Here is a 109,182-nt window from a genome sequence, read left to right on the forward strand (position 1 = left end):
CGGCGACCAACACGCCCACCGCCGCCGGCGAGGAACCCACGGCGGCCGCCCGCCAGCGTTCGATACCGAAACCTACAAGCAACGCCACGCCGTCGGATGCGGCATCAACCAGCTCAAACAAAACCGCGCCGTGGCAACCCGATACGACAAACTCGCCGTCCGCTACCTGGCCACTGTCCACATCGCAGCCATCAACATCTGGCTTGGCACCGGCTACTTCTTAAACACGGCCTAGCTCGTTCCGGTGGTCCGTGACCGGGGCATCAGACGTGCCTGTCGTCGGTGGGTGTCCAGGGGGCACCGGGCCGTGCGAGGGGTTGGATCGCGCGGCCGTCGACCCATGCGGTCCAGCCGTTATTGCAGGCGATATGCGCCCAGTCCCCGGCGCGGCCGAGGATCTGTAGTTCGACGCCGGGATCGATGCTGGTGATGGGGCCGAGGCTCGGATCGGGCGCGGCCCATGCGTCCAATCCGCCCTCGGGTACCAGGTGGGTCGGGTACCACAGGGCGGCAAGGGGTTCGATGGCGCGGCCGTCGACCCATGCGGTCCAGCCGTTGTTGCAGGCGATATGCGCCCAGTCGCCGGAGCGATCGAGGATCTGGAGTTCGACGCGCGGTTCGATGCGGGCGACGGGCGGCCGGGTCGAGTCGGGAGTGGCCCATGCGGGCATGCCGTTGGCGGGCACCTGGTGGGTCGGATGAAATGCCGGAGTGCTGCCGCGCTCGACCGCCGGTACTTCTTCCGTGGGTACGGCAGACGTGTCGAATGCCGCTAAGCCACCGGCGAACGGCTTGACCACGGCGGGATCCAGCACATCGCGGACCAGCCTGAGCGCGACTTCGGTTGTGGTCTCCAACAATTCGGCACGCGGATTGCGCGCCGCAAGCTCGCGCCAGCATGCGAACCGGGTCGAGAACGTCGAACGGAACACCGTGAAATGGGCGAGCGCGTCCTGTTTCGTTGCCGCACCGTTCATTACGGCAATGCTCCCGGTCGTCAACAGTTGACCGAACGACCGTGCCACCGCGGTCCCGGCATCGGTGAATCGGTACCTGCCGAGCGCCTCCAGTCGAACAAGGCTCAGCGACGCCAGCCGCGCCAGTCCCTCCGTCATCCGGCCGGCCGCCGCCGCGAGTGATACCGGTATGGCGCCCTGGGCGGCGGACAAGGCCCAACGAGTGTCGCCGGCGGCCAGCCCCTTGGCGAGTTGCTCCTCCAGCTCGAGCGCTCGCAGCTCGAGCGGTCCGGCCGCGACGTTTCGACGCAGGACCCCGGCCAGGCGGGCCTCTTGTGCCGCATCGGCGGCGGCGAGCAGTGCGGCGAATGCGATGAGATCGAGGTCGATCGGGGGTGATGCGAATCCGGGGCCGTAGGAGGTGAGATCGAGCAGTTGGTCGACCAGCATGGTGGCCTGGGTGAGCGTTGGCACGACGGTGAAATCGAAGCCCTCGTCGCCGGTCCCGGCCTGCATGACGAAGGTGCCTTCTTCGTCTCCGCGCAGCAGCAGCGCCGCTGTCCGGTTGTCCTGCCCGACGCGGTTGGCGGTGACGGCGGTGACATGCGCGGGATCGGCGGCGATCCGCAGTGCTCCTGTCGCCGGTCCGGTGAGTCGGTCGTCCGCTTCGAGCAGTCCGGTGTCCCGCAGCGCCGCTGCCGGGTCGGACGGCGGGGCCGTCAGCGGCAGCGCGGACCGTGGTCCCGGCTTCAGCCCGGCGATGGACATGGCCGCGGCGAGTTGGTCCGGGTCCAGTCGGAAACGCATCAACATCGTCGACTCCTTCCCGCGTCCGGATCGCCGCGCGAAGGCGGCTCAGTGGGCGTCTCGGGTCGACCGAATCACTTTTATGGTTTCACATGCGGCGATTGCTCAGCAACAGGTCGAGCGGCGGCCTCGACCTGCGAAGTTCGGATCGCTCACGGCATTGATCCGGTCTGCCGGTTAACCCGATCCGACGGCGCGCACCAGGCATCCGCGCAGGGCCGCGATCTTCGACCGCGCAGGTTGCGGCCGAGCTACCGCGGGCCGAGGAACAGGGTTTGGGTGCTGCGGCCGAGCGGACCCTTCTCGTCGAATAGCGCGGACTCGGCCAAGCCGATGCCGTGCGGTTGCGGATAGGTGGCGGCGTCCAGGCAGACCCATTCACCGACCGGCTGCCGGTGCAGCGTGACCGTGAGATCGGTATTGATGAACAGGTATCGGTTCCAATCCAGCACCCGGCTGACACCGTTGCCCGAATCCGCCGCGGCGAGTGTGCGTTCCAGCGGACTCGGCGTGGTACCGGCCACGATCGGATATTTCAGCCGGATCCAGCAGATCGCCGGGCCGGGATCGGCGAACGACCCGGACGCGAAGCGATAGTCGATGCCGGTGTGGAAACCGACGGGCTGAGTCGACGGAAAGTGGGACGGCACCGCCTGATCCGGTCCGGGACGGGCACCGGTCGGCAGGAACTGTTCGGGCAGTTCGAGTTCCGGCTCGGCGAGTTTGAATCGCCAGGCATTCGCCCGCATGACCGGTCCGCGATCGGTGGACAGCGTCGCTTCGATCAGCTCCACACTGCGTCCGGGGCGGGCCACCCGCGTCTGCACCGTCAGTGGCTCCAAGGGAACCGGGCCGAGGATTTCCACCGCGACCCGCCCGACCTGGAATCCGGCCCGCGGCTCACAGCGTTCGATCGCATGCCCGAGCAGCGCGGATGGTGGTCCCGCGTGCTGGGCGTCGGGTGACCACGGACCGCGGGTCAGTTCGGTCGAGACGAACCGATTCGGGTTCGCCGGATCTGGGGTGTAGAAGGCGTCGGCCACGTCGTTGTCCCGTTCCGCTGGGTTGTTCGTACGGTTAACGATTCTGCTACGACGCTACCCCGCGGCAACGAGCCGCCACCGCTACGCCCGGCCGAAGGCCAAGGCGACATTGTGGCCGCCGAAGCCGAACGAGTTGTTGAGCGCGAAGTCGATGCGCTGCTCGCGGGGCGCGCCCGCCACGATATCGAGGTCGATCTTCAGGTCCCGATTATCGAGATTCAATGTGGGCGGGACGATCTGGTCGCGCAGCGTCAGCATGGTGAGGATGGATTCGAGCGCACCGACCGCGCCGATCGAATGGCCGAGTGCGGATTTGGGCGCGTATACCGATGCCTCCGGCGTCACCGCGGTGATGGCATTGGCTTCCGACGCGTCGCCGATCGATGTCGAGGTGGCGTGCGCATTGACGTGCTGAATATCCGAAACCTGCAGTCCGGCAGTGCATATCGCCTTGCGCATGGCGCGCGCGGCGCCGATGCCCTCCGGCTCCGACGCGACGATGTGATAGGCGTCCGAGGTGATCCCCGCGCCCAGCACCCGGCCGTGGATCTGCGCCCCGCGCGCCCGCGCATGCCGCTCGGACTCCAGCACCAGCAGTGCCCCCGCTTCGCCGAAGACGAACCCGTCGCGATCCCGGTCGAATGGCCGAGATGCCCGCTCCGGTTCGTCATTGCGCGTGCTCATCGCCCGCATCATGGCGAAACTCGCGATCGGCACCGCATCGATATGCCCCTCGACGCCACCGGCCACCACCACATCCGCCTCACCGGTGGTGATCAGCCGCCAGGCATGCGCGATCGCCTCCGAACCGGAGGAACAGGCCGATACCGGCGCGAAAACCCCTGCCTTGGCACCGATTTCGAGCCCGACCGTCGCGGCCGGACCATTCGGCATAACCATCGGTACCGACATCGGCGACACCTTCCGGTAGCCGCCGTCGCGCATCGAATCGACGGCATTGATCAGCGCATCGCCGCCGCCGAGCCCGGTGCCGATGACGACCGCGAGCCGCTCACCCTCGACCTCGGGTGCGCCCGCATTGCGCCAGACCTTGCGGCCCAGTACCAGTGCCATCTGCTCGACATACGAGTGGCGGCGCTGTTCGACGCGGGTGAGCTGATCGCCCGGCCGTGACTTCAACTTGCCGCCGATGCGGACCGGCAGATCGTATTCGGCCACGAAATCGTCGGCGAGGATGCCGATACCGCTGTGCCCGGCGAGCAGCCCGGACCAGGTCGCGTCGATGTCGTCGGCGATCGATGTGGTGGCGGCGACCGCGGTGACCACAACGGCCGGGCGAGTTTCTGAAGCGATTGTTACAGTCACGATGTCATGAATACCTGTACCAATCGCTACAGTCAACCCATGGCCCGTCCACTCGACCACGCGAAACGCGCCGACCTGCTGGCCGGTGTCGTCGAATACATCGCCGCCCACGGCCTCGGCGACCTGTCGCTGCGCCCGCTCGCCGCCGAACTCGGCACCAGCTCGCGCATGCTGATCCACTACTTCAGCACCAAGGAAGAACTGCTGGTGCAGGCGCTGACTACGCAGCGCCCGGATATCGCCGCGGTCTTCGCGGGGGTCTCCGATGCGGCGTCATTGCGCGAGCGGCTCGGCGAATTCTGTGCGGTGAATATCGCGGGTGAGGCCACGACGAGTGTCCGGGTGCTGCTGCAGGTGCTGGGGGCGGCCTGTGCGCCGGGTAGTCCCTATGGCGAATACGCGAATGCCGCGATCGCGACCTTCATCGGGACGCTCGCGAATGCGCTACGTCGAATCGAATCCGTCGACGATCCGGAAGCCGTTGCCACGCTGTTGGTTTCGGGGCTGCGCGGCATCATTCAGGATCGGTTGATAACCGGTGACGTGGAGCGCACCGACCGGGCGGCGCGCAGACTGATCGACCAAACCATCCGCTAGGCAACATATTTCGGAGAACGTGAAAACCCTGTGTCGGCCGCACCTTGCGTGTGCGGCCGACACAGGGTTGTCGATGAGGCGCGTCAGGCGAGGGCGATCGCGGCGCAGAGCGCGGCGATGGCGATGAACTGCAGGGCCACCCGGCCGTTGATCACGTTATTCCACTTGTCCTGCAGCGCACGGGCATTCGATGGAATGACGCCGGAGTGCGCCGCGGCGGTCTGCTGGGTGTTCACCGGCTTCGCCACCCGAACGTAGATGCCGAGCCAGGTCACCAGCGCCACGACGGCGATACCCGCCGCGATCGCCGCTGCCGCGTGGCCGACGATCGCCGCGAGAGCCGTTGCCGCAACGGCGGTTACCACACCGCTGATGCCGACGATCGGCATCCTGCGGTCGCCGTAGTAGTGACCCCAGCCCGCCGAGATGGTCACGGTCCGGTCGTCCAGCTTGTCGTACACCGACCGCGTGATCAGTGCGAAGCAGGCATCGGTGCCGTAGACGACGGCGTTCGCGAGGACCGAGACGATGGCGACGACCTGGATGAGTGTGGTGATCATGAGCTGTTCCCGTTCTGTGCTTGTAGCGTTGATAGAGAATCTAGCAACGCTAGAACTCTTCGTCAACCGATATCGGGATTCCGCATGCCGCCGCAACGAGCAGATCGGTAGCGTGTTGTTGTCTGAAGCGCTGGAAACGCTGACGGAATCCCGAATGGGCACGCGGGGGTGTGGTGTCCGAGGGGTTGCTGGAGTGAGCGAGGTTCCGGAGTGCGGCGGCCGCCAGACCCTCGGCGAGCATTCGATCGGATCGGTCGGCGGGATCATGCCTTCGGACTCGGTGACGGACTTGCGATCACTGCCGCCGCGGCGGTGCTGGTCCCGCCGGAACGCGCCGGATAGGCGGGCGCGGTTTCCGAGACCAACCGCGAACTCGGCACCGGCCCTCCGGAAGTTACCGACCCCAGCCGTTTTCGAGCAGGTCGAACAACTCGCGGAACGCGCTCGCCGGATCTTCCCTGGTACTCGCGACTTTGGCGGCTTCCAGTGCGAAGTGGGCGAGTCCCGCGGCCGCGAGATCGCCCGCCGGTGCGCCGGTCGCCTCGGCGATCGCGGCCGCCAATGCGGATTCGTGCCGCAGCAGCATCTGGTGCGCGTACTCGCGCAGCGCGGGCGTCGAGTCGACGAGTCGATGAAAGGCCACGATTCCGGGATCGTCGCTGCGTGCGGTGCGGGTGCGCATCAGATAGCCGCGCAGTGCGTGGATGACCGATTGCCCGGCGGTCCGGTCGCGGACGGCCGCGACCAGGTCGGCCTCGATATCCGCGTCCAGGTCGAAGACCAGTGACTCCTTATTGGGGAAATGCTTGAACAGCGTGCTCAGCGATACATCCGCCGCCTCGGCGACCTCTCGCACGCCGACATTGTCGTAGCCGCGTTCGGTGAACAGCTTTGTCGCGGCATCGGCCAGGGCCTGCCGCGTCTGTGCCTTCTTGCGCTCCCTGCGCCCGGTCGTCGCGGTCATGCGGCAACTCTACCCGATTAGGCTATCTGCACCAAAGTCGGAGCAGTTGTACTTTTGTAGCGACTGTGATTTTCTGAAGCGGGTCGGCAGTCCCCGAACTGCCGAGAAGGAGGTGAGCGGCCATGACCGCAGAAATGACCGAGACGAAGACCGCATCCACGCGACAGATCCGATTGGTACTGGCCGGGGTGCTGCTGGCGATGCTGCTGGCAATGTTGGACAACGCGATCGTCGGCACCGCGATGCCGACGATCGTGCGCGAATTGGGCGGACTGTCCCACGTCGCCTGGGTGGTGACCGCCTACACCCTGCTGTCGGCGATCTCGACGCCGGTATGGGCGAAACTCGGCGACCTGTACAGCCGAAAGACCGTATTCCTCAGTGCCATTGGCGTGTTCCTGATCGGCTCGGTGCTGGCGGGCGCGTCCTGGTCGATGCCCGCGCTGATCGGATTCCGCGCACTGCAGGGCCTCGGCGCGGGTGGTATCGCGGTAACCGCTTTCGCCGTCATCGGTGCGCTGGTCCCGCCGCGGGAACGCGGAAAGTATCAGGGCATGACCGCAACCACGATGGCCGTCGGCACCATCGGCGGACCGCTGCTCGGCGGTGTGATCACCGACGGACTCGACTGGCGCTGGGCCTTCTACATCAATATTCCGCTCGGGCTGCTGGCCTTCACCTGGTCGTGGTGGCGGCTCGACCTGCCCGTCGCGCGCAGGAAGGTGACCATCGACTACGCGGGCGTTCTCGCGCTGACGATCGCGATCGCCGCCCTGGTGCTGATCGCGACCTGGGGCGGTGTCGACTACGCGTGGCTCTCGGCGCAGATCATCGCGCTGGCGGTACTCGCGTTGGTCGCGTTGGCCGCCTTCCTGGTGATCGAACGCCGGGCCGTCGACCCGGTTATCCCGCTGGGGATCTTCCGCACCCGTAATCTCACCCTGGCCGCACTGACCGCTCTGGTCGGCGGCGTGATCATGTTCGGATCGGTGCTGTATCTGCCGCTGTTCCAACAGACGGTGCAGGGGGCCTCGGCCGCGAACTCCGGACTGCTCCTGCTGCCGATGATGTTGCCGCTGCTGGTGGTCTCCCAGATCGTCGGGAAGCGGATGACCGCGACCGGCAAGTACAAGATCTTCTTCATCCTTGGCGGGCTGTTCCTCACCGCGGGCGCAGTACTGCTGTCCACCCTCGACGCCGAAACAGATCGTCTGACAACGGGTTTCGCCATGGCGCTGATGGGCACCGGACTCGGCTTCTCCATGCAGCTTTCCACCGCCGTCGCACAGAACAGTGTCGAAATGGCGAATATCGGCGCGGCATCCGGTGCGGTCACGCTGTTCCGCACCCTGGGCGGATCAATCGGCGTCGCCGCCTTCGGATCCCTGTTCACCAGGTCGCTACAGGGCCATGTACCCACCGAGGGACACGGCTACCTCGCGGCCTTCGCCACCGGCACCGGACACGTCTTTCTGGCCGCCGCCGCGATCTGCGCACTCGGCTTCCTGATCGCCTGGTTTGTCGAAGAAGTTCCGTTGCGCGGCAAGGCTCCCGAGTCGGACTGACGATCTCCGGCGCGGGCCGACGAGGGGTCAGTCCGCGCCGGAGATCGAGTGCGTGTGCTCGAACAACCTGAGCAGCATGTCCGACAGCACAATTCGCTCTTCTCGGCCGAGTGGGGCGAGGATCTCGTCACGCACCTGCCGAGCCTCCTTCTCGAGGTCCCGCAACAAGGCCCGGCCGGTCCTGGTGATCCGCACCGATATTCGACGACGATCGGCGGGATCGCGAGTGCGTTCGACCTGACCGGCACTCGCCAATTCGTCGACGATCTTCGCCACATCGCTCGGATGGATATCGAGCCGCATGCCCAGATCGCGCTGCGCATGCGGCCCGAAATCGGCGAGTGCGGCAAGCACCGCCATATGCCACAGCCGAAGCCCGCGCGCCGCAAGCCGATCGGCGAATCGTCCCCGCGCGACCTTGCCCACCCGCGACAGCAGGTAGGTCTCGAGGCCGAGCAGGCTCGGCGGAAGTGCACGCGCGGAGTCCATGCGACAAATTATAGGGTGCGACCTACGATAGGTTCGCACCTACTAATAAGGAGACAGCATGGACGCCCTGTACTCGAGACTGCTCGTCACCCGTTTCGCCGAATGCTTCGACTTCTACAACGCCGTCCTCCCGGAGCTCATCGGCGCGAAGCTGATCAAAGGCACCGCGGCGGGCCCCTATGCGAACTGGGATGTCGACGACCAAGCGGTACTCGTGCTCTTCGATCGCGGCGCGATGTCCGAAGTCGTCGGCACCACCGATCTGCCCGTCACCGCCGCGCCCGCGCAGGATGCCGTGATGTTCGTCTGCCGAGTGCCCGACGTCGACGCGGGCCTCGACCTGTGCCTGCGCAATGGTGCGACCCTGGCCGCCGCCGCGAACGATCGCCCGAACTGGGGCCCGAACCTGCGCACAGCACACCTGCGCGACCCAGCGGGTACCCTGATCGAGCTCCAGTCCTACTGACGGGCGATGAATTCCGTCCGCCAGCACCGTCGGCACTAATACAGGCACACCGATCGGGAGGACCGCCATGCAGAAAATCGTCACGAACCTCTGGTACGACACCCAGGCCGAGGAGGCCGCCGAGTTCTACTGTTCGCTGTTCGAGGATTCGAAGATCACCAATGTCGTGCCCTACTCCGAGGTGGGTCCGCGCGAAGCCGGGCTGACGATGCTCGTCGATTTCGAACTCAACGGACAGAAGTTCACCGCCATCAACGGCGGCGGCGATTACCACTACACCCACGCCATGTCGCTGCTGGTGAATTGCGACAGCCAGGACGAGGTCGACCGGCTCTGGACGACACTGCTCGCCGACGGCGGCCAGCCGATCGAATGTGGTTGGCTCAACGATAAATACGGTATTCCCTGGCAGATCTGGCCCGTCGAAGCCGACACCCTGTTGACGAGTACCGACCGCGCGGCCGCGAACCGCGCCATGCAGGCGATGCTCGGTATGCAGAAGATCGACCTGCAAGGCATGCGGGACGCCTACGAGGGCAAGATCAGCTGATCTGCCAGGAGCCGACCTCGCGGTATCCGGAGTTGTAGATCGCTGAGCTGTCACCCTCGGTGATCTGGTAGTGCTTCATATTGCCTCCCCAATAGCGCAGGATCCGGCCGAGCTCATCGGCGAGATCGGCCGGCGCGGCCACGCCGTCGGGCAGGGCATCCAGATCTACCTCCAGGATGAATTTCACCCTGAGGAATGTACCGGCGCCCGGTCGGGCCTCGGGCGCTTCGCTGTATGTTCCTCCGATCGCCCGGCGGGGCGCGGACGTGGAAAGGTATCGTCGGGCGGGAAAATTTCACACACCAACGGGGGCTCGCACCAGCGGGCTGAGAGGACGGCTAGCCCATTCGGGCGTTCAGGGCCGTCGACCGTATGAACCTGACCGGGTAATGCCGGCGTAGGGAGGATATTCATGGGCACACCTGTAGATTCCGTGACCACCGGTCCGATCGAAGGCAGCGTCAAGCACTACCAACAGGTCGATGACCTGCGCATTCCGGTGCGCCGGATCAATCTGACCAATGGCGAGCACTTCGACGTCTACGACACCTCGGGCCCGTACACCGATGACACGGCGTCCATCGATCTGGAGGCCGGGCTACCGAAGCTGCGCGACAGCTGGACCAAGCCCGGAGTCGACGGTCCGCCGACCCAGCTGGCCTGGGCGCGGCAGGGCATCATCACCCCCGAGATGCGCTTCATCGCCGCGCGCGAGGGCGTCACGCCGGAGCTGGTGCGCGACGAGGTCGCCGCCGGTCGCGCGGTCATCCCGGCCAATCACAAGCATCCGGAGCTGGAGCCGACCATCATCGGCAAGAAGTTCCTGGTGAAGATCAATGCCAATATCGGCAATTCGGCCGTGTCCTCCTCGATCGCGGAGGAGGTGGAGAAGATGGTGTGGGCCACCCGCTGGGGCGCGGACACCATCATGGATCTGTCCACCGGCAAGAACATTCACGAGACGCGCGAATGGATCCTGCGCAACTCGCCCGTCCCGGTCGGCACCGTGCCGATCTATCAGGCGCTGGAGAAGGTGAACGGCGATCCCACCGCGCTCACCTGGGAGATCTACCGCGACACCGTGATCGAGCAGTGCGAGCAGGGCGTCGACTATATGACCGTGCACGCCGGTGTGCTGCTGCGCTATGTGCCGCTGACCGCCAAGCGGGTCACCGGCATCGTCTCGCGCGGCGGATCCATCATGGCCGCATGGTGTCTGGCGCATCATCAGGAGTCGTTCCTGTACACCAACTTCGCCGAACTCTGCGAGATCCTGGCGCGCTACGACGTGACCTTCTCCCTCGGTGACGGCCTGCGTCCCGGCTCCATCGCCGATGCCAATGACGAGGCCCAGTTCGCCGAGCTGCGCACCCTCGGTGAGCTGACCAAGATCGCGAAATCGCATGGCGTGCAGGTCATGATCGAGGGTCCGGGTCACGTGCCGATGCACAAGATCGTGGAGAACGTGCGGCTGGAGGAGGAACTGTGCGAGGAGGCGCCGTTCTACACCCTCGGCCCGCTCGCCACCGATATCGCACCCGCCTACGACCACATCACCTCGGCCATCGGCGCGGCCATCATCGCCCAGGCGGGCACCGCGATGCTCTGCTATGTCACTCCCAAGGAGCACCTCGGCCTGCCCAACCGCGACGACGTCAAGGTCGGCGTGATCACCTACAAGATCGCCGCGCACGCCGCTGACCTCGCCAAAGGCCATCCGCACGCCCAGGACCGGGATAACGAGCTGTCCAAGGCACGGTTCGAATTCCGCTGGCGCGACCAGTTCGCCCTCTCCCTCGATCCGGATACCGCCCGGGAGTACCACGACGAAACCCTCCCCGCCGAACCCGCCAAGACCGCTCACTTCTGCTCCATGTGCGGACCGAAGTTCTGCTCCATGCGTATCTCCGCCGACGTGCGTGAATATGCCGCGCGCCAGGGGCTTTCGGATACCGAGGCGATCGAAGCCGGGATGGCGGAGAAGTCCGCCGAATTCGCCGACCACGGCGCACAGGTGTATTTGCCGGTCGTGTCGTAAAAATGGCGATAGCCCCGGACCAACGAGTGGTCCGGGGCTTCTACCTGGAAGGTACACGAAGAATCCGCCGCTCAGGAGTGGATTCGCACAAATCGATGCCGAGGGAGTTGCGTGATCAGCGTTCCCGTGGGCCGATCGGGAAACCGAGGGCGCCGAAGGTGGCGTTCAGATTGATCTCGATCTGGGTGAGCAATGCATTGAAGTCGGCGAGCATGGAAACCACGTTCTCAGTGCGACAGCCGACCTGATCCGGTGCGTCGGGAGCCAGGCGGGACTTCAGCCAGTTGAAGGTGTCGGCCATGCCGAGCGACGGAAGGCTCAGGTGTTCGCTGAGGTGGTCGCGTTTGTAGACGATCGACGCACCGTCCGCGCACCACTGCTGGTTCAGGCGATCGGTGGTCCAGATCGGCACGGCCTCGTCCAGGACACCCTGATAGATGAACAGCGGCGCGGTCGGGGTGTGTTTGCCCAGGACGGTCGCGTCGAAGATCTCGCGGATTTCCGGTAGCGCGAGGTACTGCGCGATCGGAATCGTCAGAATCCGTTGGTAATCGGTGAACATCTGGGTCAGTGCGTTGCGTGGCAGGCACTGCGAGTTGGTCCGGTTCATCAGCGCCTTGCCCTCGGGCGTCAGGTACTGATCGGTCACCTCGCGAAACTTGGGGTAGGCGTTGTAGAGCGAGGAGACGCCGATGCCGATGAGGCTGGAGAACATGGATCCGTTGACGTGCAGCAGAGATTCGACATCCGAGACCGGCGCACCGAGCGCGGCCCCTTTCACGTTCAGCTCCGGTGCATAGCTGGGTTGCATCTCTGCGGCCCAGCCGCTGCCCATGCCGCCGCCGGAATAACCCCACAGCGCCACCGGGGTATTCGCGCCGTCGAGGCCGAGCGGTTCGAATCGCTCCGCGGCCCGAATGCCGTCGAGGGTCATGTATCCCGGCTCCTCGGCCACCGCGAGATGTCCGTTGAGGCCCTCGTAGTCCGGCACCGAAATGGCCCAGCCCTGGCTGATCAGCGCGGCGATCGCGATCAGCTCGCTCTGTGAGTGGATGCCTTCGACGCCCGGCAGCCCGGCGCCCTGCTGCAGTACGAACGACGGTGCGCAGGCGATGCTGGCGCTGTCGTAGTAGAACTGCAGCGAGACCAGCGGACGCGACCGGTTCGGATCCGCGCCCGTGGGCAGGATCACGGTGCTGACGGCGGCCGTCGGCTGTCCGAACAGATCGGTGCTGCGGTAGAGCAGCTGCCATGAGCGCACGCTCAGCGGCAGTACGGTCAGCACCGCCAGCTGCACCTCGCGCGAGCGCAGAATCGTGCCGACTTCCTGCGCCTCGAAGCCATCCGGCGGTTGATAGAACGAATCCTGTTGCGGCACAGGCACAGCGGTGGCGGGCGTGGTCGTGACACCCCCGACCAGCAATGCCATCGCTATTGATACCAGCGCGGCTGCCGCGCGCAATCCGCGCATGTGGGTCGGATCTCCATTGATCACTACCACGTCTGCCCCTTCCTCATCGACGTGACAGTGATTACAACACGACTTCCTGTTACCAACAAGAACGCTTTCTGAAACTGCCCCGGCTATGGTCGAGGTATGACCCGCAGCAAATCCGCCGCGCGGCCCGATCCGACTCCGGCGCGGCGCCGCATCCGTGGTCTCGATGCCGAGCAGCGCAGCGCGCAACGGCGCAGCCAATTGCTCGACGCGGCCACCGAACTATTTGCCGAGCAAAGCTTTTCGGGTACGTCGATCGAACAGATCTGTCAGCGCGCGTTCGTCGGGACCAAGGGTTTCTACGATCATTTCGACAGCAAGGAAGCGTGCTACGTCGCGCTGCTCACCCACATCACCGAGCAGATTCAGCAGCGAGCCATCGAGGCGGCCACCGCCTCCGCCGAACTGCCATGGCCGGAGCGCGCGCAGGCCATTGTCGCGGCCTTCGTGCATGCCATTGCCGATGATCCGCGGCTGGCCAAGGTGACATTCGGCGAGGCGGGCGGCATCTCACCTGCGGTGGAGAAGCAGCGGCGCAGTAATCGGCGCTGGTCGGCGGCCTTTCTCGATCAGCAGTGGTCGGGTGCGGCGGCATCGGATCCGGAGGAGCAGCGCAGGCGAATCGCCTTGGCGCTGGCGACCATTGGCGGCATGTTCGAACTCGTCGCGGACTGGCTGCACCATCATGACGACGGTGGCGCGCCCGATATGGTCGATACGCTGATCGAGGATCTGCAGCGGTTCATCGCCGTCGTCGATGCGGGTGTTCGAACTGCCGCGCGTTGAACCTCATTCGCGCGCATGCCAGATGCGCCCGCGGACCTCGCCGAGGCCGATGCGCCGCGCATTCGCACCCGGGGCCGATGCCGTGATGACTACCTCGTCGCCGTCCTCCAGGAAGGTCCGGTGCAGTCCGTTCACCGTGACGGGTTCGGCTCCGCCCCAGGACAATTCGATGAACGAACCACGCTCGTCCGGCTCCGGTCCGGAGATGGTGCCGGACGCGTAGAGGTCGCCGGTGCGCGTGGCGGCACCGTTCGCGGTGAGATGCGCCAGCATCTGCGCGGGTGACCAGTACATCCGGGAATACGGTGGATGCGAGACGGTTTGGCCGTTCCAGTGCACGGCCAGGTCGATATCGAGGCCCCACCGCTCGCTGCCCCGCAGATAGGGCAGTGGTTCGGGTTCTTGCTTCGGTAGTCGAATGCGGGCGCTTTCCAAGGCGGCCAGCGGCGTTATCCACGCCGAGAACGAGGTCGCGAAGGACTTGCCGAGGAACGGTCCGAGCGGCTGATACTCCCAGGCCTGGATATCGCGCGCGGACCAATCGTTCACCAGCGCGACGCCGAAGACGTGCTCGGCGAACTGGTCGATATCGATCGGTGTGCCTAGTTCGGATCCGACGCCGACCACGAATCCGAGCTCGGCTTCTATATCGAGACGTTGCGACGGTCCGAAATTCGGTGTGCCGGAGGTGGTTCGGAGTTGGCCGTGCGGCCGCACGACCTCGGTCCCCGAGACTACGACGGTGCCCGCGCGGCCGTGATATCCGACCGGCAGATGCCGCCAATTGGGCAGCAGCGGTTCGGCATCGGGGCGAAACAGCCTGCCGAGGTTCGTCGCGTGGTCGATGCTGGCGTAGAAATCGACATAGTCACCGATCTCTACTGGCAGCTTGGTACGCACATCGTGCAGTAGATGTACTGCTTCCCCAGGGATTTCGTGAGCGATCAGCTCGTGGATCCGCTCGCGCGCCTCGCGCCACCGACGTGGCCCCGCCGCCATGAAGGCATTGAGACTCGGCTCGGCAAATACCGGATCCTCCAGTGCCGCAGCCAGATCGATGACTTGCTCGCCGAGTCGCACACCGACCCGGAAGTCCTGGCCCTCCGGCGCGAAGACGCCATAGGGGAGATTGTTCGGACCGAAGAGGGTGTTGTCGGGAACCTCGATGCGGGTCTTCATGCCGGCCCACGGCGCTGATTCGCGTGCGGGCGCTGATTCGGTTGCCGGTATCCGTCGGACTGCGGTCCGCGACCGGACCAGGTCCACGCATATCCGGGATCCTCGCAGGCCAGCGCGCCTTCGCCGAGTTCGAGCGGTCGGAAGGTGTCGACCATGACCGCGAGTTCATCGAAGAAATCGATGCCGATACTGCGCTCATACGCGCCCGGCTGCGGACCGTGCGCATAACCGCCGGGATGTACCGACACCGAACCCTGCCCGATGCCGGAACCCCTGCGCGCCTCGTAGTTTCCGCCGCAGTAGAACATGATCTCGTCGCTGTCGACATTGGAGTGGTAGTACGGCACCGGAATCGATAGCGGGTGGTAGTCGACCTTGCGCGGTACGAAATTGCACACCACGAAATTGGTTCCCTCGAATGCCTGATGGGCGGGCGGCGGCTGGTGCACCCGGCCGGTGAGCGGTTCGAAATCGGCGATATTGAAGGTGAGCGGATACAGGTAGCCGTCCCAGCCGACCACATCGAACGGGTGCGTCGCGTAGATCATCCGCGTGCCGACCACCCGACCGCCGGGTCGATGCTTCACCAGCACCTCGATATCGGTTCCGGTGGCGACCAGCGGTTCCCCCGGCCCGTGCAGATCCCGCTCGCAGTACGGCGAATGTTCCAGCAGCTGACCGAATTTCGAGAGATAGCGTTTCGGCGGCGTGATGTGGCTGGATGCCTCGATCACATACGCGCGCAGCGGTTCCGGGCCGCTCGGTAGCCAGCGGTGCGTGGTCGCGCGCGGAATCAGTACCTGGTCGCCCTGCCGCGCGGGGACGGTGCCGAAGACCGTTTCGACAACGGCCGCACCGGATTCCACGTACACCAGTTCGTCGCCGATCGCATTGCGGTACAGCGGTGACGCACCCTTGGCTACCACATACGAGATCCGCACATCCGCATTGCCCAGCAGCAGTCGACGGCCGGTAACCGGATCGGTTCCGGCCGGGGTATCGCCGGGGAAGAGGTTGTGCAGGCGCAGATGTCGATGGCGCAGTGGATGATTCGGGGTGAGGGTCTGGTCCGGCAGCTCCCATACCGTCGAATCCACAATGGCGGGCGGCAGGCCGCGGTGATATAGCAGCGAGGAATCGCCGGAGAAGCCCTCCTCGCCCATCAGCTCTTCGTAGTAGAGCCGTCCCCGGTCGTCTCGATGCTGGGTGTGCCGCTTCGGCGGCACCGCTCCCACCTGCCGATAGAACGCCATGACCGCACCTCCGGCTGGACCGCTGGATTTGCTTCCATCGTAGTGCCGGAAGGGCCGGTACGGTGGACATTTTGTCGGTCCTCTGCCGTCTTCTGCGGCATTTCGCCTAGCGATGGGGTGAAGTGCTGAACAATTGTCAGGCGTGACGCAATGCGCGGTACACGGCCGCCCCGACAAAGGCTCCGAGGCTCTGCGGATCCCAACCGCCCTCGCCCGCCAGCAGCGTGCGCACCGCGCCCTCACCGGCGGACACCCACAGCTCGACCAGCACCGGCAACTTGCGCTCGGCGTCCTCGGTGCCCCACGCGCGCAACGTCGGTCGCAGCAGCGTGGTGCAGCGCTCGATGGCGAGCTTGCGACCGCGCCCGAACGAATCCGCTACGGCCGGATCGGGATTGCCGTACAGCAGCCGCCACGCATCCGGTCGCTCGGCCGCCTTCTCCAGCAGTGCGCGGAAACCATCGACGAAAACGGTCTCGTCCGCGTCGACATCGCGGGGCGGGAGCACCTCGAGTACTCCGCCGACCAGAAAACTCTCTTCGCGCTGGATAAGCGCTTCGATCAACTCGACGCGATCCGGGAAGCAGGCGTAGACCACCGGTCGGGTCACATTCATCCGATCGGCGATCGCGGCCATGGTGACCGCCGCGACGCCGTGCTCGACGGCAATCGCCAGTGCGGTGTCGAGCACTTGGGGGCGGCGCCGCTCCGGGCCCAAATGCTGTGCCCGCTGCCGTGGCTGCACCGCCGTCTCGCTACCCATGGGCACCAAGATATCAGCGTTGTTCGCCGGTTTTGCGCTGGTACCGGGCCTGAAGATCGAATTCCTACATTCGTGAATGGTAGTTCTGCAGTCGCGAGTGAAGTCGCCGTAGCATGCCGGGACGATCTAGCTCCCCGGCCGAGGTAGCAATGCACTCGGCGTTGTAGCGCGACTCGACGAGGGGCAGGGAGGCAGGTCGGTTCGAAATCTCGTTCAACCCGGAACCTGCGAATTCGCCGAGTTTGATCGTGGTCGAGGATCATAATCGGTTGGCGTGGTTCAGCCTTGGATACACCGCCGCCGGGTTGCTGGTGCACGGTCGTAGTGTGCGGGTGGTGGACGATCGTGAGGTCACCCTTGGCCTGGTAGGCGATATAACCGACCTACTGACCTTGTGCTGTGACTGCCTCTATGGTCGGCGCGCGCAGCTGGGCGTGTAAGGAATCGGCGATGGGCGGGGAGGCCGTGTGAGTCATAAGCAGGGGTACCGGGTCGAGCTTGCGCCTGATGCGGAGCAGGTGGTGGCGATGGGGCGTCATTGCGGGCTGTCGCGAGTGGTGGAGAACTTCTGTCTCGAGGTTGTGCAGAAGATGTGGGCGCAGCGTAAGGCGGAGGAATCGTACGGCCTCACCGGCGATGAGTTGACTGAAGTGCCATGGACGGCACCAGCGTTGGAACGGGAATGGCGGGCCGCCCATCAACAGCGGTACCCGTGGTTCAGCGAGAACAGGATGTCCTCGCGGGTGCCGAAGGAGGCGTGCCGGGTCCGTGCTGCCGGATTCGCCAACGATCCGGGAGCAGGGCGGGCGTTGGTGGATCGCCTTCCAACTCGAGGTGGATCGCGACGAGATCAACACGCGGCGCCGCGTGCCCGAGTATGCGCCGAAATGCGGTATCGACCTCGGGCTCAGGACCTTTGCCGTCATCATCAACGACGACGGCACAAGTGAGGAAATCCACGCACCGGAGCCGTTGAAGGCCGCGCAGCGTGGGCTGGCGCGTGCCAACCGGAAGCTGGCTCGCTCCGAACCGGATTCGAAGAACCGGGCAAGGCGCGTGCGCGGGTGGCACGGTTGCATCTGCGTGTCGCGCACCGGCGCCGGGATTTTCTGCACAAGACCACCACGAGGTTGGCGAGAACCAAGTCGGCCATCGCGGTGGAGACGTTGAATGTCAAAGGAATGACCGGTAATCGGCGACTCGCGCGCGCCGTGAATGACGCCGGGTTCGGTGAGTTCGTTCGTCAGCTCGGGTACAAGGCCGACTGGTATGGGGCGAGGTTGTGGAAGGCTGATCGCTGGTTCCCGTCGTCGAAGACCTGCCGATCGTGCGGTCGAGTCCATCACGGTCTGCTCCTGGCCGACCGGACCTGGATCTGTGCCGGTTGCGACGTCGTGCACGATCGGGACCGCAACGCAGCCTCGAACCTGCTGACCGCAATGCTCGCTGCCCTCAGTGCTGAGATCGAAAGACCTCGCCGGGAAGTTCCCCGGAGAGGTGAAACGCCTCGTGGAGACTGTGTAAGACCTGATCTCCCTTGTGGAGTGGGCCGTGGTTGATGAAGCAGGAAGAATCTCGGTGAGACAATCGCCGAGACTCACGCAACGGTATCTGTTCTTCGTCGCCGAAAATCGATGGCGCCATTGCAGATGTGCCCGACCAGCTCTTCGTCGTCTTCGTTCGCGAATTTTCCATGAATGCACTCACCCTGCACACCATGCCTGCCGCGACCAAGTCCCAGCAGACCCGCGCGACGGATCTGGTGCGGTGTGCATGATCCCCTTTTGACGTCGAGTTGGACACCGAGCCACTGAAGACTTGGGTGCGGTGATTATGCGACGGAGTGAAAACGAATCGCACACGGACACGGAGTATCTGCTCGCATCGTCGGCCAATGCCGCTCATCTGCAGCGATCTATCGGACAGCTTCGGGCCGGAGATGTCGCGTTGCACGATCTCTTGGAAACCGACAACGGCGGCTCCTAGTCGGTGAATTCCGCGATCACCGGGGCGTGGTCGCTGGGGCTCTTGCCTTTTCGTTCCTCGCGGTCGACCATCGCGTCCTTGGTGCGGGCGGCGAGGGTGGGGGAGGCGAGGATGAAATCGATGCGCATGCCTTCTTTTCGGGGGAAGCGCAGTTGGGTGTAGTCCCAGTAGGTGTAGACGCCGGGGCCGGGGGCATAGGGGCGCATGACGTCGGCGAAGCCGGTTTCGACGATGGCGTCGAAGGCGTCGCGTTCGGGTTGGGAGGTGTGGGTTTTGTCGGCGAAGAATTCGACGGACCACACATCGTCGTCGGTCGGGGCGATATTCCAGTCGCCGACCAGGGCGATCTGTGCCTCCGGATTCTCGGCGAGCCACTGGGCACCGTTGGCGCGCAGGGCGGCGAGCCATTCCAGTTTGTAGGTGTAGTGCGGGTCGTGCAGGGTGCGGCCGTTGGGGACATACAGGCTCCACACCCGGACCCCGCCGCAGGTCGCACCGAGTGCGCGCGATTCCACGATCGGGGTGCTGATCAGCGATTCGGCCGCATCCTTGTCGAAGCCGGGCTGGTCCGGGAACGCGGCTTCCACATCGTCGAGGCCGATGCGCGAGGCGATGGCGACACCGTTCCACTGGTTCAACCCGATATGGGCGACCTCATAGCCGAGTTCGTCGAAGCGCTCGAACGGGAACTGGTCGTCGCGGCATTTGGTTTCCTGCATCGCGAGCACATCGATGTCCTGGCGGTCGAGGAAGTCCGCGACCCGGTCGAGGCGGGAGCGGATCGAATTGACGTTCCAGGTCGCGAGACGCACGGATGCCTTCCTTCGCAATGGGCTATAGGTCTGTTGTACCGCAGGAGGAGTTGGTTCAGCGAGAGCCGTCCGGCACGGCATAGCGGTAGGTGTGGTGGTCGAGGAAGCCCAACTCGTGATACATCGCGATGGCCCCGGTATTTTCGGCCTCGACCTGGAGATAGGCGTGGGTGGCGCCGCGGTCGGCGCCCCAGCGGATCAGCTCCGCGCAGATCAGCGAACCCAGTCCGTGCCTGCGGTGTTCGGCCGCGACCGCGACGCAGGTCAGCCCGATCCAGCGGCGGCCGTCCGGTGCGGTGGTGAGTGCGCCGCGGCCGATCGCGATGGGCTGCGGCAATCCGAGCGACGCGAAACCCACCTCGCCGTCATGTACGGCCGTCAGTACCTCTACTACCGGTGGTGTCGAAACAGGCTGTGTCGCAGGATCTTCGCCGCTGTAGCGGTGCATCGACAACCAGGCGTCATCGGGGGCGGGCACGATGCGCACCATCCGCGGCCCCTGTGGCAGTACGAAATTCTCGATATCGATCGCCAGCAGCCGGGTTTCCCGCCAACTGCGCCAGCCCGGCGGCAGCGACGCGAGCCGATCCGGCAGCGCGATCTGCACCGGCAGCCCGTGCGCGGTGTACCACTCGCCGATCCGCTGCAGCGTATCCGCGCCCCGCGCCGCCGGGCCGTCCGAGCTGCCAAGCGGCACAGCGGAATTGGCACGATTGGTATAGCCGTTTCCGGCCCGCAACAGCCAGCCGTCGAGCCAACCCTGTTCGACACCTGGCCAGCCGTAGGCCGCCGCGGCCTCCAGTGCCCGGATCTCCCTGGTTCGAATCGGCCTCGGCCCCAACGCTTTCATCGCGACCACCCGATCCACCGCGACCGCGACGACCTGCCCGTCCGCGGCACGCACGGTAGGCGGATCCAGCGAAACCAGTTCGCCGATCACATCTGTGAGTGGTTGTGGGTAACCCGCTGGCAACCGGTACCGCAGCACCACGCGCCTACCCAACTGGATATCGGGCAATAACGAATCGCCCGCAGGATCAGTCATCGTGTCCGAACGGGTCGGGCACGGTACCCGGAATCCAGCTGAGTCCCGGTGTGCCCCAACCGTTCCGCTTGATCGCCTTCTTGGCCGCGCGGGCATTGCGGCCGATCAGCACATCCACATAGAGGAATCCGTCGAGATGTCCGACCTCGTGCTGCAGCATGCGCGCGAAGAAGCCCTTGCCCTCGATCTCGACCGGTTCCCCGTGCTCATCGGTTCCGGTGACGCGGGCCCATTCGGCGCGACCGGTGGGGAACTGCTCACCGGGCACCGACAGGCAGCCCTCGTCATTGTCATCGGGATCCGGCATCGTCTCCGGAATCTCCGAGGTCTCCAGCACCGGATTGATCACCGCGCCCTTGCGTCGCACGGCCGAACCGTTGGCACCGACATCGGGGCAGTCGTAGACGAACAGCCGCAGCGGCACGCCGACCTGGTTCGCGGCCAGTCCGACGCCGTTGGCGGCATCGAGGGTCTCGTACATATCCGCGATCAGCTCGGCCAGTTCCTCCGGCGTCTGGCTGACCTGCTCGGTCGGATTGTGCAGAACCGGGTCACCGACGATCACGATGGGGAGGATTGCCATGGGGGCAATTATTGCCGATTGGCTCGTACGAGTCGCAGCCGCCGCGATCACGGGTGGTCGCGACTCGCTACCGATCGGTAGCGAACACGCCGCGACAGTGCTGGGGCAATCCAGCGGCCCGTGGTTGAATGTTCCGCGACGTACAAGCATCATTTTCGTCTGGTGGTCACTCGGCGAGGGAGCAAGATGGACGGCGCAGCGGCTCGGAATCTTTCCGGGATCCAGGACGGCCCTTCTGCGAGCGAAGATGTCACGGCAGCCCAGCAGGTCGATGGTGACGGTGACGGCCTCAGCCGTCGCGAACACGACATCCTGGCCTTCGAACGGCAATGGTGGAAATACGCCGGGGCTAAAGAAGAGGCCATTCGTGAACTGTTCGGCATGTCGCCGACCAGGTACTACCAGGTACTCAATGCCGTGGTGGATCGGCCGGAGGCACTTGCGGCCGATCCCATGCTGGTAAAGCGGTTGCGTCGACTGCGGGCGAGCAGGCAGAAGGCGCGAGCCGCTCGGAGGCTCGGCTTCCAGGTATGACGCGCCGCCGTAAAGGCGGACCCTGCGCAGAGACCACAGGGGCCGGTTTGCGGATAGGGTCATTGGCGTGAGCGAGCGTCAGCGAGTGAACCGTCAACACAGCGCGCCGTGGCGCACGGCGGAGCCGAGCGCCAGCGAGGCGCAGCCGTGAGCTACCCGAATCCCACCTCCGGCGGGCCGCCGTTGCGCGCGCTGGCGATGGTGTTGATCGCGCTGGCCATCGTTTTCGCGGGGCTCGGCGCGATGTCGTTATCGAGTTCGGATTCCGATACCTCGGGGGCGGGTGATCCCTCGAGCACAACGAGTCGGGCCGCCGCCACCACGGCGGTCGCGACGACCAACTCGCCGGTGCAGACCACGAGTGCGGCACTGACCAGTTCGGCGCCGGCCACCACGAAGCCGTCGACCACAACGGCGTCGCCGACGACAACCACGGCGAATCGCGCTGTCCCGGTACATGTTCTGAACAACAGCACCATTGTCGGACTGGCCTCGCGCACCGCGGGCGAGCTCACCGCCAACGGCTGGACGATCGCCGAGGTCGGCAACTATCCCGGCCCCAATCTCACGAATACGACTGTGTACTACGGCAATAACCCCGGCGAGAAAGAAGCCGCACTGGCCATAGCCGATGAACTGGGCGCGACCGCCGAGCTGCGCTCCGGTGGGTCGGGTTCGGGCGTGACGGTAGTTGTCACGGGCAACTGACCGGTCCGGGGGCTCGCGACACGGCCCGGTCACGGGTGCGACACGGCGGGCGTGGCATCATCTTGTCCGGTAACGAACGTGTCCACCCAGCTTTACTCGTAAACTCGGTACTCGTAAAGGAGTTCCCCGATGGCCCCGTCCACAACTCGTCGCCCGTCCTGGCGCACTGTGACCCCGGTGCTCGCTGTCGCGGTCTTCGGGCTCGCCGCCTGCTCGAACAGTCAGGAGTCGAGCGACGTCCAGGGAACTACGCCGCCCGTGTGGACCGGTGCGTCCGCCCCGCCGGCCGGTGAATCCGGCACCGAGACGGGCGCCCCGAATGCCAACACCGGGGTGAAGGTCGACCTCAAGGACCCTGCGGGTTCCTCGGTCGCCGTCGCGAACATCACCAAGGACGGCAATCACCTCCAGGTCAGTATCGAGGCGCACGGCTTGCGTCCCGGTTTCCACGGCCTGCACATCCACCAGGTCGGCAAGTGCGAGCCCAATTCGGTAGCGCCCACCGGCGGACCCGCGGGTGACTTCCTGTCGGCCGGCGGGCACCTGCAGGTCGGCAGCGCCAACGCGCATCCGGCCAGCGGCGACCTGACCTCGCTCGAGGTCCGTGCCGACGGTTCGGCCAAACTGGTCACCACCACCGATGCGGTGACGCTGGATGACATCAAGGGCAAGGCCCTGATGATCCACGCCGACGCCGATAACTTCGGCAATATCCCCAACCGTTATGTCCGCGCCGACGGCGTTGCCGGCCCGGACGACACCACACTGGCGACGGGCGACGCTGGCGGTCGCATCGCCTGCGGTGTAATCCAGTAGCAAGGTCACCGATATGGCCGGGACAGCAATCGCGCGGGTTCCCTTCCCCGGGTCGCCCCGGCCGACCATCGGTATCGAATGGGAGATCGCGCTCGTCGACAAGGTGACCCGCGATCTGTCGAATACCGCTGCGGCCGTATTCGATTCGCTCGGTGACCTACATGCCTACGACGGAACCCCGCAGGTCACCAAGGAATTACTGCGCAATACGGTCGAGCTCGTCACCGGTGTGCACAACACCGTGGGCGAGGCGGTCGACGATCTGCGCGGCACCATGGATACCGTGCGCCGTGCCGCCGATCTGCTCGGCGTCGATCTGTTCTGCGCGGGCACCCATCCGTTTGCCCAGTGGTCGGCCCAACAATTAACGCGCTCAGCGCATTACGACGAACTGATCGATCGCACCCAGTGGTGGGGCCGCCAGATGATGATCTGGGGCGTCCATGTGCATGTCGGAGTTTCGCACGGCGAGAAGGTTTTTCCGATCCTCAACTCGCTGCTGCTGTCGTATCCGCATCTGCTGTCGCTGTCCGCGTCCTCGCCGATGTGGGCGGGCGCCGATACCGGCTATGCCAGCAACCGAACGTTGATGTTCCAGCAGCTGCCCACCGCCGGTCTGCCGTTCCAATTCGAAAACTGGACCCAGTTCGAGCATTTCGTGCACGACGAGATGAAGACCGGGGTTTTCGAACAGCTCGGCGGCATGCACTGGGATATCCGGCCCGCACCGAAATGGGGCACCATCGAGGTGCGCGTCTGCGATGGGATCTCGACCCGCGCGGAGCTGGCGGCCATGGCCGCGCTCATCCACTGCCTGATCGTCGATCTCGATCAGCGCCTCGAAAACGGCGAGACGCTGCCGACCATCCCGCCGTGGCATGTCCAGGAGAACAAATGGCGCGCGGCCCGCTACGGCCTGGACGCGATCGTCATCGTGGACGACGACAGCAATGAGCGGTTGGTCACCGATGATCTGATGGATCTGCTGCAGCGGTTGGAGCCGACCGCCAAGCGGCTCGGTTGTGCGGACGAACTCGCACTGGTGGCGGAGATCCCACAGCGCGGCGCGTCGTATCAGCGGCAGCGCAAAGTGGCCGCGAGCACCCAGGGGGATCTGGTCGCGGTGGTCGATGCCCTGGTCAAGGAGTTGGACCAGTAGTTCCGCCTGGTCGAAAGGTCGGCTGACGTTCAGCTGGTCAGGGGGATGGCGTTCATCCGCCGTTTACTATGGTCGACGTGCTTGTCGAAGATCCGGGTCAAAAGGGTGGCAGCGTCTCCGCGGCGCGAGCGACGGGCCCGCAGGCGGTAGCGGAGCGTAACCACGGAGGGACCCGGGAGCGCCGCAAATCGAATACCGAGTGGGTGCGCGTGCCGCGCTCGCGGATCTGGACGGCGGCCGCGATCGCGGCGGTGCCGGTGCTGCTCATCGCCCTAGAGGTGGGTTCGATCGGGCACGATTTCGAGGGACCGCTCGGCAGTCTGTGGCACGACTATGTCGGCACACCCAAGTCCATGTCGGTGCCGTGGGCCGGACTCATTCTGGCCCTGGTCGGAATCTCCAAGCGCCGCAGGATGATCGCGGTCGGCATCGCGGCGGGTATCGACGTGGTGTGGGCGAGTATTCGACTGCTGAGCGGCGAGTCGTTCGCCATCGGCAATGGGCCGACGCTCGTGCTCACCGGTCTGGCGCTGGTCGCCGGATTCCGCTGGAGCGGGCGGGAGCGACGCAATGCGCTGCACGCCGCCGCGCTGGGCGCATTGCTGGTGCTGGCCACCAAGGTCGGTGATGTGTGGCTGCACATTACGGTCGTCAGCCGCCCACAGGTCTATGACGTCTATGTGGCGCTGGCCGACCATGCGCTCGGTGATCCATCCTGGGTGATGGGCCGCGTGGTGGATGCGCTCGGACCGGTGGTCTATGCGGTGCTGCACTGGGTCTATATCGAACTGCCGGTGGCGGCGATCGTCGTCGCGGTGTGGCAGCTGCGCCGGGTGGTATCGAGCGGGGTGTGGCCGACCCACTATCTGGTGCGCACCTTCCTGGTGCTCGGACTGCTCGGTCCGGTCATCTACGTGATCTTCCCGGTGGTCGGCCCGATGTTCGGTTACGGTGCGGATGGCCACGGCATGCAGGTGGGCAACTTCTGGCCCGATTTCGTCCCGCCGATCGATCGCAATCCGACGCCGCTGTCCTTCGACTCCTTCACGCCACGCAACTGCATGCCCTCCATGCACACGGCTTGGGCGCTGTCGGTCTTCGTGCACACCCGCCGGGACACGGACGGCTCGCAGGCTCCGCTGTGGCTGCGCTGCCTCGGCGCGTTCTGGTTGGCCGCCACGCTGACCGCGACGCTGGGCTTCGGCTACCACTACGGCGTCGATCTGGTCGCCGGTGCGGTGCTGTGCCTGACCGTCGAATCCGCGTTGCGCGATCCCGAGCGTGGCTGGGGTTGGTTCCGGGTGCGCCTGGTGCTGTTCGGTGTGGTGATCCTGGGCGCGCTGTTGCTCTCGTTCCGCTATCTGGCGGTTTCGATGGCCGAATATCCGGTGCTGGCCGGGACTGTCGTGCTCGCGCTGCTCGCCGCTATGGCAGCGGCATTCCATGCGACGTGGTTTGCCGGGGCTCCGGTGGTCGAGGCGGAAGAGGTTCCGGTCGGCGCTGCTCGATAGCTCTGAGCGCTATCCCGCTTACAACGTGTCGTCGCGCAGTTCATTCACCCGCAGCAGCCCGTCGCGGTAGCGCTGCTCCCGATACGCCGTGCGCCCGATCAGATGCGCGATGACCGGCGCGGTGAGCAGCGTGAACAGCCCGACCAGCGCCAGCAGCCAGATATTGCCGTGCCCGCGCAACTGGATCGCCACCCCTTCCAGAACCAGGATCAGGCCGACGACCTGGGGTTTGGTGGCGGCGTGCATGCGCGAGAGAGTGTCAGGAAAGCGCACGATCGCGATCGACGCGGTCAGCGCGAGTGTCGCGCCGCTCAGGATGAGGACGCCGGAGGCCAAGTGCCACAGATTCATACGTCATCCCGAACGCGGAATCGGGATACCGCTGCGGAGCCGAGGAAGCCGACCAGCGCCAGCGCGACGATCGCGGGAACGACCGTGGTGTCGTCGCTGTAGGCGGCCCAGACTGCCAGGCCGGAGGCGGCGATGGCCATCAGCGAATCGATGCCGACAACTCGGTCCAGGGTGTTCGGACCGGCCAGGATGCGGTAGCTGACGATCACCGCGGCGGCCATCAGCATGATGCCCGCCACAATCGCGACGACGTTCACGACTCCACCTCCGGAGTTGTTCGGGCCGAACGCCATTCGGTGGGGCGTTCGAACGACGAGATGAGCAGCCGCTCCAGGCGCCGGGTGATCCGGTAGAACGTATCGACCGCCTTTTCGCTGCTCATGTCCAGGACGTGCACATAGAAGACACAGCGCTGCCGGTCGATCTCCAGCACCATGGTGCCCGGAATCAGATTGAGCACATCGGCGCACAGCACCAGCACCAGATCGGATCGCACACTGAGATTCACCCGCAGCACACCGGAGACCGGCGGCGGCGCCGGACGGATCGCGAACCAGGCCACCTGCAGACTGGATTCCAGTGCGTAATACGAACTGACGACGATCAATGCGATCAGCGACAGCGGATGTAGGCGTCCTGATACCGGCACGCGCGGCAGCGGCAAGGTCAGCATGATCAATGCACCGACGAGGAGACCGGCCAGCAGATTGCCCACACTGAGATCACCCCAGAGCGTCAACCACACCGCCGTCAGCCACAACAGCACGCCTACGCGCACGACTGTCGATCGATTCGGGACAAGGCGACGGGCGGTGCTCATCGGATCGTTCCCTTCGCCTCGGCATGCGAATTGCCGAGCACCGCACCGACATACACCGCCGGATTGCTCAGATCGTCGGCGGCGCGGTCCGCGATGCGCAGAATCGGACCGGCGAATACGGTCAGGCACAGACCGACCACCACGAGCGCCGCTGTCGAGCCGACCATCAGCAGCGGCATCCGCCCCGGATCGGTGCGTTCGTCATAGAGCACATCGGTGGAATCCTCCACCAGAGTCGGTGGTTTCGCCGCGGTGAGATGCCCCTCCGGCGCCTCGACCCGCGGCCGCCAGAACGCCTTGCTCCAGACCCGCGCCATGGCATACAGCGTCAGCAGGCTGGTCAGCACCGACCCCGCGACCAGCACCCAGGCCAATACGCTGCCGGCCGCCGCACCCGCCTGCAGTAATGCCACCTTGCCGATGAATCCCGAGAACGGCGGTATACCACCGAGATTCAACGCGGGCAGCAGGAACAGGATCGCCAGCAGCGGACTTGCCGCCGCCAGACCACCGAGTCGTCGCAGCGATACCGATCCCGCCTGCCGCTCGATCAGTCCGACCACCAGGAACAGCGCCGTCTGCACCAGAATGTGGTGCGCAACATAGAACACCACGCCGGAAAGCCCTGCGGCGGTGGAGAGTCCGATGCCGAACACCATGTAGCCGATGTGGCTCACCAGGGTGAACGACAGCAGGCGCCGGATATCGCTCTGCGCGATGGCGCCGAAGATGCCGACCACCATGGTGAGCAGGCCGCAGACCAGCAGCACATTGTCGAATCCGCCGTCCGGGAACAGCAGGGAGTGCGTCCGGATGATCGCGTACACACCGACCTTCGTCAGCAGGCCCGCGAAAACGGCTGTCACCGGCGCGGGTGCGGTGGGGTAGGAGTCGGGCAGCCAGTTCGAGAGCGGGAAGACCGCCGCCTTGATACCGAAGGAAACCAATAGCACGGCGTAGACGGCCATTCGAATACCGTTGGGCACCTGGCCCATTCGCACCGCCAACTGGGCCAGGTTCAGTGTTCCGGTGGCCGCGTAGGCCAGCGCGATGCCGGTCAGGAAGATGAGCGACGACACCATCGAGACCATCACATACGCGATACCGGCGCGGATCCGGTCGGCGGTCGCGCCCACAGTGAGCAGCACGAACGATGCGGCGAGCAGGATTTCGAAGCCGACGAACAGGTTGAACAGATCACCGGCCAGGAATGCGGCCGAAACGCCCGCGGTGAGTACGAGATACGTCGGTCGATAGATCGAGGTCGGCTGGCGCTCGTCACCGTCGCGGATGTTCTGGCCCGCACCGTAGACCGAGACCGCGAGCAACACGATCGCGGAGACGAGCAGCATGGCCGCGGATAGTCGATCGACGACCAGCGTGATGCCGATCGGCGTACCCCAGCCGCCGACCTGCAATGCGGTGGTCCCTTCGCGATCGACCAGATACAGCAGCACCCCGCAGATGCCCACCACGACCGACAGCACGAAAATCATGACGAAGCGCTGGATACGCGGCCGCCGCCCGAATACCAGCGTGCCCGCCGCCCCGAGCAGGGGCGCCAGGACCGGTAGCGGCGCGAGCGTGGTCAGCAGACTCAATGCGCCGGATCCTCTGCCTCGCGCCGGGCCGCGACCTCGGCGTCCTCCGGATCGTTCTGCACGGTGTCGGTGGTGGTGAGGATGTAGGAGCGATAGGCGAGGGCGAGCACGAAGGCCGCCAAACCCATGGTGATCACGATCGCGGTGAGCACCATGGCCTGGGCCAGCGGATCGGCCATATCCCCGCCCTCACCACGGATCGGTGGCCGACCGTCCCGTCCACCGACGGTCAGGATCAGCAGATTCACCGCATTGCCGAACAGGATCATGCCGAGCAGCATCTTCGAGACCGCGCGTTCGAGGATCAGATAGACACCGCACGCGACGAGAATCCCGATCAGGATCAGCAGGGTCAGATTCGCACTCACTGGAAACGTCCTTGCGTCGAGGCGGATTCGTCCTCGTCGGTGGCCAGCTCACTGTCCAGGCGCGCGCCGAGGCTGCGCAGCACGTCCAGGACCAGACCGACCACGATGAGATAGACGCCGAGATCGAAGAACAATGCGGTGACCACCTTGACGTGCCCGATCACCGGCAGCGTCACCTCCAGGATCGCCGACGACAGTGGTGGCGCGCCGAGCAGCAGTGAGGTGCTCGCGGTTCCGGCGGCCAGTGCCAGACCGCCGCCGAGTAGATGCCCCGCATCGACGGGCAGTGCCTCGCCGAGTTCGTAGCGGCCGCCCGCGAGATAGCGCAGCGTCAGTGCTAGTCCGGCGGTCAGTCCGCCCGCGAAACCGCCGCCGGGCGCATTGTGGCCGGAGAAGAAGAAGTACACCGACAGCACCATGACGGTGGGAAAGACCAGTCGCGTGGTGACCTGCAGGACCATCGATCGTTCGCGCCGATCCACCAGTCGCCCCGCGGGCAACCAGCTGATCAGGTCCGGATCGTAGTCCGGGGAGTCCGCCGCGCGCGGCGCGCTGCCGAAACGTCGGCTGCGGAACACCAGCGATGCCACACCCGTCGCGGCCACGACGAGCACCGAGATCTCGCCGAGGGTATCCCAGGCCCGGATATCGACGAGCAGAACATTGACGGCGTTCTTACCGCCGCCGAATGTGTATGCGGCATCGGGGATCAGCCGCCAGATGGGTTCGGTGGAGCGGGCCGCGACCGCGAAGGCGGCCAGCACCGCGACCGACGCACCGACGAGTGCGGACAGGATCGCCCGACGCACTTTGAATGCGGCCGTGCGGCTTTCGTCGATTTCGGCCGGGAAGGCCCGCAGCACCAGTACGAAGATCACCAAAGTGAGCGTCTCGACCAGGAATTGGGTCAATGCCAGATCGGGCGCACCGTGCAGCGCGAAGATCACACCGCAGCCGTAACCGGTGACGCCGACGACGAGCACGGCGGCCAACCGGTTGCGCAGCACCGTCGCGGCCAGCGCCATGACGGCCATGATCGCGCCGATGGCGACCTGGAACGGCGAATCCCACAGGCGCAGGCGAACTCCGGTGCGTGTGCCGAGCGCGAGCAGCACCGTCGGCAGCAGGATCAATGTCACCAGGATCGCCGCCTGACTCAGCGGCAGCGAACCGCGCTGCACCGCACCGGTCATCCGCAGCGACAGCCGGTCCATGGCGCGCAGGGTGGCGTCGTAGGCCCGGTCGGCATTGCCGAGCATGGTCGCGGATTCGCCGATGCGACCACGCAGCTGGAACACCACGATGCCCGCGCAGATGATCAGGATCGTCAGTGCCAGTGTGACATTGAAGCCGTGCCAGAGTGCGAGGTGCGAATCGAGCACGCCGGGAAGGGTTTTCGCGTAGGGATTCAGCAGTTCGTCCATCCATGGCGCGCAGAGACCTGCTATCAAGCTCGCAACCGCGAGCAAGGCGGGTGCAGCTGTGAACTGCGCGCCCGGCGCATGCCAGTGACCAGTTTCCGAATAATCCTGCTCCGCAAGGTGCACGTCCCCGTGCAGATCTCCACTTTCGGGCTTTCGGGACGGCAACTCCCTATCCGCAAAAGCTCCCCAAATGAACCGAATGCTGTAGCCGACGGTCAGCATGGACCCCAGCACCACCCCGACCGCCAACGCGACCCTCGCCGGTTCGGCGAGCACACCCGCATCCAACACCGCGGCCAGCGCACTTTCCTTGCCCACGAACCCGAGCAGCGGCGGAATCCCGGCCATGCTGAGCGCCGCCAGCACCGCGACCCCGCACAGCACCGGCGCACGCCGCCCCAGCCCCGACAACTCCCGCAGATCCCGCGTACCTGCCCCGTGATCGATGATCCCGACCACCATGAACAAACACGCCTTGAACAGCGCATGCGCCACGATCAAGGCCGCACCGGCCAGTGCCGCATCCGGCGTCCCCAGCCCGACCAGCATGATCAGGAACCCCAACTGGCTCACCGTCCCGAAGGCGAGCACCAGCTTCAGATCCGTCACCTGCAACGACCGCAATCCCGCGAGCACCATCGACGCCACCCCGAGCGTCAGGATCAGCGGATGCCAAGCGGGGCTATCCGCGAATACCGGCGCCAACCGCGCCACCAGATAGACGCCCGCCTTCACCATGGCCGCCGCGTGCAGATACGCGCTCACCGGTGTCGGCGCCGCCATCGCACCCGGCAGCCAGAAGTGCAGCGGCACGATCGCCGATTTGCTCAATGCCCCGACCAGCAGCAGCACCACCGCGACGTCCACCGCGGTGCCGGCGGGCGGCCCGGCGAGCAGATCCGACAGCAGATAACTGCCGCTCACCTGACCGAGAATGACGATTCCGACCAGCATCGCCAGCCCGCCCGCCCCGGTTACCAAGAGCGCCTGGATCGCGGCCCGCCTGCTCACCGCCTGTTCGGCATTGTGGCCGACCAACAGGAACGACAACACCGTCGTCATTTCCCAGAAGACGAAGAGCAGCAACATGTTATCGCTGGTGACCAGGCCGAACATGGCCCCGGCGAAGGCGACCAACTGGGCCGCGAACACCTGCAGCCGCGGTTCGTCGTCCTCGAAATACCGTGCGCAATAAGCCAGAATTACCGCGCCGATGCCGAGCACCAGCGCGGACATGATGGCGGCCAGCGAATCGAAGCGCAGCTCGATATTCATCTCGATGCTCGGCGCCCAACCGGCCCGAACCCGCTGTGTCCTACCCCAATTCGCGATCACCCAGCCGAGACAGCCGAACGGTACGAGCGCGAGTACGTAGAAACCGTTGCGCCCCAACGCCCGCACGCACAACGGTGCCGCAAGTGCGGCTGTCACAAGTGCGAGCAGGATACCGAGCAAACTGCACTCCGTCGGGTAGTTGCGGCGGGGTGATACCGAATGATTCTACTTGGAGCCTGGGGGTTTCGTCGGCCGAGCGAATATGGCGTATCCCATCTCCAGGCGGCTGGGCTATATATCCGCTAACGTTTCGTCGTCGACGGAGCGCCCCGGCCTGGGTCGGCTGCGCGGCCGGAATCGGCGCAGGACCACCAACCCGAGGGTCGAACCGAGGGCGATCGCGAGCGCGGTCCGGCCGGCCAGCGCTTGATGGTCTGCGCCCCCGTTCAGCGGCCATTCGGCGGTGTCGTGCGGCAGGGCCGTGATGATCGACGGCAGATACAGCGCGGAAATGGCGAGCACCCCGCTCGGTGCATAGCGGGGACGCGCGGTGCCACAGCAATAACCGGCCGTGAGTGCCAGGACCGCGCTGCCCGCCGCGGTCACATAGCGATGGGCGTCGGAGGATTTCACCAGGGCGAATACCGTGAGTCCGGTGATCAGCAGGATGGCGATGAAGGTGGAGGGCAGGCGGATCCCGATCAGCAGTCCGACGGCGGTGACCGCGATCAGCGCGGCGACGCTCCACCCGGGCCGCGGATTGCCGCCGATCGCCTCGGCGGCGGCCACCAGACTCACCGCCAGATACACCCCGGTGCCGTCGCGCCCCGGTAGCAGCATGGCCGCGGCGGTGGCGGCGATGATCGTTGCGGCGACCGCCATCCCGATTTCGACCGCATGACTGACGTTCGGCGCATGTTGATACTGCCGCGCCAGCCATTCGGTAATCGCCAGGATGACCAGTGCCAGCACCATCGAGGCCAGGATCGGCGTGACCGGAAGTTCGACGGCGATCCGCGGCGGCTTCGACCTATCGGGCTGGGACCGATTGCGCAGCGTACTGATGATCAGCAGGACCACCGCCACGCTGACGAGCCAGGGTGGCGGTGTCTCGAGCACCGCGTACGGATTGTCGTCGGCGATCTCCAGCAGTTCCGCGAGATCACCGAAGACGAAGAAGCCCGCGGCGCCGATCGCGAAGCCGGCCGCGGGCCCCGGTCGGCGTAGCACCGCCGCGCCCAACGCGCCGAGCAGCACACCGGCCAGAATCGAATCCAGATAGTTCTGGGTGGTCAGCAGGTCGGCCGAGGAAACATGGCGTCCGGCGAAGTGATTGACGTCCATGGCGACCGCGCCGAACAGTGCTGCCGCCCATGCCACCAGCGGCTTGTGGAAGGTGATCACCAGCACCGCGACGGCCACCGCGACGATCACCCCGATCGCGGCACCGCGCGGGACGCTGTTGTTCAGGCTGGCCAACCGATACGGCGAAGTGTCGGCGCTCCAACTGAAGGTGATCGGCAGGAACATTGCGACGCCCGCGACCGCGGCCCCGAAGAAGGCCGTGATCGTGTCGATCGCATTGCCGATCTTGCGCACCTGGTCGAACTTACCCGCGCTCGACGCGGGAACCGATGATTGCGCCCACATTGCCCGAATATGTCGGATATGCGGAAAACGCAGGAAGACAGCGATTACCAGAAGATTGCGCAGATCGGCTATCTGCGGTTGTCCGCGTACCGGCGCAGCGACTCGACCTGCTCGGCATCGAGCGACGGACGCACCACCGCTCTGGCCGCCGCGACATCCCCGGCGGTGATATCGGCGGCGTCCAAATCCCGGCGCATCGCGGCCAATGCGGCTTCGCGCAGCAGCGCACTGCAATCGGCCGCGGAATAGCCGTCCAGATCGGCGGCGAGTGCGGCCAGGTCGACATCGGCGGCCAGTGGCACCGATTTCCCGGCGGCCCGCAGGATCTCCAGTCGGGCATCGCCATCCGGCGGCGGCACGAAGATCAGCCGTTCCAATCGGCCGGGGCGAAGCAGTGCGGGATCGATCAGCTCCGGACGGTTCGTCGCGCCGAGCACCACCACATCGCGCAGCGGTTCCACACCGTCGAGTTCGGTGAGCAGTGCCGCGACCACGCGGTCACCGACGCCGGAGTCGCTGTTCTGACCGCGGCGCGGCGCGAGTGCGTCCACCTCGTCCAGGAAGATCAGCGAGGGCGCGGAATCGCGTGCGCGCTGGAACAATTCACGCACCGCACGCTCGGATGCGCCGACCCATTTGTCCATCAACTCGGCGCCCTTGACCGCATGCACGCTGAGCTGACCGGTCCCGGCCAGTGCGCGGATCAGGAAGGTCTTACCGCAGCCCGGCGGGCCGTAGAGCAGTACGCCGCGCGGCGGATGAATACCCAGGCGGGCGAACGAATCCGGGTGCCGCAGCGGCCAGAGCACGGTTTCGGTGAGCGCCTCTTTGGTTTCGACCATGTCCCCGACGTCGTCCAGGCTGAGGCTGCCGATAGCGAGTTCCTCGGTCCCGGAACGCGATAGCGGCCGGATCACCTCGGTGGCGCCGAGCAGGTCGGGTTGGGTCAGCTCCGGCTCCGACTGTTGCTTGCTGGCCCGCGAAGCCGCGCGCAGTGCCGCCTCCCGGCACAGCGCGGCCAGATCGGAAACCACGAATCCGGGTGTGCGCGAGGCGATTTCGTCTAGCTTCAGCTCCGTGGTCGGTACCTTGCGCAACAGCTGCTCGAGTAGTGCCTTGCGTACAGCTGCGGTCGGCAGCGCGAGTGCGAGTTCACGGTCGCAGAGATCGGGTGCGCGCAGCCGCGGATCGGCACCGGCCGGATGCGCGGTGGTAGCCAGCAGTGCCACGCAGGGCTCGGCGATCGCCGCGCGCAACTGGTCCAGGATCAGCGTGGCGACCGGTTCGGCCGGTGCGGGCAGCAGCGCGTCGATATCGGTGACGAGCAGGATTCCGCCCCGTCCGGAACCGATTTCGGCCACCGCGGCCGCGACCTCACGCAACCGTGCACCGCTTTCGGCCGCGCCGACCGTCGGACCATCCAGTTCGACAATGCGCCGCGGCGCTGCCACCGCACGCGCCAGCGTGGCCTTGCCGACCCCGGCCGGGCCGGTGATCAAGACCCCGAGATGCGGTGTGGCGCCGAGGGCCTTCAGCAGTTCCGGTTCGTCGAGCGCGAGGCTGAGCCACTCGTGAAGTTTCGCCGCCTGCCCATGCGCACCAGCCAGGTCCTCGACCGGAATGGCCGACTCGCCGACGGCCGCGGTCCAGCCCGCGCCCGCCCCATTGGTCGTGGCCAGCGCCGCGGCCTCGGTGGCCCCACGCGCCGCCTCACCCGCCGGTGCAGGCAGCCCGGCCGCCGCCCGATCGGCGGAATCCCGGGCCGCCACCGCGCTAGCGCCCCAGACCACCGCGGTATTCGGCTGCACGCTCACCGGAGCACGGCCGGGATCGGTCGCGGTGACGGTCAGCAACTCGGTGGTCCACGCGATGCCGAAGGTGCGCGAAAGTGCCTGGGTAGCAGCCGAAGAACTGATATCCGGACCGAGGTCGCGGGGCAGTAGCGATACCGCGTCGCCGACCGTGACCACCTTGCCGAGCAGCGCCTGCCGCAGCGTCGCCGCCGGAATGGTCCTGGTGGCATGCACCGAACCGCTCACCGAGATCTGCTTGGCGCCGTACACCGTCGCGGGCGCGACCACCACATTCGCGTCCTCGCGCAACCCCGCATTGGACAGCGTGACGTCGTCGAGCAGTGCCACCCCGGCCGGTGTGCCCGCCGGGGCCACGCCGACCACCGCGGCGGTGCGCCGTGCCCCGATCAGCGCGATACCGTCCCATTCCCGCAGGCCGAGTGCGGTCAGCGCCTCCGGATGTAACCGGACTACCCCGCGCCTGGCGTCTGCGGCGGAGGGATTCAGTCGAGCGGTGAGCGCGAGTTCTGCCACTGTGTCATTCTGCCCGCGTCCGGCCCCGGTTGGTCGGCGGTCCGTCGGATAGATCCGAGATTATGCGGAAATCGTCGATGACGAGTGCCCCGATCCGCTAATGCGCCTGCAATCCGAAATTGTGAATGTACTCACGGAACCGAAAACGGCTGCGGAACGTCGTCGATATCACCGATCGGACGTGCGGCCACGGCAGTGCGCTCTGGCCAGTGATTTCTCCCCGGAGACTGGTACGTCTGTCCGAGTTGATCGCATTAGCCTCGCTAATCGCGCCGCCGAGTTGGAAGCTCGGCTCGAGCAAATGTGAAACATCACTCACGTTGCCTGACTGCATCACAAATCGATCGACGGAACTGTGGATAGCTAAACTTCGGCAATTGTCACGATTTCATGATCGACGAACCCCGATGTGCGACAACGAATTCCGCGCGCTAACGTTCTGGTCCCGCCCCTTGCCGGGGCGGGACAACAAAGTGGAGGGAATTCAAGAAATGAAGTTCGGAAAGATCACTACTGCTGTCTTCATGGCTGTCACCGCGGTGGGGATTACCGCGGCTACCGCGAATGGGCAGCCCGCCGTGGCGACCGACCAGCCGGCGGCAGTGACGCGGGGGGACGTGACTTCTGGTGTTGCACACGGAATCAACTACCACACAACGGTTTCCCCAACTGATAAGACCATCACCTGGGCGGTTGACAGCGGCCGGTTCGAGCTCGCCTCGGACGGCGCCGCAGTGCTGCTGAAGTCCGACGACGGCGCGACGGTGGAGCAGGTGCCGCTGCACTCCGAGGTCGCGGGACTCCCGATCGCGGTGAGCCAGCAGATCAGCGCGGACGGCCGCACCGTCGCACTGGCTTCGACGATGACCCCGGCGGACACCGCGAAGCTGAAGGACATCGCGGGCCTGAAGGACATCAGCTCCTACGACCGGCTCATGGAGCAGGTCAACAAGAACCTGCCGGGCATCGTCATCGGTGCCATCATCGGGGCTTTCATCCCCTTCCTGTGGATCATCAGCATCCCGGCCGGTGCGCTGATCGGCGGATACGTCATGGGCGGCCAGGAGTTCCTCGACGCCGTGATCGCGTTCGCCACCGGTCAGCCCTGATCGTCACGCCATAAGTAGAACGCGCGTACACAGCGCCTGCCCGCTGTGTACGCGCGTTCTGTCTATGCGCCGTCGGTGCTGCGACCGGGCAGCGCGGCCCTACTTGTCCTTTGCGACGATTCCGGCGGCCACCGCGACCGGCGTATCTGCGTAGGTGGGGGCCAGGCAGACGAGTTTGGCGGTGCCGAGTGCGACGTTCGGGCTGCCCTCGAACTCACTGCCCGGATTCTCCGCGATCACCTTCTCGATCAACTCCTTTTCCTCGGTGCTGTCCAACTTCTTGAACTCACCGCAGGTGGTGCTCGACGCGGGGCCGAGCGAGGGGTAGCTCGCCGTGGTCTTGGTGGTGGTCGGTGCTGCGGCGGCCGTGGTCGGCGCAGCGCCGGTCGCGGACGTGGTGCTAGCGGGCGTGCTGGTGCCCGTCGCGCCCTTGCGCAGACCGTTCGCGTCGGAGCTGGAATCGTCCGAACTGCCACATCCGGCCAGCGCGACGGCCACCGCCCCGGTGGCTAGGACGATGGCGGTAACTCGCTTGATCACGTGCGTTCCCCGGTGACTCGCGGCGCCGGAGTCTCCGGCGCGTCCGGAGCAGGGTACCGGGTGGGAGCGTTGTCAGTGGATGCGACTCTGCCAATCGGCGGGCACCCGGCCGCGCGGTCCGGGCGCGGGCTGGTCCACCGGATGATGTGTCGGCGGTGCCAGTTCCGGTCCGCCGCTGTACATCTCATCGGAGCGGAAGTCGAAGAACCAATCCTCGCCGGGCTCATAGCTCTGGATGAACGGATGTCCGGTGTCCTTGGCGTGTTTGGAGGCGTGCTGCTCCGGCGAGGTGTCGCAGCAGCCGATATGGCCGCACTGCGCACACCGCCGCAGGTGCACCCACCAGCCCTGAGCCGCTTCGCATTCCATACAGCCCGAACCGCTGGGCGCGACCGCGGGATCGATACCCTCCAACTCCTGCGTCATCACTGACCTCCTGCATCGGCTTCGGAACGGTCGCCGGAGTCCGGCATTTCCTCGGGACGGTTCAGCGGGAGCCAGACCGTGAATCGGGTATTGCCCGGCTCGGAATCGAGCTGGATATCGCCGTGGTGCTTGTTGACCACGATCCGGAACGAAATGTCCAGGCCGAGACCGGTTCCCTCGCCCACCGGCTTGGTGGTGAAGAACGGTTCGAAGATACGGCTGCGCACGTCGGCAGGTACGCCGGGGCCGGTATCGCCGATCTCGATCACGGCGCAGTCGTTTTCGTGCCTGGTGCGGATGGTGAGCGTGCCCGCGCCGTTCATCGCGTATACCGCGTTATCGATCAGGTTGGTCCACACCTGATTCAATTCCGCCGCGTAGCAGGGCACTTCCGGCAGTGTCCGGTCGTATTCCTTGACCACCTTGACGCCGTCGCCGATCTTGCGACTCAGCATCACCAGCGTGCTGTCGAGCAGTTCGTGGATGTCGACCACCTGGAACGGCGCCCGGTCCATCTGCGAATACTGTTTGGCCGCGCCGATCAGAGTTGAGATGCGCGTGGTCGAATCGGCGATCTCGTTCATCAGCAGTTCGGTCTCGATGGTGTAGTTCAGCCAGCGGATCGCGCCCTGGAACACCTGGTCGGGGCAGTCCTCCAGGGTGGCCGAAACCCGTTCCAGCCAGTCCACATCGAAGCCGGCCTGCACGAAATTCGGGGCCAGGTTCCAGCCGTCCTCGATGCCGTGATCCTCCAGCCATTCGCTGAGGATGTCCTCGCGCTCGGAGGCCTCCAGCGTCGTCAGCTCCGGGGCCTTCGCGACCTGGGCCGCGGCCTCCTCCTGCAGGCGCACCAGCGCCTCCAGCGACGCGGTGTCGAACTTGCCCTGCGCCATCATGGCCAGCTTGTGCCGCATGCCCGCGACCCGATCGCGCAGCCCGGAGGTGGCGCGCACGGCCGCGGCCGCCGGATTGTTCAGCTCGTGGGTCAGTCCCGCCGACAGCGAGCCCAACGCGAGCAGGCGTTCGCGCTGGGCGATCCGCTCGGCGGAGTTGCGGTTACCGAAGAATGCGCCCTCGAGCAGGTGCACGGCCATCGGGAACCAGTCGTGCATCATCCGCGCGAAGGTGCCCGCATCCAGTACGAAGAACCGCGAGCGACGGGTCACATACATCGAGCCGGTGTAGACCTGGTCGACCTTGTCGCCGAGATAGGCCGTCCACGCCCCCGCGTACGCGCCGCGATAGTCGGTGCGCGATGTCTCGATCTCGGCGCCGCCGGACAGCTTGGTGAGCTGTACCTCGCCCTCGATCATCACGTAGAAGCAGGTGGCCGGATCACCCTCGCGGAACACCAGTCCCGGTTCGACGATCTCGATGCGGCCATCGGCGCACAGCAGATTCAGCTGTTCGTCGGTGAGCTTCTCGAAGAGAAAGAGGCTGCGCAGCTCCGCCGGATCGCAGACCAGATGACTGCTGCGATCCGCTGTCTCCTTCGAATTCATGGTCCAGCCTCCTATCACGCCAGGTACCGATGCACGAGCATGACCGCCATCGCACCCTCGCCGACCGCCGAGGCGACCCGCTTCGCCGAATCGGCGTGCACGTCACCCGCGACGAAAACGCCGGGGACGCTGGTCTCCAGGTGATGCGGCGGTCTGGGTAGCTCCCAGCCCGCGGGTCTGGTTCCGTCGACGAGCAGATCGGGACCGGCCAGCACATAGCCCGCCTCGTCCCGCTTGACCACGCCGTCGAGCCAGTCGGTCTGTGGTGCGGCACCGATGAACAGGAACAACCGTTCGGCCTCGGCTTTTTCTTCCGCGCCGGTCCGGTTGTTTCGCACCACGATCTGCTGCAGGTGATCGTCGCCGTCGGCGGCGATCACTTCGGTATCGGTGTGCACGCGGATATTCGGTATCTGCGCGATCTGCTGGATCAGATAGTGCGACATGGACTTCTCCAGCGAATCCGCGCGGACCACCAGATGCACCGTGCGCGCGTTGCGGGACAGGAATACCGCCGCCTGCCCCGCCGAATTCGCCCCGCCGACGATGTAGACATCGTGGTCGGCGCATTCGGAGGCCTCGGTCATGGCCGAGCCGTAATAGACACCGCGCCCGGTGAAATCGTCCACGCCCGGTGCGGGATGACGCCGGTAGTCCACACCCGTCGCGATGATCACCGTGTGCGCGCACAGCCGCCCGCCGTCGGCGAACCGCACGGTGCGCGCGGACCCGTTCACCTCGAGTCCGACCACCTCGCGCGTGGTGATCACCTCGGCGCCGAACTTCGCCGCCTGCCGCCGCGCCCGATCGGCCAGCTGCGCGCCGGACAGCCCGTCCGGGAAGCCCAAATAGTTCTCGATGCGCGAACTCTGGCCCGCCTGGCCGCCGGTCGCGGTGCGCTCGACGAGCACCGTGCGCAGCCCCTCGGAGGCGCCGTACACCGCCGCACCGAGTCCGGCCGGTCCGCCGCCGACCACGATAAGGTCGTAGAACTCACCGGCCGGATTGGTGTTCAGCCCGACGCTTTCGGCGAGCTCGCCGTCGCTCGGTTGCACCAGTGCCTGCCCACCCGCAGTGATCACCACCGGACAGATATTGGGATCGGCGCCCGCCGCCTCCAACAGCCGGGCGCCTTCCGGTTCCTCGGCCAGATACCAGCGGTAGGGCAGCTGATTGCGGGCCAGGAATTCGCGCACCTCCGACGACCGCGGGGACCAGCGGTTGCCGACCACCTTGGTCTCGGTGACGGGTTTGTGGTCGTTGCTGCGCCAAGCCTCGAGCAGTCCGTCCAGCACCGGATAGAGCTTCTCCTCCGGCGGATCCCACGGCTTGAGCAGATAGTGGTCGAGGTCGACGACATTGATCGCGTCGATCGCGGCGCTGGTATCGGCGTAGGCGGTCAGCAGCACGCGACGCGCGTACGGGTGCAGGTCCATGGCCTGCTCCAGGAATTCGATGCCGTCCATGCCCGGCATCCGGTAATCGGCGATCAGGACCGCGACCGGTTGGCCGCGCAGTTTCATCTCACGCAGTGCGTCGAGTGCGTCCGCGCCCGACTCCGCGCGCAGAATCCGGTACTCGGCCCCGTAGCGGCGGCGCAGGTCGCGAACGACCGCGCGGGAAACTCCCGGATCGTCGTCGACACTGAGGATGGCCGGTTTCGTAGCAGCGGGTGCAGTCACCTATCGAGTATGGAACGCTCGTCAAACGCGATGCTCGCGCACCAAGTCGAGTTCGGTGGGCGTGAGCAGGCGCTCCAGTTGTTCGTCGGGAACTATCGGACGTGCGATACGCGGCGCGAAGATGTCTCTAGCAGCGGGTGTGTCGGGTGTGATGGTGGGAAGCAGCGGGACCTGATCCCCGTGCCGATGATGTAAGAGCGAGCGCAGTTTCACGGCCGATCACCTCACGCTTGACGGAAAAGCCTGTGGCAGTGTCTGATGCTTCGTCTATCCGCCATTGTGCGCGCGCCATTACACGGCCGGGTAAACAAATCGCGAAATAGTGACGCATTTGTCTTCCAACAGCCGCCGACTAGGCTGTTGCCAAATCGTCGAGCCGTGCTCGACGGACGTCCGTCGCACAGTTCTCCGGAGGCAGTGTTGCCGAAAAATATCGAAGCCACGATCGAAATCGCGGCACCGCCGGAACAGGTCTGGGCCGTCGTCGCCGATCTCAAGCGGATGCCGGAGTTCAGCCCGCAGTGCGTCCGGATGCTCGCGCTCGGCACGCCGAAGGCGGGCACCTGGACGATCAACCTCAATACCGACGGCAAGAAGTACTGGCCGACCACCGCGCGCATCGTGCGCTATGAGCCCAACCAGGCCTTCGCATTTCGGATCAACGAGAACCGCAGCATCTGGAGCTACACGCTCGAGCCGACCGCCACCGGCACGCGGCTGATCGAACGCCGCGATGTGCCCAACGGCACCAGTTGGTTCTCCCGCAGGGCCATCGATGCCGCGCTCGGTGGAGAAGCGCCGTTCGAAGAACTGCTCGAGCAAGGGATGAACGAAACGCTCGGCAAGATCAAGTCCGTGGTCGAGGCCGCCGCGTAGATCCCATCGCGTCCGGCGTCAACGGGAACACACGCAACTCCGATGTACCGGGGCACCTTCACGGTGAAGGTCACCGGGTCTGGGCTGAGTTACTGCCAGTTGGGCAGTGTCACGACCTGCGCGGCGTAGGAGAGACCGGCGCCGAAGGCGATCAGCAGCGCGGTATCGCCCGGCTTCGACTCACCCTTGCGCAGCAGCGCCTCCATGGCCAGTGGAATCGAGGCGGCCGAGGTATTTCCGGTCTCCTCGATATCGTTGGCCAGCGCGCAGTGCTCGGGCAGCTTCAGCACCCGGGCCATGATCTCGATGATCCGGCCGTTGGCCTGGTGCGGGATCATCGCGTCCAGGTCGTCGGTGGATAGGCCCGCGCGATCGATGGCGTCGCGGCAGACCTTCTCCAATGAATGTGCGGCCCAGCGGAATACCGCTGTCCCCTCCATGGCGAGGTAGGGCCGCACCGCGTCCAGGCCCTTCTCCTCGATTTCGGCGAAGTATTCCATCCAATCCTTGTCCTGGCGGATCGCATGGTGCTGAGTGCCGTCCGAACCCCAGACCGTGGGGCCGATGCCCTGTTCCTCCGACGGACCGACCACCACCGCGCCCGCGCCGTCGGCGAACAGGAAGGCGGTCGCGCGGTCCTTCGGATTGACGGTGTTGGTCAGCTTCTCCACGCCGATCACCAGCACATGGCTGGCGGTTCCGGCGCGCACCAGATCCGAGGCCAGCGCGAGCGCGTGACAGAAGCCCGCGCATCCGGCCGAAATATCGAACGCCGCCGTGCCGTTCATGCCCAGTTCGGTCGCGATCTGCGGCGCGGCAGCCGGAGTCAGCAAAAGGTGGGTGGAGGTGGCGACGATGACGCAGTCGACCTGATCGACCTCGATTCCCGCGGATTCGAGCGCGCCGCGTGAGGCCGCGACGCTCATGCTCTGAATCGTCTCCTCCTTCGAGGCGAAGCGCCGCGTTTTGATTCCGGAACGGGTGCGGATCCACTCGTCACTCGAGTCGATGGGTCCGGCGACTTCTTCGTTGGTGACGATTCGAGCGGGGCGGTAAACGCCGAGCCCGAGGATCGCCGTGTGCTCAGCCCCTGTGGTCTGGGTGATTTGAGCAGCCATAATGCGTCTCCTATGTACCTGCGGCGGCGCCGCCGGGTTGTACCCCGAAAGCATCGAAATGAGTCCCTCATCGGCCGACCGCCTACGTCACCGTAGACATGAGGCCCCCTCATATTAGCCCGTGTCGCGTGTGTTGGGCGTGCGTATTCTCACATTTGGCGGGTATACCCACGAAGCACGCCCTGTGGTGCGGCGCGCTGCCCCAACTAGTGATTCGAGGACACCATGCTCGGACTCGGGATTATCGGGTGGATCATCATCGGCGGTCTCGCCGGCTGGATCGCCAGCAAGATAATGAAGACGGATGCGCAACAAGGCATCCTCCTCAACATCGTGGTCGGCGTGGTCGGCGGCCTGCTAGGCGGATTCCTCCTCAAATTGCTCGGCGTCGATGTCGAAGGCGGCGGACTCTGGTTCAGCTTCTTCACCTGCCTCGGCGGCGCGGTGATTCTGCTGTTCCTGGTGCGACTGTTCACCGGCCGTAAAGCCATGAGCTGACCGCTGTGTTGGATTTGCGACGTTTGCGGGCCCTGCTTGGTTACACAGGCTGCCTCCTCCGGGCCTGACGCAAACGCCGCAGTGCCACAGGCTCCATTCCCGTAAGGTGTGAACGCTTGCGCCGGACCTATCGTTGAAGGGCGCAAACCGTCTGCATCGAGCACGAAAGAGGAGCCTGTGGCACGCCGTCCCACCCCGCCCGGCACGCCCGAAACGACCGGAGTCGGCCATGTCGTCGATCTGGTCCGGGCCGCGATCCCCCCGCTGCATCCCGCCGGGCTGCCCTTCGTCGCGGCGCCGCTCGCGGTGGCGGTCATCGGAGGTAAGCGCAAGTGGGTGCGCCGCACGGGTCTGCTGGCCGCCGCGGCCTGCGCCACCTTCTTCCGGCATCCGAACCGGGTGCCGCCGAACCGGGCGGGCGTGGTCGTCGCCCCCGCCGACGGCGAGATCGCCCTGGTCGATACCGCGACGCCGCCCGCCGAACTGGGCCTCGGCGATGCGCCGCTGCCGCGCGTGAGCATCTTCCTTTCGGTGCTCGACGTCCATGTGCAGCGCACCCCCATCTCCGGCACCGTGCGCACCGTGCTGCACCAGTCCGGTCAGTTCCGTTCGGCGGATCTGCCCGAGGCCAGTGCGGTGAACGAGCGCAACAGCATGGTCATCGACACCGCCGGTGGCGCGCAGCTCGTGGTCGTGCAGATCGCGGGTCTGCTGGCGCGGCGCATCGTCTGCGACGCGCAGGCCGGTGACAAACTGACCATCGGCGATACCTACGGCCTGATCCGTTTCGGGTCCCGGGTCGACACGTACTTCCCGGCGGGTACCGAACTACTCGTCGAACCCGGACAGCGCACGATCGGGGGCGAGACCGTGCTGGCCGTACTTTCCACCGACTCATGATGGAGCAGGCCCTGCCCACACCGCAGCGAAGGCGCCGGACCATCCGGCTGTTGCCGAGCATCGTGACAATCATGGCGCTGTGCGCCGGACTGTCCGCGGTGAAGTTCGCCCTGGACGACAGGCTCGACATCTCCTTGGCGATGGTCGGCGCCGCGGCTGTACTGGACACCCTCGACGGTCGGCTCGCCCGGATGCTGGACGCCACCACCAAGATGGGCGCGGAACTCGATTCGCTTTCCGACGCCATCTCCTTCGGTGTCGCGCCCGGTCTGGTGATCTACATCGCGCTGCTGGACAGCAACAGCGCGGGCTGGATCATCGCGCTGGTTTTCGCGGTGAGCCTGGTGCTGCGCCTGGCCAGGTTCAACACCCTGCTCGACGACGACACTCGACCGCAGTGGGCGCGCGAGTATTTCGTCGGCGTCCCCGCACCGGCGGCGGCGCTGATCGCGCTGGTGCCGATCGGGCTGTACGTGCAGTTCGGTGACGGCTGGTGGGTCGGCTACTACGAGGTCGCGGCCTGGACCTTGTTCGCGGCGGCGCTGGCGGTCAGCACGATTCCGACGCTGGCCATGAAGTCGGTATCGGTGGCGCCGCAGGCGGCTGCCGGGCTGCTGGTGCTGACTGCGCTCGCGGCGGCGCTGCTGGTCACCTATCCGATCGTGCTGCTGCTGGTGCTGGTCGCGCTGTATCTCGGGCATATCCCGTTCGCCTGGCATTCGCAGCGCTGGGTGGCCGCGCGTCCGGAAACCTGGCAGCACAAGCCATCCGAACGCCGGGCCCAGCGGCGGGCGCAGCGGCGCCGGCCCGCACTGCGGCGTCCGGCAATCCGCGGGGCGAGCCGCCTGCGGCTGCGCAGTCCGGGTAAGGAGCCTCGGGCGGACGATCTGCACCACTGAGCTGTTGGGCTTGCCTGGTATTCCTTAAGGAATCGTCTAGGTCGCGCGGGAATGCTGCGGCTATGAGCAGCGTTGCGGCACTTGGCGGTTTGGGCTTCTGGGGATTCGATCTGGGTCGGGTTCTCGGTGGTGGCCGGACCATCGGGTCGGCCACCGAACTGTCGAAGGCCGGATGGATCCCGACCGGTACCGTCATCTTCGGCGGCCGAGCACGGAAGAAGGTGGCGGTGGAACCGGATGGATTGCGCGAATTCCAGGCGCATCGCCCGCGCCTGTTCGCGCTCGCCTATCGGATGCTCGGCTCCGCGACCGAGGCCGAGGACGCGGTACAGGAGACCTACCTGCGCTGGGATGGCACCGACCGCAGCACGATTCGCTCGGCCGAGGCCTGGCTGACCACCGCGGTCGTGAATCTCTGCCGCACCTGGCTGGTTTCGGCCCGGGCCCGCCGCGAGACCTATGTCGGGCCGTGGCTGCCCGAGCCGGTACCGACCGCGCGCGGGGAGCTCGGGCCGTTGGAGACGGTGGAGGAGCGCGAGCTGGTATCGCTGGCGCTGCTGATGGCATTGGAACGGTTGAGCCCGATCGAGCGGGCGGTTTTCGTGCTGCGCGAGGCATTCGGGTACGCACACCGGGAGATCGCGGACATGCTCGCGGTATCCGAGGCCAATTCGCAGCAGATCTTCCGCCGGGCCGGTATCCGGGTGCGCGAGGGGCGGCCGCGCTTCGATGTTCCGGCCGATCAGGCCCGCGAGCTGATCGAGCGCTTCCTGAAGGCGGCTCGCATCGGGGATATCGAGGCATTGGAGCGGATGCTCGCGGCCGATGTCGTCTCGACCGCGGACGGCGGCGGTCAGGTCACCGCGGCTCGTAGCCCGATCGTCGGGGCTCCCGCGGTCGCGCGGTACGTGGCCGGACTGTTCCGGTGGGAAGTGCCGGGGATGGTGATGGCGCTGGAGGAGATCAATGGCGCGCTCGCGGTCGTCGTGCGGTTGGCGGGGGAACCCGCGCTGGTCGTCGGCGTGGACACCCTCGACGATGCGGTGACCGCGCTGCGCTTGATCGTCAATCCGGAGAAGCTGTCCTATATCGGGCGGGCGTGACGCGGGTCATTATCCGAGGCTGTCAGGGATCGGAGGGCAGGAGCAGATCGTGCGTGGTGCGGCCGGGGCGGCGCGTCCCTGAATATCGTCAACTAACGGTTGACGATAGCGAATCGTCAACCTATGGTTGACGCATGACAATCAACGTACGACTCGACGATCTGATCGAGGGCATCAAGAAGGCGCGTCCGGACAACGTGCTCGACCAACTCTCCGATGCGGTGGTCACGGCCGGGCATTTCGGCGAAGTGGCCGATCATCTGATCGGCCACTTCGTGGATCAGGCCCGCCGCTCCGGCGCCTCGTGGACCGATATCGGCGCCAGCATGGGCGTCACCAAACAGGCCGCGCAGAAGCGGTTCGTGCCCAAGGGGCCGGGTGATCCGGCGGCTATGGATCCCAATGCGGGCTTCGCGAAGTTCACGCCGCGCGCGCGAAAGATGGTGGTGGCCTCCCAGGAGGCGGCTCGCGCCTCCGGTCATCTGGAGATCTCCCTCGGACATCTGGTGCTGGCCCTGTTGTCCCAACCGGAAGGCCTCGGCGCCAGGGAGGTCATCGCGCAAGGGGTGCAACTCGACGCGGTCCGGGATGCGGCAAACGACGCCATCGCCCGACAGTCAGCCGATCCGGCGAAGGTGCCTGCGCTCATTCCGTTCGGCGCCGAGGCCAAGAAGGTGCTCGAGCTGACCTTCCGTGAGGCACTTCGCTTGGGACACAACTACATCGGCACCGAACATGTCCTGCTCGCCCTGCTCGAACAGGAGAACGGTTCCGGAATCCTGTCCGATCTCGGCGTCGACAAGGCGAAGGCCGAAGCCGATCTGTCCGAACTGCTCTCGGTGATCGCCGCCGAGAAGTCATGAACGCCCGGGCCGCGTTCATCGCTGGACGACGTCGAATTACCTGGACAGTCCTCGGCATTCGATCCGCGCACGACTACGCCTCGCTGGCGCTCGGCTCCGTCGCGCGCGGAGACGCGCTCTGTTTATGGTTCCGCTCGCTGGCGCTCGCTCACGCGGCCAGGAGACGGCAGCGCAGGGCCATCCGATCGCGAGGTATGTCGGTGCGGTGCGGCTCACGGATCCCGCTCGAATACCGTGAGCCCGTTGCGGCCTGACGGCGGCTCAGTTCTCCGGGACGTTGGTGGCGAGTTCGTCCAACCAGGCGGCGGCGGAGGCATCGCTCGGCGCACGCCAGTCGCCGCGCGGTGAAAGTGACCCGCCCGAACCGACTTTCGGGGCATTGGGCAGGGTGGAGCGTTTGAACTGGCTGGTCTGGATGAAGCGGCGCAGGAATTCGGCGAGCCAGTGTTTGATGATCGGCAGGTCGTAGGTGTTGCGCTGGTCGGCCGGAATGAGGTCCGGCCAGCTGCCGCGGTCGCGCTCGGACCAGGCGTGCCGGGCCAGGTAGGCGACCCGGCTCGGGCGGTAACCGAAACGCAGCATGTAGTAGAGGTGGAAGTCCTGCAGTTCGTAGGGGCCGACGGTGGCCTCGGAGCTCTGGCTCGGTGCGGTGGAATCGTGGCTGGGCACCAACTCCGGCGAGATCTCGGTCTGCAGGATCGATGACAGCACCCGGCCCGCCTCGGGGCCGAACTGATCGGTGTCGACCGCCCAGGCGATCAGATATTTGATCAGTGTTTTGGGGACCGAGGCGTTCACGCTGTAGTGCGCCATATGGTCGCCGACGCCGAAAGTGCACCAGCCCAAGGCGAGTTCGCTGAGATCGCCGGTGCCGACCACGAGCGCGTTGTGCTGGTTGGCAAGTCGGAACAGATGCGAGGTGCGCTCGCCCGCCTGCACGTTCTCGTAGGTGATGTCGTACTGCGGAATACCTTCGGCGGCAGGGTGATTCAGGTCGCGCAGCATCTGGGTCGCGGACGGGCGGATATCGATCTCCTGCGCGGTCACGCCGAGCGCGTCCATCAGCGCGTGTGCGTCGGTGCGGGTCCGGGTGCTGGTCGCGAAGCCGGGCATGGTGTAGGCCAGCACATTCGCGCGTGGCAGTCCGAGCCGGTCCATGGTTTTGGCCGCGACGATCAGCGCCTGGGTGGAGTCCAATCCACCGGATACGCCGATGACCAAGCGCTGACTGCCGGTCGCACGCAACCGAGTGCTCAGGCCCTCGACCTGGATGTGATGCACCTCTGCGCACCGTTCGTTGCGCGCGGCCGGATCGCTGGGAACGTAAGGGAAGCGCTGGATTTCGCGCCCCAAGGTGATGGCGCTCGTCGGTACCGGCAACTCGACCTCGATACGCCGCAGCCGCACCAGCCGGTCGCGGTGATCGTGCACATTGTCGGCGAAACTGGTGGTGCGAATGCGATCCGCGGCCAGCCGCTGCAGATCGAGATCTGCGGTGATCAACTGGGGATGGTCGCAGAACCGCTCGCCCTCGGCGAGGAGGTCACCGTTCTCGCAAACCAGGGCCTGTCCGTCCCAGGCCATATCGGTGGTCGATTCACCGTGTCCCGCAGCCGAATACAGGTAAGCGGCAAGATAACGCGCGGAATGCGAGGTGCACAGCGCGCGCCGGTAGTCGGCCTTGCCGATGACGATATTGCTCGCCGACAGATTGACCAGCACCGTAGCACCGGCGAGCGCGGCATATCCACTGGGCGGCAACGGAACCCAGCCGTCCTCGCAGATCTCCAGGTGGAACACGAAGCCATCGAGATTGGTCGCGGTGAACAACAGATCGGATCCGAACGGGACCCGCTGACTCGCGATCGTGATGTGGTCGTCCAGCGTTTCGCGTGCCGCCGCGAACTGGCGCTTCTCATAGAACTCGCGATAGTTCGGCAGATAACTCTTGGGCGCCGCACCGAGGACGGTGCCGCGGCATATCGCGATGCCGCAGTTGAACAGTCGTCCCTGCGCCCGCACCGGCGCACCGATCACCAGCACGGTATCGATTTCCGCGCTCGCCGCGACTACCTGCTCGATTGCCGCGGCCACCGCATCGTCGAGCGCATCCTGGTGGAACAGATCGTCGGCGGTATAGCTGGAGAGTCCGAGCTCGGGAAAGACCGTCAGCACCGCGCCGTCGGCGGCCGCTTGCCGAGCGAGCTCTAGCGTCTGCTCGACATTGAATGCGGGATCGACGACCCGGATCCGCGGCACCGCGACCGCCACCCGCGCGAACCCGTGCCGATAGAGCGAGTCGAACGGCAATACGGGCACGGGCGTCCCCCTTCGGGATCGTTGATCTTCCTCCATGGCGAAATCTACGCCCGCCCGGTCAAGCCCCCGCCCCAGCGCGGCCATTTCGCCTTGGTCTTCGGTTCCTCCATGAGCGGTCCGCGCTCGATATCGGTGACCAACAGCGGCAGCCGCGGCGCGAGTTCGTCGAGCACCGCCAGCGTGTGCCCGCCCTGCGCGGCCCGGTATTCCGGCATGGTCAGGCCGACGATCTGCAGGAACTGCATCCGCCCGTGCGGTGTGTCGATTGCGCCGAGCTCCGGGTCGACGGTGAAGGCGACGGCGTGGATATCCGAATCCGGATGGTCCGCGGTGATCGGGCCGTTCGACTTGATGGTGTGGCCCGGTTCGAACCAATTCCCGGATTGGAAGACGTAGCGGGCCAGATTCTGCAGGAAGTTCGCGGGCCAGACCGGCGGTTTCTCGTCGGCCGGGGTGCGCAGCAGGCGAAAGGTGAATTCGAATCCCCAGCCCGATTCGTCCGGGTTATCCCATTCCTTCTCGTACAGCTCGGTCATGCCGTAGCTGATGTAGTGCCAGTGTGGGACCGGTTCGGTGCGCGGATAAGCGCTGATGCCGTCCAGCGGATCGGGCCCGCCGAGCGACCAGGGGACCCCCGTCCCCCAGTGGCTGGGTGCGGTGTCGTGGTACAGCTGCTCCAACGCCGCGTCGATAGCGTTCCAGCCGGGACTTTCACTCACCTGGACACCATAAGGTCGGCGCCGATCATGCGCCGCGCTGTACTGGATTGGCGGCGTTCTCGGGGCCCTCCATGGGCCCGCCCGTCGCCCACCGCCACCCTCAACGGACGGCCTTCGGCCGACTGCGCCTGCCCGGTGCGCTACCGCCTCCGGGCCCGTCGCTCACGCCGCGGAGGCGGCTCGTAAGCCATTGGCGGACAGCGATTTGCTGCTCGCGCGACCCGGTTGGGTGCCGCGGATCCCGGACTGGTCGGCCTGTCGGGAAAGGGCTGATCCGGCGCACCGGTAAGCTATAGCAATGGCGGATGGCATGGATTCCGACCTAGTTGCGGGGGAGCGACGCGCTGATCTCGAGCGTGCGCTGACCTATGTCTCCACCGAATCGCAGCCCGACGGCAGCTACATCATCAACGGCGACCTGCCGCCCGATGTCGCGCCACCGTTCATTCGGGCGATCATGCGGGTGGAGGCGGAGTTGCTGCTGAACGACGCGGAACTCGTAACGGTCGATGAGGGTGAACCACGCACGCCCGAGGAGCGCCGGGCCGATGCTTTCGTCGCATTGATACTCCGGGTGGACGACCGCAGTTCGGCCTGAGTCGGTGCTGAGCTGCGGGTCGGACCTTGCACTCGATACCCCTGAGTGCTAAAAAGGGCTTGGCACTCTCGACGTGTGAGTGCCAGGTCGGGACGGTGAGACCGGGTTCCATCGACACCCTCGGTCGTCCGTCGCGGGCACCGAACCTGGCCAGCGTAAATAGGGCGATCCAACCTGCGATCGTCCTGTGTGTCAGCCATATACATGTGGAGGATCTCAACGCAATGGCCAAGACAATTGCGTACGACGAAGAGGCCCGTCGCGGCCTCGAGCGGGGCCTGAACGCCCTCGCCGACGCGGTCAAGGTGACGCTGGGCCCCAAGGGGCGCAACGTTGTCCTGGAGAAGAAGTGGGGCGCCCCCACGATCACCAACGATGGTGTTTCCATCGCCAAGGAGATCGAGCTGGAGGACCCGTACGAGAAGATCGGCGCCGAGCTGGTCAAGGAAGTCGCCAAGAAGACCGACGACGTCGCGGGCGACGGCACCACCACCGCCACCGTGCTCGCTCAGGCGCTCGTACGTGAGGGCCTGCGTAACGTCGCGGCCGGTGCCAACCCGCTGGGTCTCAAGCGCGGCATCGAGAAGGCCGTCGAGGCCGTCACCACCAAGCTCCTCGCGACCGCCAAGGAGATCGACACCAAGGAGCAGATCGCCGCTACCGCCGGTATCTCGGCCGGCGACGCGTCCATCGGTGAGCTGATCGCCGAGGCCATGGACAAGGTCGGCAAGGAAGGCGTCATCACCGTCGAGGAGAGCAACACCTTCGGGCTCCAGCTGGAGCTCACCGAGGGTATGCGCTTCGACAAGGGCTACATCTCGGGTTACTTCGTGACCGACCCGGAGCGTCAGGAAGCGGTCCTCGAGGATCCGTACATCCTGCTCGTCGGTTCCAAGGTTTCCACCGTCAAGGACCTGCTGCCGCTGCTGGAGAAGGTCATCCAGGCCGGTAAGCCGCTGCTGATCATCGCCGAGGACGTCGAGGGCGAGGCCCTGTCGACCCTGGTCGTGAACAAGATCCGCGGCACCTTCAAGTCCGTTGCCGTCAAGGCGCCGGGCTTCGGTGACCGTCGCAAGGCGCAGCTGGCCGATATCGCCATCCTGACCGGTGGCGAGGTCATCAGCGAAGAGGTCGGCCTCTCCCTGGAGACCGCTGGCATCGAGCTGCTCGGCCAGGCCCGCAAGGTCGTCATCACCAAGGATGAGACCACCATCGTCGAGGGCGCTGGCGACGCGGAGGCCATCAAGGGCCGCGTTGCGCAGATCCGCACCGAGATCGAGAACTCGGATTCGGATTACGACCGGGAGAAGCTGCAGGAGCGTCTGGCCAAGCTGGCCGGCGGTGTTGCGGTGATCAAGGCCGGTGCCGCGACCGAGGTCGAGCTCAAGGAGCGCAAGCACCGCATCGAGGATGCCGTGCGCAACGCCAAGGCCGCCGTCGAGGAGGGCATCGTCGCCGGTGGTGGCGTGGCCCTGCTGCAGTCGGCTCCGGCCCTGGACGACCTGAAGCTCACCGGTGACGAGGCGACCGGCGCGAACATCGTGCGCGTCGCGCTGTCGGCTCCGCTGAAGCAGATCGCCTTCAACGCGGGGCTCGAGCCCGGCGTTGTCGCCGAGAAGGTCTCGAACCTCCCGGCCGGCCACGGCCTGAACGCCGACTCGGGCGAGTACCAGGACCTCCTGGCCGCCGGTGTCGCCGACCCGGTCAAGGTCACCCGTTCGGCCCTGCAGAACGCGGCTTCCATCGCGGCTCTGTTCCTCACCACCGAGGCCGTCGTCGCCGACAAGCCGGAGAAGACCGCCGCTCCCGCCGGCGACCCGACCGGTGGCATGGGCGGCATGGACTTCTGAGTCCCGCCTCTCAGCAACACATCTAGACTCGAAGGCCGGTCCACCAATGGTGGACCGGCCTTCGGTCTTTGGTTGTTCGAGAACGATGAACGGCCAGGCGAAGCCGAACGATCAAGGCTATTGGTTCGGTGGAGGGGTTGGGGCAGGGATTAATTCGAGGCGGCGCTCAGGTCTTGGGTGGGGCGGTTGGGTTTTTTGGGGCTGCCTTTGGCCGCTGGGGTGGGGGGTTCGATTTGTTGATCGGCGGCCGTCTCGAGCGCTTTGTCGACCGTCGGATCGGAGTCGATTACCGGTGTGGGTGGGTTCGGTTCGACTATCGGCGTGAGCGGATCGGAGTCGGCTACCGGCGTGGGTGGATCGGGTTCGGCTACCGGCGTGACGGTCGGCAGTTCGGGATCCGCGAGTTCGGTTGCGGCCGATTCGGCGGCGAACTCCGCGGCGGCGGCCAGGCGTAGGCGTTCGGCGAGTTCGTTGAAGATGTAGAAGTTGGGGATCTGGCCTACGGGGGTGAGGGAGACCCAGGTGCCGTCGACCTTCATGCGGACCAAACCGCTTCGGGCGTCGATCAATTGGATCTGTTCCCAGGCGTAGGCCCGGCTGTGGAAATAGAGTGCGGCCAGGTCGAGGGCGATTTCGCCGAAATGGACGGTCGCGCCGTCATCGATGGCGGCAACGGCGCGGGGGAGCTGGGCCAGGGTGACCGCAGACTGGATCGCCCTGCCCCACTCACGCGCTTCGCCGAACAGGGTGTCGTCGAATGCGGCCTCGGCGCCGTCGGGGCCCGACATCCGCAGCGAGTACTCGGTGTGAGCGGAATTCTGGAAGGGGATGACCTGCTGGCGCACTTCGGCGCTGTCCCAGCGGAACCCGGCCACCTGCTCACCGGAGCGGTACACGGTCATGCCGACATCGAAAAGATCCAGCCGCGCGGCGCGGTGCCGCCGATTGCGCCGCCCGCGGAAGAAGGCCATCGATGCGGGCACCAGGCCGAGGAGACCGACCGCGAGCGCACCGGGATAGGCCCCGACCGTCACACAGATAACTCCCACGGCGGTGAACCCGCCCGCGACGATCCCGCAGCCACGCACGAAAGTATCGCTCGCAGGCGCCGGTAGAAAGGTCTGTCGGTGCGTGCCGAGCTTCTGATATTCGGCCATCAAGTGGATCAGCTGCGACAGTGGAACCTTTTGTGGCCCGCCGGTTCCGACATCGCCATGGCTCGGAGTGGTCAATTGTCCCTCCATGAGGCGGTTTTCCTCCGCGGCGAAGCGTATGACACTCGCCCGAAGGTCGCCACCCCAGCCGCGTGCCCGGTCAGTCGGCCGAGCTTACGTCATCGCGGCGGCATACCTGCGACGGGTGCGGGCGTTTCGTCGTGATTTAGATCAAGTTGTCATATGGCGAATAGGCCGATGGCCGGTCCGCTGAACGAACCGGCCGTGCGGCGGGATCAGATTCCGTCAACTGCCAGGACAGCGAATGGCATGGTCGGGGTGCCAGGCCCCATCGGCCCGCCCTTATCGAATTGGGAAGAGACGACCAGCGTTCGACCATTGCTGTGTACCAATGTGGTGGGAATGCGCAGGGAGTCATCGGTGAGCGTGCGGTCCAGTTCGACGGTCGCGCCGTCATCGCTGATCTTCCAGCGGGTAATGGTGTTGCTCGCATTCTGGGCCGCCCACAGCGTGCTGCCGTGCAGTTCCAGTCCGTCACCGTGTTTCAGATCGGGGCCGCGCATGGTCACCTTGCGAATTTCCGGCGAATTCGCCGCGGTCGCAACGCGATACAGCTCACCGGAGTTCATATCGACGATCAGCAGATAGCGACCGGAATCGTCGGACACGATGCCGTTCAAGGTAAATGCGTCCGGCGCGTGCGGGCCGACAATGGTGCTCAAGTCGAATTGTGTTGTCAGATCGGCCTTTCCGCCGTGCGCCGCGGTGACCTGCTCCGGGGTGACCCGGTAGACCACCGGTCGCAGGCTGTCGGTCAGATATGCGCTGCCGTCCGGCGTAATGGTCAGATCGTTGACCAGGCTCGGTTCGGTGCCGGTGATATCGAAGCGGGCGACCAGCGCACGGCTGCCGATGTCGTACACCGCGACTCCGGCCGTCGAGTCGATTACCCACAGTCGTCCTGCCGCATCGACTTTCAAACCATTGGCGGTTTTGCGGCCGTCGGTCCCCTCGGACAGGAAGATTTCGGCCCGCGCGGCGCCGGGTGTTGCGCGGTAGACGGCGCCGTTGGCGTATGAGCCGACGTAGGTGTCACCGGTGCGGGGATCGACGGCGATGCCCTCCGGATAGACGCGATCACCGGGCAGTTCGTAGGCGGTGCTGATGTGGGTTGCCGGTTGGCTCACGGCCTCCGTCGCTGTGCCGCACGCCGTGACGGCGGTGCAGGCGATGGCGGTGGCGATGGTCGAGATGGTGCGGAACATGCTCGTGGCTCCTGATAGTCGAACATCCGGATGCATTCACATCTTAGAATGTGCACGAACTTATATTAGAACTCTAATCAACGTCAAGAGTCTAATCAGTAGACGGGCAGTTACCATGCGGATATGACGTCCATGCACTCCTCCGAGCGCCTCGGCTCGTATATCAAGCGCGCCGAACAGGCCCTCAACTCGGCGAAGAGCGCGGCGCTCAAACCGGCGGGCCTCACCGTTCCCCAGTACGGGGCCCTGCTGTTCCTCATCGAAAATCCGGGCATCAATGCCGCCGCGCTGGCCCGGCTGTGCGGGGTGACCCCGCCGACCATGAATACGATCCTGACCAATCTCCAGGACCGCGGGCTCATCGAGCGCACCCCGCATGCCTGGCACAAGAACGTCCTGGAGACCCGTCTCACCGAAGCGGGGGCGGCGCTCGCGCAGGAGGCGGACGTGAATGCCGTCCGCGTGGAACGCGCATTGGCCGACGAATTCACCGAGGCCGAACATGCCGCGCTGCGCGAACTACTCACCCGCTGCGCCGACCTGCTCGATTCCATCCGCCCCGAATCCGCGCCGAAAAAATAGCTCCCGATCGGATCGACCCGGGAGCTATTGGGGTACAGGCGATTTCACGCCGGAACGACCACCGCCGTTTCGTCGCGTGCCGGTCGGCGCAGGGTTGCGACGCCGAGCGCGAGGGCGACGAAGCCGACCGCGGCGGAGGTCCACGGGAGCCAGCTCGCGCCCGACGAATCGAGCACCGTGCCGCCGAGTAGTGAACCGATGCCGCTGCCGAGGTAGATGGCCGAGCCATTGAGTCCGAGCGCGACGGTCGGCGCGTCATGGGCAATGGCGAAGAGCCGGAACTGCTGCGGGATCAGGATGGCGGATCCGAAGAGGCCGGTCAGGCCGAGTACCGCGAAGACCGCCCAGTGGGCGTGGGTGGCCGGGCCGAGCAGCATCAGGCCTACGAGGCTGCCGACGAGTCCGACGGTCAGTGTGCCGGCCGGGCCGAATCGGTCCACCGCCCGGCCCGCCTGGGAGTTGCCGATGACCTGACCGATGCCCATGACCAGCAGCAGCCACGCGAGTTGTCCCTGCGGCACCGATGGTGCGACGACGACCGGCAGGTAGACGATGGTCGTATAGGCCGCGGTCATCTGCAGCGTCGTCACCAGCAGAACCCGCAGCACGGCGGGTCGGGCGAGTACGCCGACGCGATCGCGCAATCCGGTACTCGGCAAGGTGACGCGCGGCAGCAGCAGCACCAGCGCGGCCGCGATGGCGCCGGCCGCGACGATCGCCCAGAGCACCCCGCGCCAGCCGATCCAACGCTCCACGAAGATGCCGATCGGCACGCCCGCGACGGCGGACAGCGTGATTCCGGCGGTGACGACCGATAGCGCCCGGCCGCGGTGTGCGTCGTCGGCGACCACCCCGGCCACGGCGAAGGCATTGGCCTGGAATGCCGCCGCGCCGATCGCGGCAACGACGCGCGCTCCGGCCATCACCGAAAAGTCCTGCGCCGCAGCCTGTCCGATCATGCCGATGACGAAAAGCGCCGCACCGCCGCCCAATACCCAGCGCCGGTCCCAGGATCCGGTCGCGGCCGCGATGATCGGCGAGGCAATGGCGTAGGTCCAGGCGAACATGGTGGTGAGCTGGCCCGCGGTGGCCACCGAAACGCCCAGGTCGCGGGCGATGAGCGGGAGCATGCCGTTGAGGACGAAACCGTCGGTACCCAGTACGAAGGTGCCGACGGCTAGTGGGATCAGGGATCGATACAAATTGTTCGATGGTTGTCGAAGCATCTTATGATGCTGAGATATAATTCGATGATTGTCAAACGATCGGAGGATGAACGTGCGTCAGCTACCGCAGCCGAGCACCCGCGACCTGGACTTGATCCGGGTGCTCAGCGCCATCGCCGATCCGATCCGGCTGGAGCTGATCCGCTCGCTCGCCGGGGTCCGCGAACCGCTCAGTTGCGCCATCGACAAATTCGATGTCGAGATCACCGCCGCCACCGCATCGCACCACTGGAAGGTGCTGCGCGACGCGGGCGTCACGACCACCTACGTCTCCGGCCGCAACCGACTCGTCGAACTGCGGCGTGACGATCTGGAGCAACGTTTCCCCGGCCTGCTCGATGCGATCATCAACGGCTCGCAATCCTGACCCGAGCACATCGACCGCCCGCTGTTCAAACGCCCCAAAAGTTTTGGCTTTACCGGCGATCCCGTAACAGGTGCACTTGGGGTGGGCACAAGCCTTGAACGTCACTCGGGGGTGGGGACAATGAACGGATTCATGGTCGTGATCGTGATCGGCGTCGTGCTGTTGTTCGGCACGATCGCGATGATCAATCGCGCGAACCGCGACAATCTGCGGCGTCGCAACCGCCGCAGTCGGAGTCGATGGGCCGCGGGCGGCGGTGGCGACGCGGGCGGCGGTTGCGGCGGCGGCTCCAGCTGCGGTGGTGGTTCGAGCTGCGGCGGCGGCTCTAGCTGCGGTGGGGGCGGCTGTGGCGGAGGCGGCGGCGGTGGTTGTGGCGGCGGCAGCTGATTCAGTCCGGCAGCAGACTCTGAAATGCGCTGTCCACCAACATCCTTCGCTGTTCCTCGGTACTCGGGAGCGCGTCGGGGGAGACGCGGGCCAGTTGGTTGAAGCCGTGGTAAATGCTCACGGCGACAACCGCTCTGGTCCGCGCCTGCCCGGCGTTCAGCCCCAATTCGCGCAGCAATTCCGCGACGTATTCGATACGCCGGTCCGCGACGCGGCGCAGCGTCGCGGCGACCGATGCCTGGTCCGCCGAGGCCATTAGCGCCAATTCGATGCGTCCGGTGGCTGCGTAGTCGATGACCTGGGCGAAGAGTCGATGCAACCGCTCGGCCGGGTCGGTCTCGATGGCGATCTCGGCGATCACATCGTCGGTGCTGCGCTGCTCCCAGCGCGCCAGTGCCGCCTCGACGAGGGCCGCGCGGTCCTTGAAATGCCAGTAGAAGCTGCCCTTGGTCGTGCCGAGCCGCTTGGCGATGGGCTCGACGGCGACCGCCGCCAGACCGCCCTCCGCCAGCGCGTCCAGTGCGGCCTGTGCCCAATCGTCGGCGCTGAGCCGTGTCTTCGCGGTCGCATCCCCTTGTGCCATTCCCATACGCTACCGTATGGTCATCCATACGCTCCGGTATGGACTATCGGAGGAGTGCGGTGCCGAGTTATGGACGAGTCGAAATTCCCGAACGAGCGACGTTGGCGCGTTCGTTGGAGACCGATTGGGATTACATCGATTCCTACGAAATAGCGTTGCCGCCGGGCGCTCCAATCGATCCTCGAAAATGGACCCGAAAGATATTCTTCGGCAACCCTTTTCCCGATTGCGAATGTGATGAACGCGAGCACGTGACCGCCGATGCGATGGCGGTCCTCGACTATGTCGTCTCCGTTCTCGTCGACGACGGCACGGTCACCATCACTTCGCTGGTCAAGTATCGAAATCGCTGGGGCCGAGGGTATTTCGCCGTCGTGCGCCCATTCCACCGTCGGCTCGTGCCGTGGATGCTTGCGCGCGCCGCCCGCAGTTTCGCCCGCTGACGCGCCGTTTCGAACGGATGCGGGGACGACTCTGTTGCGCGGTCGTAGGCTGAACCCATGTCTGGCGACATACGCGGTGTGCTCTACGACATCGACGGCGTGCTGGTGACCTCCTGGCACGAGATCGACGGTGCGGTCGACGCCGTGCGCCGCGTGCGCGAAAGTGGTTTGCGCCGAAGGTTTCTCACCAATACCACCTCCCGCACCTGCGATGAGATCGCCGAGCGACTGCGGGCTGCCGGGTTCGATGTCGATACCGCGGAGATCGTCACCGCTGCCCGGCTCACCGGCGAATATGTGGGCCGCCGCTACCCGGATGCGGCAGTCTGGGTGCTCAATCACGGCGATATCGCGGCCGACCTCGCCGAGTTGACTCTCGACGACGAAGATCCGGATGTCATCGTAATCGGCGGCGCCGGTGCGGAATTCACACATGACGCGCTGAGCCGGGTGGCCGAGCTGATGCTGGACGGCATTCCGGTCGTCGCGATGCACAGCGGCCTGACCTGGGCTACCGATACCGGGCTCCGCATCGACGCGGGCGCGTATCTGCCGGGTCTGGAGGCAGCGGGCAGTGCCGAGATCGCGGTGGTCGGCAAGCCCGCGGCGGCCGGATTCCGTACCTGCGCGGACCTTATGGGCCTCGAGCCGGCCGAGGTGTTGATGATCGGTGACGATCTGCACTCCGATGTGCTCGCCGCTCAGCAGGCCGGTATGACCGGAGTTCTGGTGCGCACCGGCAAATTCCGGCCCGCCGTTCTGGCGGCCACTTCGGCCGCACCGGATCACGTCATCGATTCCGTCGCGGAACTGCCCGCGTTGTTGAAAGGTCTGTCGAAAGAATAATTCTAAAAAAAGTCCTGCAAAAACTTTCGGCGTGCCGAACCTCTCGGTATCCTCCGTTGCGGCAAACAGTCAGTGACGCCCACTGTGGCAGCAGCTAGATCGGAGATCGGCATCCGGTGAGCGCAATAGCAACCGAGCGGCCAACTTTCGGCTAACACCTGTTTCGCCGAAGGTTGAGACGAACGGCCCGATCCATGACGAGGGGATCGGGCCCTTCGGTATTGTCTGCCCCAATGTCACAGGATGCGAATACGGGACGAATGTATGCCGGGCAACCCGTAGAGGACCGGCAACGTCAGCGGCGTGCGCGTTTTCTGGAATCGGGCCTGACGGTCTTTGCGCGCGATGGCTACGCCAATAGTTCGGTCGGCGCTATCTGTAAGGACGCCGGACTCTCCTCGAGGCAGTTCTATGAGGAGTTCACCGGCCGCGAATCCCTCCTACTCGAGCTCTACGAGCAGATCGATAGGGAATCGCGCGATGCGGTGACCGCCGCCCTCGAGAAGAAATCCGATGCGACCGCGCTGGAGATCATCGATGCCGCGGTGCGCGCCTACGTCGAATCCATCGGCTCCGATCCGCGCAAGGCGCGGGTGGCGCTGGTAGAGGTCGTCGGCGCCGGGCCGAAGGTGGAGAAGTTCCGGCTGGAGCTGCGTCGCGTCTGGGGTTCGCTACTCGCCGGCGCCGCGGAGGATGCCGCCTTGCACGGCGAAATCCCAACGGGCGACTACGAGATGCGGGTGCTGGCCATCATCGGCGCGGTCAACTACGTGGTGGATTCCTGGAGCGGTTCGGATCCGCGCCCACCACTAGACGACGTGATCCGGGTGCTCAGCCGAGTGATCATGGGTGCGGTCGGCGCATAGTTGCGGCGGCTGTCGGCTACCGTGCGCTCTATGGAGACGGTCCCCATCCAGATGCCGGACGGCACCACCGTGCCGGTGCGGCTGTTCCCGGCGACCGGTGCGCATCGGCATCCGGTGCGCCCGGATGCGCCGCGTCCGGTGGTGGTGATGGTGCCCGGCCTCGGTGTCCCGGCCGGGTACTACGAACTGTTCGCTCAGGAGCTGGCCGCGCGCGGCTTCGATGCCGCGATCGGTGAGCTGCGCGGCACGGGTGACAGCCGCCCGCGCCCGAGCGCCGCGAGCACCTTCGGCTACCACGAACTGGCATCGGTCGACTTCCCGGCGATCTTCTCGGTGGTGCGCGACCGGTTCCCCGACAGCACCCCGTATCTGCTCGGCCACAGCATGGGCGGCCAGCTCGCGGTGCTGTACGCGGCGCGGATCCGCGGACGCCTGGGTGGGCTGATCCTGATCGCCTCCGGTACCCCGTATCACCGTGGATTCCGGGGTATTTCGGGTCCCGGCATGCTGGCCGGCACCGCAGTCATGTCGCTGACGGCCAATCTGGCGGGCTTCTGGCCCGGCGACCGGATCTCGCTCGGCGGCTTCGGACGCCAGTCGAAGGTGCTCATGTCGGACTGGGCCCGGCTGGCCCGCACCGGCCGCTTCGTGCCGGTCGATGCGGATATCGACTACGAGGAGCGGATCGCCAGACTGAAGCTGCCCGTGCTGTCCATCACCATGACCGGCGACGATCTCACGCCGAGCAGTTCGGCCGCACATCTGCTGGCCAAGATGCCCCAGGCCGAGGTGACCACCTGGGTACAACCGGAACCATTGGGGCACAACGGCTGGATCCGTCGGTACGGCAGCACGGTCGATCAAATCGAAAAGTGGTTGCGGGACCGCTAGATGGTGACCGCGTGCCTACGTCGCGACGAAGCGCAATCGAGCAAGCCGTCATAAGCTGGTGCTCGTGTCGAATGAGCAACGGCGGCAACTACATCTGGATGTCATCGCGGAATTCCGCGCCAATGCGGGAAAGGTCGGCGGGCAGTTCGCGAACATACCGCTGCTACTGCTGACAACCACCGGCGCCCGCACCGGCGAATCCCGAACCTGGCCGCTGGCTTTTCAGCGCGACGGTGACCGGGTAGTGGTCTACGCCGCCAACGGCGGACGGCCGAATCGTCCGGGGTGGTACCACAATCTGACCGCGCACCCCGAGGCCGTCGTCGAAGTCGGTACCGAATCGTGGCCGGTGTTCGCATCGGTTGCGGAAGGCGATGAGCGGCAACAGCTTTGGGAAAGCAAGCTGGTCGACGCACCATTCCTCGCCGACTTCCAGGCCAAGGTCTCCTGGCAGATCCCGGTGGTCATCCTGGCTCCGGCGAACGGCAATTCCTAAGTGGGGTCGGCGGTTTCGCTGAGGTGTTTTGCGAAGCCGTCGAGCATTGCGATGAGGCCGATTTCGAAGTGGTCGGTGTTTGCGGTGGCGTCGGCGGCTGCGGCGAGGGTGTTGTAGGCAGGGGTGTTCGGGGCGGGTTTGCGACTGCGTTGGGATGCTACGGCGGCTACGGTGTGGCTGAGGATATGTCCGACTACGTATTCGCGTAGGCAGCGGGCGAATTGCAGGGCTACCGCTGGGGTGAAGCCGACGCCTTGGAGGCGTTCGACCATCCAGTTTCCGGTTTCGATTGCCGCGGCGCTGCGGACCGGTCTTGTTGCGAAGATCGGGACGGCGTTCGGGTGGCGGCGGAGTGTGGAGCGGAGGCGATGTGCGTAGGCGCTCATCAAGTCCGGCCAATCTTCCTGCCACGGAAGGGTTTCCATGTCGAGTTCGTCGAACATCGCTTCGGCGATGCCGTCGAACAGGTCCTGCTGATCGGTGAAGTGCCGGTAGGCCGCCATCGGGTCCGCCCCTAGAGCCACACCTAATTTCCGCATGGTGAAGCCGTCGAGTCCGGCGGTATCGATGACGGTCAGCGCCACCGCGGCAATATAGTCGCGATTCAGTGCGATCCGGGTAGTCGGCTTTTTCATGCGCTGATCAGCTCCACCAGCCGGGTGACGAACTCCTTCGGCTGCAACTGGTAGGGCACATGTCCGCCAGGGAATTCCACACAGTCGCGGCCGAGTTCGTCGGCCAGTGCGTGCGCTGCGACGTAGTACGGCTTGCCGACGCTCTCGCGTCCGGTCGCCAGCTGCCACGGCACGTCGACCTTCCGGAGGGCGGCCAGGTCCGGGTGGTAGTCGAAGCAGAAGGCGGGCAGTTCGCGTCGCAGCAGCAGGTCGGCATTGTTCAGCTGGCGGGTCATGGTCGCCGGCTGAGTTCGGGTGATCCGGCGAAGTGCGGCTCCGATCGCGAGCGATGCGCGACTTGCAGCGGCCATCAGGGCTTGTCCCGCATTCGATCGGAGGATCCGTGGCACATTCGGCATGGTCAAAACGCCGAATGCCGCGAACGCGCGCATCGGACTCTTCGCAACGGCGAGTGCGCCGATGTCGGCGATCTCCTGCCGCGCAGGGCTTTCGACGGACAGCAGTTGGACCAGCGGCGGTTCGTGCACGACTGCATCGATAAGCCGATCTGTGTGTGCGGCAAGCAATTCGAGCGTGATGATCGCGGCACCGCTGCTGCCGAAGACGTGTGCGCGCTCGATCGCGTAGGCGTCGAGGACCGCGATGACATCCGCCGCCTGCGTCGCGACATCGATCGCGGCGTGCGAATCCGTGAGCGGGCTTCGCGAATTGCCGCGCCGGTCGAAGGTGATGACGCGGTAGCGGTCGGCCAACAGGGGGATGACGGCCTCGTACATTCCGGCATCACCACCGCCACCGGAGATGAGGACCAGATCCGGTCCCGTTCCGGCCGCTTCGGTGTGCAGTCGCGCGCCGGGGGTATCGACGATTCGCATGACGACTCCTTGTCTACATCGTAGACCGAGTCTACGTCGTAGACATACTGCCGCGACAGGTCGACCCGGTGCAGGATGCACCGGGCCGGTTGGACCTGATTACCGCTCCATCAACATCTGCGTGAAGAACTCGTAGATGAGTCCGGCCTGGAATGCCGACTGCTTGTTGTCGGCCGCACCGCCGTGGCCACCCTCGATGTTCTCGTGGTACCAGATGGTGTGGCCCTGTTCCTCCAGCAGCGCAGCCATCTTGCGGGCATGGCCCGGGTGGACCCGGTCGTCGCGGGTGGAGGTGGTCAGCAGGATCGGCGGGTAGGCCGCGTCGGAGCGGACGTTCTGGTAGGGCGAGTACTTGCTGATGTACTCCCACTCTTCGGGCTTGTCCGGATCGCCGTATTCGGCCACCCAGGACGCACCGGCCAGCAGCAGGTGATACCGCTGCATATCGAGCAGCGGGACCTGGCAGACGATGGCGCCGAACAGCTCCGGATAGCGGGTCAGCATGACACCCATGAGCAGGCCGCCGTTGCTGCCGCCGACCGCGCCCAGCTGTTCATGCGTGGTGATGCCGCGGGCCACCAGATCCTTGGCGATCGAGGAGAAGTCCTCATAGACCTTGTGCCTGTTGGCCTTCTGCACCGAGGTGTGCCACTGCGGGCCGTATTCGCCGCCGCCGCGGATATTGGTCATCACCCAGGTGCCGCCGCGTTCCAGCCAGCCCATGCCGGAGGCGCCGCTGTAGGCGGGGGTGCGGGATACCTCGAAGCCGCCATAGCCGGACATCACCGTCGGGCCAGGGGTGTCCTTGCGGTCGCGGTGGCGGATCACGAAGTACGGCACCATGGTTCCGTCATCGGAGCGCGCGAAGAACTGCTCGGTCTCGATGCCATCGGCGTCGAAGAAGCCGGGTTCCTGTTTGAGTTGTTCGGTCCGGCCGCCGACCGCGCTGGCGAGCAGGGTGGCGGGAGTGGTGAATCCGCTTGTGGTCAGCATGAATTCGTCGCCGCCCTCCAGCGGGTCGAGATTCATCACGCTGGTGGTCGCCATCGACGGGGTGTCGGCGAGCGGCTCCCGGCGCCAGCCGTCCGGACCGGGGGTGAGGACGTAGAGCTTGGTCTGCACATCCTCGAGGGTGATCAGCAGCAGATGGTTCTCGGTCCAGCCGTAGCCGTGCAGTGAAGTGTGCTCGTCCGGGGTGAAGATCACCTCGAATTCCCGTGCACCGGAAAGGAATTTCTCGAAGTCCATGGCCAGCAGCGCACCGGCTGGGTAGGTCTTGTCGCCGATTTCCCACGGCGACTTCAGTCGGACCAGGAACCAATCCTTGTACCAGGACTCGCTGGCGTCGGTCGGTACATCGAGATGCCGCAGACTGCCGTCGCTTTCGAGCAGGTACACCTCTTCGTTGAAGAAGTCGGTGGCACGGCCGACGAAATGCCGTTCATAGCCGGGTGTCCGGTCGTAGCCTGCCGAGACCGCGACATCGCCTGCCTCGCCCTCGAATACCGTTTCGGCCTCGGTGAGCGGGGTGCCGCGCCGCCAGCGCTTGGCGATACGCGGATAACCGGAATCGGTGAGCGAACCCGGCCCGAAATCGGTGCCGACATACACCGAGTCGATATCGATCCAGCGGATCTCGGATTTCGCCTCGGACAGGAAGTAACCACCGTCGGCCGGATCGATGAATTCCCTTGTTTCGATATCGAATTCGCGCACGACCTTGGCATCCGCGCCGCCGCGGGACAGGCTGATGAGTGCACGCGACTGTTCCGGCCGCAGCACCGCGGCACCGCCCCACACCCAGTTCTCGCCCTCGGCGGTGCCGAGTGCGTCCAGGTCGATCAGCACATCCCAGTCCGGCGCTTCCTTGGCGTATTCGGCGAAGGTGGTGCGCCGCCACAGCCCGCGCGGATGTTCGGCGTCGCGCCAGAAGTTGTAGAGCCAGTGGCCGCGCCGACCCGGGTAGGCGATCTTGGTGTCGGTGTCGAGCATGTCCAGGATGCGGCGCTCGAGCTCGGTGAACCGATCGGAGCTGGCGAAACGCTCGACAACCACCTCGTTGTGCGCGCGTGCGAAGTCGAGGGCCCGCTCATCGGTTACTTCTTCGAGCCACAGGTAGGGATCGGTCACAGTTTGCTCAACGCCCGTCATGTCCACATTGTTGCCGAGAGGCTTTAAAGGTGAGATATCACTCGATGAATCGGGCAATTCGGGCGGCCTGTTACCGGTTGCTAGACATCGGTTCGAGTAGTGACATACGTACCGGTCGGATCAGTAGGATCGCTGCTCCGATACCGAACCGAGGCGGAAGGTGGCCGGTTTGCCACAGTTTCTCTGGGAGCAGCACTGCTGCCTGCCATTACTGCATTCCGCTCGGATCGCCGACCTGGCGCGCTATCCGTCCGGGTCGTATTTATCGGTGAACGTCGGATATTCACACCAGTCGACCGAGGATTCGCTCGCGCTGCTGCACAAGTTCCGCCGGGATGCGCTGCGCGACGGTCGGTTCCGGCTGGTCGAGCGGTTCGCCGATATCGGTGCCGCCGATACCATTTCGCTGGCCTTCGACCTGGAGGATTCGGGGCCGCTGGGCGGTGATCCGGATAACCTCGAGATGTTCTACGAACTGGGCGTTCGCTCAATGCTGCCGACGTACAACCACGCCAACGCGGCGGGTTGCGGCTGTCTTGATACCGACGACACCGGACTCACCGCCTACGGCCGAGATCTGGTGCGCAAACAGAACGAGGTCGGCCTATTCGTCGACGGTTCGCACTGCTCCCGCCGCACCGGACTGGACCTGGCCGAACGCACCGAAGTTCCGATGATCTACAGCCATTCCAATTTCGCCGCCCGGTGGGCGCATCCGCGCAATATCACCGATGAACAGGCGCTGGCCTGTGCCCGGACCGGCGGGGTTATCGGTATCAATGGAGTGGGAATCTTCCTGGGCCAGAATGCGATCGATGGCCGGGCCGAGCGGGTCGCGGCAATGGCCACGCATATCGAATACGGTGCGGAACTCGTCGGGATCGAACATATCGGCATCGGATCCGACTACTCCTTCGATGCCGAGGATTTCAATGACATGCTTACGCAGGATCCGGGGGCGTTTTCCGACGCGTATACCAAGTGGGGGCCGCTGCAGTGGGTACCGCCGGAAGATCTGCTCGGACTGAGTGAGTTACCCGGCCTGGATGCCGTACTCGCGGATCGCGGATTCAGTGCGGCCGATCGAGCGGCGGTGTTCGGTGGCAACTTCGCCCGTATCGCACAGCAGGTCTGGCGCGACTGAGGTCCCTGGCCGCGCGCCGGCGACAAGCCGCCTCAGTTCGGAACCGGGTCGGTCGCGGGTGTGCGGCAGTGCGCAGTCTCGAGTAAATAATGTTCACGAGACAGCCGCTGTGGGGTGCCGTGCACATCAACCGGCGTGCCACGGAGCCGAGAGCCAATGGCTATGGAACCTGATGGCGGTGCAAGCGGATTTAGTTCACCGCCGAGCCGGGCCGCGCGCGACAGCCAGGGCGATATCTGCCTCCGTATCGGTCCGCGCACCCGAAAGCCGCGGCACTATGTGGCGCGTATCGCATAGTTGCGGGGGGACGGTGGGTGAAGTTTGCTCGACAGAGTTAGGCTCGACGGCGTGACTTCCCATTACGACGTTGTCGTTCTCGGTGCCGGTCCTGGCGGTTATGTCGCCGCCATCCGTGCGGCACAACTTGGCCTCCGTACCGCGATCGTCGAGCAGAAGTATTGGGGTGGTGTCTGCCTCAACGTGGGCTGCATCCCTTCCAAGGCGCTGCTGCGCAACGCGGAACTCGCGCATATCTTCACCAAGGAAGCCAAGACCTTCGGCATCTCCGGCGACGTGAGCTTCGACTTCGGCGTCGCGTTCGACCGCAGCCGCAAGGTCGCCGACGGCCGGGTCAAGGGCGTCCACTTCCTGATGAAGAAGAACAAGATCGACGAGTTCGACGGTAAGGGCACCTTCACCGACGCGAACACCCTCTCGGTCGCCCTGTCCAGCGGCGGCACCGAGACGATCACCTTCAGCAATGTCATCATCGCCACCGGCACCGTCACCAAGCTGCTGCCGGGCACCTCGCTCAGCGCGAATGTGGTGACCTACGAGGAGCAGATCCTCACCCGGGACCTGCCCGGCTCGATCCTCATCGTCGGCGCAGGCGCGATCGGCATGGAGTTCGGCTACGTCCTGAAGAACTACGGCGTCGACGTGCGCATTGTGGAGTTCCTGGACCGTGCGCTGCCGAACGAGGACGCCGACGTCTCCAAGGAGATCACCAAGCAGTACAAGAAGCTCGGCATCACCATCACCACCGGTGCGGCCGTGCAGTCGATCGACGACGACGGCTCCAAGGTCACCGTGTCGATCAAGGACAACAAGACCGGCAACCTGGAGACGGTCACCGTCGACAAGGTGCTGCAGGCCGTCGGCTTCGCGCCCCGGGTCGAGGGCTATGGCCTGGAGAACACCGGCGTCGCGCTCGAGCGCGGCGCGATCGTCATCGACGACAACATGCGCACCAATGTGCCGCACATCTACTCCATCGGTGACGTGACCGGGAAGCTGCAGCTCGCCCACGTCGCGGAGGCCCAGGGCGTGGTCGCCGCGGAGACGATCGCCGGTGCGCCGACGGTCACGCTCGGCGACTACCGGATGATGCCGCGCGCCACCTTCTGCCAGCCGCAGGTCGCCAGCTTCGGCCTCACCGAGCAGCAGGCCCGCGACGAGGGCTACGACGTGAAGGTCGCCACCTTCCCGTTCACCGCCAACGGCAAGGCGCACGGCCTCGGCGATCCGACCGGTTTCGTCAAGCTGGTCGCCGACGCCAAGTACGGCGAACTGCTCGGCGGCCACCTCATCGGTCCGGATGTCTCCGAACTGCTGCCGGAGCTGACCCTGGCCCAGAAGTGGGACCTGACCGTCAACGAGCTGACCCGCAACGTGCACACCCACCCGACGTTGAGCGAAGCCCTGCAGGAAGCGTTCCACGGCCTCGCGGGCCACATGATCAACTTCTGATCCGTGTCGAAGACGGTGGTGTTCGGGCCGAAAGGTCCGGGCGCCACCGTTTTTCATTGGAGCTGAACAATGCGACGCAAATGGTTGATCGGTAGTGCGCTGGTGCTCGTGGTGGCATTGGCGCTGGCGGTCGGCGGCTACTACCTGATGAACTCGCGCACCTTCCAACTGGCGGGGCGGCTCGTGAACCGAGTCGATACCACCGACAAGGTGGTGGCATTGACGCTCGACGACGGGCCGACGGACAAAGCGCCGGAAGTGCTGAAAGTCCTTGCCGAAGCCGGGATTCCGGCCACCTTCTATCTCATGGGCCGGGATCTGGCCGCGCATCCCGAATACGGCAGGGCCATCGCGCAGGCCGGCCACGAAATCGGCAATCACACCTACAGCCATCGCCGCATGGTGCTGGTCTCCGGCGATACCGTCCGCGACGAGATCGAGCGAACCGACGCCGAAATCGCGAAAACCGGTTACCAGGGCCCGGTCACCTTCCGCCCGCCCTACGGGAAGAAGCTCTGGGCCCTACCGAAATACCTCTCCGACCACGACCGCACGACGATCACCTGGGATGTGGAACCCGACTCGGGCAAGCAGGCCGGTACCGACGCCATCGTCGCCGAAACCGTCTCCAAGGTGCGGCCCGGCTCCATCGTCCTACTGCATGTCATGGGCCAGTGGACCGAATCCCTCGCCGCCATTCCGCGCATAGTCGGCGAACTCCGTTCCGCCGGTTACCAATTCGTCACGGTGTCGGAGCTTCTGAAGCACTGAGAATCGTCAGAGCATGCCGTAGGCGTGGGTGGGCGTCAGGCGAACGAGGGCGCGGCGGTCGGTGACCATGGCCTTGCGGTATTCGTCCCAGTCGGGGTGCTCGCCCGAACCCGCTCGGTAGTAGCCGACCAGTTCGTCGACAGTGGAGTCGTTGGGGTCCGCGGCGACGGGCGTTAGATCGACGGTGCCCTCGATGACGGCGTAGGCGAAGAAGTCGTCGCGGGTGACGTGGATGGCGGCCCACGGGTCGCGCGCCAGATTGTGGTACTTGGCCCGGTCGGCGGTGATGGAGATGCGGATGATCCCGTCGTCACCCACCACGTGCAGCACATTGGACAGCTGTGGGCGACCATTGCGCCGGATCGTCGTGAGCACGGACCGCTTGGTGGTCCGCGCGAAATCAACAGCCGAGGAAATTTCCATACCCACACCAACCCACCACAAGCCCCCGACCTTCCCGCTGGTCAGCTGATCACCATGTAACGGTTGCGGCATCGCCCGAGAGACCACTCCACCAATACATGGTGATCATGTCGTCCCTGTGCCAGGGTGCTCGCCGACGGGACGTGCATGCGCCGGCGAATTCCGGGGTCAGTCGCGGTGGTAGGCGGCTTGGGCTTCGTGGACGCGGGGCATGTTGGTTTCGACGATCTGGATGAGGTCTTCGAGGCGTTCGGCGACCAGGGCGCCGAGCTCGGTGAGGGTGTATTCGACTCGCGGTGGGATGGTTTCCTGTACCTCGCGATGGACCATGCCGTCGCGCTCCAGGGCCTGCAGGGTCTGCGAGAGCATGCGCTCGCTGACGCCGTCGACGCGACGGCGCAGGGCGCTGAACCGGTACGGCCCCTCGCGCAGCGCGACCAGGGCGAGGGTGCCCCAGCGGCTGGCCACATTCTGGAGCACCGGTCGTGACGTGCAGTTCCGGGCGAATACGTCGGCTTCCAGCGTCGGATCGTCGGTATCCACCAACGGCGTGCGCTGAGTGGTCATGGAATCGATAGTACCCAACTTGACCAAAGTGTCTACGGAATGCATAGTGCTTACTAATAGTTAGTACATGATGAAACGTACAGATCCTTGGAGGTAAGTCATGACCGTCGCCGTAACCGGAGCCGGTGGGCAGCTAGGCCGCCTCGTCGTCGAGGCGCTGTTGCGCGAGGGGACCACGCCGGTGGTCGCGATCGTGCGTGATCCGCAGAAGGTCGCCGATCTGGCCGAGCGGGGCGTCGAGGTCCGGCAGGCCTCCTATGACGACGCCGAAGCGCTCGACCGCGCCTTGGTCGGTGTCGACCGGGTGCTGTTGGTCTCCGGCAACGAATTCGGTGCGCGAGTCGCCCAGCACACCAACGTAATTCGGGCCGCCGAGCGTGCGGGCGTGAACCTGCTCGCCTACACCAGCATTCCGCGCGCCACCGAGAACCCGCTCATCCTGGCCCAGGAGCACCGAGGCACCGAGCAGGTGCTCGCGGAATCGACTGTTCCGCACACACTCCTGCGCAACGGCTGGTACTGGGAGAACTACTTCGGCGCACTCGGGCACACGGTCGAGTCCGGCGTTCTGCACGGTGCTGCGGGTGCTGGTCGCGTCGCAGGCGCCGCGCGCGCCGACTACGCCGAGGCGGCCGCCAAGGTGCTTACCACCGACGGTCACGCGGGCCGGATCTACGAACTCGGCGGCGATGAGCGCCTCACCTATGCCGAACTCGCCCAGGTGATTTCGCAGGCTTCCGGCAAGCCGGTGCGCTATGAAAACCTGTCCAAGGAGGACTACAGCGCGGCGCTCGAGCAGGCCGGTCTGCCCGGCGACTACGCCGCGGTGCTCGCGGATTCGGACGCCGGAGTCGGCGACGGCATCCTCGATGTGGACTCCGGCGACCTCCAGAAACTGCTCGGCCGCCCCTCCATCCCCGCCGTCGAGGTCTTCCGCGCCGCCCTCGCCTGAGGTATCCAGGGGTGAGTTCACCGGGTTGCACGCCGTATTTCGGCCGCGCGTTGTCCGCGCTCGTCGTTACGGCGTGCAATCCCTTTATATGTCAATGGAATTGGTAGCCGAGCGGGGTCTTACGCCGCCGCAGCGTTACGCGACCATGGGTAGGTTCGCCGGGCTTGCGCGGTGCGGCCGCGAGGCATTGACACGACATGCAACCCCATGGTGAATCGACCGACCTCGACTCCCATCAGACCCACTGCACCAATTGCAGGATGATGCCGTTCGGATCGGTCGTCTGGAAGTAGCGCTCACCCCAGGGCTCGGTCTCGATCGGGGTGACGATCGGCACGCCCTCGCCCTGGAGCCGTTCGTACTCGGCATCGATGTCGTCCACGACGAACGCGACCAGTAGTCCCTCGCCCGCACTTCCCGCCTTGTCTTTCGGCTTGAAGCTGTCGAGACCGGTGCGCAGGTAGCACAGGGTGAAACCGGCATCGGGGCGGGCGACCGAGACGAAACCGTCGGCCGACATCTGCTCGGTGAAGCCGAGGTGGTCGATGGCGAATTTTGCCGAGGCCTGCGGATCGGCGACATTGAGCGAGATGGCGGAAGCGGTGATTTTCACAAGGTCCTCCTCGGGAGCTGGACTCAAATACTATACTAAGTATGCTGTACTTTGTAGAGAAATTCCCCGAGTGGTCGCACTGTTATGTGGGTCACGCCGATACGATCGGGATCTCGCGAACACGAGGAGGCGGCATGGCCGAGCAGTCACGGGACCGCAGCAGCGCGGGCGATCCCGTGCGCACCTTGGAACTACTGTGGCGCGTGCCCGCCGCATCGGTGCGCGGACCGAAGCAGCGCAGCAGTGTGGATGCCGTGGTCGCGGCGGCCATCGAAATCGCGGATGCGGATGGGATCGGCGCGCTCACTATGCGAGCCGTCGCCACCAAGCTGGGCTTGACCCCGATGGCCACCTATACCTACGTGCCGGGCAAGGCGGAACTCGTCGACCTCATGATCGACGCGGTCTATCGGGAGATGTCGCGTGCCGACCTGACCGATCTGCCCTGGCGCGATCGCGTCACGAGGATCGCCGCCGAGAATCGGGCCATGCTGGCCCGCCACCCGTGGGTCGCCTATTTGCCGACCACGCGGCCACCGCTCGGCCCGGGCGTCGCCGCCAAATATGAACATGAACTGCGTGCCTTCGACGGCCTCGGTCTCGACGATCTCGAGATGGATGCCGCCGTCACCTACGTCCTGGGCTTCGTCACCTCGGTGGCGCGCATCGCCATCGACACCGAACGCGCCCTAACCGAGAGCGCCATGTCCGACCGGCAATGGTGGGAACGCGCCGCCCCGCTACTGGCTCAATTCTTCGATGCCGAGCGCTATCCGCTGGCTGCCCGCGTCGGCGCGGTCGCGGGGCAGGCGCACGACTCCGCCTACAGCGCCGACCACGCCTACGAATTCGGTCTGGTTCGAGTCCTGGACGGCCTGGCCCAGCTCATCGAAAACCGCTGAGCCGCAGGGCTTACTGATCACCGGTCTCGTTGTGCGGTTTCGGACGCTGTGCGGTGTCCGCACCGCTGGGAAGCAGGAAGCTGGTGATCACGATGGACAGAAGAATGAATCCCGCCACGATCAACACGAGGCTGACAGTCATGACGGCCCCTTTCTCTATCGAGCCGACAGCAAATGGTCAGCTAGCTTGATGGAGGGGTTTCCGATCCTGGTGCCGTCACACTATGGCGTGCGACACACGTCGGTATGTGTCTCGAAAGCAATGGTTACTGCGTGACGACGGGATGAAAATCGTCACTCTGTGCGTGTCGTGTTTCAGTTTAGGGGCTGGCGGGGGTGATCGCTCTGGAATTGCTAAATCGAGAATGGGCGGTGTTGGCGAGGGGTGGCGAACTGTGCGCCAACGCCGCGGTCGGTCAGACGCCGTCGCGCTGGATCCGCAGTGCGGTGATGGTCGCGGCCAGCCCCTCGTACTGATTGATGAGCAGCACGATTTCGATCAGGCTGCGCTCGTCGTAGTGCTCGGCAAGTGCGGACCAGGTGGCGTCGTCGATATCGCGGGTTTCGACCAACTTGTCGACGGCGGTGAGCAGCGCGCGATGCTTATCCGACCACTCGTCGTCGGTGGGGCCGGTGCGAACCCGCTCCAGGATCTCCGGCGTGACGCCCGCCCGCCTGCCGAGTCGAATGTGGTGGTCCATTTCGTAGGCGCAGTCGCGCAGTTGTGCGACGCGCAGGATGACCAGCTCGGATTCGTGCCTGGGCAGTCGGCCGCCCGGCATCAATCGCCCGGAGAAGTGCAGCCAGCCGCGGAACAGTCCCTTGGTGCGGCCGAGTGTGCTGAACAGATGTGCGTCGTCCGTCCCCGCCGCGCGTGAAAGTATCTGCCAGACAACCCAATTGATCGGCCCCAGCTCGCGGAGCCGACCGGGTGAAATGCGTGGTTGCAACGCCGAAACCATGCTCATGCCTCCTTGTCCGCCGCCGGTGGCGGGGTCCGTTCCGCCGGACCGAATCCGAGCGTACCGGTGGTCTTCGCGGCGATGGCGGGTCATCATCAGTACCGGCGCGGTGGACGGTGGGACGCCGGGCCGAACCGGATGAGGGTAGGGAATACGCGATGCTGGTGAAGATCAAGACCGGAGCTGATCTCTCCGGGGCCGAACAGGAATTCGTCGAATGCCTGCGGTCGTATCCGACGACCGGTGTCGCGTTGGTCGGCTTGGAGGTCGGCGATCACGGATCTCGTCGGGTCGATGCGATCATTCTGACCCCGCGCGGCATTACCGTGACCGATATCAAGGGCTTCCGACGCCGCCAGAGCGGGATCCTGAGCATTCCGGGCGACGGTCCGTGGACGATCAGCGCGGAGCCTGCCGATCTGGACGAGGAGATCTCCGGCAATCCCGTCGATCAGCTGGAACACAGTATGCATGCGGTGAAGACCCGGCTGGAGCGGGCGCTGATCGATCCGGGCCACATCTGCGGCGCCATCGTTCTCGTCCCGTTCCGGGGGGTCGCGGTGCGGCCCGCTCGAACGAACCTGCGCCCCGGCATGGATATCGTCGTCTCGAATGCCCGTGACGCGACCGAACTCCGTATCTACCTCGAGGGTTTCTCCGCCGGACCGCGTAGCTGGACCGCGGATCGGGTCGCCGCAGCCTGCGATGCGCTCGGCCTCACCGAAAAGCCTTCCCGCGCCGAGCTGCTCGCGGACGGCTTCGACGAGGTACAGCCCAAAGCGCCGTCGCCGTCGGCGCGTGAGCTGCGCAAGCACGTCATCCCCGCGCCGCTGCCGCCGAGCAGGCGGCAGACGGCGGCGGGGTGGGTGGTCTTCGCGATTGCCCTGGTCGGAATCGTGGTGGTCCTCATCGTGATCGCGAGCTCGCTCGCGCACGATTCGGCTGGTCCGGCCCGCGACCCGGACACCTCGACGACGAGCGTGACGCCCTCGCCGCCGCCGTACCGTCCGACCCAGTGCTGGCCCCTCCAGACCAACTGCTGATTCAGAACGCGGCTTCGTCCAGCTCCATGATGTCGTTATCGATCGCGGCGATAATGTTGTTCACCACCGTCAATTCCGGCAGTGCGTTCTTCGCGAAGAAACTTGCGACAGCGACTTTTCCGGAATAGAACGCCCGATCCTTCTCCGGTGCTTCGGCGGCCAGTGCGGCGGCCGCGATCTCGGCCTGCGCCAGCAGTCGCCAGGCGATGAGCAGATCGCCGACCGCGAGCAGGAAGCGCACCGAGCCGAGCCCGACCTTGTACAGCTCCTTCGGATCCTGTTGGGACGCCATCAGATAGCCGGTCAGCGTGGCTGCCATCGCCTGTACATCGGCGACCGCGGTGGCCAGCAGCGCCCGCTCGGTTTCGAAGCGGCCGGTCTTCGCCTCCAGGAAGGCGGCGATCTGCCCGTTGACGTGCGCGAACGCCACACCTTTGTCCCGAATGATCTTGCGGAAGAAGAAGTCCTGCGCCTGGATGGCGGTGGTGCCCTCGTAGAGCGAGTCGATCTTCGCGTCGCGGATGTATTGCTCGATCGGGTAATCCTGCAGATAGCCCGAACCGCCCAGCGTCTGCAGCGATTCGGTCAGGTACTGGTAGGCCCGCTCGGAACCGACACCCTTGACGATCGGCAGCAGCAGATCGTCGACCCGATGCGCCAATTCGGCATCCGCACCCGAAATCAGTTGCGCTACATCGGCATTCTGATGGGCAGCGGTGTAAAGGTATACCGCGCGCAGACCTTCGGCATAGGCCTTCTGCATCGCCAGCGAACGCCGCACATCCGGGTGGTGGGTAGTGGTGACGCGCGGGGCGGCCTTATCGGCCATCTGCGTCAGGTCCGCACCCTGTACGCGCTGTTTGGCGTAGTCGAGCGCATTGAGGTAACCGGTCGACAGCGTGCCGGCGGACTTGATGCCGACCACCATGCGAGCGTTCTCGATCACCTGGAACATCTGCGCGATGCCGTTGTGCACCTCGCCGACCAGCCAGCCCTTGGCGGGCACAGCTGTCGCGCCGAAGGTCAGTTCGCAAGTGGGCGAGGACTTCAGGCCCATCTTGTGCTCGACGCCGGTCACGTAGACGCCATTGCGGTCGCCCAGCTCCAGCGTCTCGTGATCGAACAGGAATTTCGGCACATAGAACAGCGAGAGGCCCTTGGTGCCGGGACCTGCACCCTCCGGACGAGCCAGCACCAGGTGGAAGACGTTCTCGGCGGTCTCACCGACATCACCGCCGGAGATGAAGCGCTTGACGCCCTCGATATGCCAGGAGCCGTCCTCCTGCCGGACCGCCTTGGTGCGTCCCGCGCCGACATCGGAACCGGCATCGGGCTCGGTCAGCACCATGGTGCCCGCCCAGCCGCGGTCGTAACCCTTTGTGGCCCATTGCTTCTGCTGCTCGGTGCCGACATTGAACAGCACCGAGGACATGACCGGGCCCATATTGAAGAAGCTCGCGGCCGGGTTGGCGCAGGTGAGCATCTCGTTGATCGACCAGATGACGGCGGCGGGCGCGGGCGTGCCGCCCATGCCCTCCGGCATGCCGAGCCGGCTCCAGTCGGCCTCGTGCACGGCCTGGACGGTCTTGCGTAGCGGTTCGGGCACCGAAATCGAGAAGGTAGCCGGATCGTAGACCACCGGATCGCGGTCGGCCGCGGCGAAGGATTCCGCCACCGGACCCTCGGCCAGCCGCTTCACCTCGGCCAGGATCTCCCGCACGGTTTCCGAATCAAGATCGCCATAGGCACCCGTATCAAGGAGCTTGTCCAGTTCCAACACCTCGAACAGGTTGAACTCGATATCCCGAACGTTCGCCTTGTAGTGACCCACCGGTCCTCCTCGGACTCACGCCTCCACGACCGGGCAGCCGCGGAATCGGCGTTTTGACGTTGTACAAAAAGAGCCTGCCGTACCGCTGTCTTGCTACGCAACCGTAGGCAGGTGGGGTCCTCACAGCGGTTTGCCGAGCGATTTCCGCAAACGTTCACATCACGGAAACGTGCGAAACGGACTCGTCACCGAGAGATATTCCGGCGCAACAACTTCTGTCTAACGTTCGCACCACGAATACAGCCTCTGTATACAACCCGGTCTACAGCTGTGACCGGGGCAAAGGCGGACGTATTCGGTGCGGCGCACGCAGCGTCGCCGAACACATCTGATGAAGTGAGAAGGGCGGCGCTCCATGCCAGAATCCCGTGATAACCGTCGATCGCGCTCGCGTCGCGTCAGCAAGGCGCTGGTCGCGCCGACGGCCGTCGCACTCGCCGGTCTGTTGCTGACCGGTTGTGGCGCCAAGGATGACGCCTCGAGCAGCGGCTCCAACGCCTCGTCCTGCGTCGATACCTCGAAGGACTCGATCAAGATCGGCTCGCTGCACTCGCTGTCGGGCACCATGGCGATCTCCGAGGTCACCGTCGCCAACTCGACCAAGCTGGCCGTCGACCAGATCAACGCCGCGGGCGGCGTACTCGGCAAGAAGCTCGACCTTGTGCTGGAGGACGGTGCCTCGGATCCGAAGACCTTCGCGGAGAAGGCGGAGAAGCTGATCAGCTCCGACTGTGTCGCAGCGGTCTTCGGCGGTTGGACCTCGTCTAGCCGCAAGGCCATGAAGCCGAAGTTCGAGAGCCTGAACTCGCTGCTCTACTACCCGGTCCAGTACGAGGGCCTGGAGGACAGCAAGAACATCTTCTACACCGGCGCGACCACCAATCAGCAGATCCTGCCCGCGCTGGATTATCTGAAGCAGAAGGGCATCAAGTCCCTGTACCTCGTCGGCTCGGACTACGTCTTCCCGCAGACCGCCAATCGGGAAATCAAGGCCTACGCGGCGGCGAACGGAATCGAGATCAAGGGTGAGGACTACACCCCGCTCGGCTCCACCGACTTCTCCACGATTGTGAACAAGGTCCGAAATGCCAAGGCGGGCGCGGTATTCAACACCCTCAATGGTGACTCGAATGTGGCGTTCTTCCGCGAGTACACCAATGCGGGACTGAAAGCCGCTGATATGCCGGTGGTTTCGGTATCCATCGCCGAGGAAGAGGTCGCCGGTATCGGCGCACAGAATATCGCCGGACAGTTGACCGCGTGGAATTACTACCAGACGGTCGACACACCCGTTAACAAGAAATTCGTCGCGGACTACAAGGCCGCATTCGGTGCCGACAAGCCGACCTCGGACCCGATGGAGGCGGCCTACGCCTCGGTCTACCTGTGGAAGAACACCGTGGAGAAGGCGAAGTCGTTCAAGGTGGCCGATATTCAGGCCGCGGCCGACGGCGTGACCTTCGAGGCCCCGGAGGGCCTGGTCACCGTAGACGGTTCCAACCACCACATCACCAAGACCGCTCGCATCGGCGAAATTCGTCCGGACGGACTGATCTACACCGTGTGGGACTCGGGCAAGGCTGTGACGCCGGACCCGTACCTGACGTCCTACGAGTGGGCCAAGGGCCTCAAGTAGTCGACTAGTGCCGGGTGCGGTCTCTGTGAGGGGGTGCCCGCACCCGGCCGACCTCGTTAGGAATCCAAATATGGACGTGTTGATCGGCCAGCTCTTCACCGGGCTGAGTCTGGGATCCATTCTTCTGCTTGCGGCGCTGGGCCTTTCGCTGACCTTCGGTCAGATGGGCGTGATCAACATGGCGCACGGCGAATTCATCATGGCCGGGTGCTACACGACTTATGTTGTGCAGAAGGTCATCTCGTCGGCCGGGGTATCGCTGGTCGTTTCATTGCTCGTCGGTTTCCTGGTCGGCGGACTGCTCGGTGCGGCCCTGGAAATGGGCCTGATCCGGTGGATGTACGACCGGCCGCTGGACACCCTGCTCGTCACCTTCGGCGTCGGACTAGTGCTGCAACAGGCCGCACGTGACATCTTCGGCGCTCCCGCCAAGAACGTGCTCGCACCCGATTGGCTCAGCGGCGGTGTCACCATTCTCGGTGCGGTGGTGCCGAAGACGCGCATCTTCATTCTCGTGCTCGCGGTCGTCGCGGTGACCGTGCTGGCCCTTGTGCTCAAGACGACCCCGCTCGGTCGGCGCATCCGCGCGGTCGTGCAGAACCGGGGTCTGGCCGAGACCAGCGGCGTCTCCAGCCGCGTCACCGATATCAGCACCTTCTTCATCGGCTCCGGCCTGGCCGGGGTCGCGGGCGTCGCGCTGACGCTGATCGGTTCGACCAGCCCGACCATCGGGCAGAGCTATCTGATCGACGCCTTCCTGGTCGTCGTGATCGGCGGGCTCGGGCAGATCAAGGGCACCGTGATCGCGGCGTTCGCACTGGGCCTGCTGAATTCGTATATCGAGTACTCCACGACGGCCTCGATCGCGAAGGTGATCGTGTTTGTCGTCATCGTTATTTTCCTGCAGGTTCGTCCGCAGGGGCTATTCACCGTTCGGACGAGGAGTCTGGCATGACCACACTCGGACAACGTTGGCGCGCACATCCTTCCATGACCGCGTGGGGCGGCTTCGTCGTTGCCGCGATCCTGCTGTTCGCGGTCGCGCCCGCCGTGCTCAGCGACTTCCGACTCAACCTGCTCGCCAAATTCCTGTGCTTCGCGATCGTGGCGGCGGGCATCGGATTGGCTTGGGGCCGTGGCGGAATGCTGACGCTGGGTCAAGGCGTGTTCTTCGGCATCGGCGCCTACATCATGGCGATGCATCTGCAGATGGCCGATGCGGCCCGGCTGCACAATGAGGTGCCGGAGTTCATGGAGATCGCCGGTATTCGCGAATTGCCGTCGTTCTGGCGGCCTTTCGCGTCGGCGCCGGTCGCCTTGATCGGCATTCTGGTGCTGCCCGCGCTGATCGCGGCTGCACTCGGTTACGGCGTATTCAAGCGCCGGGTCAAGGGCACGTATTTCGCGATCCTGAGTCAGGCCCTGGCCGCGGCGCTCGCGATTCTGCTGACCGGACAGCAGAAGATCGGCGGGTTCACCGGATTGTCCGACTTCCGTGCCTTCTTCGGCTTCAAGCTCTCGGATCCGGTGAACCGGCAGCTGCTGTTCTTCATCGCGGCGGGCACCCTGCTGGTGGTGGTCGCCGCGGTGCGTCAGCTCATGCACAGCCGCTACGGCGAATTACTTGTCGCCGTGCGTGATCAGGAGGAACGCGTGCGCTTCCTCGGTTACGATCCGGCCAATATCAAGATCGTGGCCTATGTTGTCGCGGCATTCTTCGCGGGCATCGCGGGTGCGCTGTTCACCCCGATCGTCGGCATCATCTCACCCGCCGATATCGGTGTGGTGCCGTCCATCGCATTCATTATCGGAGTGGCGATCGGCGGACGGACCACACTGCTCGGCCCGGTACTCGGCGCGATCGGCGTCGCGTGGGCGCAGACGGCGCTCTCGGAGGAGTTCCCGTCCAGCTGGACCTATCTGCAGGGTGTCCTGTTCATTGTGGTCGTCGGGTTCATTCCGGCGGGTCTGGCCGGGGTATGGCCGATGTTGAAAGGGTTGCTGGACAGTAAGTTTCGTAAGTCCGCCACGCATACTCCGGTGGCGGTCGATGAACCGCTGCCCGAAGTGGTGACCGAGGAGAAGGTGGAATCCCGATGAACGCGCACGACCCGAAGCTGGGCGGCAATGCGGGCATGTCGAGTGAGTACCTCGAAATCCGCGGACTCTCGGTCAGTTTCGATGGATTCAAGGCCGTATCCGATGTGGATCTCACTGTGCTGCAAGGAGATCTGCGGTTCTTGATCGGACCGAATGGGGCGGGGAAGACCACCCTCATCGATGCGATCACCGGCCTGGTGCCCGCCACCGGATCAGCGCAGAAGTCCGGTGTCGAATTCCTCGGGAAGAAGGTGCACCGGATCGCTCGGCTGGGCATCGGCCGAACCTTCCAGACGGCAAGCGTTTTCGAACAACTCAGCGTGCTGCAAAACCTCGATATCGCGGCGGGTGCGGGGCGTTCGGCGCTGACGCTGTTGCGCCGCCGCAAGTCGGTATTGCCGAGTATCGAAGAGGCACTGGAGATCACCGGGCTCGGTGAGTTGCGCGATAAGCCTGCCGGTGTGCTGGCGCACGGGCAGAAGCAGTGGCTCGAGATCGGCATGCTGCTGGTGCAGAACGCTTCGGTGCTGCTGCTCGACGAACCGGTGGCGGGTATGAGCGCCGAGGAACGCGAGGAAACCGGAAATCTGTTGCGGCGCATCGGCGGTGAACGCATTGTCGTGGTGGTCGAGCACGATATGGATTTCATGCGGTCCTTCGCGACCTCGGTGACCGTACTGGCCGCAGGCAAGGTACTCAGTGAGGGCACCGTCGAACAGGTGCAGGCCGATCCGAAGGTGCAGGAGGTCTACCTCGGCACCGCCGCGGCCATCGGGACCGAACTCGAAGACGCGCAGACCGCGCAGGAGCTGACCGCAAAGGAGTCCGCCGATGCTTGAACTCATCGACATCCATTCCGGATACGGCCGGACCGAGGTGATTCATGGCGTCTCGATCACCGTTCCCGACGACAGCGTGGTGGCGATCATGGGGCACAACGGCGCGGGCAAGACCACGCTGCTGCGCACGGCCGTCGGTCTGATCGGCACCAAATCCGGACAGATCAGCTTCAACGGTGCGGCGATCACCAAGATGTCGCCGTCGCGCCGGGTCAAGCGTGGAATCGCGTATGTGCCGCAGGGGCAACAGAGCTTCCCGCAGTTGAGCACCGCCGAGAATCTGCAGGTCGTCGCCGACGGCCGCAAGCGCGGTAAGGCCTTGATCGACGAATCGCTCGACCTGTTTCCGGCGCTGCGCGAACTGCTGAATCGCAAGGCAGGCCTGCTGTCCGGCGGCCAGCGCCAGCAATTGGCGATCGCCAGGGCGCTGATCACCGAGCCGAAGCTGCTCATTCTCGATGAGCCGACGGAGGGGATCCAGCCGTCCGTGGTCGCCGAAATCGAGCGCACCATCATCGATTTGACCGGGCGCGGCGGACTCAGCGTGCTGCTGGTGGAACAGCACATCGGCTTCGCACTGCAAGCGGCGCAACGCTATTACGTGCTGCAGTCCGGACGCGTGACATCCACCGGCGAGGGCGGAGCGGGCGCGGAGACCTCGGTTCGCTCGGCGATGGCGATCTGAGCTGGCCGCCATGACGCGCAGGGGCCGGGTTCCGCTCAGCGAGCAGGTTTACGAATCGCTGCGGCGGGACCTGGCCACGGGGGCGATCGTGCCCACCGAACGGCTCGGCGAGGAACGCCTGGCCGAGACCTACGGGGTTTCGCGCACCCCCGTGCGGGAAGCGCTCGCCCGGCTGCAGGCCGACGGGTTGGTGGAGCGGCACGCCGATGGGCTGTATCCGTATCGACCGCGGTTGGAGGAGCTGGGCAATCTGTTCGAGTTGCGGATTGTTCTGGAGACCAGGGGAATTCAGCGAGTCACGGGCATCGTCGGGGAACCCGCACCGGCACACGACTTGTCCCTGGTGCGTGCGGAACTCGATATCTGGCGCGGATTTCGCGACGATCCGCCCGAACCGGGCACCGCACTGGTCGCCGCGGACGAGCAGTTCCACACGACTCTGCTTGCCGCGGCGGGCAATACGGCGCTGGCGGATGCACTCACCGGTGTGTACGTCCGGGTCCGCCCGGTCCGAACCCTGGACCTGCCGACGCCGGAGCGGATCGCCACCATGACCGCCGAGCACATCGCCATCGCCGAACAACTACTCGATGGCGATCCCGCTGCCGCGCTGCGCACGCTCAGCGCGCACATCGGTAGCTCGCGCACGCACGTACTCGCGCGGGCTCAGCAGGCGATCGAGTTCACGAAACTCTCACGCGCCGTCCGGGATTGACTTGTCGGCCAGCAGGGTATTTCGAGGCGCAAAGTGCGATTGGGCCTCTCGATGCCTTTCCGTGATGTTGTGCGATCCGTGTTCGGCCGTGACCTGAGCGGCGTCGATACCGCGAATCGCTTGTGTCAGGCCCGAAATGCGCTCAATCGGCGAGGAGCTTCAGCACAACGGGGCGGGACAGGGTGCCCGACACCTGGCGGGCGAGTTGGTTGGCGCTGGTGCCTTCGGCGTGGGCGTCGCGCAGAGCGGTGGCGAGCTCGTCGCGGGCCGCATCGGCGGCGGCTTGGGCCTCGCGTAGGCGTTGGGCGGCGCGGTCTACGGGATCGGTCGGCGCATCGGCCGCGGGTGCGCCGTCAACGCTGGCCGATTCGGCGGTCAACTCATTGACCGGCTCGCGGTGCGGGATCGATTTATCCGTTCGCAGCGCCGCCCTGGCGAACTCCATCATGAATTCGCGGGTCGCCCCCTGGTTCTCGGCATCCGCGCCGAGCAGCAGGCGGGTGGTCTGCGGGACGGCGAGGCTCCAGTTGGACAGGCCGCACAGGGCGAGCAGCAGTCGGCCCGCGTGGCTGGCGTCGACGTCGAACTGCTCCTTGGCGCGGTCGAATTTCCGCAGGTAGTGCTGGGCGCGCCAGCCGTCGATATCGTGCGCGTCGGTGCCGCGGTGCAGTCCCTCCCAGAGCAAAAGCCGTAGCAGTTGCGGATGTTCGCGGTGGTAGTCGAACAGCTTGCCCACGTACTCGCCGGGTTCGGACTCGGCCAGGGGCTGGACCACATCCAGGAATTCCCGCATGGTGTCGATCAGGATGACGTCGAAGAGCTTGTCCTTGCTGCCGAACAGGCCGTAGATGCGCTCCTTGTTCACCCCGGCCGCCTCCGCGATCCGGTCCACCCGCGCGCCGGCCAGGCCGTATTCGGCGAATTCGTCGCGCGCGGCGCGCAGCAGGGCCTGCTTGGTCGCGTCGCTCCGTTTCATCGTGACCGTCATGACCGTGACTTTACCATCTCATTAAACCAACTATTTGGTTGACAAACACTCGACTATGGGCCTAACTTCATCCACATGGCAACGCCGACTCTTCAGCTTCCGGCCGGTATCCCGGCTCCGGCACGCACTCGCAGCGCGTCACCACGCGCGCACACCGGGCGTACCCTCCCTGTTTTCGTCCTGTCCGCCCTGCTGGCCACCGGCCAGATGTACATCCCGATTCCCCTGTTCACGGCCATGAAGGCCGACTGGAATGTGGGTGCGGGCGTCATGACCTGGATCATCAGCGCCTTCGCCTTCGGCTATGCGGGTGGCTTCGTGCTGTTCGGCCCGCTGTCGGATCGCTACGGCCACCGCCGGGTACTGGTCACCGGTATGATCGCCGCTGCGGTGGTAACACTGTTGACCGGCCTATCGTTCAGTGCGCCGATCGCGGTCGGCCTGCGCGTCGCGCAGGGACTCGTCGTCGGTTCGATTCCGCCCGCGATCATGGCCTATATCGCCACCCGCATCGCACCGGCGCACCGGGCGGTGGTGACCATGTCGGTCGCCACCTCCTTCCTCGCCGCGACGGTGCTGGCGCAGATCGCCTCGCAGGCCGTCGTCGCCTCGTTCCCGTGGCGCACCATGTTCATCGGCTCGGCCGTAGTCTTCGTGGCGCTCGCATTCATCCTGCGCGCCGTCATGCTCGAGGACGCGCCCACCGGACGGGACAAGCCGCTCGTGCACAGCTATGCCGCGATCCCCGCGGTGCTTCGGATCAAGGCGCTGCTGCCGATGCTGGCCGCGGGCGCGCTGGCCATGGCGGTGATGGTCGGGGTGTACACCGGCATCGAGATCACCGGTCTGGTCAAGGGTTCCGGTGAACTGCTCGCCCTGCGTGCGGGCGCGTTGCCGGTGATGTTCGCACTGCCGCTGCTGGCCATCCCGCTCTCGCGCCTGAGCAAGCCGGGGCAGATGGTGCTGGGCGTGCTGGTCGCGGCGACCGCCATGGTGATCGCGACCTTCGAGGGCACCCACCTCGCGGTGCTGACGATCTTGCTCGCCGTGCTGGTCGGCGGACTGGGCGTCATCGCACCGGCGGTCCTGCAGACCGCGGGGGAGTTGGGCGGCGAAGCTCGCGCCGCCGCATCCTCGGTCGCGATGTTCAGCTTCTATGTCGGCGCCACCGCCGGCCCGCTGGTCGCCGCAGCCGCTGCGCCCCACGGCTTTTCGGTCCTGGCCTGGACCCTGGCAATCCTGCTGGTCGCGGCGCTCGGCCTGACCCTGTTCGGGGTGCGGATGCAGCGCTCGACGCTATCCGCCTGACGGTACTGGTTCGCCGAGGGTAGTCAAACGGTGGCGCAAAACCCATCACCAACCACCATTTGACTACCCTCGACAAACTCTCGAGAACGCAACCACAGCCAGTCGACTGAGCTGGAGAAGGGGGCCTGCCTACCCAGCTGCGGAAGGTAAGACGGGTACGGCACACGACGCACCCAGCACGGCAACGGCAAACCCTTGGACGGCGAACAACCTCGGACCAGCAGACCCCGAGAAGTTGGGTCCAAACAACCGGCCCCACCGCAGCCCAACCCCATCGAGGCGAGTCGAATGGTGGCTCAAAACCCACCCACAACCACCATTTGACTACCGTCGGCATAAGAGTCGTGCTATTTGAGGACGTAGGGGGAGACTGAGCTGCGGTGTTCGCTGATGTCGAGGACTTTGCCTAGTGGGGGGAAGGCGCGTTGGGGGCAATTGGTGCGTTCACAGACCCGGCAGCCAGCACCGATCGGCGTGGCCTTCGCCACGTCGAGATCGATGCCGTCGGCGTAGACGACGCGACCCGCGTGCCGCAACTCGCAACCAAGACCGATCGCAAAGGTCTTGCTGGCCTGGCCGTATCGGGTCGCGCGGCGTTCGACGGTGCGGGCGACCCACAGGTATTTGCGCCCGTCGGGCATCTGGGCGATCTGCGTCATGATCTTGCCCGGATAGGCGAAGGTTTCGTAGACATTCCACAGCGGGCAGGTGCCGCCGCTGGAGGAGAAGTGGAAACCGGTGGCGGACTGGCGTTTCGACATATTGCCCGCGCGGTCCACGCGTACGAAGGAGAACGGAACGCCGCGCAGCTTGGGCCGCTGCAGGGTGGAGAGGCGATGGCAGATCGTCTCGTAACTCTGGGTGAAGAAGGCCGAGAGCCGCTCGATGTCGTAGCGGAAATCCTCGGCGACTTCGTGAAAGTGCGTGTAGGGCAAGACGGTTGCCGCGGCAAAGTAGTTCGCCAGGCCGAGCATGGCCAGCTTGCGGGTGTCCTCGGAGGCGAAATTGCCCTCCTCGACCAGCTTTTCGAGCAGGTCGCCACATTCGAAGTAGGCGAGTTCGGCGGCGAGTTTGAAGGTGCGCTGACCACCGGACAGATGCGGCGCGATCTCCAGCCGCTGGGTCTCTTGATCGTAGCGGTGCAATACGCCTTCGCCGAGATCGATGCGCTCGATAATGTGCACGTCGTGTGCGCGCAGCAGGCGGGCGATCTCGCTGTTCACATCGCCGCCGTGGAAGCGGATGCGGGCGGTGAGTTCCTCTGCGGCGGTATCCAATTCGTGGATGTAGTTCTGCCGCTGATAGAAGAAGTCGCGCACTTCCTCATGCGGTTTGCTGATCGCCGCGCTGCCGGAGCCGTCGGCGAAGCGGTCCTCGGTGGCGGCGGCCAGCTGTGCGGAGGTGTTGCGGTACCGGTTGTGCATATTGACCAGTGCGCGCGCCATGCTCGGATGCGCGGAGACCATATCCGCGATCTCCTGGGTATCGGCCTCGATACCGAGCTCCTGGTCCATCACGACCTCTTGGAGTTCGGCGATGAGCCGGGTGTCGTCCTGGGAGGAGAAAAACGTCGCGTCGACCCCGAACACTTCGCTGATGCGCAGCAATACCGGTACGGTGAGCGGACGCACATCGTGTTCGATCTGGTTGAGGTAACTCGCCGAGATCTCCAGCTTCTGGGCGAGTGAGACCTGGCTCAGCCCTCGTTCGGTCCGCAGCTGACGAAGCCGCGCCCCGACGTAAGTCTTGGCCATATGTCCAGTTTATGAGCGGATTCGCAAACCTGCCAATGGGTAATTAGCAGAAGAGCTGAGCGATATGTCACAGGGGCGGGTTACCGTCGAGTGATGCTGTTCTCGGATGTCGTGCAGGCCTCGGAGACCGTCCGTGCGACCCGGTCCCGGAAGACGAAGATCGCGACCCTGGCCGCGCTGTTGTCCGAGGCCGCCCCGGATGAGCTGGAGCCGGTGGTCGCCTGGGTCTCCGGTGAACTACGGCAGGGGCGCATCGGTACCGGGTGGCGCACGCTGACAAACCTCAACTGCGAGCCGAGTGAGCTTGCGACGCTGACGGTTTCGTCGGTCGACGGCCCGCTGAGCGAATTGGCCACCACCTCCGGCCCCGGCTCGACCAATCGGCGCAAGGAATTGCTACGCGGATTGTGGACCGCGGCCACCGCCGAGCAGCAGGCATTCCTGATGCGCCTGCTCGGTGGCGAATTGCGCCAGGGCGCGCTCACCGCGATCGTCGCCGAGGCGGTCGCGGTGGCCGCGGCGGTGCCGATCGAACTGGTCCGGCGGGCGTACATGCTCTCCGGGCAGTTACCGGTCACGGCCGTCGCCGCGCTGACCGGTGGGGCCGAGGCGCTGGGCGAATTCCGGCTCGAGGTCGGCCGCCCGATCCAACCCATGCTCGCCTCACCCGGTGCCACGCTGGACGAGGCGATGGCCGAATTCGGCGACGAGGTGAGCGTCGAACACAAACTGGACGGCGCGCGCATCCAGGTGCACCGGGAGGGTTCGCGGGTCTGGGTATTCACCAGGACGTTGCGCGATATCACCGCCGGTGTGCCGGAACTGGTCGATCTGGTCGCCCAGCTCGACTGCACGAGCGTGGTGCTGGACGGAGAAACGTTGGCGCTCACCGATGCCGGACGGCCGCGTCCGTTCCAGGAGACGATGAGCCGCTTCGCCGAGGTCAGCTCGACCAGGGAATTACTGCTGCACCCGTACTTCTTCGACTGCTTGCACCTCAACGGTGCAGATCTGCTCGACGCGCCGCTGCACGAGCGCCGCACGGCACTGACCAAGGTGGCGGCCGCACACAGCATCCCGGCCCTGATCCGACCCGACGCCGAGGCGGCCGCGGAGTATTTCGACGGTGCGCTGGCCGCCGGGCACGAGGGTGTCATGGTCAAGTCGTTGACCGCGCCGTACGCCGCGGGCCGTCGCGGCCGGTCCTGGCAGAAGATCAAGCCGACGCACACTCTCGACCTGCTGGTGCTCGGCGCGGAATGGGGTTACGGCCGTCGCACCGGATATCTGTCGAATCTGCACCTCGGCGCGCGCGATTCGGTGACCGGTGATCCGGTGATGGTCGGCAAGACCTTCAAGGGCCTCACCGATGCGCTGTTGCAGTGGCAGACCGCCGAATTCCCGCGGCATGAGCGCGCCCGTGACGAATACACCGTCTTCCTCTGGCCGGAACTCGTGGTCGAGATCGCCCTCGACGGCGTCCAGGTGAGTCCGCGCTATCCGGGGGGCGTCGCCCTGCGCTTCGCCCGCGTTGTGCGGTATCGACCCGATAAGTCCGCCGCCGATGCCGACACCATCGAAACGGTCCGCGCGCTGCTGCCGTAATCGAGCGGTCCGTGCTGCCTCGCCCCGCATCGGGATCCGCGCGCGGGCGTCCGAATCGTTATGCGGGCCCAGCGGTCCTGCTCCCGGCATTTGTACTGGTCATAGGCCAGACTGGCTCCGGTTTGGTCCGGTACACGGTCGGAAACGGGGACTCGGCGTTGCTCGGTGCGGCACGAAAACGATGGATGGGAACGTGGTCGGCCATCGGCCGGCCGATGCGGAAGGTGGCGGTGCTCGGTGCGGTGACTTGTGTCGGGGCAGTATTGGCGGTCGGTATGCCGGGAACGGTTGCGGCGGAGCCGGATCCGGTCGCCGGTATCTTGCACCCCGCGCGTGATCCCGCCTCTGTCATGCCGACGCCGCTCGCCGACCCCTTCTACACACCGCCGCGGGGTTTCGAAAATCTGCGTCCGGGTGCGGTGGTCGCGGCCCGTGTCGTCGATATCGGGCCGGAGCCGACGCCGGTCACCGCCACCGAACTGGTGATCCGGTCGACCGATGCCAAGGGTCGTCCGGTGCCGGTGGTCGCCACCCTGCTCATGCCCATCGGGCCGTGGGAGGGTTCGGGGCGCAGGCCTCTGGTCGCCTACAACGTGCCGATCGATTCACTCGGCAATATCTGTGCGCCGTCGCAGCAGCTCAAGCTGGGTCTAGCGGCCGGTCTCCGCTCGGTGCAGCTGGCGTTGTCGAAGAACTATGCGGTGATCGTGCCCGATCATCAGGGTCCGCGACAGGCGTACGCGGCCGGTCGCATGGCCGGACATGCGGTACTGGACTCGATACGCGCCGCCGTGCAGACGCCCGAGTTGGGTCTGTCGCCCGATGCACCCACGGTGGTCTCGGGCTACTCCGGCGGTGCCATCGCCTCGGGCTGGGCGGCGCAACTCGCACCGGAATACGCGGGGGAGCTGAACCTCGTCGGTGCGGTGGTCGGTGGCGTGCCCGCCGACTTCGGCCTGCTCATCAATACGATGAACGGCGCCAATGCCGCCTCCGGGGTATTCCTGGCCGCAACTCTCGGTCTGGCCAGGGAGTATCCGGAGATCATGGGCCTGTTCAATGACAACGGTTGGCGGCTATCGCAATTCGCGAAGGATCTCTGCTTTCTGAACGCGGCGCTGCTCGGCGTACTCGCGCCCATAACCGTGGACACGCTCACCGATGTGGCCCACCCGACGGAGCTGCCGATGATCAGGGAGATCCTGGCCGAGAACCGCCTCGGCACCGCCGCGCCGCGGGTGCCGGTCTTCCTCTACCACGGCATCAACGAGGTGTGGATTCCGTTCGCCGGGGCCGAACACCTCTACGACGACTGGTGCCGGCTAGGGGTTCCGGTGCGCTTCGAGGCCCACCTCGGCGAGCATCTGATCGTCGCCGACACCGGGGGTTCGGCCGCCAATTCCTGGATCGATCAACGCTTCGCCGGCGCGCCCCAACCGGTCGGCTGCTCGAAGGTCAGCAGATAGCGCGAAGATTCACGGTAGCCGATCGAAAATGCGTCCAGACAAGCGGCAACCGCATGGTAATCCCGATCATGAGTGCCGCACACTGGAGGGGTGAGCGCGGACCTATTGGTACTTCTGATCGTCATCGTCACGGCACTCGCATTCGATTTCACCAACGGCTTCCACGACACCGCCAATGCCATGGCGACCTCGATCGCCACCGGCGCACTGCGGCCACGGGTCGCGGTCGCGGTATCCGCGGTCCTGAATCTGCTCGGCGCATTCCTATCGGTCGCGGTCGCCGCGACGGTGGCCAAGGGCATCGTCCGGCTCGATGCCGTGCAGGGCGAGGCACTGCTCGTCATCGTGTTCGCCGGTCTGGTCGGCGGCATTCTCTGGAATCTGCTGACCTGGCTGTTCGGCCTGCCGTCGAGTTCCTCGCACGCATTGTTCGGCGGCCTGATCGGCGCCACCATCGCCGCACTCGGCTGGGGCGGGGTGATCTGGGCGCACGGCGCGGACGGCGTGCTGACCAAGATCGTGCTGCCCGCCCTGCTCGCGCCGATCGTGGCCGCACTGGTCTCCGCCATCGGCACCTGGGGCATTTACCGGATCACCGGGAATTCCGATCCCGACAAGGTGAACGAGGGCTTCCGCTGGGGCCAGATCGGCTCGGCGTCGCTGGTCTCGCTGGCGCACGGCACCAATGACGCGCAGAAGACCATGGGCGTGATCTTCCTGGCATTGGTCGCGCACGGCACCTTGACCAAGAACGACGAAATGCCGCTGTGGGTAATGGCGGCCTGTGCCGTCGCCATCGCGGCGGGCACCTACCTCGGCGGCTGGCGGATCATCCGCACCCTCGGCAAGGGACTGGTCGAAATCGACTCGCCGCAGGGTCTGGCCGCCGAATCGGCTTCCGCCGCCATCATCCTCACCTCGGCCCATTTCGGGCTGCCGCTCTCGACCACCCAGACCGCGACCGGATCCATCCTCGGCACCGGACTCGGCAAGGGCGCGGAGGTGCGCTGGGGTGTGATGGGCCGGATGACGGTCGCCTGGTTGCTGACGCTGCCGCTCGCGGGTCTGGCCGGTGCGATCTGCTGGGCCATCGCGCATGTCATCGGCGGGCTGCCCGGTGTGCTGGTGGTATTCGCACTGCTGATCGCGCTGTCGTCGGTGATGTACCTGCGGTCGCGGCGGGATCCGGTGGACACCGGCAATGTCAACGAGTGGCCCGGCGACACGCCGAACGCCGGTACCGAGGTTGCGAAGGACGCCATGCCGGTCGTCGAGGACGGGGAACACGATGTGTCCGACGGATCGCCCGCGCCGGAAACCACCAATCGTTCGGCCCAGGTCTGAGGAGGCGCATCGTGCACACACTCGTCACGAATCTGGACGCGCTGTGGAGGGTGACCGTCGCGGGTCTGCTGCTCGGCGCAGGGCTGCCGATCGTCTTCGCCGTCGGGGTCCGGCTCCGGTCGGTTGCCGTTAGGGTGCCTGCGGAAGGCGGTGCCGCCCAACGCAATTACTCGGCACTGGCCGGTGCCTACGCCTGCTTCGGGCTGATCGTCGCCGCGATTGTCACCGGAATTCTTTACACCGCTAAGGCATTTCTGGCCGCTAGATTCGGTGTCCATCTGTTCGGAGCGTGAGAAGGGTGACCCGTGACTGATCCAGCGAAATCCGCTCAGGTCCGGCCGAATCTGCTCGGCCGGGTCATCGGCTGGCTGCGGGCCGGCTATCCACAGGGGATACCGCGGTCGGACTACGTCGCCCTGTTCGCGGTGCTACACCGCCACTTGACCGACTACGAGGTGGTGGTGATCGCCGAGGAGTTGGTGGACTCCAATCCGGACAGCGAGATCAGCCACGCCGATATCGAAGGTGCGATCGCGCGGATGGCAAAGGAGCAGCCGGACGCGCACGATATCGCCAGGGTCGCTTCACATCTGGCGGCCGGCGGCTGGCCGCTGGCGACCCCACTGACCGATACCGAATCTTCCGATCCGACAGACTGTTAGCGCCGACTGATCGGTTCCCAGACGATTCACAGCTGGTTTGCCAGCATTCTCGAGGTGATCGGAGCAGGATGATCAGTGTCGGCGAACGAAGCGGCTCCTCGTAAAAGAGGAGCCTTACCCCACGGCTTCCAATTCGCTCGACCCCGGCGGTTCACTGCTCGGACCGTCTTCCCGCCGACCGGCGGCGCCCACCCCTCGCTCGCGCCGCCGGTCCGCGACTCCCTCGTCGGGCAGTTGCACGGTGTTCAGCCGGAGCGGAATCAGCCAGACGATCGCGGCGACTAGTGCGATGGTGGCGAGCAGGGTGTACGAATCGCCGAGTAGGAATTGCCACACCGTCCACCGGAATTCCCGGCCATTGGTCTGTGGTACCTGCCAGATCAGCCCCTGCGGCAGCAGTGGCAGATCCGGATCCCATGCGCCGACCTGGTCGGACCGCAGTGGCCAGGCGAATACGAACAGGTAGATGAGCCCGGGTACGGCGATCCGGACGGCGAGTGGACGATGGCGCAGCACGTGGATCAGCCACAGCAGTGCCGGTGTGATCCACACCCAGTAGTGGGTCCAGGAAATCGGCGAGACCAGCAGCATTACCGTGGCCGCGAGCAGTGCGCCCAGCAATTGGTCACCGCGCAGGTGGGCGATCCGCGCGGCCGCCATTCCGGCGAGTCCGAGCAGTCCGGCGCAGACGAACGAGGACGTGGTGTCGCCCCAGGTCGACCATTCCAGGCGGCCGAACATGCCGTTGATCGACTGATTCTGCACATAGGCGAAGCCGATTCGGTTCTGCGAGGTCGTGGTCGTGGTCCAGAACTGCAGTGCCTGGGTCGGCCGGTACCAGAAGCCGATCGCGACCGTGGCGCCGAAGGTCGCCGCGGCCGTCGCGGCGGCACGGAACTGGCGGGTGATGAGCAGATAGACGATGAAGACCGCGGGGGTCAGCTTCAGTCCGGTCGCGATGCCGATGAGGATGCCCCGATATCGGCTCTCCTTGGGCATGGCGAGATCGGCCAGGATCAAGGCCATCAGAATCGCGCTGAGCTGACCGAACCGGAACGCCTGCTGGACGGGCTCCAACCAGATCGCTGCGCCGGTGACGGCGATGCTCAAAGCCAGCAAACCCGTTCCGCGGCGCATTTGCTGGAGTCTGGCGGCGCTCCAGACGCTCACGAACAGCGACACCATGGTGAGCACCGTGACGCCGGTCCCGATGTAGTTGATCGGGAATCGCGACAGTTCGGCACAGATCCACGCGGCGAAAACGGGATAGAGGAAGGGCAGGCCCATCGGTCCGCGGCCGTCGTACAGCAGCGCGGGATGAGTCGCCGCGGCCGTACCGCCCCACATATAGACCTGTAAATCGATTTGGTGCCAGTACATCTGCCAGTTGGGCCGCACGAACAGCAGCCAGGCGCCGATGGACAGGGAGGTGAATACTATTGCGGCACTGAGCGTTGATTTGTGCGAGACCTCGAGCTGCGTCTCCGCACCGGCAGCGCGCTGTTCTCCTGTTTGCAGGATGACAGCCATGGAGTTGTTATTCCTTCATCAGGTGATACAGCTCTAGCGGACAGCAAATCCTTAGCTAAACTAAAGGCAATCCATCGTATCATCGCTGCCCAACGACGGCTGCCCATACTTTTCCCGGGGTGGGAGACCTACTCTGCGAGCACCCGCAGCAGATGTTCGACCTCGGACCGGATCGCATCGCGAGCGGGCTGCAGGTACTTGCGCGGATCGGCAATGGTTGGGCTGTCCGCGAGCACGGTCCGAATCGCCTCGGTGGCAAGGACATTCAGCCGGGTGGCGATATTGATTTTGGTCATGCCGTGCTCGACGGCGGCCCGCAGACCGGCGTCGGGGACGCCGGAGGAGCCGTGCAGCACAAGGGGGACAGGGACTTTCGTGGCCAGCCGAGCAATCAGGTCGTTATCGAGTTCGGCGGTGCGGGTCCGCATGGCGTGCGAGGATCCGACGGCGACGGCGAGGGCGTCCACGCCGGTTGCCGCGACGAATTCGACGGCCTCGTCCGGATCGGTGCGGACGCCGGGGGCGTGCGCACCGTCCTTACCGCCAACCTCGCCGAGTTCGGCCTCGACGAAGACATCGCGGTCGTGGCACCAGCGGACGATATCGGCGGTGGCAGCGACATTTTCGGCGTAGTCGAGGGTGGAGCCGTCGTACATGACGGAGCGGATACCGAGATCGACCGCGGCGCGAATGAGTTCGAACGACGTGGCATGGTCCAGGTGCACGGCTATATCGGCGCTGCTGTCCGCGGCAATGCTCGAGCAGGCCAGCGCGATCGGGGCGAGATTGCCGTGGTAGCGCACCGTATTCTCCGAAAGTTGGAGCAGCACCGGCCGATTCGCCGCCTCGGCGGCCGCGGCGATCGCCTCGGCGTGTTCGATGGTGATCACATTGAAGGCGCCGAGACCGCCCGGGCGGGCGGCCGCGATCAGGTCCGCGACGGGTCTCGAGGTCATGGGGAGGTCTCCTGCGGGGTGGCTAGTCGTTCGACGATCACCGTCGGTGCGATCTGGGTGCGCAGGCGGCGGTCGATTTCACCGGCGACCGGGATGACGACCGCGGCGGCCGAGGTGGCGACGGCGTCTACCAGAACGGCGGGCCAGTCGGGGGTGTCCTTCGCATCCGACAGGGCCGCGATCACCGCTGCTGTCGCGGAATCGCCAGCGCCGGTGGGATTTCCGGCGAGTGGTTCGGGCAGGGCCGCCGACCATGCGCCCTCGGCGGTGACCACGACCATGCCCTCGGCGCCGCGGGTGGCGATGACGGCGCGCACACCGCGTTCGATGAGCGGCAGTGCGGCCGTGGCGACTTCGTCCGGGGTCACCGGGACCCGTCCGGTGAGGCGTTCCAGCTCTTCGGTATTCGGCATCAGCACGATGCCGGGGATCTGCGCGGCCAGGCGCAGTGACTCGCCGTCGACATCGCAGACGGTCGGGACACCGGCGGCGATGGCGGTGCGCGCGATTTCGGCGGGCAGGCCGTGGGCGATGCCGCCCGGCAGTGATCCCGAGATGACCAGGCCGTTGATATCGGGCAGCATGCCCGAAACGCGGACCGAGAGCTGTTCGGCGGCATGCGGATTCGACACCCGTGCACCCGGCTCCCACAGTGCGGTCGCGGTACCGTCGCCCGATTCGCTGATCACCACCGTGCGCCGGACCCAGGGCAGTGCGTGCACGAAGTCGACCGGCATCTCCAGCTCGGCGGCGGCGGCGAAGGCGTGGTCGGAGAATCCCGTTGCCCTGGCGTATTTTCCGAGCTGATTGAGCACCCGCGTCACATTGATGCCCTTGCCGCCGATGCGCTGCTCGACCGAACGGACCCGATGGGCCTGGCCGCGTTCGAAATGCTCTACCCGGTAGGTCATGTCGTAGGCGGGATTCATTGTCACGGTGAGGATCACGTCAACAACTGTCCACGTCTGAGCACCCGGCGCAACTGTAGATTGTCATCGACTATCAGCAGGTCGGCGAAATGGTCGGCCCTGAGGTCGCCCACATCGGCCAGTCCTGCCGCCACGGCCGGTACCGAAGTGGCGGCGATCACAGCCTCGCGCAGCGGCACACCGCATTCCTGGACGGCCCAGGCGAGGCAGTGCAGGAGGTGGGCGGTGCCGCCCGCGATGGACCCATTGGCTATCCGGGCCACGCCATCGGCGACGTACACGACTTGCGGACCGAGCTGATATTCGCCATCGGGCATGCCCGCTGCCTGCATCGCGTCGGTGATCAGCGCGACCTGTCCGGGTGCGGTCGCGAAAACCAAAGCGCCGAAACCGGAGTCGATGTGTACGCCGTCGCCGATCAGCTCGACGACGACCTGGCGCTGCGCCGCGGCGACGAGTGCGGCGGCCACCGGACCGGGTGTTCGGTGATGCAGTGGCGGCATTCCATTCGCCAAGTGCGTGACCAGACTGCCGAATCCATTGGGTCGCATAGCCTGTCCGAACCGGGGGAAATCGGTATCGCTGTGGCCGAGGGACACCACCACATCGCTGTCGGAAAGACGTTGGGCGACCTTATCGAATCCCGGCAGCTCCGGGGCCAGCGTCATGACCCGCAGATGTCCGTCGGCGGCAGCGAGCAGCCGTTCGGTCAGCTCGAGATCGGGATCGCGCAGATATCGGGGATCCTGTGCACCACACCGTGCGGCGGCCAGAAACGGTCCCTCGGCATGGATTCCACCGATGGTGCCGTCCGCCGCCAAGGGGCGCAGCGTGGCGACCTGCGCGATCATGTCGGCCGGGGCGCCGGTGACAACGCTGGCCAGCACGGTGGTGGAGCCGTGCGTGTGATGGAACTCGGCGGCCGCGCGCGCCTCGGCACCGTCGACGGTGTCGAACCGATGGCCGAAGCCGCCGTGGTTGTGAATATCGACGAGGCCTGGCAGTACGGTGCCGGAAAATGGCGGCACGGTCGAATCCGGATGCGCGGCAATCCAGTCCACGAGCGGGCGCACCCTTTCGATCCGGCCTGCGCGGACGGACACGACGCCGTCGTCGAATTCGGATGTCGCCGATACGATCCGTCCACGAATCTCGAGACTCATGCGGGCACCTTTGCATGGGCGAGCGCCATTTTGTCGACCAGCTCTTCGTAGCGTGGGGCCGAACCCATCGGTTCGATGCGCCGCCGCCGACGCACTGGACCAGCACCGCTCTCGTCGCGAGTCACGTGAGCGCTCCCTGTCTGGCGAACAGGGCCGCACCCATGAGCCCCGCGCGAACACCGAACTCGCCGAGCACCACCCGCGGCGCGGGCACCACGCGCAGGCGTTCGGCAATGGTGTGGTGCAGGGGTTCGGTCAGCGCGGGGCCGGCCCCGGCCAGGCCGCCGCCGAGAATGATCAGTTCGGGACAGGCCGCATGGATGAGGCCGAGGAGTCCGTCGGCAAGCGCGCTGATCGCTTCGGCGACCACGGCTTTGGCATCGGTATCGGCATCCAGTATCGCGAAAACATCAGCTGCGCTTGCTGTTTCGTGACCGGTTCGCTTCGCGTAGGCGCGGGCGATGGCTGCGCCGGACGCGACGGTCTCCACGCAGCCGATATTGCCGCAGGGACAGCGCAATCCGTCGGCGTGCCGCACCGGGATGTGTCCGTATTCGCCGGTCTGTCCGTACGCGCTGCGCATCAAACGGCCGCCGACGGAAAGGGTGCCGCTGATGCCGGTCCCCAGAATCACCACGCAGACGTCGTCGTGGCCGCGCCCGGCGCCGAAACGCCATTCGGCCCAGCCCGCCACCGCGACATCGTGCTCGATCAGCACCGGCATACCCCAGCGATCGGTGAACCGATCGCCGATATGCACATCGCGCCAACCGACATTGCTGCTGAATACCGCGATCGAACGGACCGGATCGACGATGCCCGGCAGCAGTACCGCCGCGCGCGCGACGCGGTCGCGCTGGTCATCGGTCAACTCCGCCAGCAACTGATCGCCGAGTGCCCCCATGGTTTCGAAGGCCGCCTCGCCCTGCGGCGTGGCCACCACGCCCGACGCGAGCACCATCCCCGCCGCGTCGGTGACCTCGCCCTTCATCGTGGTGCCGCCGACATCGAGGCCGAGCACCAGCAGATCATCGGTCAACGCCGTGACCGGTTGCTGTTGCGCAACCGGCCCCGGCGCTGCCGCGGCGTCCGGCACCGCCGAGGTCGCCACGTCCGTGCGGTCCGCGAGATCGTCGCGGCGCACGGTGGCCGGGGGCTGTTCGGTTCCCATATCCGCACAGTAGTTCCTGGTAGCTACCGCTCACCGATCCAGAACGACGGAACGGTTGAGGTTGCGCGGATGATCCGGGTCGAGCCCTTGGTCGGCGGCGCGCAGCACACAGAGCTGGTGCACCCGCACCAGATCGGCCATCGGATCGATATCGCGATGTTCGAAGTGCGCTCCGGTGACGGCCACGTCCGCCGCGAAATTGGGGACAAGCGGTCCGAAGGCCCAGACGGCGCGGCCGGGGGTGGAGATGCTGATCGGTCCGTGCCGGTATTCGGTCTGCAGATACGACTCGGTCCAGGACTGGCAGGATTCGCGCAGCTTGAGCCCCGCCTCCTCGGCGATCGCGGCCGCGAAACCCATCCCGACGAAGCTGATCTGCTCGGCACGACGCACGTCGGCCAGTGTCGTAGCTGGATCCTCGGCCAGTACGGCCCTGGCCTGCTCGATGGCCGGACGCAGATCCTCGCCGAGATGCCAGCGCAGAATCGCCAGCGCGGTAGTGGCGAAACGGGTCTGTACCACCGACTGCTCGTCGACCTCGTCGATCAGGATCGAATCGCCCAGGTCGAGCACCGGGGTGCCCGGACTGCTGCAGATGACGGTGCGCGGAATGTGCGCCGGTATCGCCCGCATGGCATCGACCACCTCGGTGGTGGTGCCGGAGCGGCAGATGACGAGGTAGCGGTCGTAATCGCGATCGCCGCGGACTTCGCTTGCGGGCCAGGCGTCGGTAATGCCCTGCCCCGAACTCTCGCGCAGTGACGCGATGGCACGGGACATGAACAGCGAAGTGCCGCAACCGATGACGGCGACGCGCTCGCCCGGTTGGGGCAGTACGGCGCGGTGTTCGGCGGCGGTGGTCTCGGCGCGAACCCAGTCGTCGGGCTGGGTGGCGACTTCGGCGGCCAGATGAGTCGCGGGGGTGGGGTGAGCGGAAATCGGCACAACAACAGGATCACTCTCGGTGATCGTTCATGTCAAATTTACGAGCAAATCAGTCACATGTGATCACGGTTGGGTCTAGCCTCTATCCGTAGCGAATGCTTGCAGGTCGCTCGAAAGGATCGGCTCAAGCGATTCGTTCGCTCCATCATCGGCGCTTCAGTAGCGCCCGGAGTGAAAATTTGAAAGGTTCTGCTCGTGAAAAGACCTCTCCACGGCGTCCTCGCGGGGATCGCGATGGTCACCGGCCTCGCACTCGCCGTCTCGTCCTGTGGTTTCGGCTCCAAGGATTCGGCCGACTCCGATACGACGATCAACTTCCTGGCTCCCGCCTACAGCGACGGTGCCAATGGCACGAAGGCGCTGTGGGACCGGATCATCGATGACTTCCAGAAGCAGAATCCGGACTACAAGGTCAACCTGCAGATGGAGTCCTGGGAGTCGATCAACGATGTGGTGAAGACCAAACTGCAGTCCAAATCCACCACCCCGGATCTGCTGAATATCGACGCCTACGCCAGCTTCGCCGGTGACGGCATGCTCTATCCGGTATCCGAGGTCGTCTCCCCGAATGTGCTGTCGGATGTGCAGCCCGGCTTCGCCAAGAACGCGTCGCTGAACGGCACGCAGTATGCGATGCCGCTGTTCGCCTCCACGCGCACGCTGTTCTACAACACCGACCTCTTCGCGAAGGCCGGGGTGAGCACGCCGCCCAAGACCTGGGCCGAGCTGACCGATGCCGCCAAGAAGATCCAGGCGCTCGGCGGCGGCGTTTCCGGCTACGGCCTGCCGCTGGGCAGTGAGGAATCGCAGGCCGAGACGTCGCTGTGGACCTTCGGTGCCGGCGGCAACTGGTCCGATGGCGACAAGATCACCGTGGATACCCCGCAGAACCTGGAGGGGGTCAAGGCCATGCGGGAGATCTTCGACGCCGGTGTCACCCAGCCGAATCCGGGTGCGACCAACCGCAAGGATGTCATCAACTCCTTCATCCAGGGCAAGGTCGGGATGATCGAGGGGCTGCCGCCCACCATCGCCCAGATCGCCGATAAGAATCCGGGCCTGAAGTACGCCACCGCGCCCACGCCGACCAAGGACGGCGCGCCCGTCACGCTGGGCGTGGCCGATCACCTGATGGCATTCAAGAAGGACGGCAAGAAGGCCGAGACGATCAAGAAGTTCCTCGACTTCTTCTACTCGGCGAATGTGTACTCGAACTTCGTCAAGAACGAGCACTTCATCCCGATCACGACCAGTGCCACCGCGGTGCTCGCCGACGACCCGGTGACCAAGGCCTTCGCGGCGACCCTGCCGGTGGCCAAGTTCTACCCGAGCAATAACCCGAAATGGGCTGCGGTGCAGGGCGCCATGCATCAGCAGATGGGCACCATCGCCCAGGGTGCGGACCCGGCTCAGGTGTTGCAGCGGATTCAGGAAGCAGCGAAATAGCGTGGGGCGCCCAGGAACCCGGGTACTTTCGGGGAAGAACTCGACACTGCGGGCCGTCCCCTGGATCGGGCCGACTCTGGTGCTGATCGCGGCGATTGTCGCGTTCCCGGTCGGCTATATGGTCTGGACCAGCACCCGGGACCTGAGCGCCTACGGACAGGACCGCGGTCCCGCCGGACTGGCCAACTACCGAAACCTATTCGATATCAGCGAATTGGGATCGGTATTGGCGCATACCGTGGTCTGGGTGGTCAGCGTCGTGCTGATCACCCTGGTGCTCTCGGCGGGGCTTGCGCAGTTCCTCAACAAGGATTTCCCGGGACGCACCGCGGTGCGGATGGCGATCCTGGTCCCGTGGGCGGCCTCGGTCGTGATGACGACGACCATCTTCTATTACATGCTCGATCCCGATGTCGGCATCGCCAACCGGTTCCTGGTCGATATCGGGCTGCTGGACCGGGGCTACGGCTTCACCAAACAGCCGACGCCCGCCTTCCTGGTGGCGATCGGCGTCGCGGTCTTCGTCTCGATCCCGTTCACCACCTACACGATCCTGGCCGGGCTGCAATCGATTCCGGCCGAGATCGATGAGGCGGGCCGGGTAGACGGCGCCAATGCGTGGCAGCGCTATCGGTATCTCACCCTGCCGCAATTGCGTCCGGCGATCGCGGTGGCGACGATCATCAACATCATCAACGTGTTCAACTCGCTGCCCATTCTGCAGGTGATCACCGGCGGCATCGCGGGCTTCGGTGCGGATACGACAACGACGTTGACGTTCAAGCTGATTCGGCAGAACCAGCAGCTCGACACCGCCGCCGCCATGAGCGTGCTCAACTTCGCGCTGATCGTGGTCATCATCGCGATCTATGTGAAGGTCATCAAGCCGACCCAGCAGGTGGACGCATGACCACACAGGCCGACATTCACATCGAGGGTGTGGACCTCCCGCCGGACGCAACGGTTGACGAGGCCCCGACCGGCCGAACTCGGCGGCGGCGGTGGGAACTCACCGCGGTCGGGGTGGTGCTTGCCGTCATCTTCCTGACTCCGTTCGTGGTGATGGTGCTCGGCTCGCTGAAGAGCCGCGCCGAAATCCTGCGCATCCCGCCGACCTATCTGCCCGAGACCTGGCATCCGGACAACTACGCCACCATGTGGGACACCCCGGAGACGCCGCTGCCGTACAACCTGGTGAGCACGGTAGTCATCTCGTTCTGCGCCACATTGCTGGTGCTCTTCGTGGCCATTCCGGCCGCGTATTACACGGCGCGGCACAAGTTTCCGGGACGCGCGATATTCCTCGCGCTGGTGCTGGTCACCCAGATGTTGCAGCCGACGGTATTGGTGACCGGCCTGATCCGGCAGTTCTTCACCCTCGGCATCAATGACACCTGGCTGGCCATGATCCTGGTGAACGCCGCGTTCAACCTGTCGTTCGCGGTGTGGATCCTGCACAGCTTCTTCGCGGCGATTCCGGTGGAGATCGAGGAGGCCGCGCAGCTCGACGGTCTGAGCCGCTGGCAGATCCTGGTCCGGGTGAGCCTGCCGCTGGTCTGGCCGGGCATCGTCACCGCGACGATTTTCGTGGTGGTGGCCTGCTGGAACGAATTCGCGGCGAGCCTGGTGGTGCTGACCACGCCGGAGAACCAGCCGCTGTCGGTGGCGCTGACCAAGTTCGTCGGGCAATACGACACGGCGTGGCAGTACGTCTTCGCGATCTCCACGGTGGGCATCGTTCCGGTGGTCATCCTGTTCGCGTTCATCGAGAAGCGCCTGGTCGCAGGGCTTACCGCGGGCAGCGTGAAGTAATCCTCCGGGAGACGGCGGGTGGCCTTGTGCCCCCGCCGTTTTCGACGATGATGCGCAGGCCGCCGGATGTCTGCGCTCCGGGGTAGGCGCTTCCGACCGGTAGTATCGGATCCGTGGCACGGCAGGATGACGAACGCAAGGAGGGCCGCAATTACGGCGGGCTGTCCAAGGAACAGCGGGTAGCTCAGCGGCAGGCGCGACTCATCGATGCCGCGCTGGAATTATTCGGTACCCAGGGCTATGCGGCCACCTCGATCGAACGGCTGTGTGCCGTCGCGAATGTTTCTACCCGTAGTTTCTACGAAGATATGGGCAGTCGCGAGGCCTTGTTGATCGCGCTGGTCAATCGCATTACCTCGCATGCGGTCGAACGAGCGCTGGAAAGTATGTCGAAGACTGCGGGCCAACCGCTTTCGACGCGGGTCGTCGACAGTTTTCGGGCCTATCTAGAGGTGACCTGCGCCGATCATCGGTCGGCGCGGGTGTGTTACGTCGAAGTGGTCGGCGTCAGTCCGGCCGTGGAGGATTGGCGCAGGCAGCAGCGCCGCCTACTCTCATCGCTGCTGATCAGCGAGGCGGAGCGAGCCGTCGAGCGCGGCGAGACCAAGGCACGCCGGTTCGATCTGTTCGCGCTCGCGGTGATCGGCGCGGTGAATTCACTGGCCCAGGAGTTGGTGTGGACCACCCATCCCGATACCGAAGTGTCACTCGATGAAATATGCGAGGAGATAGCGTATTTCGTGAATTCTGGGCTCGCGTTGAATTGACGGTGGGCCAATCGTTCTGGCCGAGACATCGGAGGCAATGAGCTTCAAGCGGCGCACCTGGCCCGATCGCGGATGGCCGTGACAGCGGGGAGGACCCGAGTCGCGGTATTGCGCAGTGCAATTCCGGCCTTCGTGGCCGGAATCAGCATCGACGCCGCGGTGGCCACGCCGTCGAGTTTGGGATCGACCAGCACCCGGTGCCGGGTCTCGTAGCGCTGGAACGCCGCCTCGTGGTCCTCGGGTGTGGCCGCCAGCTCCTCCGCCAACGTGTACGCACCGGCGATCGCGAGGGTGGAGCCGTCACCGAACAGTGAGACGCAGGATGCGGCGTCACCGAGCAGGGCGATGCGTCCGTCCGACCAGCGCGGCAACTCGCCCTTGCTCACGGAGTCGAAGAACAGGTCGTCGGTGTCGCGGACGCGGTCCAGCAATTCGGGGACCCGCCAGCCCTGATCGGTGAACGCCTCGATGACCAGGCGCTTGTGCAGTTCGGTATCGCGGTGGTCGAAACCGGGTACGCCCTTGTGCCGGAACATGAATGCCGCGAGGGCGCGACCCTTTGTCGGGTGCACCGACAGTGCCCGTCCCGGTGTGTTGTAGATGAGAACTTCGCGGTCGCTGCCGAATGGTTCATCGAGCCGGATGGTGGCGATGTAGATGCCCATATGCCGGACGAATTCGGATTCGTCGCCGAAGGTCAGGCGGCGCACCGCCGAATGCAGGCCGTCCGCGCCGATTACGAAGTCGAAGCGGCGGGGTTGGGCGTGTTCGAAGGTGATGTCGACACCGTCGGGTTGCTGTGTCAGGCCGGTAATGGTGTCGCCCCAAACGAATTCGGCATTGTCGCGGCTCGCGTCGAGCAGGATCGCGGCGAGATCGGCGCGCGGGACCTCGACTTCGCGGTCGCCCGCCGATCCCTGGAAGGCTTTCAGGTCGACACGGGCGACGCGACGGCCGCTCGCATTGACGAAATTCATGTGGGACACAGCGGAATTCGCGGCACGCAGTTGCGGCATGATGCCCATGCGCTCGACCACATCGATGGCGGGTCCCTTTACGTCGACCGGATTTCCGCTGGAGCGTTGGCCCGTCGCCCGCTCGACCACCGTGACCTGGAAGCCACGGTCGGCCAGCCAGTACGCCAGGGTCGAGCCGCCGATGCCCGCGCCCGAGATCAGAACCGTCTTGTTCATGACAACACCTTTCGACTAAGTGGACGAATTTCGTCCGGTTAAGGAGAGCGTACAGTAAGCGGAAGGATTTCGTCCACTTAACTTGGAGGTGAGGGCGACGACCGATCTGAAGAGGGCGGACGCCAGGAACAACCGGGATCAGATCATTGCCGCGACGCTGGTGACCTTCCGTGAGCAGGGTGTCGATGTGCCGATGAAGGAGATCGCGGATCGGGCGGGTGTGGGTGTCGGCACGCTGTATCGGCACTTCCCGGACCGGGATGCATTGATCGCCGAGACGGCCCGGTCCTACCTCGCGGATCTGGCCCGGTTGGCGGCGACCGCGTTGGAGCAGGAGGGCGCGGCGTGGCCTGCGCTTGCGCGGTTTCTGCACGAGTGCGCGCAGCGCCGGGTCGGTGCGCTGGCATCGGCGATCGAGCCGAATCTGCATGCCGAGATCCAGGCCGATCCGCGGTTGCAGGAGGTGCGGGGGCGGATTGTCGAGTCGGTCTCGCGGATGACCAGGCAGGCGCAGGCCGCCGGTGCCATGCGCGCCGATATCGAGCCCGGCGAGGTGGCTGGGCTGATGACGTTGCAGATCTACACCCGGGCCGGTGAGTCGTATCCGGAGGCGGTTCGCCGGGTGGTCGATCTCGTGCTCGATGGGTTGCGGGCGCGGTGATAGAGGCGTCCGGCCGGTAATACGGCGGCCGAATCTCTACCGTCGGCACGTGCCTGTGGTCGAATTGTTCGCGTGCATGGAAAAACGGCAGGTAGTCCGCATGGGCCGGAAGATATGAAATGACCGGACCGACGGACCGGCCGCAGCGATGGAACCGACTGCTGGAACTGCTCGCCGAAACCGGACGGCTCTCGGTAGAAGAAGCCGCCGAACGCCTCGGAGTTTCCCCGGCGACGGTGCGCCGCGACTTCACCGCACTCGCCGAACAGCAGTTGGCGACCCGGACGCACGGCGGTGTGGTCGCGACTTCGGTCGCCTACGACCTGCCCGCGCGTTACCGGCAGGGTGCGGACGAGGCGAAGCAGCGGATCGCGGAACATGCTGCGGGACTTATCGAACCGAGTGCGGTAGTCGGAATGAACGGCGGGACAACGACGACCGCCGTGGCGCGAGCATTGGCCGGACGGGCAGATCTGGCGAATGCCGCTGGCGACCAACTGACCATCGTCACCAACGCGCTCAATATCGCGGGTGAGATGGTGCTGCGACCGCATATGCGCACGATCGTGCTGGGCGGGGTGGCGCGGCGGGAATCCTATGAGTTGCACGGGCCGCTGGCCGAGCGGGCATTGGCCGAATTGCGTTTGGATGCACTGATTCTCGGCGTCAATGCGATTTCCGCCGAGGGTGGCGCACAGTGTCGGCACATCGACGAAGCGGGAGTGACCACCGAGATGGTGCGGCGGTCCGGGCATGTGATGGTTGTCGCCACCGCGGACAAACTGGAGCGCTCGGCGCTGGCTCGGATCTGCGGGATCGAGCAGGTCGATGTGCTGGTGACGGATTCGGATGCGGATCCGGGTGCGGTCGCGACGATTCGGGCTGCGGGGGTCCGAGTAGACGTGGTCTAGGCCGGTTCGCTAGCAGGTCGAACTCTCGATGCTGAAGGCGCCGCGGTGTCCCAGGCGACGCCCGCAGGCGGTCAATGCCAGCACGCCGTGCCCTCGAGTACGGGTGTGCGCGCCGATTCGCGACGGATCGACCGAGGTGCGTCCGGCAATCAGCATTGGTCTTACCGTGTCGGGGATTCCGGTTTGCCGCCCGAACCTGTCTTCGGTGTCGGTCGAAAAGCCGGTCTCTGCTGCGTGCCCCAGGCCGGATTGCATCGGCTCGACGTATTCGCTCCAGTCCCGGTAGTAGTAGCGCAGCACCTTGCCGTGCTCTGCCAGGCACCATCCCCACCAGTCGCCGCAGCCGCTTTCGTAGTTCTGGCCGTACCAGTGCGCCTGCCCGAACCGCTCGCTCAGGGCCGCGCAGCGCGCTTGCCGCTGCTGGTGTTCGCGGCCGTCCGAGGTGTAATCGCCCTCGATGTCGAGCAGCCGGTGCAACTCGTGATCGTGGCGAGCGAGTTCTCCATCGGCAAGAGGTGTGCCGAACACCAAGGTCCAACCGTCGAGTACGGGACTCACATATATCCGGGCGCAATCGGCATGGTCGTCGTAAGCGGTGCGGCTGTGTCTCGAGTCGTGGCCCCGCCAGGTGTCGGTGCCTATCGACCAGGTCACCGCCACCGGATCGGACAGGTCGAACGCGTCCAATACCGCGGCCCGGTCCGTGGTTTCGATGGCATACCAGCCATCCTGCGGGACAAAGGGTTGGGGAACATCTGCCGCGATCTTGGCCCGCATCAGCCGGGCCAATACCGCCAGGTCGCGTGGTTCCGGTGTGTCCCAGCCGATCTGGGCGAGCGCCGCCAGTGCATACCGCCGCTCGGGCGCCCGAGAGCCTCGGACCCGACGCAACAACGGCACCGCGGAACGACCCAGCCGGCCGAATGCGTCGATCGCTTCGGCACGCACCCGCTGCACCGGATCCGCCAGCAACGGAACCAGCAGGGGCGCGTACTCACTGCGGCGACGGTAGCCGAGCACGCAGGCGCTGCCCGCTCGCACCTCCGCATCTTCGCCGCAAACCTGGAGCGCGAAATCCGCAGTATCCGAAGCCGCCGCGATACCCAATGCCTGACAGCACAACTCGACGACGTCCGGAGTCTGCGCGATCGCGAGTTGCACGATCAGCGGGCGATACGCGACGGGCCCGAACCGCCGCAGCACCGCGATGATGCCCGAGCGGTCGAGCCACGAATCCGGATCGACCAACTCGTCGAGTAGCGGCTCGATCACATAGTCACCCGCGGCCACCATCGCTTCCACCGCTTCATCTCGCAGAGACGCATCGGCGAGCGCTGCTGCGGCGGTTTGCAAGTCCACGCACCGTTCCTACCATCCGCCGCGGACAAGCTCGACGATCCAGCCGACCCGAACTTCGAAGAACGGTTCAGAGGGTGGTCGGTAGGCCGAAGCCTGGGAAGAGGGTGGCATCCAGGAAGACCGTGATTCGGTCGATGGCCGCGTCGCGGAGGGTGAGCAGGTGGATGGAATGTGCGTGGTAGGTGTCGGCTTCGTCGCGGCGGTAGTAGGCGATCGCGGGTTGGGTGTTGGCGGAGGTCGGGATTGCGCGCCACTCGCCGGGTGTGGAACCGCACTTGTCGGTGAAGAATTCGACGACGTGGGCGCGGCCGGCGAACCAGAGGAGGGCGGGCGGCATTTCGAGGACGACATCGTCGCGTAAGAGCTCGGCGAACGAAGCCATGTCGGCATTGCCGAAGGTGGTTACGTATCGGTCGATCATCGCGCGTTCGTCCGGGCTCAACGATTCCGATATGCGGTCGAGCATGGGGGCGTCTTTCTCCAATTGGGCGTGGGCGCGTTGCAGTGCGCTGTTGACTGCGGCGGTAGTGGTTTCCAGCAGGTCGGCGACTTCGGCCGCGGACCAGGCGAGTACGTCGCGCAGGATCAAGACCGCGCGCTGCCGGGCGGGTAGGAATTGCAGAGCCGCGATGAAAGCGAGCCGGATGCCGCTGCGGGCCGCGATCACGGTTGCCGGATCGTCGGCGGCGGTGCCGAGCAGGGCATCGGGGATCGGTTCCAGCCAAGGGATTTCGGGATGGCGCTCCGGTTTGGTGACCACGGTATCGCTGGGCCCGCCGAGTCCGGTGGGCAGCGCCCGCCTGCCGCGCTGTTCGAGCGCGGTCAGGCAGGCGTTGGTGGCGATCCGATACAGCCAGGTGCGCAGCGACGCCCGCGCTTCGTCATAGCGGTCGGCTGAGCGCCATGCTCGCAGCATCGTCTCCTGCACCAGATCCTCGGCGTCATGGATCGAGCCGAGCATCCGATAGCAGTGCGCGAGCAGTTCGGGCCGGTAGGGCGCGGTGCGCGCCGCGAAATCCGTACTGACCGTCATGGGTGCACAACCTACCGAGGAATCCGTGGCGCTGGTCATGCCTTCACCCCGGTGCGGTCCTCGCGAGCTGCCGAGTCGGAGGTCATCGCGTCGCTCGGTGTGCTCGCAGGGGCGGAGGCCAACCCGTCGCTCGGTGGTCCCGCAGGGTCGGCCGAAACCGGCTCTATGGCGTTCGGCGCGGGTGCGGGAATGGGCGCACCGGCCGGGATGAGCAGGCCGATGGCAGCGCCGAGGAGCGCAAGCAAAGCCGCTGTACCGATGGCGGCCGCGAAACCGTCGCTGAAGGACCGTGCGCCGGTGAAGCCGCCGACCGCCGCGAAAACAGCTGCGGGGACCGCGATTCCGAAGGCGCCACCGAGTTGGCGCAGGGTGTTGTAGGTGCCCGACGCGGCTCCGACGGCGGGCATCGGAACCGCGCGCAGCACCGCACTCTGCGCAGCGGGAATCGCCATCGACACACCGACGCCGGAGATGACGAAGGGCGCGATCATCGCGGTGTACGGCAGGTCCGGTCCGGCGGTGAAGGCGATCCATCCGTAGCCGAGGGCCTGCATGAGCAAACCGGTGATAACCAGCGGACGTTCACCGAACCGGTTGACTTGCTTGCCCGCGATCGGCGCCACCAGGAACAGGGTGACCGTCCACGGCGCCAAGCGCAGCCCAGCACCGAGTGGGCCTTGCTGCTGCACGATCTGCAGGAACTGGGCGAAGAAGAACGCACCACTGAAAATCGAGGCGGCCAGCAGGAATCCGACCGCATTGCCCGCCGAGAAAGCACGCGAGGCGAAGAAGCGCATGGGAATCAGCGGCGCGGTGGTGCGCAGCTCCCAGCGTACGAATCCGATCAGTGCCACCGCACCTGCCAGGAAAGCGAGCACTACTTCGGCGCCGGCCCAACCGGATTCATTGCCCCGAATCAGACCCCAGACGATGCCGAAGGCGGCGACGCTCACCAACGCGATTCCGAGAAAGTCCAATCTGCGTGCCTCGCCGACACTTTCGGCCAGCCGCGTGCTCACCAGCGGGATCAGCGCAGCTCCGATCGGCAGGTTCAACCAGAAGATCCACTGCCAGGCCAAGCCCTGCACCACCGCACCCCCGACGAGTGGTCCGCCGAGGGTGGCCAATCCGGTTGCCGCCGCGAATAATCCGAGCGCCTTGGTCCGCTGCTCCGGCTGGAACGCCGCCGAGAGCAAGGCCACCGCCACGGGCATGATGGCGGCTGCCCCTATGCCCTGCGCCGTCCTAGCGGCGATCAACAGACCCAGAGTCGGTGCGAGCGCACATCCGGCGGACGCCGCGCTGAACAACACCAGCCCGCCGACGAGTACCCGTCTGCGGCCGTATCGGTCACCGAGTGCCGCGCCCGCCATCAGCAGCACCGCGAAACTCAGGTTGTAGGCATTGATCGTCCATTCCAGCTCGCCGAGCGATGCGTGCAGATCGAGCTGGATCGCATGCATCGCGGTCGTGACGACCAGTGCGTCGAGCACGATCATCAAACCCGCGAGTGATGTCAGCGCCAGTACCCAGCGCTGTCCCGTGGTCATCTTCATGGCATTCCCTAAGTTCGTTGTTGTCTGGGGTTGGTGCCCTGGATGCCCAGAGCGGTGGGGTGTAGCTGATGGCTTTCTGCCTCGGTCGAGG

108 protein-coding genes, 2 pseudogenes and 1 riboswitch are annotated in these 109,182 nt (G+C 65.5%); of the genes and pseudogenes, 55 read left to right on the plus strand and 55 right to left on the minus strand.

Features of this window, described 5'->3' with window-relative positions:
- A pseudogene (locus tag ACZ60G_RS37250) lies at window positions 1-235 on the plus strand (hypothetical protein); the annotation flags it as partial.
- A 28-nt stretch (window positions 236-263) separates the two neighbouring features.
- Here ACZ60G_RS37250 and ACZ60G_RS37255 read toward each other — a convergent pair.
- From ACZ60G_RS37255 to ACZ60G_RS37265, 3 genes are all read right to left on the minus strand, one after another.
- Complete coding sequence (locus ACZ60G_RS37255; protein WP_465816404.1) at window positions 264-1,769, minus strand: SH3 domain-containing protein; 1,506 nt, start codon at window positions 1,767-1,769, stop codon at window positions 264-266.
- Between the two features lie 245 nt (window positions 1,770-2,014).
- Window positions 2,015-2,806, minus strand: a complete 792-nt coding sequence (locus ACZ60G_RS37260; RefSeq protein ID WP_465816406.1) for a thioesterase family protein — start codon at window positions 2,804-2,806, stop codon at window positions 2,015-2,017.
- An 81-nt stretch (window positions 2,807-2,887) separates the two neighbouring features.
- Window positions 2,888-4,132, minus strand: a complete 1,245-nt coding sequence (locus ACZ60G_RS37265) for a KasA/KasB family beta-ketoacyl-ACP synthase (protein WP_465816407.1) — start codon at window positions 4,130-4,132, stop codon at window positions 2,888-2,890.
- A gap of 39 nt (window positions 4,133-4,171) precedes the next feature.
- Between ACZ60G_RS37265 and ACZ60G_RS37270 the strand changes: the two genes are divergently transcribed.
- On the plus strand, window positions 4,172-4,729 hold the full coding sequence (locus ACZ60G_RS37270; RefSeq protein ID WP_465816409.1) for a TetR/AcrR family transcriptional regulator: 558 nt from the start codon (window positions 4,172-4,174) through the stop codon (window positions 4,727-4,729).
- An 83-nt stretch (window positions 4,730-4,812) separates the two neighbouring features.
- Here ACZ60G_RS37270 and ACZ60G_RS37275 read toward each other — a convergent pair whose 3' ends face one another.
- Window positions 4,813-5,289: a DUF1772 domain-containing protein gene (locus ACZ60G_RS37275; RefSeq protein ID WP_465816411.1), complete on the minus strand. Its 477-nt coding sequence runs from the start codon at window positions 5,287-5,289 to the stop codon at window positions 4,813-4,815.
- Window positions 5,290-5,683: 394 nt separating this feature from the next.
- Window positions 5,684-6,253 carry a TetR/AcrR family transcriptional regulator gene (locus ACZ60G_RS37280; protein WP_465816413.1) on the minus strand — a complete coding sequence of 190 codons (570 nt, stop codon included), beginning with the start codon at window positions 6,251-6,253 and terminating at the stop codon, window positions 5,684-5,686.
- 122 nt (window positions 6,254-6,375) lie between these two features.
- Here ACZ60G_RS37280 and ACZ60G_RS37285 point away from each other — a divergent pair, with 122 nt between their 5' ends.
- The gene (locus ACZ60G_RS37285) at window positions 6,376-7,818 is read left to right on the plus strand and encodes an MDR family MFS transporter (protein ID WP_465816415.1); all 1,443 of its coding nucleotides are present in this window, start codon (window positions 6,376-6,378) and stop codon (window positions 7,816-7,818) included.
- Between the two features lie 27 nt (window positions 7,819-7,845).
- Here the strand turns inward: ACZ60G_RS37285 and ACZ60G_RS37290 are convergent, their stop codons facing one another.
- Window positions 7,846-8,307: a MarR family winged helix-turn-helix transcriptional regulator gene (locus ACZ60G_RS37290; RefSeq protein WP_465816416.1), complete on the minus strand. Its 462-nt coding sequence runs from the start codon at window positions 8,305-8,307 to the stop codon at window positions 7,846-7,848.
- A gap of 58 nt (window positions 8,308-8,365) precedes the next feature.
- Here ACZ60G_RS37290 and ACZ60G_RS37295 point away from each other — a divergent pair, with 58 nt between their 5' ends.
- Window positions 8,366-8,773 (plus strand): VOC family protein, encoded by a 408-nt coding sequence (locus ACZ60G_RS37295; RefSeq protein ID WP_465816418.1) that lies wholly within the window; start codon window positions 8,366-8,368, stop codon window positions 8,771-8,773.
- Window positions 8,774-8,840: 67 nt separating this feature from the next.
- Window positions 8,841-9,323 carry a VOC family protein gene (locus ACZ60G_RS37300; protein WP_465816420.1) on the plus strand — a complete coding sequence of 161 codons (483 nt, stop codon included), beginning with the start codon at window positions 8,841-8,843 and terminating at the stop codon, window positions 9,321-9,323.
- On the opposite strand, the gene ACZ60G_RS37305 is transcribed toward ACZ60G_RS37300, so the two are convergent.
- Complete coding sequence (locus ACZ60G_RS37305; protein ID WP_433524446.1) at window positions 9,316-9,510, minus strand: hypothetical protein; 195 nt, start codon at window positions 9,508-9,510, stop codon at window positions 9,316-9,318. The two genes, ACZ60G_RS37300 and ACZ60G_RS37305, sit on opposite strands and share 8 nt — an antisense overlap.
- 108 nt (window positions 9,511-9,618) lie before the next feature.
- Window positions 9,619-9,744: riboswitch (TPP riboswitch) on the plus strand.
- Between ACZ60G_RS37305 and thiC the strand changes: the two genes are divergently transcribed.
- On the plus strand, window positions 9,736-11,361 hold the full coding sequence (gene thiC / locus ACZ60G_RS37310) for a phosphomethylpyrimidine synthase ThiC (RefSeq protein ID WP_465816422.1): 1,626 nt from the start codon (window positions 9,736-9,738) through the stop codon (window positions 11,359-11,361). Its footprint overlaps the riboswitch before it by 9 nt.
- A 115-nt stretch (window positions 11,362-11,476) precedes the next feature.
- Here the strand turns inward: thiC and ACZ60G_RS37315 are convergent, their stop codons facing one another.
- Window positions 11,477-12,862, minus strand: coding sequence for a lipase family protein (locus tag ACZ60G_RS37315; protein ID WP_465816424.1), 1,386 nt, complete (start codon window positions 12,860-12,862; stop codon window positions 11,477-11,479).
- Window positions 12,863-12,958: 96 nt separating this feature from the next.
- Between ACZ60G_RS37315 and ACZ60G_RS37320 the strand changes: the two genes are divergently transcribed.
- Window positions 12,959-13,645 (plus strand): TetR/AcrR family transcriptional regulator, encoded by a 687-nt coding sequence (locus ACZ60G_RS37320; protein ID WP_465816426.1) that lies wholly within the window; start codon window positions 12,959-12,961, stop codon window positions 13,643-13,645.
- Window positions 13,646-13,648: 3 nt separating this feature from the next.
- Here ACZ60G_RS37320 and fahA read toward each other — a convergent pair whose 3' ends face one another.
- The 3 genes from fahA to ACZ60G_RS37335 all read right to left on the minus strand — a co-directional run bounded on the left by fahA (window position 13,649) and on the right by ACZ60G_RS37335 (window position 16,840).
- On the minus strand, window positions 13,649-14,824 hold the full coding sequence (gene fahA / locus ACZ60G_RS37325; protein ID WP_465816428.1) for a fumarylacetoacetase: 1,176 nt from the start codon (window positions 14,822-14,824) through the stop codon (window positions 13,649-13,651).
- Window positions 14,821-16,077, minus strand: a complete 1,257-nt coding sequence (locus ACZ60G_RS37330) for a homogentisate 1,2-dioxygenase domain-containing protein (protein WP_465816429.1) — start codon at window positions 16,075-16,077, stop codon at window positions 14,821-14,823. Before ACZ60G_RS37330 ends, fahA begins: the two co-directional genes overlap by 4 nt.
- A gap of 136 nt (window positions 16,078-16,213) precedes the next feature.
- A complete protein-coding gene (locus ACZ60G_RS37335) occupies window positions 16,214-16,840 on the minus strand; it encodes a TetR/AcrR family transcriptional regulator (RefSeq protein ID WP_465816431.1) in 627 nt (208 codons plus the stop codon).
- A gap of 467 nt (window positions 16,841-17,307) precedes the next feature.
- Between ACZ60G_RS37335 and ACZ60G_RS37340 the strand changes: the two genes are divergently transcribed.
- Both ACZ60G_RS37340 and ACZ60G_RS37345 read left to right on the plus strand, forming a co-directional pair.
- Complete coding sequence (locus tag ACZ60G_RS37340) at window positions 17,308-17,790, plus strand: helix-turn-helix domain-containing protein (protein ID WP_465816433.1); 483 nt, start codon at window positions 17,308-17,310, stop codon at window positions 17,788-17,790.
- A pseudogene (locus ACZ60G_RS37345) lies at window positions 17,675-18,399 on the plus strand (RNA-guided endonuclease InsQ/TnpB family protein). The gene ACZ60G_RS37340 and the pseudogene ACZ60G_RS37345 overlap by 116 nt, the downstream one beginning before the upstream one ends.
- A gap of 423 nt (window positions 18,400-18,822) precedes the next feature.
- On the opposite strand, the gene ACZ60G_RS37350 reads toward ACZ60G_RS37345, so the two are convergent.
- The 3 genes from ACZ60G_RS37350 to ACZ60G_RS37360 are packed head-to-tail and all read right to left on the minus strand — an operon-like array spanning window position 18,823 to window position 21,266.
- A complete protein-coding gene (locus ACZ60G_RS37350) occupies window positions 18,823-19,638 on the minus strand; it encodes an exodeoxyribonuclease III (RefSeq protein ID WP_465816434.1) in 816 nt (271 codons plus the stop codon).
- 55 nt (window positions 19,639-19,693) lie between these two features.
- Window positions 19,694-20,683: an N-acetylglutamate synthase, CG3035 family gene (locus tag ACZ60G_RS37355; protein ID WP_465816436.1), complete on the minus strand. Its 990-nt coding sequence runs from the start codon at window positions 20,681-20,683 to the stop codon at window positions 19,694-19,696.
- Entirely contained in the window at window positions 20,676-21,266 is a 591-nt protein-coding gene (locus tag ACZ60G_RS37360) for a peptide deformylase (RefSeq protein ID WP_397050147.1), read from the minus strand. The genes ACZ60G_RS37355 and ACZ60G_RS37360 overlap by 8 nt, the downstream gene beginning before the upstream one ends.
- Before the next feature lie 186 nt (window positions 21,267-21,452).
- On the opposite strand from ACZ60G_RS37360, the gene ACZ60G_RS37365 reads away from it, so the two are divergent.
- The 5 genes from ACZ60G_RS37365 to ACZ60G_RS37385 all read left to right on the plus strand — a co-directional run bounded on the left by ACZ60G_RS37365 (window position 21,453) and on the right by ACZ60G_RS37385 (window position 25,994).
- Window positions 21,453-21,800, plus strand: a complete 348-nt coding sequence (locus ACZ60G_RS37365; protein ID WP_433600971.1) for a DUF3263 domain-containing protein — start codon at window positions 21,453-21,455, stop codon at window positions 21,798-21,800.
- A 147-nt stretch (window positions 21,801-21,947) separates the two neighbouring features.
- Window positions 21,948-22,508, plus strand: coding sequence for a LytR C-terminal domain-containing protein (locus tag ACZ60G_RS37370; RefSeq protein WP_465816438.1), 561 nt, complete (start codon window positions 21,948-21,950; stop codon window positions 22,506-22,508).
- 129 nt (window positions 22,509-22,637) lie between these two features.
- Entirely contained in the window at window positions 22,638-23,324 is a 687-nt protein-coding gene (gene sodC, locus ACZ60G_RS37375; protein WP_063044908.1) for a superoxide dismutase[Cu-Zn], read from the plus strand.
- A 13-nt stretch (window positions 23,325-23,337) separates the two neighbouring features.
- Window positions 23,338-24,483 carry a glutamate--cysteine ligase gene (locus ACZ60G_RS37380; protein WP_465816440.1) on the plus strand — a complete coding sequence of 382 codons (1,146 nt, stop codon included), beginning with the start codon at window positions 23,338-23,340 and terminating at the stop codon, window positions 24,481-24,483.
- Between the two features lie 224 nt (window positions 24,484-24,707).
- Window positions 24,708-25,994, plus strand: a complete 1,287-nt coding sequence (locus tag ACZ60G_RS37385; protein WP_465816581.1) for a DUF5933 domain-containing protein — start codon at window positions 24,708-24,710, stop codon at window positions 25,992-25,994.
- Window positions 25,995-26,012: 18 nt separating this feature from the next.
- Here the strand turns inward: ACZ60G_RS37385 and mnhG are convergent, their stop codons facing one another.
- The 8 genes from mnhG to ACZ60G_RS37425 all read right to left on the minus strand — a co-directional run bounded on the left by mnhG (window position 26,013) and on the right by ACZ60G_RS37425 (window position 35,810).
- On the minus strand, window positions 26,013-26,345 hold the full coding sequence (gene mnhG / locus ACZ60G_RS37390) for a monovalent cation/H(+) antiporter subunit G (RefSeq protein ID WP_063044911.1): 333 nt from the start codon (window positions 26,343-26,345) through the stop codon (window positions 26,013-26,015).
- Complete coding sequence (locus ACZ60G_RS37395) at window positions 26,342-26,602, minus strand: monovalent cation/H+ antiporter complex subunit F (RefSeq protein ID WP_465816442.1); 261 nt, start codon at window positions 26,600-26,602, stop codon at window positions 26,342-26,344. Before ACZ60G_RS37395 ends, mnhG begins: the two co-directional genes overlap by 4 nt.
- Window positions 26,599-27,165, minus strand: a complete 567-nt coding sequence (locus ACZ60G_RS37400) for a Na+/H+ antiporter subunit E (protein WP_465816444.1) — start codon at window positions 27,163-27,165, stop codon at window positions 26,599-26,601. Before ACZ60G_RS37400 ends, ACZ60G_RS37395 begins: the two co-directional genes overlap by 4 nt.
- On the minus strand, window positions 27,162-28,766 hold the full coding sequence (locus tag ACZ60G_RS37405; protein WP_465816445.1) for a Na+/H+ antiporter subunit D: 1,605 nt from the start codon (window positions 28,764-28,766) through the stop codon (window positions 27,162-27,164). Before ACZ60G_RS37405 ends, ACZ60G_RS37400 begins: the two co-directional genes overlap by 4 nt.
- Window positions 28,763-29,134, minus strand: coding sequence for a Na(+)/H(+) antiporter subunit C (locus ACZ60G_RS37410; RefSeq protein ID WP_465816446.1), 372 nt, complete (start codon window positions 29,132-29,134; stop codon window positions 28,763-28,765). The genes ACZ60G_RS37405 and ACZ60G_RS37410 overlap by 4 nt, the downstream gene beginning before the upstream one ends.
- Window positions 29,131-32,013 (minus strand): Na+/H+ antiporter subunit A, encoded by a 2,883-nt coding sequence (locus ACZ60G_RS37415; protein ID WP_465816448.1) that lies wholly within the window; start codon window positions 32,011-32,013, stop codon window positions 29,131-29,133. Before ACZ60G_RS37415 ends, ACZ60G_RS37410 begins: the two co-directional genes overlap by 4 nt.
- Window positions 32,014-32,124: 111 nt before the next feature.
- Window positions 32,125-33,483 (minus strand): hypothetical protein, encoded by a 1,359-nt coding sequence (locus tag ACZ60G_RS37420; RefSeq protein WP_465816450.1) that lies wholly within the window; start codon window positions 33,481-33,483, stop codon window positions 32,125-32,127.
- Window positions 33,484-33,551: 68 nt separating this feature from the next.
- Complete coding sequence (locus tag ACZ60G_RS37425; RefSeq protein ID WP_465816452.1) at window positions 33,552-35,810, minus strand: AAA family ATPase; 2,259 nt, start codon at window positions 35,808-35,810, stop codon at window positions 33,552-33,554.
- A 209-nt stretch (window positions 35,811-36,019) separates the two neighbouring features.
- On the opposite strand from ACZ60G_RS37425, the gene ACZ60G_RS37430 reads away from it, so the two are divergent.
- On the plus strand, window positions 36,020-36,919 hold the full coding sequence (locus ACZ60G_RS37430) for a DUF8020 domain-containing protein (protein ID WP_465816454.1): 900 nt from the start codon (window positions 36,020-36,022) through the stop codon (window positions 36,917-36,919).
- Between the two features lie 99 nt (window positions 36,920-37,018).
- Here the strand turns inward: ACZ60G_RS37430 and ACZ60G_RS37435 are convergent, their stop codons facing one another.
- The 4 genes from ACZ60G_RS37435 to ACZ60G_RS37450 form a co-directional block, all read right to left on the minus strand.
- Complete coding sequence (locus tag ACZ60G_RS37435) at window positions 37,019-37,459, minus strand: hypothetical protein (RefSeq protein WP_465816456.1); 441 nt, start codon at window positions 37,457-37,459, stop codon at window positions 37,019-37,021.
- A 72-nt stretch (window positions 37,460-37,531) separates the two neighbouring features.
- Entirely contained in the window at window positions 37,532-37,885 is a 354-nt protein-coding gene (locus ACZ60G_RS37440) for a UBP-type zinc finger domain-containing protein (RefSeq protein WP_465816458.1), read from the minus strand.
- Window positions 37,885-39,387 (minus strand): ATP-binding protein, encoded by a 1,503-nt coding sequence (locus ACZ60G_RS37445; RefSeq protein WP_465816460.1) that lies wholly within the window; start codon window positions 39,385-39,387, stop codon window positions 37,885-37,887. The genes ACZ60G_RS37440 and ACZ60G_RS37445 overlap by 1 nt, the downstream gene beginning before the upstream one ends.
- Before the next feature lie 14 nt (window positions 39,388-39,401).
- Window positions 39,402-41,069 carry an NAD(P)/FAD-dependent oxidoreductase gene (locus tag ACZ60G_RS37450; protein WP_465816462.1) on the minus strand — a complete coding sequence of 556 codons (1,668 nt, stop codon included), beginning with the start codon at window positions 41,067-41,069 and terminating at the stop codon, window positions 39,402-39,404.
- A 420-nt stretch (window positions 41,070-41,489) separates the two neighbouring features.
- On the opposite strand from ACZ60G_RS37450, the gene ACZ60G_RS37455 reads away from it, so the two are divergent.
- On the plus strand, window positions 41,490-41,945 hold the full coding sequence (locus tag ACZ60G_RS37455; RefSeq protein WP_465816464.1) for an SRPBCC family protein: 456 nt from the start codon (window positions 41,490-41,492) through the stop codon (window positions 41,943-41,945).
- 89 nt (window positions 41,946-42,034) lie between these two features.
- On the opposite strand, the gene ACZ60G_RS37460 is transcribed toward ACZ60G_RS37455, so the two are convergent.
- A complete protein-coding gene (locus ACZ60G_RS37460) occupies window positions 42,035-43,063 on the minus strand; it encodes a beta-ketoacyl-ACP synthase III (protein ID WP_465816466.1) in 1,029 nt (342 codons plus the stop codon).
- A gap of 225 nt (window positions 43,064-43,288) precedes the next feature.
- Between ACZ60G_RS37460 and ACZ60G_RS37465 the strand changes: the two genes are divergently transcribed.
- From ACZ60G_RS37465 to ACZ60G_RS37485, 5 genes are all read left to right on the plus strand, one after another.
- Window positions 43,289-43,561 carry a GlsB/YeaQ/YmgE family stress response membrane protein gene (locus ACZ60G_RS37465; RefSeq protein ID WP_063044923.1) on the plus strand — a complete coding sequence of 91 codons (273 nt, stop codon included), beginning with the start codon at window positions 43,289-43,291 and terminating at the stop codon, window positions 43,559-43,561.
- 177 nt (window positions 43,562-43,738) lie between these two features.
- Window positions 43,739-44,461: a phosphatidylserine decarboxylase gene (locus ACZ60G_RS37470; RefSeq protein WP_387294635.1), complete on the plus strand. Its 723-nt coding sequence runs from the start codon at window positions 43,739-43,741 to the stop codon at window positions 44,459-44,461.
- Window positions 44,461-45,360: a CDP-alcohol phosphatidyltransferase family protein gene (locus tag ACZ60G_RS37475; protein WP_465816582.1), complete on the plus strand. Its 900-nt coding sequence runs from the start codon at window positions 44,461-44,463 to the stop codon at window positions 45,358-45,360. The genes ACZ60G_RS37470 and ACZ60G_RS37475 overlap by 1 nt, the downstream gene beginning before the upstream one ends.
- A gap of 62 nt (window positions 45,361-45,422) precedes the next feature.
- A complete protein-coding gene (locus tag ACZ60G_RS37480; protein ID WP_465816468.1) occupies window positions 45,423-46,463 on the plus strand; it encodes an RNA polymerase sigma-70 factor in 1,041 nt (346 codons plus the stop codon).
- Window positions 46,464-46,597: 134 nt separating this feature from the next.
- On the plus strand, window positions 46,598-47,326 hold the full coding sequence (locus ACZ60G_RS37485) for a Clp protease N-terminal domain-containing protein (protein ID WP_465816470.1): 729 nt from the start codon (window positions 46,598-46,600) through the stop codon (window positions 47,324-47,326).
- 261 nt (window positions 47,327-47,587) lie between these two features.
- Here the strand turns inward: ACZ60G_RS37485 and ACZ60G_RS37490 are convergent, their stop codons facing one another.
- Both ACZ60G_RS37490 and ACZ60G_RS37495 read right to left on the minus strand, forming a co-directional pair.
- Window positions 47,588-49,645 (minus strand): NAD(+) synthase, encoded by a 2,058-nt coding sequence (locus tag ACZ60G_RS37490; RefSeq protein ID WP_465816472.1) that lies wholly within the window; start codon window positions 49,643-49,645, stop codon window positions 47,588-47,590.
- A 44-nt stretch (window positions 49,646-49,689) separates the two neighbouring features.
- Window positions 49,690-50,364, minus strand: coding sequence for a suppressor of fused domain protein (locus ACZ60G_RS37495; RefSeq protein WP_465816474.1), 675 nt, complete (start codon window positions 50,362-50,364; stop codon window positions 49,690-49,692).
- A gap of 310 nt (window positions 50,365-50,674) precedes the next feature.
- Here ACZ60G_RS37495 and ACZ60G_RS37500 point away from each other — a divergent pair, with 310 nt between their 5' ends.
- Together ACZ60G_RS37500 and groL are read left to right on the plus strand one after the other, a co-directional pair.
- Entirely contained in the window at window positions 50,675-50,962 is a 288-nt protein-coding gene (locus tag ACZ60G_RS37500) for a hypothetical protein (RefSeq protein ID WP_245721169.1), read from the plus strand.
- 224 nt (window positions 50,963-51,186) lie between these two features.
- A complete protein-coding gene (gene groL / locus ACZ60G_RS37505) occupies window positions 51,187-52,812 on the plus strand; it encodes a chaperonin GroEL (protein ID WP_387294640.1) in 1,626 nt (541 codons plus the stop codon).
- A 149-nt stretch (window positions 52,813-52,961) separates the two neighbouring features.
- On the opposite strand, the gene ACZ60G_RS37510 is transcribed toward groL, so the two are convergent.
- Both ACZ60G_RS37510 and ACZ60G_RS37515 read right to left on the minus strand, forming a co-directional pair.
- On the minus strand, window positions 52,962-54,044 hold the full coding sequence (locus ACZ60G_RS37510; RefSeq protein WP_465816477.1) for a DUF6585 family protein: 1,083 nt from the start codon (window positions 54,042-54,044) through the stop codon (window positions 52,962-52,964).
- 218 nt (window positions 54,045-54,262) lie between these two features.
- Window positions 54,263-55,252, minus strand: coding sequence for an SMP-30/gluconolactonase/LRE family protein (locus ACZ60G_RS37515; protein WP_465816479.1), 990 nt, complete (start codon window positions 55,250-55,252; stop codon window positions 54,263-54,265).
- 123 nt (window positions 55,253-55,375) lie between these two features.
- On the opposite strand from ACZ60G_RS37515, the gene ACZ60G_RS37520 reads away from it, so the two are divergent.
- Window positions 55,376-55,834 carry a MarR family winged helix-turn-helix transcriptional regulator gene (locus ACZ60G_RS37520; protein WP_387294643.1) on the plus strand — a complete coding sequence of 153 codons (459 nt, stop codon included), beginning with the start codon at window positions 55,376-55,378 and terminating at the stop codon, window positions 55,832-55,834.
- Between the two features lie 44 nt (window positions 55,835-55,878).
- Here ACZ60G_RS37520 and ACZ60G_RS37525 read toward each other — a convergent pair whose 3' ends face one another.
- Window positions 55,879-57,036 (minus strand): MFS transporter, encoded by a 1,158-nt coding sequence (locus ACZ60G_RS37525; RefSeq protein ID WP_465816481.1) that lies wholly within the window; start codon window positions 57,034-57,036, stop codon window positions 55,879-55,881.
- Between the two features lie 70 nt (window positions 57,037-57,106).
- Here ACZ60G_RS37525 and ACZ60G_RS37530 point away from each other — a divergent pair, with 70 nt between their 5' ends.
- Both ACZ60G_RS37530 and ACZ60G_RS37535 read left to right on the plus strand, forming a co-directional pair.
- A complete protein-coding gene (locus tag ACZ60G_RS37530; RefSeq protein WP_465816483.1) occupies window positions 57,107-57,427 on the plus strand; it encodes an ArsR/SmtB family transcription factor in 321 nt (106 codons plus the stop codon).
- Between the two features lie 120 nt (window positions 57,428-57,547).
- A complete protein-coding gene (locus ACZ60G_RS37535) occupies window positions 57,548-57,814 on the plus strand; it encodes a hypothetical protein (protein ID WP_465816485.1) in 267 nt (88 codons plus the stop codon).
- Between the two features lies 1 nt (window position 57,815).
- Here ACZ60G_RS37535 and ACZ60G_RS37540 read toward each other — a convergent pair whose 3' ends face one another.
- Window positions 57,816-58,397, minus strand: a complete 582-nt coding sequence (locus ACZ60G_RS37540) for a TetR/AcrR family transcriptional regulator (protein ID WP_465816487.1) — start codon at window positions 58,395-58,397, stop codon at window positions 57,816-57,818.
- Window positions 58,398-58,510: 113 nt separating this feature from the next.
- On the opposite strand from ACZ60G_RS37540, the gene ACZ60G_RS37545 reads away from it, so the two are divergent.
- From ACZ60G_RS37545 to ACZ60G_RS37565, 5 genes are all read left to right on the plus strand, one after another.
- A complete protein-coding gene (locus ACZ60G_RS37545) occupies window positions 58,511-58,840 on the plus strand; it encodes a DUF2867 domain-containing protein (RefSeq protein WP_465816489.1) in 330 nt (109 codons plus the stop codon).
- A 57-nt stretch (window positions 58,841-58,897) separates the two neighbouring features.
- Window positions 58,898-59,686 carry an HAD-IIA family hydrolase gene (locus tag ACZ60G_RS37550; RefSeq protein ID WP_465816491.1) on the plus strand — a complete coding sequence of 263 codons (789 nt, stop codon included), beginning with the start codon at window positions 58,898-58,900 and terminating at the stop codon, window positions 59,684-59,686.
- A gap of 233 nt (window positions 59,687-59,919) precedes the next feature.
- Window positions 59,920-60,552: a TetR/AcrR family transcriptional regulator gene (locus tag ACZ60G_RS37555; RefSeq protein WP_465816493.1), complete on the plus strand. Its 633-nt coding sequence runs from the start codon at window positions 59,920-59,922 to the stop codon at window positions 60,550-60,552.
- Between the two features lie 30 nt (window positions 60,553-60,582).
- Window positions 60,583-61,443, plus strand: a complete 861-nt coding sequence (locus tag ACZ60G_RS37560; protein ID WP_465816495.1) for an alpha/beta hydrolase family protein — start codon at window positions 60,583-60,585, stop codon at window positions 61,441-61,443.
- 64 nt (window positions 61,444-61,507) lie between these two features.
- Window positions 61,508-61,939, plus strand: a complete 432-nt coding sequence (locus tag ACZ60G_RS37565; protein ID WP_387294652.1) for a nitroreductase family deazaflavin-dependent oxidoreductase — start codon at window positions 61,508-61,510, stop codon at window positions 61,937-61,939.
- Here ACZ60G_RS37565 and ACZ60G_RS37570 read toward each other — a convergent pair.
- From ACZ60G_RS37570 to ACZ60G_RS37580, 3 genes are all read right to left on the minus strand, one after another.
- A complete protein-coding gene (locus tag ACZ60G_RS37570) occupies window positions 61,936-62,574 on the minus strand; it encodes a TetR/AcrR family transcriptional regulator C-terminal domain-containing protein (RefSeq protein WP_465816498.1) in 639 nt (212 codons plus the stop codon). The genes ACZ60G_RS37565 and ACZ60G_RS37570 overlap by 4 nt on opposite strands.
- The gene (locus ACZ60G_RS37575) at window positions 62,571-63,449 is read right to left on the minus strand and encodes an alpha/beta fold hydrolase (RefSeq protein ID WP_465816500.1); all 879 of its coding nucleotides are present in this window, start codon (window positions 63,447-63,449) and stop codon (window positions 62,571-62,573) included. Before ACZ60G_RS37575 ends, ACZ60G_RS37570 begins: the two co-directional genes overlap by 4 nt.
- 99 nt (window positions 63,450-63,548) lie before the next feature.
- Window positions 63,549-65,600 carry a prolyl oligopeptidase family serine peptidase gene (locus tag ACZ60G_RS37580; protein WP_465816501.1) on the minus strand — a complete coding sequence of 684 codons (2,052 nt, stop codon included), beginning with the start codon at window positions 65,598-65,600 and terminating at the stop codon, window positions 63,549-63,551.
- A 169-nt stretch (window positions 65,601-65,769) separates the two neighbouring features.
- Here ACZ60G_RS37580 and ACZ60G_RS37585 point away from each other — a divergent pair, with 169 nt between their 5' ends.
- The 3 genes from ACZ60G_RS37585 (at window position 65,770) to ACZ60G_RS37595 (ending at window position 69,264) form a co-directional block, all read left to right on the plus strand.
- Complete coding sequence (locus ACZ60G_RS37585; RefSeq protein ID WP_465816503.1) at window positions 65,770-66,744, plus strand: dipeptidase; 975 nt, start codon at window positions 65,770-65,772, stop codon at window positions 66,742-66,744.
- A gap of 348 nt (window positions 66,745-67,092) precedes the next feature.
- On the plus strand, window positions 67,093-68,493 hold the full coding sequence (gene lpdA, locus ACZ60G_RS37590; RefSeq protein WP_387294657.1) for a dihydrolipoyl dehydrogenase: 1,401 nt from the start codon (window positions 67,093-67,095) through the stop codon (window positions 68,491-68,493).
- A gap of 69 nt (window positions 68,494-68,562) precedes the next feature.
- Entirely contained in the window at window positions 68,563-69,264 is a 702-nt protein-coding gene (locus ACZ60G_RS37595; protein ID WP_465816506.1) for a polysaccharide deacetylase family protein, read from the plus strand.
- A 6-nt stretch (window positions 69,265-69,270) separates the two neighbouring features.
- Here ACZ60G_RS37595 and ACZ60G_RS37600 read toward each other — a convergent pair whose 3' ends face one another.
- Both ACZ60G_RS37600 and ACZ60G_RS37605 read right to left on the minus strand, forming a co-directional pair.
- Complete coding sequence (locus ACZ60G_RS37600) at window positions 69,271-69,687, minus strand: PPOX class F420-dependent oxidoreductase (protein WP_465816508.1); 417 nt, start codon at window positions 69,685-69,687, stop codon at window positions 69,271-69,273.
- A 168-nt stretch (window positions 69,688-69,855) separates the two neighbouring features.
- Window positions 69,856-70,254 carry a winged helix-turn-helix transcriptional regulator gene (locus tag ACZ60G_RS37605; protein WP_465816510.1) on the minus strand — a complete coding sequence of 133 codons (399 nt, stop codon included), beginning with the start codon at window positions 70,252-70,254 and terminating at the stop codon, window positions 69,856-69,858.
- Window positions 70,255-70,354: 100 nt separating this feature from the next.
- Between ACZ60G_RS37605 and ACZ60G_RS37610 the strand changes: the two genes are divergently transcribed.
- Window positions 70,355-71,206, plus strand: coding sequence for an SDR family oxidoreductase (locus ACZ60G_RS37610; RefSeq protein ID WP_465816512.1), 852 nt, complete (start codon window positions 70,355-70,357; stop codon window positions 71,204-71,206).
- A gap of 235 nt (window positions 71,207-71,441) precedes the next feature.
- Here ACZ60G_RS37610 and ACZ60G_RS37615 read toward each other — a convergent pair whose 3' ends face one another.
- Window positions 71,442-71,819, minus strand: a complete 378-nt coding sequence (locus ACZ60G_RS37615) for a VOC family protein (protein ID WP_465816513.1) — start codon at window positions 71,817-71,819, stop codon at window positions 71,442-71,444.
- 134 nt (window positions 71,820-71,953) lie between these two features.
- Between ACZ60G_RS37615 and ACZ60G_RS37620 the strand changes: the two genes are divergently transcribed.
- Window positions 71,954-72,721, plus strand: a complete 768-nt coding sequence (locus ACZ60G_RS37620) for a TetR/AcrR family transcriptional regulator C-terminal domain-containing protein (protein ID WP_465816515.1) — start codon at window positions 71,954-71,956, stop codon at window positions 72,719-72,721.
- Window positions 72,722-72,731: 10 nt separating this feature from the next.
- Here the strand turns inward: ACZ60G_RS37620 and ACZ60G_RS37625 are convergent, their stop codons facing one another.
- Together ACZ60G_RS37625 and ACZ60G_RS37630 are read right to left on the minus strand one after the other, a co-directional pair.
- Window positions 72,732-72,863 carry a hypothetical protein gene (locus tag ACZ60G_RS37625; RefSeq protein ID WP_465816517.1) on the minus strand — a complete coding sequence of 44 codons (132 nt, stop codon included), beginning with the start codon at window positions 72,861-72,863 and terminating at the stop codon, window positions 72,732-72,734.
- 274 nt (window positions 72,864-73,137) lie between these two features.
- Window positions 73,138-73,671, minus strand: a complete 534-nt coding sequence (locus tag ACZ60G_RS37630; RefSeq protein WP_465816583.1) for a carboxymuconolactone decarboxylase family protein — start codon at window positions 73,669-73,671, stop codon at window positions 73,138-73,140.
- Between the two features lie 170 nt (window positions 73,672-73,841).
- Here ACZ60G_RS37630 and ACZ60G_RS37635 point away from each other — a divergent pair, with 170 nt between their 5' ends.
- Window positions 73,842-74,726, plus strand: coding sequence for a nuclease-related domain-containing protein (locus ACZ60G_RS37635; RefSeq protein WP_465816519.1), 885 nt, complete (start codon window positions 73,842-73,844; stop codon window positions 74,724-74,726).
- 1 nt (window position 74,727) lies between these two features.
- Here the strand turns inward: ACZ60G_RS37635 and ACZ60G_RS37640 are convergent, their stop codons facing one another.
- Complete coding sequence (locus tag ACZ60G_RS37640; RefSeq protein ID WP_465816521.1) at window positions 74,728-76,557, minus strand: acyl-CoA dehydrogenase; 1,830 nt, start codon at window positions 76,555-76,557, stop codon at window positions 74,728-74,730.
- A gap of 355 nt (window positions 76,558-76,912) precedes the next feature.
- Between ACZ60G_RS37640 and urtA the strand changes: the two genes are divergently transcribed.
- The 6 genes from urtA (at window position 76,913) to ACZ60G_RS37670 (ending at window position 82,532) form a co-directional block, all read left to right on the plus strand.
- Window positions 76,913-78,193 (plus strand): urea ABC transporter substrate-binding protein, encoded by a 1,281-nt coding sequence (gene urtA / locus ACZ60G_RS37645; RefSeq protein WP_465816523.1) that lies wholly within the window; start codon window positions 76,913-76,915, stop codon window positions 78,191-78,193.
- 70 nt (window positions 78,194-78,263) lie between these two features.
- Window positions 78,264-79,148 carry an urea ABC transporter permease subunit UrtB gene (gene urtB / locus ACZ60G_RS37650; protein ID WP_465816525.1) on the plus strand — a complete coding sequence of 295 codons (885 nt, stop codon included), beginning with the start codon at window positions 78,264-78,266 and terminating at the stop codon, window positions 79,146-79,148.
- Complete coding sequence (gene urtC / locus ACZ60G_RS37655) at window positions 79,145-80,293, plus strand: urea ABC transporter permease subunit UrtC (protein WP_465816527.1); 1,149 nt, start codon at window positions 79,145-79,147, stop codon at window positions 80,291-80,293. Before urtB ends, urtC begins: the two co-directional genes overlap by 4 nt.
- Window positions 80,290-81,132 carry an urea ABC transporter ATP-binding protein UrtD gene (urtD, locus tag ACZ60G_RS37660; RefSeq protein WP_465816528.1) on the plus strand — a complete coding sequence of 281 codons (843 nt, stop codon included), beginning with the start codon at window positions 80,290-80,292 and terminating at the stop codon, window positions 81,130-81,132. The genes urtC and urtD overlap by 4 nt, the downstream gene beginning before the upstream one ends.
- Window positions 81,125-81,817 carry an urea ABC transporter ATP-binding subunit UrtE gene (gene urtE / locus ACZ60G_RS37665; RefSeq protein WP_465816530.1) on the plus strand — a complete coding sequence of 231 codons (693 nt, stop codon included), beginning with the start codon at window positions 81,125-81,127 and terminating at the stop codon, window positions 81,815-81,817. The genes urtD and urtE overlap by 8 nt, the downstream gene beginning before the upstream one ends.
- Before the next feature lie 10 nt (window positions 81,818-81,827).
- The gene (locus ACZ60G_RS37670; RefSeq protein ID WP_465816532.1) at window positions 81,828-82,532 is read left to right on the plus strand and encodes a GntR family transcriptional regulator; all 705 of its coding nucleotides are present in this window, start codon (window positions 81,828-81,830) and stop codon (window positions 82,530-82,532) included.
- Between the two features lie 142 nt (window positions 82,533-82,674).
- Here ACZ60G_RS37670 and ACZ60G_RS37675 read toward each other — a convergent pair whose 3' ends face one another.
- Window positions 82,675-83,520, minus strand: a complete 846-nt coding sequence (locus ACZ60G_RS37675) for a TetR/AcrR family transcriptional regulator (protein ID WP_465816533.1) — start codon at window positions 83,518-83,520, stop codon at window positions 82,675-82,677.
- Window positions 83,521-83,595: 75 nt separating this feature from the next.
- Between ACZ60G_RS37675 and ACZ60G_RS37680 the strand changes: the two genes are divergently transcribed.
- Window positions 83,596-84,828 carry an MFS transporter gene (locus ACZ60G_RS37680; protein WP_465816535.1) on the plus strand — a complete coding sequence of 411 codons (1,233 nt, stop codon included), beginning with the start codon at window positions 83,596-83,598 and terminating at the stop codon, window positions 84,826-84,828.
- A 347-nt stretch (window positions 84,829-85,175) separates the two neighbouring features.
- Here ACZ60G_RS37680 and ramB read toward each other — a convergent pair whose 3' ends face one another.
- Window positions 85,176-86,582, minus strand: coding sequence for an acetate metabolism transcriptional regulator RamB (ramB, locus tag ACZ60G_RS37685; protein WP_465816537.1), 1,407 nt, complete (start codon window positions 86,580-86,582; stop codon window positions 85,176-85,178).
- 93 nt (window positions 86,583-86,675) lie between these two features.
- Here ramB and ACZ60G_RS37690 point away from each other — a divergent pair, with 93 nt between their 5' ends.
- From ACZ60G_RS37690 to ACZ60G_RS37710, 5 genes are all read left to right on the plus strand, one after another.
- A complete protein-coding gene (locus tag ACZ60G_RS37690; protein ID WP_465816539.1) occupies window positions 86,676-88,187 on the plus strand; it encodes an ATP-dependent DNA ligase in 1,512 nt (503 codons plus the stop codon).
- A 185-nt stretch (window positions 88,188-88,372) separates the two neighbouring features.
- A complete protein-coding gene (locus ACZ60G_RS37695; protein ID WP_465816541.1) occupies window positions 88,373-89,653 on the plus strand; it encodes a lipase family protein in 1,281 nt (426 codons plus the stop codon).
- Between the two features lie 90 nt (window positions 89,654-89,743).
- On the plus strand, window positions 89,744-90,997 hold the full coding sequence (locus ACZ60G_RS37700) for an inorganic phosphate transporter (RefSeq protein WP_465816543.1): 1,254 nt from the start codon (window positions 89,744-89,746) through the stop codon (window positions 90,995-90,997).
- Window positions 90,998-91,008: 11 nt separating this feature from the next.
- Entirely contained in the window at window positions 91,009-91,290 is a 282-nt protein-coding gene (locus ACZ60G_RS37705) for a hypothetical protein (RefSeq protein ID WP_465816545.1), read from the plus strand.
- A gap of 12 nt (window positions 91,291-91,302) precedes the next feature.
- Complete coding sequence (locus ACZ60G_RS37710) at window positions 91,303-91,659, plus strand: DUF3349 domain-containing protein (protein ID WP_465816547.1); 357 nt, start codon at window positions 91,303-91,305, stop codon at window positions 91,657-91,659.
- A 114-nt stretch (window positions 91,660-91,773) separates the two neighbouring features.
- On the opposite strand, the gene ACZ60G_RS37715 is transcribed toward ACZ60G_RS37710, so the two are convergent.
- The 7 genes from ACZ60G_RS37715 to ACZ60G_RS37745 all read right to left on the minus strand — a co-directional run bounded on the left by ACZ60G_RS37715 (window position 91,774) and on the right by ACZ60G_RS37745 (window position 98,353).
- Window positions 91,774-93,189: a glycosyltransferase 87 family protein gene (locus ACZ60G_RS37715; protein ID WP_465816549.1), complete on the minus strand. Its 1,416-nt coding sequence runs from the start codon at window positions 93,187-93,189 to the stop codon at window positions 91,774-91,776.
- A gap of 128 nt (window positions 93,190-93,317) precedes the next feature.
- Entirely contained in the window at window positions 93,318-94,145 is an 828-nt protein-coding gene (locus ACZ60G_RS37720) for a class II fructose-bisphosphate aldolase (RefSeq protein WP_465816551.1), read from the minus strand.
- Entirely contained in the window at window positions 94,142-95,092 is a 951-nt protein-coding gene (locus ACZ60G_RS37725; protein ID WP_465816553.1) for a hexose kinase, read from the minus strand. The genes ACZ60G_RS37720 and ACZ60G_RS37725 overlap by 4 nt, the downstream gene beginning before the upstream one ends.
- Window positions 95,089-96,237 (minus strand): N-acetylglucosamine-6-phosphate deacetylase, encoded by a 1,149-nt coding sequence (locus ACZ60G_RS37730; protein ID WP_465816555.1) that lies wholly within the window; start codon window positions 96,235-96,237, stop codon window positions 95,089-95,091. The genes ACZ60G_RS37725 and ACZ60G_RS37730 overlap by 4 nt, the downstream gene beginning before the upstream one ends.
- A complete protein-coding gene (locus ACZ60G_RS37735; RefSeq protein WP_465816557.1) occupies window positions 96,234-96,362 on the minus strand; it encodes a hypothetical protein in 129 nt (42 codons plus the stop codon). The genes ACZ60G_RS37730 and ACZ60G_RS37735 overlap by 4 nt, the downstream gene beginning before the upstream one ends.
- Complete coding sequence (locus ACZ60G_RS37740) at window positions 96,359-97,408, minus strand: ROK family protein (protein ID WP_465816559.1); 1,050 nt, start codon at window positions 97,406-97,408, stop codon at window positions 96,359-96,361. The genes ACZ60G_RS37735 and ACZ60G_RS37740 overlap by 4 nt, the downstream gene beginning before the upstream one ends.
- Window positions 97,409-97,438: 30 nt before the next feature.
- Window positions 97,439-98,353: an SIS domain-containing protein gene (locus ACZ60G_RS37745; RefSeq protein ID WP_465816561.1), complete on the minus strand. Its 915-nt coding sequence runs from the start codon at window positions 98,351-98,353 to the stop codon at window positions 97,439-97,441.
- Window positions 98,354-98,548: 195 nt separating this feature from the next.
- Here ACZ60G_RS37745 and ACZ60G_RS37750 point away from each other — a divergent pair, with 195 nt between their 5' ends.
- The 4 genes from ACZ60G_RS37750 to ACZ60G_RS37765 all read left to right on the plus strand — a co-directional run bounded on the left by ACZ60G_RS37750 (window position 98,549) and on the right by ACZ60G_RS37765 (window position 102,378).
- A complete protein-coding gene (locus tag ACZ60G_RS37750) occupies window positions 98,549-99,799 on the plus strand; it encodes an extracellular solute-binding protein (protein WP_387294690.1) in 1,251 nt (416 codons plus the stop codon).
- A 1-nt stretch (window position 99,800) separates the two neighbouring features.
- Window positions 99,801-100,709, plus strand: a complete 909-nt coding sequence (locus ACZ60G_RS37755; RefSeq protein WP_465816563.1) for a carbohydrate ABC transporter permease — start codon at window positions 99,801-99,803, stop codon at window positions 100,707-100,709.
- A complete protein-coding gene (locus tag ACZ60G_RS37760) occupies window positions 100,706-101,611 on the plus strand; it encodes a carbohydrate ABC transporter permease (RefSeq protein ID WP_465816565.1) in 906 nt (301 codons plus the stop codon). Before ACZ60G_RS37755 ends, ACZ60G_RS37760 begins: the two co-directional genes overlap by 4 nt.
- 113 nt (window positions 101,612-101,724) lie before the next feature.
- On the plus strand, window positions 101,725-102,378 hold the full coding sequence (locus tag ACZ60G_RS37765; protein ID WP_465816567.1) for a TetR/AcrR family transcriptional regulator: 654 nt from the start codon (window positions 101,725-101,727) through the stop codon (window positions 102,376-102,378).
- Window positions 102,379-102,422: 44 nt separating this feature from the next.
- Here ACZ60G_RS37765 and ACZ60G_RS37770 read toward each other — a convergent pair whose 3' ends face one another.
- Window positions 102,423-103,571 carry an FAD-dependent monooxygenase gene (locus ACZ60G_RS37770; RefSeq protein ID WP_465816569.1) on the minus strand — a complete coding sequence of 383 codons (1,149 nt, stop codon included), beginning with the start codon at window positions 103,569-103,571 and terminating at the stop codon, window positions 102,423-102,425.
- Window positions 103,572-103,659: 88 nt separating this feature from the next.
- On the opposite strand from ACZ60G_RS37770, the gene ACZ60G_RS37775 reads away from it, so the two are divergent.
- Window positions 103,660-104,232 carry a TetR/AcrR family transcriptional regulator gene (locus ACZ60G_RS37775; RefSeq protein WP_465816571.1) on the plus strand — a complete coding sequence of 191 codons (573 nt, stop codon included), beginning with the start codon at window positions 103,660-103,662 and terminating at the stop codon, window positions 104,230-104,232.
- 119 nt (window positions 104,233-104,351) lie between these two features.
- On the plus strand, window positions 104,352-105,143 hold the full coding sequence (locus ACZ60G_RS37780) for a DeoR/GlpR family DNA-binding transcription regulator (protein WP_465816573.1): 792 nt from the start codon (window positions 104,352-104,354) through the stop codon (window positions 105,141-105,143).
- Between the two features lie 9 nt (window positions 105,144-105,152).
- On the opposite strand, the gene ACZ60G_RS37785 is transcribed toward ACZ60G_RS37780, so the two are convergent.
- The 3 genes from ACZ60G_RS37785 to ACZ60G_RS37795 form a co-directional block, all read right to left on the minus strand.
- Window positions 105,153-106,502: a HEAT repeat domain-containing protein gene (locus tag ACZ60G_RS37785; protein ID WP_465816575.1), complete on the minus strand. Its 1,350-nt coding sequence runs from the start codon at window positions 106,500-106,502 to the stop codon at window positions 105,153-105,155.
- A 67-nt stretch (window positions 106,503-106,569) separates the two neighbouring features.
- Window positions 106,570-107,535, minus strand: a complete 966-nt coding sequence (locus ACZ60G_RS37790) for a sigma-70 family RNA polymerase sigma factor (protein WP_465816577.1) — start codon at window positions 107,533-107,535, stop codon at window positions 106,570-106,572.
- 35 nt (window positions 107,536-107,570) lie between these two features.
- Window positions 107,571-109,091, minus strand: coding sequence for a DHA2 family efflux MFS transporter permease subunit (locus tag ACZ60G_RS37795; RefSeq protein WP_465816579.1), 1,521 nt, complete (start codon window positions 109,089-109,091; stop codon window positions 107,571-107,573).
- Window positions 109,092-109,182 lie beyond the last annotated feature (91 nt).

The organism is Nocardia sp. NPDC102475 (genome assembly GCF_055584605.1).

Excerpts from the sequence above, each read along its gene's own strand:
- ACZ60G_RS37380 (WP_465816440.1), top strand. The coding sequence starts at position 23,338 with ATGGCCGGGACAGCAATCGCGCGGGTTCCCTTCCCCGGGTCGCCCCGG.
- ACZ60G_RS37570 (WP_465816498.1), bottom strand. The coding sequence starts at position 62,574 with ATGAAAAAGCCGACTACCCGGATCGCACTGAATCGCGACTATATTGCC.
- ACZ60G_RS37780 (WP_465816573.1), top strand. The coding sequence starts at position 104,352 with ATGACCGGACCGACGGACCGGCCGCAGCGATGGAACCGACTGCTGGAA.
- ACZ60G_RS37625 (WP_465816517.1), bottom strand. The coding sequence starts at position 72,863 with ATGACTGTCAGCCTCGTGTTGATCGTGGCGGGATTCATTCTTCTGTCC.
- ACZ60G_RS37760 (WP_465816565.1), top strand. The coding sequence starts at position 100,706 with ATGACCACACAGGCCGACATTCACATCGAGGGTGTGGACCTCCCGCCG.
- ACZ60G_RS37255 (WP_465816404.1), bottom strand. The coding sequence starts at position 1,769 with ATGTTGATGCGTTTCCGACTGGACCCGGACCAACTCGCCGCGGCCATG.
- urtB (WP_465816525.1), top strand. The coding sequence starts at position 78,264 with ATGGACGTGTTGATCGGCCAGCTCTTCACCGGGCTGAGTCTGGGATCC.
- urtE (WP_465816530.1), top strand. The coding sequence starts at position 81,125 with ATGCTTGAACTCATCGACATCCATTCCGGATACGGCCGGACCGAGGTG.
- ACZ60G_RS37530 (WP_465816483.1), top strand. The coding sequence starts at position 57,107 with ATGAACGTGCGTCAGCTACCGCAGCCGAGCACCCGCGACCTGGACTTG.
- ACZ60G_RS37790 (WP_465816577.1), bottom strand. The coding sequence starts at position 107,535 with ATGACGGTCAGTACGGATTTCGCGGCGCGCACCGCGCCCTACCGGCCC.
- ACZ60G_RS37555 (WP_465816493.1), top strand. The coding sequence starts at position 59,920 with ATGTCACAGGATGCGAATACGGGACGAATGTATGCCGGGCAACCCGTA.
- ACZ60G_RS37730 (WP_465816555.1), bottom strand. The coding sequence starts at position 96,237 with ATGAGTCTCGAGATTCGTGGACGGATCGTATCGGCGACATCCGAATTC.
- fahA (WP_465816428.1), bottom strand. The coding sequence starts at position 14,824 with ATGAAGACCCGCATCGAGGTTCCCGACAACACCCTCTTCGGTCCGAAC.
- ACZ60G_RS37300 (WP_465816420.1), top strand. The coding sequence starts at position 8,841 with ATGCAGAAAATCGTCACGAACCTCTGGTACGACACCCAGGCCGAGGAG.
- ACZ60G_RS37420 (WP_465816450.1), bottom strand. The coding sequence starts at position 33,483 with ATGTGGGCGCAATCATCGGTTCCCGCGTCGAGCGCGGGTAAGTTCGAC.
- ACZ60G_RS37690 (WP_465816539.1), top strand. The coding sequence starts at position 86,676 with ATGCTGTTCTCGGATGTCGTGCAGGCCTCGGAGACCGTCCGTGCGACC.
- ACZ60G_RS37290 (WP_465816416.1), bottom strand. The coding sequence starts at position 8,307 with ATGGACTCCGCGCGTGCACTTCCGCCGAGCCTGCTCGGCCTCGAGACC.
- ACZ60G_RS37445 (WP_465816460.1), bottom strand. The coding sequence starts at position 39,387 with ATGAATTCGAAGGAGACAGCGGATCGCAGCAGTCATCTGGTCTGCGAT.
- ACZ60G_RS37275 (WP_465816411.1), bottom strand. The coding sequence starts at position 5,289 with ATGATCACCACACTCATCCAGGTCGTCGCCATCGTCTCGGTCCTCGCG.
- ACZ60G_RS37355 (WP_465816436.1), bottom strand. The coding sequence starts at position 20,683 with ATGACTGATCCTGCGGGCGATTCGTTATTGCCCGATATCCAGTTGGGT.
- urtC (WP_465816527.1), top strand. The coding sequence starts at position 79,145 with ATGACCACACTCGGACAACGTTGGCGCGCACATCCTTCCATGACCGCG.
- ACZ60G_RS37320 (WP_465816426.1), top strand. The coding sequence starts at position 12,959 with ATGACCCGCAGCAAATCCGCCGCGCGGCCCGATCCGACTCCGGCGCGG.
- ACZ60G_RS37740 (WP_465816559.1), bottom strand. The coding sequence starts at position 97,408 with ATGGGAACCGAACAGCCCCCGGCCACCGTGCGCCGCGACGATCTCGCG.
- ACZ60G_RS37770 (WP_465816569.1), bottom strand. The coding sequence starts at position 103,571 with ATGAACAAGACGGTTCTGATCTCGGGCGCGGGCATCGGCGGCTCGACC.
- ACZ60G_RS37440 (WP_465816458.1), bottom strand. The coding sequence starts at position 37,885 with ATGACGCAGGAGTTGGAGGGTATCGATCCCGCGGTCGCGCCCAGCGGT.
- ramB (WP_465816537.1), bottom strand. The coding sequence starts at position 86,582 with ATGGCCAAGACTTACGTCGGGGCGCGGCTTCGTCAGCTGCGGACCGAA.
- ACZ60G_RS37480 (WP_465816468.1), top strand. The coding sequence starts at position 45,423 with ATGAGCAGCGTTGCGGCACTTGGCGGTTTGGGCTTCTGGGGATTCGAT.
- ACZ60G_RS37620 (WP_465816515.1), top strand. The coding sequence starts at position 71,954 with ATGGCCGAGCAGTCACGGGACCGCAGCAGCGCGGGCGATCCCGTGCGC.
- ACZ60G_RS37575 (WP_465816500.1), bottom strand. The coding sequence starts at position 63,449 with ATGCGAATCGTCGATACCCCCGGCGCGCGACTGCACACCGAAGCGGCC.
- ACZ60G_RS37500 (WP_245721169.1), top strand. The coding sequence starts at position 50,675 with ATGGATTCCGACCTAGTTGCGGGGGAGCGACGCGCTGATCTCGAGCGT.
- ACZ60G_RS37540 (WP_465816487.1), bottom strand. The coding sequence starts at position 58,397 with ATGGCACAAGGGGATGCGACCGCGAAGACACGGCTCAGCGCCGACGAT.
- ACZ60G_RS37580 (WP_465816501.1), bottom strand. The coding sequence starts at position 65,600 with ATGACGGGCGTTGAGCAAACTGTGACCGATCCCTACCTGTGGCTCGAA.
- ACZ60G_RS37295 (WP_465816418.1), top strand. The coding sequence starts at position 8,366 with ATGGACGCCCTGTACTCGAGACTGCTCGTCACCCGTTTCGCCGAATGC.
- ACZ60G_RS37285 (WP_465816415.1), top strand. The coding sequence starts at position 6,376 with ATGACCGCAGAAATGACCGAGACGAAGACCGCATCCACGCGACAGATC.
- ACZ60G_RS37795 (WP_465816579.1), bottom strand. The coding sequence starts at position 109,091 with ATGAAGATGACCACGGGACAGCGCTGGGTACTGGCGCTGACATCACTC.
- mnhG (WP_063044911.1), bottom strand. The coding sequence starts at position 26,345 with ATGAATCTGTGGCACTTGGCCTCCGGCGTCCTCATCCTGAGCGGCGCG.
- ACZ60G_RS37475 (WP_465816582.1), top strand. The coding sequence starts at position 44,461 with ATGGAGCAGGCCCTGCCCACACCGCAGCGAAGGCGCCGGACCATCCGG.
- ACZ60G_RS37680 (WP_465816535.1), top strand. The coding sequence starts at position 83,596 with ATGGCAACGCCGACTCTTCAGCTTCCGGCCGGTATCCCGGCTCCGGCA.
- ACZ60G_RS37560 (WP_465816495.1), top strand. The coding sequence starts at position 60,583 with ATGGAGACGGTCCCCATCCAGATGCCGGACGGCACCACCGTGCCGGTG.
- ACZ60G_RS37600 (WP_465816508.1), bottom strand. The coding sequence starts at position 69,687 with ATGGAAATTTCCTCGGCTGTTGATTTCGCGCGGACCACCAAGCGGTCC.
- ACZ60G_RS37535 (WP_465816485.1), top strand. The coding sequence starts at position 57,548 with ATGAACGGATTCATGGTCGTGATCGTGATCGGCGTCGTGCTGTTGTTC.
- urtA (WP_465816523.1), top strand. The coding sequence starts at position 76,913 with ATGCCAGAATCCCGTGATAACCGTCGATCGCGCTCGCGTCGCGTCAGC.
- ACZ60G_RS37460 (WP_465816466.1), bottom strand. The coding sequence starts at position 43,063 with ATGGCTGCTCAAATCACCCAGACCACAGGGGCTGAGCACACGGCGATC.
- ACZ60G_RS37550 (WP_465816491.1), top strand. The coding sequence starts at position 58,898 with ATGTCTGGCGACATACGCGGTGTGCTCTACGACATCGACGGCGTGCTG.
- ACZ60G_RS37365 (WP_433600971.1), top strand. The coding sequence starts at position 21,453 with ATGGACGGCGCAGCGGCTCGGAATCTTTCCGGGATCCAGGACGGCCCT.
- ACZ60G_RS37605 (WP_465816510.1), bottom strand. The coding sequence starts at position 70,254 with ATGACCACTCAGCGCACGCCGTTGGTGGATACCGACGATCCGACGCTG.
- ACZ60G_RS37400 (WP_465816444.1), bottom strand. The coding sequence starts at position 27,165 with ATGAGCACCGCCCGTCGCCTTGTCCCGAATCGATCGACAGTCGTGCGC.
- ACZ60G_RS37515 (WP_465816479.1), bottom strand. The coding sequence starts at position 55,252 with ATGTTCCGCACCATCTCGACCATCGCCACCGCCATCGCCTGCACCGCC.
- ACZ60G_RS37595 (WP_465816506.1), top strand. The coding sequence starts at position 68,563 with ATGCGACGCAAATGGTTGATCGGTAGTGCGCTGGTGCTCGTGGTGGCA.
- ACZ60G_RS37270 (WP_465816409.1), top strand. The coding sequence starts at position 4,172 with ATGGCCCGTCCACTCGACCACGCGAAACGCGCCGACCTGCTGGCCGGT.
- ACZ60G_RS37465 (WP_063044923.1), top strand. The coding sequence starts at position 43,289 with ATGCTCGGACTCGGGATTATCGGGTGGATCATCATCGGCGGTCTCGCC.
- urtD (WP_465816528.1), top strand. The coding sequence starts at position 80,290 with ATGAACGCGCACGACCCGAAGCTGGGCGGCAATGCGGGCATGTCGAGT.
- ACZ60G_RS37360 (WP_397050147.1), bottom strand. The coding sequence starts at position 21,266 with ATGGCAATCCTCCCCATCGTGATCGTCGGTGACCCGGTTCTGCACAAT.
- ACZ60G_RS37485 (WP_465816470.1), top strand. The coding sequence starts at position 46,598 with ATGACAATCAACGTACGACTCGACGATCTGATCGAGGGCATCAAGAAG.
- ACZ60G_RS37675 (WP_465816533.1), bottom strand. The coding sequence starts at position 83,520 with ATGACGGTCACGATGAAACGGAGCGACGCGACCAAGCAGGCCCTGCTG.
- ACZ60G_RS37670 (WP_465816532.1), top strand. The coding sequence starts at position 81,828 with ATGACGCGCAGGGGCCGGGTTCCGCTCAGCGAGCAGGTTTACGAATCG.
- groL (WP_387294640.1), top strand. The coding sequence starts at position 51,187 with ATGGCCAAGACAATTGCGTACGACGAAGAGGCCCGTCGCGGCCTCGAG.
- ACZ60G_RS37720 (WP_465816551.1), bottom strand. The coding sequence starts at position 94,145 with ATGACCTCGAGACCCGTCGCGGACCTGATCGCGGCCGCCCGCCCGGGC.
- ACZ60G_RS37330 (WP_465816429.1), bottom strand. The coding sequence starts at position 16,077 with ATGGCGTTCTATCGGCAGGTGGGAGCGGTGCCGCCGAAGCGGCACACC.
- ACZ60G_RS37715 (WP_465816549.1), bottom strand. The coding sequence starts at position 93,189 with ATGGCTGTCATCCTGCAAACAGGAGAACAGCGCGCTGCCGGTGCGGAG.
- ACZ60G_RS37280 (WP_465816413.1), bottom strand. The coding sequence starts at position 6,253 with ATGACCGCGACGACCGGGCGCAGGGAGCGCAAGAAGGCACAGACGCGG.
- sodC (WP_063044908.1), top strand. The coding sequence starts at position 22,638 with ATGGCCCCGTCCACAACTCGTCGCCCGTCCTGGCGCACTGTGACCCCG.
- ACZ60G_RS37520 (WP_387294643.1), top strand. The coding sequence starts at position 55,376 with ATGACGTCCATGCACTCCTCCGAGCGCCTCGGCTCGTATATCAAGCGC.
- ACZ60G_RS37695 (WP_465816541.1), top strand. The coding sequence starts at position 88,373 with ATGGGAACGTGGTCGGCCATCGGCCGGCCGATGCGGAAGGTGGCGGTG.
- ACZ60G_RS37610 (WP_465816512.1), top strand. The coding sequence starts at position 70,355 with ATGACCGTCGCCGTAACCGGAGCCGGTGGGCAGCTAGGCCGCCTCGTC.
- ACZ60G_RS37335 (WP_465816431.1), bottom strand. The coding sequence starts at position 16,840 with ATGGGTAGCGAGACGGCGGTGCAGCCACGGCAGCGGGCACAGCATTTG.
- thiC (WP_465816422.1), top strand. The coding sequence starts at position 9,736 with ATGGGCACACCTGTAGATTCCGTGACCACCGGTCCGATCGAAGGCAGC.
- ACZ60G_RS37635 (WP_465816519.1), top strand. The coding sequence starts at position 73,842 with ATGCTGGTGAAGATCAAGACCGGAGCTGATCTCTCCGGGGCCGAACAG.